This window comes from Pseudarthrobacter sp. MOO14, assembly GCF_058267675.1.
Genome location: NZ_CM177849.1, coordinates 2,662,552 through 2,773,798, shown reverse-complemented (window position 1 = coordinate 2,773,798; position 111,247 = coordinate 2,662,552). Strand labels below are relative to the sequence as shown.

At 67.5% G+C, this 111,247-nt stretch carries 108 protein-coding genes and 1 tRNA gene (1 of these 109 cut by a window edge); 35 read left to right on the top strand and 74 right to left on the bottom strand.

Annotated features, from left to right (window positions below; genetic code table 11):
• Positions 1-1,309, top strand: partial view of a carboxylesterase/lipase family protein gene (locus AC4EEV_RS12970; protein WP_491329132.1) — the 3' portion only. Its footprint begins 239 nt before the window's first position; the window shows 1,309 of its 1,548 coding nt (coding positions 240-1,548); its start codon lies off the left edge, out of view; it ends in the stop codon at positions 1,307-1,309.
• Here AC4EEV_RS12970 and AC4EEV_RS12965 read toward each other — a convergent pair.
• From AC4EEV_RS12965 to AC4EEV_RS12945, 5 genes are all read right to left on the bottom strand, one after another.
• A complete protein-coding gene (locus tag AC4EEV_RS12965) occupies positions 1,287-1,727 on the bottom strand; it encodes an SRPBCC family protein (protein ID WP_285318668.1) in 441 nt (146 codons plus the stop codon). The genes AC4EEV_RS12970 and AC4EEV_RS12965 overlap by 23 nt on opposite strands.
• An 80-nt stretch (positions 1,728-1,807) precedes the next feature.
• Entirely contained in the window at positions 1,808-2,299 is a 492-nt protein-coding gene (locus AC4EEV_RS12960) for an RpiB/LacA/LacB family sugar-phosphate isomerase (protein WP_018763236.1), read from the bottom strand.
• Entirely contained in the window at positions 2,296-4,065 is a 1,770-nt protein-coding gene (locus AC4EEV_RS12955; RefSeq protein WP_491329131.1) for a dihydroxyacetone kinase family protein, read from the bottom strand. The genes AC4EEV_RS12960 and AC4EEV_RS12955 overlap by 4 nt, the downstream gene beginning before the upstream one ends.
• Positions 4,066-4,100: 35 nt before the next feature.
• A complete protein-coding gene (locus AC4EEV_RS12950) occupies positions 4,101-4,874 on the bottom strand; it encodes an SDR family NAD(P)-dependent oxidoreductase (protein ID WP_133831270.1) in 774 nt (257 codons plus the stop codon).
• A gap of 27 nt (positions 4,875-4,901) precedes the next feature.
• Positions 4,902-5,726, bottom strand: coding sequence for a sugar phosphate isomerase/epimerase family protein (locus AC4EEV_RS12945; RefSeq protein ID WP_018763233.1), 825 nt, complete (start codon positions 5,724-5,726; stop codon positions 4,902-4,904).
• A 187-nt stretch (positions 5,727-5,913) separates the two neighbouring features.
• Between AC4EEV_RS12945 and AC4EEV_RS12940 the strand changes: the two genes are divergently transcribed.
• The 5 genes from AC4EEV_RS12940 to AC4EEV_RS12920 all read left to right on the top strand — a co-directional run bounded on the left by AC4EEV_RS12940 (position 5,914) and on the right by AC4EEV_RS12920 (position 10,549).
• Positions 5,914-7,251 (top strand): MFS transporter, encoded by a 1,338-nt coding sequence (locus AC4EEV_RS12940; RefSeq protein WP_018763232.1) that lies wholly within the window; start codon positions 5,914-5,916, stop codon positions 7,249-7,251.
• Between the two features lie 36 nt (positions 7,252-7,287).
• A complete protein-coding gene (locus AC4EEV_RS12935) occupies positions 7,288-8,199 on the top strand; it encodes a transketolase (RefSeq protein WP_018763231.1) in 912 nt (303 codons plus the stop codon).
• Positions 8,196-9,206 (top strand): transketolase family protein, encoded by a 1,011-nt coding sequence (locus AC4EEV_RS12930; protein ID WP_491329130.1) that lies wholly within the window; start codon positions 8,196-8,198, stop codon positions 9,204-9,206. The genes AC4EEV_RS12935 and AC4EEV_RS12930 overlap by 4 nt, the downstream gene beginning before the upstream one ends.
• 121 nt (positions 9,207-9,327) lie before the next feature.
• On the top strand, positions 9,328-9,987 hold the full coding sequence (locus tag AC4EEV_RS12925) for a GntR family transcriptional regulator (RefSeq protein WP_109044021.1): 660 nt from the start codon (positions 9,328-9,330) through the stop codon (positions 9,985-9,987).
• Positions 9,988-10,099: 112 nt separating this feature from the next.
• Complete coding sequence (locus AC4EEV_RS12920) at positions 10,100-10,549, top strand: transferase (RefSeq protein ID WP_109044022.1); 450 nt, start codon at positions 10,100-10,102, stop codon at positions 10,547-10,549.
• Between the two features lie 33 nt (positions 10,550-10,582).
• Here the strand turns inward: AC4EEV_RS12920 and AC4EEV_RS12915 are convergent, their stop codons facing one another.
• The gene (locus AC4EEV_RS12915; protein ID WP_491329129.1) at positions 10,583-11,635 is read right to left on the bottom strand and encodes a LacI family DNA-binding transcriptional regulator; all 1,053 of its coding nucleotides are present in this window, start codon (positions 11,633-11,635) and stop codon (positions 10,583-10,585) included.
• A gap of 162 nt (positions 11,636-11,797) precedes the next feature.
• Between AC4EEV_RS12915 and AC4EEV_RS12910 the strand changes: the two genes are divergently transcribed.
• Positions 11,798-13,714, top strand: coding sequence for a pectate lyase-like domain-containing protein (locus AC4EEV_RS12910; RefSeq protein ID WP_491329128.1), 1,917 nt, complete (start codon positions 11,798-11,800; stop codon positions 13,712-13,714).
• Between the two features lie 81 nt (positions 13,715-13,795).
• Here AC4EEV_RS12910 and AC4EEV_RS12905 read toward each other — a convergent pair whose 3' ends face one another.
• The 11 genes from AC4EEV_RS12905 to arfA all read right to left on the bottom strand — a co-directional run bounded on the left by AC4EEV_RS12905 (position 13,796) and on the right by arfA (position 23,396).
• The gene (locus tag AC4EEV_RS12905; RefSeq protein WP_491329127.1) at positions 13,796-14,830 is read right to left on the bottom strand and encodes a HoxN/HupN/NixA family nickel/cobalt transporter; all 1,035 of its coding nucleotides are present in this window, start codon (positions 14,828-14,830) and stop codon (positions 13,796-13,798) included.
• Entirely contained in the window at positions 14,830-15,798 is a 969-nt protein-coding gene (locus AC4EEV_RS12900; protein ID WP_491329126.1) for an urease accessory protein UreD, read from the bottom strand. The genes AC4EEV_RS12905 and AC4EEV_RS12900 overlap by 1 nt, the downstream gene beginning before the upstream one ends.
• Positions 15,795-16,412, bottom strand: a complete 618-nt coding sequence (gene ureG / locus AC4EEV_RS12895) for an urease accessory protein UreG (protein WP_018763222.1) — start codon at positions 16,410-16,412, stop codon at positions 15,795-15,797. Before ureG ends, AC4EEV_RS12900 begins: the two co-directional genes overlap by 4 nt.
• A gap of 42 nt (positions 16,413-16,454) precedes the next feature.
• On the bottom strand, positions 16,455-17,165 hold the full coding sequence (locus AC4EEV_RS12890; RefSeq protein WP_491330884.1) for an urease accessory protein UreF: 711 nt from the start codon (positions 17,163-17,165) through the stop codon (positions 16,455-16,457).
• Between the two features lie 55 nt (positions 17,166-17,220).
• Positions 17,221-17,700 carry an urease accessory protein UreE gene (ureE, locus tag AC4EEV_RS12885; RefSeq protein WP_491329125.1) on the bottom strand — a complete coding sequence of 160 codons (480 nt, stop codon included), beginning with the start codon at positions 17,698-17,700 and terminating at the stop codon, positions 17,221-17,223.
• A 19-nt stretch (positions 17,701-17,719) separates the two neighbouring features.
• A complete protein-coding gene (gene ureC, locus AC4EEV_RS12880; RefSeq protein ID WP_133831278.1) occupies positions 17,720-19,477 on the bottom strand; it encodes an urease subunit alpha in 1,758 nt (585 codons plus the stop codon).
• Positions 19,474-19,812 carry an urease subunit beta gene (locus tag AC4EEV_RS12875; RefSeq protein ID WP_109044030.1) on the bottom strand — a complete coding sequence of 113 codons (339 nt, stop codon included), beginning with the start codon at positions 19,810-19,812 and terminating at the stop codon, positions 19,474-19,476. The genes ureC and AC4EEV_RS12875 overlap by 4 nt, the downstream gene beginning before the upstream one ends.
• A gap of 11 nt (positions 19,813-19,823) precedes the next feature.
• Positions 19,824-20,126: an urease subunit gamma gene (locus AC4EEV_RS12870; RefSeq protein WP_018763217.1), complete on the bottom strand. Its 303-nt coding sequence runs from the start codon at positions 20,124-20,126 to the stop codon at positions 19,824-19,826.
• A gap of 92 nt (positions 20,127-20,218) precedes the next feature.
• Positions 20,219-21,223 carry a LacI family DNA-binding transcriptional regulator gene (locus AC4EEV_RS12865; protein ID WP_491329124.1) on the bottom strand — a complete coding sequence of 335 codons (1,005 nt, stop codon included), beginning with the start codon at positions 21,221-21,223 and terminating at the stop codon, positions 20,219-20,221.
• Complete coding sequence (locus AC4EEV_RS12860; RefSeq protein ID WP_018763215.1) at positions 21,223-21,810, bottom strand: HhH-GPD-type base excision DNA repair protein; 588 nt, start codon at positions 21,808-21,810, stop codon at positions 21,223-21,225. Before AC4EEV_RS12860 ends, AC4EEV_RS12865 begins: the two co-directional genes overlap by 1 nt.
• A 59-nt stretch (positions 21,811-21,869) precedes the next feature.
• Complete coding sequence (gene arfA / locus AC4EEV_RS12855) at positions 21,870-23,396, bottom strand: arabinosylfuranosidase ArfA (RefSeq protein ID WP_491329123.1); 1,527 nt, start codon at positions 23,394-23,396, stop codon at positions 21,870-21,872.
• A 310-nt stretch (positions 23,397-23,706) separates the two neighbouring features.
• On the opposite strand from arfA, the gene AC4EEV_RS12850 reads away from it, so the two are divergent.
• Complete coding sequence (locus AC4EEV_RS12850; RefSeq protein WP_081624200.1) at positions 23,707-24,654, top strand: ANTAR domain-containing protein; 948 nt, start codon at positions 23,707-23,709, stop codon at positions 24,652-24,654.
• A gap of 31 nt (positions 24,655-24,685) precedes the next feature.
• Here the strand turns inward: AC4EEV_RS12850 and AC4EEV_RS12845 are convergent, their stop codons facing one another.
• The 5 genes from AC4EEV_RS12845 to AC4EEV_RS12825 all read right to left on the bottom strand — a co-directional run bounded on the left by AC4EEV_RS12845 (position 24,686) and on the right by AC4EEV_RS12825 (position 28,939).
• The gene (locus AC4EEV_RS12845) at positions 24,686-25,480 is read right to left on the bottom strand and encodes an anti-sigma factor domain-containing protein (protein WP_018763212.1); all 795 of its coding nucleotides are present in this window, start codon (positions 25,478-25,480) and stop codon (positions 24,686-24,688) included.
• Positions 25,467-26,045: an RNA polymerase sigma factor gene (locus AC4EEV_RS12840; protein ID WP_018763211.1), complete on the bottom strand. Its 579-nt coding sequence runs from the start codon at positions 26,043-26,045 to the stop codon at positions 25,467-25,469. Before AC4EEV_RS12840 ends, AC4EEV_RS12845 begins: the two co-directional genes overlap by 14 nt.
• A gap of 50 nt (positions 26,046-26,095) precedes the next feature.
• A complete protein-coding gene (locus tag AC4EEV_RS12835; protein WP_491329122.1) occupies positions 26,096-26,539 on the bottom strand; it encodes a class F sortase in 444 nt (147 codons plus the stop codon).
• Between the two features lie 431 nt (positions 26,540-26,970).
• Positions 26,971-27,807, bottom strand: a complete 837-nt coding sequence (locus AC4EEV_RS12830; protein WP_491329121.1) for a DUF4397 domain-containing protein — start codon at positions 27,805-27,807, stop codon at positions 26,971-26,973.
• 118 nt (positions 27,808-27,925) lie between these two features.
• Complete coding sequence (locus AC4EEV_RS12825; RefSeq protein WP_491329120.1) at positions 27,926-28,939, bottom strand: LacI family DNA-binding transcriptional regulator; 1,014 nt, start codon at positions 28,937-28,939, stop codon at positions 27,926-27,928.
• Between the two features lie 132 nt (positions 28,940-29,071).
• Between AC4EEV_RS12825 and AC4EEV_RS12820 the strand changes: the two genes are divergently transcribed.
• Entirely contained in the window at positions 29,072-29,413 is a 342-nt protein-coding gene (locus tag AC4EEV_RS12820) for a YciI family protein (RefSeq protein ID WP_491329119.1), read from the top strand.
• 319 nt (positions 29,414-29,732) lie between these two features.
• Here the strand turns inward: AC4EEV_RS12820 and AC4EEV_RS12815 are convergent.
• Positions 29,733-29,805, bottom strand: a tRNA-Lys gene (locus AC4EEV_RS12815).
• Positions 29,806-30,013: 208 nt separating this feature from the next.
• On the opposite strand from AC4EEV_RS12815, the gene AC4EEV_RS12810 reads away from it, so the two are divergent.
• From AC4EEV_RS12810 to AC4EEV_RS12800, 3 genes are all read left to right on the top strand, one after another.
• Complete coding sequence (locus AC4EEV_RS12810; protein ID WP_018763206.1) at positions 30,014-30,673, top strand: hypothetical protein; 660 nt, start codon at positions 30,014-30,016, stop codon at positions 30,671-30,673.
• A 303-nt stretch (positions 30,674-30,976) separates the two neighbouring features.
• Positions 30,977-31,594, top strand: a complete 618-nt coding sequence (locus AC4EEV_RS12805; RefSeq protein WP_026264994.1) for a DUF47 domain-containing protein — start codon at positions 30,977-30,979, stop codon at positions 31,592-31,594.
• A 1-nt stretch (position 31,595) separates the two neighbouring features.
• Positions 31,596-32,606, top strand: coding sequence for an inorganic phosphate transporter (locus tag AC4EEV_RS12800; RefSeq protein ID WP_109044037.1), 1,011 nt, complete (start codon positions 31,596-31,598; stop codon positions 32,604-32,606).
• 25 nt (positions 32,607-32,631) lie between these two features.
• On the opposite strand, the gene AC4EEV_RS12795 is transcribed toward AC4EEV_RS12800, so the two are convergent.
• The 5 genes from AC4EEV_RS12795 to pstS all read right to left on the bottom strand — a co-directional run bounded on the left by AC4EEV_RS12795 (position 32,632) and on the right by pstS (position 37,254).
• Positions 32,632-33,030 carry a hypothetical protein gene (locus AC4EEV_RS12795; RefSeq protein WP_491329118.1) on the bottom strand — a complete coding sequence of 133 codons (399 nt, stop codon included), beginning with the start codon at positions 33,028-33,030 and terminating at the stop codon, positions 32,632-32,634.
• A gap of 94 nt (positions 33,031-33,124) precedes the next feature.
• Positions 33,125-33,904 carry a phosphate ABC transporter ATP-binding protein PstB gene (gene pstB, locus AC4EEV_RS12790; RefSeq protein ID WP_018763202.1) on the bottom strand — a complete coding sequence of 260 codons (780 nt, stop codon included), beginning with the start codon at positions 33,902-33,904 and terminating at the stop codon, positions 33,125-33,127.
• Positions 33,905-33,983: 79 nt separating this feature from the next.
• Positions 33,984-35,096 carry a phosphate ABC transporter permease PstA gene (gene pstA, locus AC4EEV_RS12785; RefSeq protein ID WP_491329117.1) on the bottom strand — a complete coding sequence of 371 codons (1,113 nt, stop codon included), beginning with the start codon at positions 35,094-35,096 and terminating at the stop codon, positions 33,984-33,986.
• Positions 35,097-36,029 (bottom strand): phosphate ABC transporter permease subunit PstC, encoded by a 933-nt coding sequence (gene pstC, locus AC4EEV_RS12780; RefSeq protein WP_018763200.1) that lies wholly within the window; start codon positions 36,027-36,029, stop codon positions 35,097-35,099.
• A 103-nt stretch (positions 36,030-36,132) separates the two neighbouring features.
• Positions 36,133-37,254 carry a phosphate ABC transporter substrate-binding protein PstS gene (pstS, locus tag AC4EEV_RS12775; RefSeq protein WP_018763199.1) on the bottom strand — a complete coding sequence of 374 codons (1,122 nt, stop codon included), beginning with the start codon at positions 37,252-37,254 and terminating at the stop codon, positions 36,133-36,135.
• 251 nt (positions 37,255-37,505) lie between these two features.
• Here pstS and AC4EEV_RS12770 point away from each other — a divergent pair, with 251 nt between their 5' ends.
• The 3 genes from AC4EEV_RS12770 to AC4EEV_RS12760 all read left to right on the top strand — a co-directional run bounded on the left by AC4EEV_RS12770 (position 37,506) and on the right by AC4EEV_RS12760 (position 41,933).
• On the top strand, positions 37,506-38,633 hold the full coding sequence (locus tag AC4EEV_RS12770; protein WP_285318697.1) for an FUSC family protein: 1,128 nt from the start codon (positions 37,506-37,508) through the stop codon (positions 38,631-38,633).
• A 126-nt stretch (positions 38,634-38,759) separates the two neighbouring features.
• Positions 38,760-40,133, top strand: coding sequence for a DNA repair protein RadA (gene radA, locus AC4EEV_RS12765; RefSeq protein WP_018763197.1), 1,374 nt, complete (start codon positions 38,760-38,762; stop codon positions 40,131-40,133).
• A 111-nt stretch (positions 40,134-40,244) separates the two neighbouring features.
• Entirely contained in the window at positions 40,245-41,933 is a 1,689-nt protein-coding gene (locus tag AC4EEV_RS12760; protein ID WP_285318701.1) for a sensor histidine kinase, read from the top strand.
• A gap of 17 nt (positions 41,934-41,950) precedes the next feature.
• On the opposite strand, the gene AC4EEV_RS12755 is transcribed toward AC4EEV_RS12760, so the two are convergent.
• A complete protein-coding gene (locus AC4EEV_RS12755) occupies positions 41,951-42,190 on the bottom strand; it encodes a hypothetical protein (protein WP_285318703.1) in 240 nt (79 codons plus the stop codon).
• Between the two features lie 116 nt (positions 42,191-42,306).
• On the opposite strand from AC4EEV_RS12755, the gene AC4EEV_RS12750 reads away from it, so the two are divergent.
• The 4 genes from AC4EEV_RS12750 (at position 42,307) to AC4EEV_RS12735 (ending at position 46,510) form a co-directional block, all read left to right on the top strand.
• Complete coding sequence (locus tag AC4EEV_RS12750; RefSeq protein ID WP_285318705.1) at positions 42,307-42,795, top strand: NUDIX hydrolase; 489 nt, start codon at positions 42,307-42,309, stop codon at positions 42,793-42,795.
• A gap of 103 nt (positions 42,796-42,898) precedes the next feature.
• Positions 42,899-43,783: a LysR family transcriptional regulator gene (locus AC4EEV_RS12745; RefSeq protein ID WP_285318707.1), complete on the top strand. Its 885-nt coding sequence runs from the start codon at positions 42,899-42,901 to the stop codon at positions 43,781-43,783.
• 161 nt (positions 43,784-43,944) lie between these two features.
• Positions 43,945-44,859: a 5-dehydro-4-deoxyglucarate dehydratase gene (kdgD, locus tag AC4EEV_RS12740; RefSeq protein WP_491329116.1), complete on the top strand. Its 915-nt coding sequence runs from the start codon at positions 43,945-43,947 to the stop codon at positions 44,857-44,859.
• Positions 44,860-44,896: 37 nt separating this feature from the next.
• Positions 44,897-46,510: an aldehyde dehydrogenase (NADP(+)) gene (locus AC4EEV_RS12735; RefSeq protein ID WP_018763191.1), complete on the top strand. Its 1,614-nt coding sequence runs from the start codon at positions 44,897-44,899 to the stop codon at positions 46,508-46,510.
• Between the two features lies 1 nt (position 46,511).
• Here the strand turns inward: AC4EEV_RS12735 and AC4EEV_RS12730 are convergent, their stop codons facing one another.
• Both AC4EEV_RS12730 and AC4EEV_RS12725 read right to left on the bottom strand, forming a co-directional pair.
• The gene (locus tag AC4EEV_RS12730; protein WP_018763190.1) at positions 46,512-47,747 is read right to left on the bottom strand and encodes a beta-ketoacyl-[acyl-carrier-protein] synthase family protein; all 1,236 of its coding nucleotides are present in this window, start codon (positions 47,745-47,747) and stop codon (positions 46,512-46,514) included.
• Between the two features lie 10 nt (positions 47,748-47,757).
• Positions 47,758-49,371 carry a peptide chain release factor 3 gene (locus AC4EEV_RS12725; protein WP_018763189.1) on the bottom strand — a complete coding sequence of 538 codons (1,614 nt, stop codon included), beginning with the start codon at positions 49,369-49,371 and terminating at the stop codon, positions 47,758-47,760.
• Between the two features lie 195 nt (positions 49,372-49,566).
• Here AC4EEV_RS12725 and AC4EEV_RS12720 point away from each other — a divergent pair, with 195 nt between their 5' ends.
• The 3 genes from AC4EEV_RS12720 (at position 49,567) to disA (ending at position 51,674) form a co-directional block, all read left to right on the top strand.
• Positions 49,567-49,809 (top strand): hypothetical protein, encoded by a 243-nt coding sequence (locus tag AC4EEV_RS12720; protein WP_491329115.1) that lies wholly within the window; start codon positions 49,567-49,569, stop codon positions 49,807-49,809.
• Between the two features lie 40 nt (positions 49,810-49,849).
• Positions 49,850-50,353, top strand: a complete 504-nt coding sequence (locus AC4EEV_RS12715; protein WP_018763187.1) for a 2'-5' RNA ligase family protein — start codon at positions 49,850-49,852, stop codon at positions 50,351-50,353.
• Positions 50,354-50,597: 244 nt separating this feature from the next.
• On the top strand, positions 50,598-51,674 hold the full coding sequence (disA, locus tag AC4EEV_RS12710) for a DNA integrity scanning diadenylate cyclase DisA (protein WP_018763186.1): 1,077 nt from the start codon (positions 50,598-50,600) through the stop codon (positions 51,672-51,674).
• Positions 51,675-51,728: 54 nt separating this feature from the next.
• On the opposite strand, the gene AC4EEV_RS12705 is transcribed toward disA, so the two are convergent.
• The gene (locus AC4EEV_RS12705; protein WP_491329114.1) at positions 51,729-52,412 is read right to left on the bottom strand and encodes a hypothetical protein; all 684 of its coding nucleotides are present in this window, start codon (positions 52,410-52,412) and stop codon (positions 51,729-51,731) included.
• A gap of 148 nt (positions 52,413-52,560) precedes the next feature.
• Here AC4EEV_RS12705 and AC4EEV_RS12700 point away from each other — a divergent pair, with 148 nt between their 5' ends.
• The 3 genes from AC4EEV_RS12700 (at position 52,561) to AC4EEV_RS12690 (ending at position 54,559) form a co-directional block, all read left to right on the top strand.
• Entirely contained in the window at positions 52,561-53,505 is a 945-nt protein-coding gene (locus tag AC4EEV_RS12700; protein ID WP_491329113.1) for an HhH-GPD family protein, read from the top strand.
• Between the two features lie 60 nt (positions 53,506-53,565).
• Positions 53,566-53,997, top strand: coding sequence for a DUF3592 domain-containing protein (locus tag AC4EEV_RS12695; RefSeq protein ID WP_018763183.1), 432 nt, complete (start codon positions 53,566-53,568; stop codon positions 53,995-53,997).
• 79 nt (positions 53,998-54,076) lie between these two features.
• The gene (locus AC4EEV_RS12690) at positions 54,077-54,559 is read left to right on the top strand and encodes a hypothetical protein (RefSeq protein WP_018763182.1); all 483 of its coding nucleotides are present in this window, start codon (positions 54,077-54,079) and stop codon (positions 54,557-54,559) included.
• Positions 54,560-54,566: 7 nt separating this feature from the next.
• Here the strand turns inward: AC4EEV_RS12690 and AC4EEV_RS12685 are convergent, their stop codons facing one another.
• The 7 genes from AC4EEV_RS12685 to AC4EEV_RS12655 form a co-directional block, all read right to left on the bottom strand.
• On the bottom strand, positions 54,567-54,740 hold the full coding sequence (locus AC4EEV_RS12685) for a hypothetical protein (RefSeq protein ID WP_018763181.1): 174 nt from the start codon (positions 54,738-54,740) through the stop codon (positions 54,567-54,569).
• Positions 54,741-54,809: 69 nt separating this feature from the next.
• On the bottom strand, positions 54,810-55,502 hold the full coding sequence (gene dhaM / locus AC4EEV_RS12680; protein ID WP_491329112.1) for a dihydroxyacetone kinase phosphoryl donor subunit DhaM: 693 nt from the start codon (positions 55,500-55,502) through the stop codon (positions 54,810-54,812).
• Positions 55,499-56,131, bottom strand: coding sequence for a dihydroxyacetone kinase subunit DhaL (gene dhaL / locus AC4EEV_RS12675; RefSeq protein WP_491329111.1), 633 nt, complete (start codon positions 56,129-56,131; stop codon positions 55,499-55,501). The genes dhaM and dhaL overlap by 4 nt, the downstream gene beginning before the upstream one ends.
• Before the next feature lie 2 nt (positions 56,132-56,133).
• A complete protein-coding gene (gene dhaK / locus AC4EEV_RS12670; protein ID WP_491329110.1) occupies positions 56,134-57,135 on the bottom strand; it encodes a dihydroxyacetone kinase subunit DhaK in 1,002 nt (333 codons plus the stop codon).
• Between the two features lie 238 nt (positions 57,136-57,373).
• Positions 57,374-57,883, bottom strand: coding sequence for an amino-acid N-acetyltransferase (locus AC4EEV_RS12665; protein WP_491329109.1), 510 nt, complete (start codon positions 57,881-57,883; stop codon positions 57,374-57,376).
• A gap of 34 nt (positions 57,884-57,917) precedes the next feature.
• The gene (locus AC4EEV_RS12660) at positions 57,918-60,044 is read right to left on the bottom strand and encodes a S9 family peptidase (RefSeq protein WP_491329108.1); all 2,127 of its coding nucleotides are present in this window, start codon (positions 60,042-60,044) and stop codon (positions 57,918-57,920) included.
• 87 nt (positions 60,045-60,131) lie between these two features.
• Positions 60,132-62,624 carry an ATP-dependent Clp protease ATP-binding subunit gene (locus AC4EEV_RS12655; RefSeq protein WP_026266017.1) on the bottom strand — a complete coding sequence of 831 codons (2,493 nt, stop codon included), beginning with the start codon at positions 62,622-62,624 and terminating at the stop codon, positions 60,132-60,134.
• A gap of 247 nt (positions 62,625-62,871) precedes the next feature.
• On the opposite strand from AC4EEV_RS12655, the gene AC4EEV_RS12650 reads away from it, so the two are divergent.
• Positions 62,872-63,513, top strand: a complete 642-nt coding sequence (locus AC4EEV_RS12650; protein WP_243835392.1) for a hypothetical protein — start codon at positions 62,872-62,874, stop codon at positions 63,511-63,513.
• Between the two features lie 90 nt (positions 63,514-63,603).
• Here the strand turns inward: AC4EEV_RS12650 and AC4EEV_RS12645 are convergent, their stop codons facing one another.
• From AC4EEV_RS12645 to lysS, 3 genes are all read right to left on the bottom strand, one after another.
• Positions 63,604-63,936 carry a histone-like nucleoid-structuring protein Lsr2 gene (locus tag AC4EEV_RS12645; protein WP_018762634.1) on the bottom strand — a complete coding sequence of 111 codons (333 nt, stop codon included), beginning with the start codon at positions 63,934-63,936 and terminating at the stop codon, positions 63,604-63,606.
• A 142-nt stretch (positions 63,937-64,078) separates the two neighbouring features.
• Positions 64,079-64,255, bottom strand: coding sequence for a hypothetical protein (locus tag AC4EEV_RS12640; RefSeq protein ID WP_018762635.1), 177 nt, complete (start codon positions 64,253-64,255; stop codon positions 64,079-64,081).
• 2 nt (positions 64,256-64,257) lie between these two features.
• Entirely contained in the window at positions 64,258-65,796 is a 1,539-nt protein-coding gene (lysS, locus tag AC4EEV_RS12635; RefSeq protein ID WP_018762636.1) for a lysine--tRNA ligase, read from the bottom strand.
• 68 nt (positions 65,797-65,864) lie between these two features.
• On the opposite strand from lysS, the gene AC4EEV_RS12630 reads away from it, so the two are divergent.
• A complete protein-coding gene (locus tag AC4EEV_RS12630; RefSeq protein ID WP_491329107.1) occupies positions 65,865-66,779 on the top strand; it encodes an alpha/beta fold hydrolase in 915 nt (304 codons plus the stop codon).
• Here the strand turns inward: AC4EEV_RS12630 and atzF are convergent.
• Genes atzF through AC4EEV_RS12605 form a run of 5 tightly spaced genes read right to left on the bottom strand, consistent with a single transcriptional unit; the run spans position 66,757 to position 75,452 of the window.
• Positions 66,757-68,619 carry an allophanate hydrolase gene (atzF, locus tag AC4EEV_RS12625; protein ID WP_491329106.1) on the bottom strand — a complete coding sequence of 621 codons (1,863 nt, stop codon included), beginning with the start codon at positions 68,617-68,619 and terminating at the stop codon, positions 66,757-66,759. The two genes, AC4EEV_RS12630 and atzF, sit on opposite strands and share 23 nt — an antisense overlap.
• Entirely contained in the window at positions 68,616-72,362 is a 3,747-nt protein-coding gene (gene uca / locus AC4EEV_RS12620; RefSeq protein ID WP_491329105.1) for an urea carboxylase, read from the bottom strand. Before uca ends, atzF begins: the two co-directional genes overlap by 4 nt.
• Positions 72,359-73,030: an urea amidolyase associated protein UAAP2 gene (locus AC4EEV_RS12615; RefSeq protein ID WP_018762640.1), complete on the bottom strand. Its 672-nt coding sequence runs from the start codon at positions 73,028-73,030 to the stop codon at positions 72,359-72,361. The genes uca and AC4EEV_RS12615 overlap by 4 nt, the downstream gene beginning before the upstream one ends.
• A complete protein-coding gene (locus tag AC4EEV_RS12610) occupies positions 73,027-73,902 on the bottom strand; it encodes an urea amidolyase associated protein UAAP1 (protein WP_491329104.1) in 876 nt (291 codons plus the stop codon). The genes AC4EEV_RS12615 and AC4EEV_RS12610 overlap by 4 nt, the downstream gene beginning before the upstream one ends.
• Positions 73,903-73,946: 44 nt before the next feature.
• A complete protein-coding gene (locus AC4EEV_RS12605; RefSeq protein WP_491329103.1) occupies positions 73,947-75,452 on the bottom strand; it encodes an amino acid permease in 1,506 nt (501 codons plus the stop codon).
• A gap of 229 nt (positions 75,453-75,681) precedes the next feature.
• Here AC4EEV_RS12605 and AC4EEV_RS12600 point away from each other — a divergent pair, with 229 nt between their 5' ends.
• Both AC4EEV_RS12600 and AC4EEV_RS12595 read left to right on the top strand, forming a co-directional pair.
• The gene (locus tag AC4EEV_RS12600; RefSeq protein WP_491329102.1) at positions 75,682-76,353 is read left to right on the top strand and encodes a TetR/AcrR family transcriptional regulator; all 672 of its coding nucleotides are present in this window, start codon (positions 75,682-75,684) and stop codon (positions 76,351-76,353) included.
• 57 nt (positions 76,354-76,410) lie between these two features.
• Positions 76,411-77,247 carry an alpha/beta fold hydrolase gene (locus tag AC4EEV_RS12595; protein ID WP_018762644.1) on the top strand — a complete coding sequence of 279 codons (837 nt, stop codon included), beginning with the start codon at positions 76,411-76,413 and terminating at the stop codon, positions 77,245-77,247.
• A gap of 16 nt (positions 77,248-77,263) precedes the next feature.
• Here AC4EEV_RS12595 and AC4EEV_RS12590 read toward each other — a convergent pair whose 3' ends face one another.
• On the bottom strand, positions 77,264-78,763 hold the full coding sequence (locus AC4EEV_RS12590; protein ID WP_018762645.1) for a DHA2 family efflux MFS transporter permease subunit: 1,500 nt from the start codon (positions 78,761-78,763) through the stop codon (positions 77,264-77,266).
• Positions 78,764-78,891: 128 nt separating this feature from the next.
• The gene (locus AC4EEV_RS12585) at positions 78,892-79,458 is read right to left on the bottom strand and encodes a type 1 glutamine amidotransferase domain-containing protein (RefSeq protein ID WP_018762646.1); all 567 of its coding nucleotides are present in this window, start codon (positions 79,456-79,458) and stop codon (positions 78,892-78,894) included.
• Positions 79,459-79,766: 308 nt separating this feature from the next.
• On the opposite strand from AC4EEV_RS12585, the gene AC4EEV_RS12580 reads away from it, so the two are divergent.
• Positions 79,767-80,033 carry a hypothetical protein gene (locus AC4EEV_RS12580; RefSeq protein WP_491329101.1) on the top strand — a complete coding sequence of 89 codons (267 nt, stop codon included), beginning with the start codon at positions 79,767-79,769 and terminating at the stop codon, positions 80,031-80,033.
• Positions 80,034-80,071: 38 nt separating this feature from the next.
• Here AC4EEV_RS12580 and AC4EEV_RS12575 read toward each other — a convergent pair whose 3' ends face one another.
• From AC4EEV_RS12575 to AC4EEV_RS12505, 15 genes are all read right to left on the bottom strand, one after another.
• On the bottom strand, positions 80,072-80,998 hold the full coding sequence (locus AC4EEV_RS12575; protein WP_491329100.1) for a 4-phosphopantoate--beta-alanine ligase: 927 nt from the start codon (positions 80,996-80,998) through the stop codon (positions 80,072-80,074).
• A complete protein-coding gene (locus AC4EEV_RS12570) occupies positions 80,999-81,892 on the bottom strand; it encodes a Rossmann-like and DUF2520 domain-containing protein (protein ID WP_109044062.1) in 894 nt (297 codons plus the stop codon).
• Positions 81,885-83,441 (bottom strand): PH domain-containing protein, encoded by a 1,557-nt coding sequence (locus tag AC4EEV_RS12565; RefSeq protein WP_491329099.1) that lies wholly within the window; start codon positions 83,439-83,441, stop codon positions 81,885-81,887. The genes AC4EEV_RS12570 and AC4EEV_RS12565 overlap by 8 nt, the downstream gene beginning before the upstream one ends.
• Complete coding sequence (locus AC4EEV_RS12560; RefSeq protein ID WP_018762651.1) at positions 83,438-83,950, bottom strand: PH domain-containing protein; 513 nt, start codon at positions 83,948-83,950, stop codon at positions 83,438-83,440. The genes AC4EEV_RS12565 and AC4EEV_RS12560 overlap by 4 nt, the downstream gene beginning before the upstream one ends.
• Positions 83,931-84,476, bottom strand: a complete 546-nt coding sequence (locus AC4EEV_RS12555; RefSeq protein ID WP_018762652.1) for a DUF3180 domain-containing protein — start codon at positions 84,474-84,476, stop codon at positions 83,931-83,933. The genes AC4EEV_RS12560 and AC4EEV_RS12555 overlap by 20 nt, the downstream gene beginning before the upstream one ends.
• The gene (gene folK, locus AC4EEV_RS12550; RefSeq protein WP_018762653.1) at positions 84,473-85,018 is read right to left on the bottom strand and encodes a 2-amino-4-hydroxy-6-hydroxymethyldihydropteridine diphosphokinase; all 546 of its coding nucleotides are present in this window, start codon (positions 85,016-85,018) and stop codon (positions 84,473-84,475) included. The genes AC4EEV_RS12555 and folK overlap by 4 nt, the downstream gene beginning before the upstream one ends.
• Complete coding sequence (gene folB, locus AC4EEV_RS12545; RefSeq protein ID WP_491329098.1) at positions 85,015-85,407, bottom strand: dihydroneopterin aldolase; 393 nt, start codon at positions 85,405-85,407, stop codon at positions 85,015-85,017. Before folB ends, folK begins: the two co-directional genes overlap by 4 nt.
• 14 nt (positions 85,408-85,421) lie before the next feature.
• Positions 85,422-86,360: a dihydropteroate synthase gene (gene folP / locus AC4EEV_RS12540; protein ID WP_018762655.1), complete on the bottom strand. Its 939-nt coding sequence runs from the start codon at positions 86,358-86,360 to the stop codon at positions 85,422-85,424.
• 6 nt (positions 86,361-86,366) lie between these two features.
• A complete protein-coding gene (gene folE / locus AC4EEV_RS12535) occupies positions 86,367-87,011 on the bottom strand; it encodes a GTP cyclohydrolase I FolE (RefSeq protein WP_026264829.1) in 645 nt (214 codons plus the stop codon).
• Between the two features lie 9 nt (positions 87,012-87,020).
• On the bottom strand, positions 87,021-89,084 hold the full coding sequence (gene ftsH / locus AC4EEV_RS12530; protein ID WP_018762657.1) for an ATP-dependent zinc metalloprotease FtsH: 2,064 nt from the start codon (positions 89,082-89,084) through the stop codon (positions 87,021-87,023).
• Positions 89,085-89,256: 172 nt separating this feature from the next.
• Positions 89,257-90,345: a LacI family DNA-binding transcriptional regulator gene (locus AC4EEV_RS12525; protein ID WP_109044069.1), complete on the bottom strand. Its 1,089-nt coding sequence runs from the start codon at positions 90,343-90,345 to the stop codon at positions 89,257-89,259.
• A 41-nt stretch (positions 90,346-90,386) separates the two neighbouring features.
• Entirely contained in the window at positions 90,387-90,938 is a 552-nt protein-coding gene (hpt, locus tag AC4EEV_RS12520; protein ID WP_018762659.1) for a hypoxanthine phosphoribosyltransferase, read from the bottom strand.
• A gap of 30 nt (positions 90,939-90,968) precedes the next feature.
• Positions 90,969-92,033, bottom strand: a complete 1,065-nt coding sequence (gene tilS / locus AC4EEV_RS12515; RefSeq protein WP_285319066.1) for a tRNA lysidine(34) synthetase TilS — start codon at positions 92,031-92,033, stop codon at positions 90,969-90,971.
• Between the two features lie 123 nt (positions 92,034-92,156).
• Complete coding sequence (locus AC4EEV_RS12510; protein WP_018762661.1) at positions 92,157-93,287, bottom strand: zinc-dependent metalloprotease; 1,131 nt, start codon at positions 93,285-93,287, stop codon at positions 92,157-92,159.
• A gap of 263 nt (positions 93,288-93,550) precedes the next feature.
• Positions 93,551-95,068 (bottom strand): D-alanyl-D-alanine carboxypeptidase/D-alanyl-D-alanine-endopeptidase, encoded by a 1,518-nt coding sequence (locus AC4EEV_RS12505; protein WP_491329097.1) that lies wholly within the window; start codon positions 95,066-95,068, stop codon positions 93,551-93,553.
• Positions 95,069-95,222: 154 nt separating this feature from the next.
• Here AC4EEV_RS12505 and AC4EEV_RS12500 point away from each other — a divergent pair, with 154 nt between their 5' ends.
• The 3 genes from AC4EEV_RS12500 to AC4EEV_RS12490 all read left to right on the top strand — a co-directional run bounded on the left by AC4EEV_RS12500 (position 95,223) and on the right by AC4EEV_RS12490 (position 97,979).
• The gene (locus AC4EEV_RS12500) at positions 95,223-95,711 is read left to right on the top strand and encodes an inorganic diphosphatase (protein ID WP_018762663.1); all 489 of its coding nucleotides are present in this window, start codon (positions 95,223-95,225) and stop codon (positions 95,709-95,711) included.
• Positions 95,712-95,854: 143 nt separating this feature from the next.
• Complete coding sequence (locus AC4EEV_RS12495; RefSeq protein ID WP_491329096.1) at positions 95,855-97,198, top strand: carboxylesterase family protein; 1,344 nt, start codon at positions 95,855-95,857, stop codon at positions 97,196-97,198.
• A gap of 7 nt (positions 97,199-97,205) precedes the next feature.
• The gene (locus AC4EEV_RS12490) at positions 97,206-97,979 is read left to right on the top strand and encodes a DUF429 domain-containing protein (RefSeq protein ID WP_491329095.1); all 774 of its coding nucleotides are present in this window, start codon (positions 97,206-97,208) and stop codon (positions 97,977-97,979) included.
• Here AC4EEV_RS12490 and AC4EEV_RS12485 read toward each other — a convergent pair.
• From AC4EEV_RS12485 to AC4EEV_RS12475, 3 genes are all read right to left on the bottom strand, one after another.
• Positions 97,976-98,944: an IS481 family transposase gene (locus AC4EEV_RS12485; protein WP_491329094.1), complete on the bottom strand. Its 969-nt coding sequence runs from the start codon at positions 98,942-98,944 to the stop codon at positions 97,976-97,978. The genes AC4EEV_RS12490 and AC4EEV_RS12485 overlap by 4 nt on opposite strands.
• A gap of 421 nt (positions 98,945-99,365) precedes the next feature.
• The gene (locus AC4EEV_RS12480; RefSeq protein ID WP_491329093.1) at positions 99,366-100,487 is read right to left on the bottom strand and encodes an IS110 family RNA-guided transposase; all 1,122 of its coding nucleotides are present in this window, start codon (positions 100,485-100,487) and stop codon (positions 99,366-99,368) included.
• Positions 100,488-100,783: 296 nt separating this feature from the next.
• A complete protein-coding gene (locus AC4EEV_RS12475) occupies positions 100,784-103,210 on the bottom strand; it encodes a phosphoketolase family protein (RefSeq protein ID WP_491329092.1) in 2,427 nt (808 codons plus the stop codon).
• A 167-nt stretch (positions 103,211-103,377) separates the two neighbouring features.
• On the opposite strand from AC4EEV_RS12475, the gene AC4EEV_RS12470 reads away from it, so the two are divergent.
• Positions 103,378-103,977, top strand: coding sequence for a hypothetical protein (locus AC4EEV_RS12470; RefSeq protein ID WP_018762667.1), 600 nt, complete (start codon positions 103,378-103,380; stop codon positions 103,975-103,977).
• Between the two features lie 53 nt (positions 103,978-104,030).
• Here AC4EEV_RS12470 and AC4EEV_RS12465 read toward each other — a convergent pair whose 3' ends face one another.
• The 4 genes from AC4EEV_RS12465 to serS all read right to left on the bottom strand — a co-directional run bounded on the left by AC4EEV_RS12465 (position 104,031) and on the right by serS (position 108,193).
• Entirely contained in the window at positions 104,031-104,615 is a 585-nt protein-coding gene (locus AC4EEV_RS12465; protein ID WP_491329091.1) for a histidine phosphatase family protein, read from the bottom strand.
• A gap of 60 nt (positions 104,616-104,675) precedes the next feature.
• Complete coding sequence (locus AC4EEV_RS12460; RefSeq protein WP_018762669.1) at positions 104,676-105,560, bottom strand: HAD family hydrolase; 885 nt, start codon at positions 105,558-105,560, stop codon at positions 104,676-104,678.
• 203 nt (positions 105,561-105,763) lie between these two features.
• Positions 105,764-106,768 (bottom strand): type IV toxin-antitoxin system AbiEi family antitoxin domain-containing protein, encoded by a 1,005-nt coding sequence (locus tag AC4EEV_RS12455; RefSeq protein WP_285318754.1) that lies wholly within the window; start codon positions 106,766-106,768, stop codon positions 105,764-105,766.
• A 144-nt stretch (positions 106,769-106,912) separates the two neighbouring features.
• Positions 106,913-108,193: a serine--tRNA ligase gene (gene serS, locus AC4EEV_RS12450; protein WP_491329090.1), complete on the bottom strand. Its 1,281-nt coding sequence runs from the start codon at positions 108,191-108,193 to the stop codon at positions 106,913-106,915.
• A gap of 88 nt (positions 108,194-108,281) precedes the next feature.
• Here serS and AC4EEV_RS12445 point away from each other — a divergent pair, with 88 nt between their 5' ends.
• Positions 108,282-109,370: a diacylglycerol/lipid kinase family protein gene (locus AC4EEV_RS12445; protein ID WP_133831319.1), complete on the top strand. Its 1,089-nt coding sequence runs from the start codon at positions 108,282-108,284 to the stop codon at positions 109,368-109,370.
• A gap of 64 nt (positions 109,371-109,434) precedes the next feature.
• Here the strand turns inward: AC4EEV_RS12445 and AC4EEV_RS12440 are convergent, their stop codons facing one another.
• The 3 genes from AC4EEV_RS12440 to AC4EEV_RS12430 all read right to left on the bottom strand — a co-directional run bounded on the left by AC4EEV_RS12440 (position 109,435) and on the right by AC4EEV_RS12430 (position 111,043).
• Positions 109,435-109,641: a hypothetical protein gene (locus AC4EEV_RS12440; protein WP_018762673.1), complete on the bottom strand. Its 207-nt coding sequence runs from the start codon at positions 109,639-109,641 to the stop codon at positions 109,435-109,437.
• Between the two features lie 95 nt (positions 109,642-109,736).
• Positions 109,737-110,717 (bottom strand): prephenate dehydratase, encoded by a 981-nt coding sequence (pheA, locus tag AC4EEV_RS12435; protein WP_491329089.1) that lies wholly within the window; start codon positions 110,715-110,717, stop codon positions 109,737-109,739.
• Positions 110,717-111,043 carry a rhodanese-like domain-containing protein gene (locus AC4EEV_RS12430; protein ID WP_018762675.1) on the bottom strand — a complete coding sequence of 109 codons (327 nt, stop codon included), beginning with the start codon at positions 111,041-111,043 and terminating at the stop codon, positions 110,717-110,719. The genes pheA and AC4EEV_RS12430 overlap by 1 nt, the downstream gene beginning before the upstream one ends.
• Positions 111,044-111,247: the final 204 nt, after the last annotated feature.

Below are 111,247 nucleotides of genomic sequence, written 5' to 3'. Positions count from 1 at the left end.
GAGCGAAGACGGCTGCCTGAACCTGAACGTCTGGGTGCCGGAAACCGGCGGCCAGGCGCTGCCGGTGATGGTTTGGATCCACGGCGGTGCTTACCTGCTGGGCGCCAACAGCGATGCCATGTACGACGGCGCCAGGCTCGCCGCCGCGGCGGGCGCGGTGGTGGTGTCCATCAATTACAGGCTCGGCGCGCTGGGCTTCCTGCACCTGGCGGACCTGCTGGGGGACGGGTACGTCGACTCGTCCAACGTTGCATTGCTGGACCAGCTGGAGGCCCTTCGCTGGGTCCGCCGCAACATTGGCGCCTTCGGCGGCGACCCGGGGAACGTGACCATCTTTGGCGAGTCGGCAGGAGCCGCGGCGATTGGCACCCTGCTGGGGATGCCGGCGTCGGAAGGGCTGTTCCGCCGGGCCATCATGCAAAGCGGAACGGCCGAGCGCTTCCGCCAACCGGAAGAGTCCGCGCGGATCAGCGCGGCATTCCTTGACCTGTGCGGCCTGGCCCCCTCGTCTGCAGCGGAACTCCTCACCCTCCCGGTGGAGCAGCTGCTGGCAGCGCAAAAAGGCCTTGAGAAGCGTTTCGCCGCGCAGTCCTACGCAGTCCCGCTCCCCTTCCAGCCGACAGTGGGGACGCCGTCATTGCCGGCGCCGCCGCTCGACGCGGTCCGGAACGGGGTGAACAGCGGCGTCGACCTGCTGATCGGAACCAACCTCAACGAGGGATCGTTTGCGGTGGAGATGCGCCCGCCCTCGCCGGCCGACCCCGGCTACCCGGAGCGTGCCGCCGCCGTCCTTGCCGCGTCCGGGATTCCTGCCGCCCATGCCGGCGGATACGCGGCCGCGCTGGAGGAGGTGCTGCAGCGTGAACCGGCAGGCAAGGAACTCCTGGAATCCGCCATTGCCGATTCCCTGTACCGGCAGCCCAGCAACCGGCTCCTGGCGGCACGGCACGCGGCGGGCGCCGCCGGGAAGAGCTTCGCCTACCTGTTCACATGGCGCAGCCCGGCCATGGGCGGCAAGCTCGGGGCCTGCCATGCCCTGGAAATCCCGTTCGTCTTCCGGCACCTGGACGCACCGGCGGCGGCTTTCCTCACCCGCGGCAGCGCACCACGCCGGCTCAGCGGCGCCATGAGCGGGGCCTGGGCAGCTTTTGCGCGGACGGGGTCACCGGACACGGCCCAGCTGGCGTGGCCCGAGTACGGGCACGGACGCAGCACCATGGTGTTCGACGACGAGACGCGCCTCGAGGCCGACCCGCGCGGTGCGCTCCGGGCGTTTTTTGAGGCTGTCAGCCCGCTGCCAGCGAGTTAAGCGTGTCCCGGATGCCGTTCAAGGCGGGGTCCCGCAGTGAGTTGAAGGCCGGTTTCAGCAGCGGCTGGATGATCTTGGCCGGCCCGTTGATGCTGAACTCGGCCGTGTACGTGACCACAGAACCTGTGCCGCTGGGCCGGACGTCGATGGAGTCGTACGAGGTGACGGTCTTGTTCTCGCCCCGGAGCTTGATGTGGTTGTCCGAGAGCTCGATGACCTCGTAGGTCAGGGCCTGGCGTTTGCCGCGAAACTCGGATTCGGCGTGGTACTTGTGCCCCACGGCCACCGGTCCCGGCGTGATCTTGTCCATGACAGGGGTGTTGGGGTCCCATTTGCTGGTGTTCTCGAACTCGCTGAGGAAAGCAAAGGCCTTCTCCGCGGACAGGTTGGTTTCCACACTTCCGGTGACTGTGATCATCATCCCAGTGTAGGAGGACCAGGGCGGGGAGCGGCGGCCATTCTGCGCCGTGGCCCCGCCCAGCTCCGGGGCACGGCCTGTCAGCAGGACTCGAAGTCGGTAAGCACCTTCACTTTGCCAGCCGAGGCCGACGCCGGGTCGAACGTGTAGCCGATCCATTCCCTGGCGAGGCGGCGGGCGAGTTCGATGCCCACCACCCGCTGTCCCATGGTGAGGACTTGGCAGTCGTTCGACAAGATGGAGCGCTCCACGGAAAAGGAGTCGTGGGCGGCGGTGGCGCGGATGCCTTCGACTTTGTTGGCGGCGATGGCGACGCCGATTCCGGTACCGCAGAACAGGATGGCCCGGTCAGCGGCGCCGTCCCGGATCATCTCGCCGGCGGCAATGCCCACGTACGGGTAGGGCTTGGCGAAGTCATCCGGCGCGTCGCTCCGGTTGACGCCGATGTCGATGACCTCGCTGACGCGCGGATCGTTCCGCAGGTCCGCGAGGACCATGTCCTTGTAGTCCACGCCCGCTTCATCCGCGCCGACAATGAGCCGCAGCCCCATGGTGTTCCCTTCCGTTGTCATGACTCAGCGGCCGCCGCCGCAACGGTGGCGGTGCTGCCTTCGGACCCGGCGGCGCCGGTGAAGTGCGGCCCCATGACGGCGAAGACCATGGCCAGCGATGTGGCGCCGGGATCCGCCGTGCCCAGGCTCTTTTCCGCAAGGGGCCGGGCCCGGCCCTTAAGGGGAAGGAGGTCCGCGGTGCCTTCCGCCGCAGCAGCGGATTCCTGCGCGGCTTCCTGCCATGCACGGCCCGTTTCCACGCCCTCGGCCACTGCGCGGCTAAAGGCGGAGGCGAAGGGCAGCAGGGCATCCACCATGGTCTTGTCGCCTGTTTCGGCCTTGCCCAACTGGATGATCCGGTCAGCGAATGCGGTCACGGCTGCTGCCAGCGCACGCGGTTCAGGGGCCGAGGAGTTGCCCAGCGTCTCGCCAAAGGCACGCAGCGCCGCTCCCCACAGGACGCCGGAGGTGCCCCCTGCCTTGTCCGCCCAGGCGTCCCCGGCGGCAGCCAGCACATCACCGGCACCGGCGCCGTGGCCCAGGGCGGCGGAGGCGGCTGCGGCGGCCGCGTCGACGCCGCGGACCATGCCCCGGCCGTGGTCGCCGTCGCCGGCAATCGCATCCATGCGGCCCAGCCGCTCTTCGGCGTCGTGCAGGGACGAACGGGCGGCATCAATGGCCGCTACGCAGGCGGCGGCGTACTCGCGGGAGGCGTCCGTGGCGACGAACGCCGCAGCGGCCGCGCCGCCGTCGGCCGTTTCCTCGACGCCCCGGGCCCCGGCCTCCAGGGCAGCGTTGCCGCGGCGGTAGGCAGGCGTCTCCGCAGGGGCAGCCCACAGGGGTTCCAGTTCCTCATCAAGCCAGGTGATGGTGAGCGAGACGCCGGCCATGTCCAGGCTGGTCACCAGCTCGCCCACCTCGGGCATCACCAGCGTGTAGCCGGCGGCACGCAGCCGCGGCGCCACGGTCCCCCAGAGGACGAACAGCTCCTCATGCTTGGTGGAGCCGAGGCCGTTGAGGATGACGGCGATGCGGCTGCCGGCGTGCGGTGGCGTTTCGGCGAGCACCCGGGACACCAGTTCCTGCCCGAGGTCCTTGGCCGAGGGCAGGTCGGTGTCGTGCAGGCCGGGTTCGCCGTGGATGCCCAGGCCCAGGCCCATCTGCCCTTCGGGCAGGGTGAACAGGGGCGATTCGGCGCCCGGGAAGGTGCAGCCGGCAAACGCGCTGCCGATGGTCCGCGTCAGGTCGTTGGCCTTGCGGCCCAGGCGGACCACCTCGGCGAGGTCCGCGCCGTTCTCGGCGGCGGCGCCCATGACCTTGAACACCGTGAAGTCACCGGCGATGCCGCGGCGTTTCGCTGATTCCGACGGCGGGGCGCTGGCGATGTCGTCAGTGACCAGGACGTTCTCCACGGCGATACCCTCGGCGGCCAGGCGCTCGCTGGCCATGCCGAAGTTCATCACGTCGCCGGCGTAGTTGCCGTAGGTGAAGACGACGCCGGCACCGGACTCGGCGGCCTTGGCCACCGAGTAGGCCTGCTGCGCCGACGGCGAGGTGAAGATGTTGCCCACCACCGCGCCATCGGCGAAGCCGGCACCGATCAGCCCGGCGAAGGCCGGGTAGTGGCCCGAGCCGCCGCCGGCCAGGACTGCCACCTTGGGCTGTGCCGGCCGGAAGCGGCGGACGGCACCGCCGGGAACCTGCCGGACCAGGTCCGAGTGGACGTCGCAGAACCCGGCGAGGGCTTCTTCGGCGAAGTCGGAAGGGTCGTTGAAGATCTTTGTCATGGAGGGAGCTTACTGGCTGGCGCCGGGGCCGGCTGCTAGTGGATGTGGCTGCCGCCGTTGATGTCGATGGTGGTGCCGGTGAGGTAGGCGGAGTCCTCGGAGGACAGGAAGGTGATCACGGAGGCCACTTCTTCGGTGGTGGCGTTGCGGCCCAGCGGGATGCCGGCGTTGATGGCTGCTTCCTGTTCCTCGGTGCTGCCCACGCGGATGTTGGTGTCCACCGCACCCGGGGTGATGGCATTGACGGTGACGCCGGTGGTGCCGAGTTCACGGGCCAGGGCCTTGGTGAAGCCCAGGATGGCGGCCTTGGCAGCGGAGTAGGGAACCTTGCCGAAGACGCCGCCGCCGCGCTGGGCGGAGACGGAGGACATGTTGACGATCCGGCCCCAGCCGTTGTCGATCATGGCGGGCAGGAAGGCCTTGGTCACCAGGTAGGTGCCGGTGGCGTTGACGTCCATGACCTTGTGCCACAGCTCGAGGGTGGTTTCCAGGAATGGCACCGGGGAGGTGATGCCGGCGATGTTGGCCAGGGCGCCGACGGGCGGGAGGTTGCCGGCTGCCACTTCGGCGGCGACGGCGGCCTGGGCGGCGGTGACGGAGGCTTCGTTGGCGACGTCGATCTCGTGGCCGAACGCGGGGACATTGAATTCGTTGCCGATTTCGGCTGCGACCTTGGCGGACTTCTCGCCGTCCAGGTCCAGGATGGCGATGCCCCAGCCCTCACGAGCGTAACGGCGGGCGCTGGTGATGCCGATGCCCCGGTCCGAAGTTGCTCCGGTGAGGACGGCGGTGCGCTGGATGGCGGTCATGGTGGTGCTCCTTGGGGTGTGTGCAGGTCAGATGAGGTCGGTGATGAAGCTTGCAGCCTTGGCGGCGGCGGCCGGGCGTTCGTCATGGGTGACGTCCCGGGTTTCCAGTTCGAGCGAGAAGTGGCCGGCGTAGCCGTCGGCCGCGAGACGCTTCAGGCCCCCGGCGAAGTCGGCGTTACCGTTGCCGATGCTGAGGTTGATGTTCCCGGGCACGGCGTCGCGCAGGTGGACGTGGCTGATGCGTCCCGCATGAACGTCCAGATAGTCCTGGATGTCCTCGCCGGCGGCGGTGATGTGGCTGAAGTCCATGACGATTCCGACGCCGGATCCGGCCAGCCGTTCGGCCAGCAGTCCCGCACGTTCCAGGTTCCAGCAGAACCGCAGGAAGTGCAGGGACTCGGTCCAGAGTTCGACGCCGAACCCTGCAGCGCGCCGGGCCGCAGCCGCGAGCTGCCCGGCAATGAGGTCCAGGTCTTCCTCGACGCTCCGGACCGGGTTGTGATCGAGGGCGCCGCAGGGCAGCACCAGGGCGTTGGCCCCGATGTTGGCAGTGAGGGTGAGCAGGGCGTCCAGGTGGCGCCGCCTGGCGTCCTGTCCATTGGAGTCGAGGACTGCGTTCAAGTCCCCTATGTCGCCGTTCACTGAGCGGACCCGCAGACCGGAAGCGATGACTTCCTGCGACACCGCCGCCACGGCGGCCTCGTCAAGTTCGTAGGGGACGTGGTCGCAGACCCCGGGCAGGGCGCCCAGATCGATCTCTTCGAATCCCAGACCCTTCATGGTGCCCAGGGCAGTGCCCAGGTCCTGGTGCCGGAAGCTGATGGATGAGCACCCAAGTCTGGAATGGAACATCATTGATCCTTTGAATCGTGCCGAGCGGTAGTGATGGGCACCACAGTACTGGCGTTAACTGTCAACAGTCAACTCTGAAAGTCGACTGTTGACAGTGAAGATGAGGTGCGTCACACTGGGTCGTACCAATTTGTTAACAGTCGACAGCGGCGGACCTTCCACAGCCGCTTTTCGAAAGGGAACCACCATGAGCAAAGATGCTCTGACCATGCGCGGCCCGGTCCACGGCACCAAGGACGCCCGCCGAGTTGCCATCGGATCCGGCGTGGGGGCCGTCATCGAGACGTATGACTTCATCGGCTTCGGCACCGCTGCCGCACTGTATTTCGGCACCGCCTTCTTCCCCGGCAGCGATCCCGTCACGGGGACCCTCGCCTCCTTCGCCACCTTGGGCGTCGGCTTTGCGGCCCGTCCGCTGGGCGGCATCATCGGCGGGCACCTGGGCGACAAGGTGGGCCGCAAGCCCGTCCTGGTCTCCTCGCTGATCCTGATGGGCCTGGCCACCTTCGCCATCGGCCTGCTCCCCACCTACGCCGCCGTCGGCCTGTTGGCTCCGGCACTGCTGGTCTTCGTCCGCATCGTCCAGGGCCTGGCCTTCGGCGCGGAGTGGGGCGGCGCCATCCTGATGAGCTACGAGCATGCGCCGTGGAAGACCAAGGGCAAGTACACCGGCATCGTCCAGGCCGGCTTCCCGGTGGGCCTGCTGCTGGCCAACCTGACGTTCCTCGCAAGCGCCGGCCTCGGCGGTGAACTTGCCTGGCGCATCCCGTTCCTGGCCAGCATCGTGCTGGTCGCCGTCGGCCTGGTCATCCGGTCCAAGGTTCCCGAGTCCCCCGTTTTCGACGAGGTCAAGGACAGCGGCACCATCGTCAAGGCACCCATCGTCGAGGTCCTCAAGACGGACTGGCGCAACATCGTCAAGGGCATCGGCCTGCGCATCGCCGAGACCGCCGGTTACGCCGTATCCATCACCTACATGATTTCCTACCTCAACAGCCAGCACTTGGCGGACAAGACCCAAACCCTCGTCGCCCTCTGCATCGCCTCCGCCATCGGCATCTTCGCCACCCAGGCCTGGGCAGCACTGACGGACCGCATCGGCCGCCGTCCCCTCTATGTCTGGTCCACGGCCTTCGCCGCACTGTTCGCGATCCCCATGTTCCTGCTGGTCAACACCGGCCTGTTCATCGCCATCATCCTCACCATCGTGATCTCCTACGCGGTCTGCCAGAACTCCCTGGCCGGTGCCCAGGGCGCCTGGTTCCCCGAGCTCTTCCAGGCCAAGACCCGCGCCTCCGGCGCCAGCCTGGCCTACCAGATCTCCGCCATGGTGTCCGGCTTCACACCGTTCATCACCACCTTGCTGTTCGTCAGCTTCGGCTGGATGGGCCCGGCGCTGCTCTTCGGCGCCTACGCCCTGATCGGCCTCTGGGCCGCGATCGCCACCCGGGAAACCTGGGGCAAGCGGGAACGGCAGCTCGCAGACGAAGCCACCAAAAGCACCCCCAACACGGTCAACGCCTGAATGACCACCACGCACCAGAGAATCACGGAGCACGCAATGCCTACAGAAACCGTCCAGGACGCCGCCCCGCAGGGACAGACATATCAGGCTGGGGTGACCCCGGAGCGGGTGGACAAGATCAGCGCCGCCGCGTACCGCATCCGGCACCACGCCCTGAACATGGGCGAAGTCCAGGGCCAGGGCTACGTGGGGCAGGCCCTGGGCGCCGCGGACATGCTGGCCACCGTCTACGGGGACCAGCTGCGGTTCAGGGCGGAGGACCCGCACTGGGAGGCCCGCGACCGGTTCCTGCTTTCCACCGGCCACTACGCGATCGGCCACTACGCCGCGCTCGCCGAGGCCGGCATCGTCCCGGTCCAGGAGCTGGAAACCTATGGTTCGGATGACTCGCGGCTGCCGATGTCCGGGATGTCCACCTACACCCCCGGCATGGAAATCTCCGGCGGCTCCCTGGGCCACGGGCTGACCATCGCCGTCGGCATGGCCCTGGGCCTCCGCTACCAGGGCTCCAACGCCCGGGTGTTCAACTTCCTCTCCGACGGCGAACTGGATGAGGGCTCCACCTGGGAGGCCGCCATGGGCGCGCACCACCACCAGCTGGGCAACCTCACCGCCATGGTGGACATCAATGCCCTGCAGGCCGACGGCAAGACCGACACCGTGCTCCGCACCGAGCCGGTCACCGAAAAGTGGGAATCGTTCGGCTGGTACACCCAGCGCGTGGACGGGAACGACGTCGGCGCGCTGCTCGCGGCCTTCGACAACGCAGCCGCCCAGGCCGCCGCCGTCGGGCGTCCCTCCGTGATCCTGTGCGACACCAAGGTGGGCCGCGGCGTTCCCCTGCTGGAGGAGCGCGAAAAAGCGCACTTCATGCGCATCGAAGAACACGAATGGCAGGTCTGCCGCGAGCAGCTCACCGCCGGATATGAAGGAAAGGCTTCAGCATGAGCACCACCACGACGACGGCCACGCCCGCCAAGCCCAAGCTGAAGACCTCGGCGATGATCGCCTCCTTCGCGGACCCCGGCCAGAAGACGTCCTCCGCGCCGTTCGGTCACGCCCTGGTCAAGGCCGCGCAGGAGAACGACAGGATCGTGGGCCTGACCGCGGACCTGGGCAAATACACGGACATGCACATCTTCGCCCAGGCCTTCCCGGAACGGTTCTTCCAGATGGGCATGGCAGAGCAGTTGCTCTTCGGCGCCGCGGCCGGCCTGGCCGAAACCGGGCTGGTCCCGTTCGCGTCCACCTATTCGGTGTTCGCGGCCCGCCGCGCCTACGACTTCCTGTGCCTGGACGCTGCAGAACCAAACCTGAACGTCAACATCGTGGGCGGCCTGCCCGGCCTCACCACCGGGTACGGGCCCAGCCACCAGGCAACCGAGGACATGGCGATCTTCCGCGGCATGCCCAACCTGACCATCGTGGACCCCTGCGATTCGGTGGACATCGAGCAGGCGGTGCCGCAGCTGGCAGCGTCGGAAGGCCCCACGTACCTGCGACTGCTGCGCGGCAACGTGCCCACCGTCCTTGACGAGTACGGCTACACCTTCGAGCTGGGCAAGGCCAAGGTGCTGCGTGGCGGCAACGACGTCGTGTTCATCTCCTCCGGCCTGATGACCATGCGCGCCCTCCAGGCAGCCAAGGCGCTGGCGGCCCACAATGTGGACGTCGCCGTCGTACACACCCCCACCATCAAACCGTTCGACGCCGAAACCGTCCTCGCGGAGATCAATACCGGCCGCCTCGTCGTCACGCTGGAAAACCATTCCGTGGTGGGTGGACTGTTCGAAACCGTCGCCTCCGCCGTGGTCACCGCGGGCCTGGGCAAGCGCGTGGTGCCCGTGGCACTACCGGACCAATTCCTCGATGCCGGCGCCCTGCCCACCCTGCACGACCGCTACGGCCTGGCCACGGACCGCATCGTCGCCAAGGTCCTGGCCGAACTCGGCTAAAGGCAAGCCACCCCATGAAAATGCACGGCACCGGCCCCAAGCCGGTGCCGTGCATTCTGCCGTACTATCGAAACTACTCCCGACTGTAGACAGTCGACTTATGACATTGAGGACAGAAGCCATGGCCGGACTGACCGCCCCGTTGTTGGGACTGGAAAAGAAGAGCCTCCGCGAGCAGGCGCTCTCGGCGCTGCGGACCGCCATCACCAGCGGAGAGCTGGAACCCGGGCGCCACTTGGTGGAAACCGAACTGTCCGAGATGCTGCAGATAAGCCGCGGCACCCTGCGCGAAGCCCTCCGCCAGCTTGAACAGGAGGGCCTGCTCTCCGCTGGGCCCCGCGGCAGGCTGTCCGTCCGCCACCTGGACGAAAAGGAAATCCGGGACATCTACTCCGTCCGCGCCGCCTTGGAGTCCCTCGCGGCCCGGACCCTGTGCGAACTGCCCGACCGGCAACAGGTCACCGACTCGCTGCACAAGGCCATTGACGCCATGGATGCCGCAGCCAGCGGCACCCTGGAGGAACGGATCGAATCCGACCTTGAATTCCACCGCACGCTGTGCCGGCTCACCGGCAACGAAACGCTCCTCCACTCCTGGGAGTCCCTGGAGGGCTCCATCCGGATGTCCATCATGTTCGCCGGCCTGGAAAAAGGCGTCCGCAACATGAGCGTGGACCGGCACAAGGACATCGTCGCCGCCATTGATACCGGCGACGCCGCGCTGGCCCGGAAGACCATCCTGGAACACATGGACACCGCGGCCGCCAACCTGGTGGCATAGCCCGTCGGCGGCACCAAAAACCGCGCCGTCTGGGCCCGTTTGGGAATCCTCGAAAGCTCCCGGCCGTTAACCTACTGTGCGGTAGAGTGCCGCAGCGTTAACGAGGGACGGTATGACCGCAAAGTTTGTGTCAGTTGAGGACGACGCCGGGAAGATCACCCGGTATGCCCGCCACGACAACGGCGGCGGCCTCATCGCTCCAGGAGCGAAGGTGGCCGAGAGCGCACGGATCGGCCCCATGACCTACGTGGAGCACGGTGCGCAGGTGGGTGCGGGCTGCAGGATCGGGCACGGCAGCTGGATTGACCGTGACGCAAGGATCGGTGACCGGACGGTGATCGGCGACGGTGTGCGCATCGGTCGTGGCACAGTCATTGGCAACCGGGTCCATATTGGCAGCCATTCCAGGATCGGCTCCGGCGTCCTGGTGGAGCACGGCGCCCACCTGGTCACGGACAGCACCGTACCCGATGGCAGCGAAGTCCTCGCCGGGGCGCACTCGCGCTTGGCCGCCACCGCGCACCGGCCGCACCGCAAAGCCAAGGGAAAGCTCGCGGCGTAGCTCCGGCCTTTGCTGGGAGGCGCGCCGGGGCGGTCAGGGAACCGTACTGGCGCGCACCACCAGTTCCGCCGGATAGACCACCGGGTCCATGTGCTCCCCGGGGGATCCGATCGCGCTGACCAGGAGTTGTCCTGCCGCAGAAGCCATGTCCACCATGGGGTGCGCCACGGTAGTGAGTCCCAAGCCGTTTGATGCCTGGATGGCGTGGTTGTCGAAGCCCACCACTGCCACATCCTCCGGTACCCGCCGGCCCGTGCCCCGAAGGGCATCCACGACGCCGAGGGCCATGAGGTCGGAGGCGGCGAAAATCCCGTCCACTCCGGGCGCTTGGGCCAGCAGGCGCCCGGCCGCGGCGGCGCCACCCGTCGTCGTAAAGTCCCCGTGGATGACGGGCCCGGGCTGCAGGCCCGCGTCCTTGAGTCCCTGGAGCCAACCGTCAAGGCGGTCGACGGCGGCCGTCATGTCGGTGGGGCCGGCAACACTTGCCAGCGTGGTGCGGCCCAAGGATGCCAGGTGCCGGGCTGCCAGCCGGCCGCCCTCGAAGTTGTCCAGGTCCACGTAGGGGATTCCCGCTCCCGTGTCCCAGGGCCTGCCGATGAAGACGGTGGGCAGCCCCGTGGCACCCAAGGTCTCCACCCAGTCATCGGCGCGGTGGTGGGACACCACGATGGCACCGTCCACGTGCCCGCCGCGCAGGTAGCGGAGGGTCCGGGCGGAGTCGTCCCCGGCCCGGGACATCAGGAGCACCAACTGCAGGTCGGTGCCGCGCAGTGCTTCATTGACGCCCGTGATCACGGCAGCGAAGTAGGGGTCCATCATGACCCGGGCGTCAGGTTCAGGGATGACCAGCGCCACCGAACCGGCGCGCCGGGTGACCAAGCTCCGTGCAGCGCGGTTCGGTGTGTAGCCCAACGCCACGATTGCGGCATCGACGGCGGCCTGGGCCTTCGCACTCACCTTGGACCCGCCGTTGATTGCGCGGGATGCGGTGGAACGGGATACCCCGGCGGCCGACGCCAGGTCCTCCAGCGTGGGACTGGGCCGCCCTGCTCCTGGCGTGCCCGGGCGGCTGGAGTTTGCGTTCATTCCACCGACAATACGACGCCGAGGGTGCGTGGGAGCGCTCCCGAAAAGCCTTGCCTGGGCAAAAACGCAATGCTACGCTTCCCCGACGGGAGCGCTCCCACCACTCGGCCCGGCTGCCCCCAGTTGCCCTGGCCGTCCACCCCATCACCGACAGGACCAGCAATGCCGCTAGCCCCACGCCCTGATACAGCCAACCCCGTATTGTTACCGCGCCTGCACCGGGCCGGGACGATTGCGGCCGTCACCGCCGTGCTCATGGGTCTCTTCGCCGCCGGCGGGGCAGCACCCGCGCAGGCCGCAGCACCGGCCCTGGGCCCGGCAGCCCAGGCACCGGCGTCGCCAGTGCCCCCAGCCCCAGCACCGGCTTCAGGACACACCTTCGGACCCAACACCTACGTTTTCGATCCCGGCATGCCGGTGGCCCGGATCAAGGCCACGGTGGATTCCATTGCGGCGCAGCAGGTGGACGACGAAATGGGGACCAAACGCTATTCCCTGCTCTTCAAGCCCGGCACCTACGGCACGCCCCAAGAGCCGCTCATCATCCAGGTGGGGTATTCCACCGAGGTTGCGGGCCTGGGCGCTGCCCCCACCGACGTCACCATCAACGGGCACGTGGACGTCTACAACCGGTGCCTGGCCGCTGACAACTGCATCGCGCTCAACAACTTCTGGCGCTCCTTGTCCAACCTCACCATCAACGTCACGGGCCTTGAGGGCTGCCGGAGCTCCGCCAACTTCTGGGCCGCCTCCCAGGCCTCCCCCATGCGCCGGGTCAACATCACCGGCGGCAACCTCTCCCTGATGGACTACTGCACGGCCGGTCCACAGTACGCCAGCGGCGGTTTCATCGCAGATTCAAAGACGGGCGCCGTCATCAATGGCTCCCAGCAGCAGTACCTGGTCCGCAACAGCAGCATCGGGAGTTGGTCCAACGGAGTCTGGAACCAGGTGTTCTCCGGGGTTAACGGGGCACCTGCCGATTCCTTTCCGAACCCGCCGTACACCACCTTGGACAGCACTCCCGTCAGCCGCGAGAAGCCCTACCTGACCGTGGATCCGGCCGGCCAGTACAGCGTCTTCGTACCGGCCATCCGCCGGGACGCGGCCGGGACCTCGTGGGAGAACGGCCCCACCGCGGGCCGCAGCATCCCCCTGGCCGACTTCTACGTCGCGACGCCCGCCGATTCGGCGCAGGCCATCAACTCCCAGTTGGCCCGGGGAAAGAACCTGCTCCTGACCCCGGGGGTCTACGACGTTGACCGGAGCATCGAGGTCAAGCGGGCCGGAACCGTGGTCCTGGGACTCGGGATGGCAACCCTCACCGCCGTCAACGGCTCAGTTCCCCTGACGGTGGCAGATGTCCCCGGAGTGGACATCGCCGCCGTCACGGTGGACGCCGGCGAGGTGAATTCGCCCGCCCTGATGCGCATCGGGAAGGGCAATGGGCCGTCCAGCTCATCCGTGCACACCGATCCGGCAAACCCCACCACGCTCCATGATGTGTTCTTCCGCGTCGGTGGACCGCATAGCGGCAAAGCCTCGGTCAGCCTGGAAGTCAACAGCGACAACGTCCTTCTGGACCACATCTGGGCCTGGCGCGCCGACCATGGGAACGGCGTCGGCTGGACCACCAACACCGGTGCGAACGGTGTGATCGTCAACGGCAACAACGTCACGGCCACGGGCCTGTTCGTGGAGCACTACCAGCAGTACAACGTCATCTGGAATGGAGAAAGCGGGCGCACGGTCTTCTTCCAGAACGAGCTGCCCTACGACGCCCCCAACCAGGCCGCGTGGCAGCACGACGGGGTCCTGGGCTGGGCAGGCTACAAGGTGGCAGACTCCGTCAAGGCCCACGAGCTCTGGGGCGGCGGCAGCTACGTTTACACCAACGTCGACCCCAGCATCCACGCAACGAGGGGCTTTGAGGTGCCGGTAACGCCGGGCGTGAAGCTGCACAGCCTTTTGACGGTGAACCTCGGCGCAGGCACGCTCGATCACGTGGTCAACGACACGGGGGCGCCGGTCTCAACCGACGCCGTGGGGGTTCCCAGCTACGTGGCCGATTTCGGCTGACCGGCTGATTCCGTCCGTTGCTGATTCTGTCCGTTAAGGTCCGGACCTGGCGGGGCGCGGTGCCGGTGGTACCGCGCCCCGTCACTTGGTCCGGAACGCCTTGCCCTTCAGCACCGCGCCGGCCCATACGGCCAGCAGCAAGGCCACCAGCAGCAGGCCGGCGTCGCCCAGGTCGATCGATCCGAGCCACCCCGTCACGGGGTCGTCAAGGGACAACGCGGCGTGCAGGAATCCGCCGAGCGTGATCACGGCAATGAACAAGGCGGACACGGCCGAGATGCCCGTGACCACGGCGTTGAAACCGAGCTTCCGCCGGGGGTCGTCCAGCGCGGAGCGGTACATCCGCAGCATGGCCATGCCGTTCACCGAGTCGCAGAGTGTCATCGCGGCGGCGAAGGCGACCGGCAGCGCAAGCAGGGCGAACGGCGGCACTCCGGCCAGCGAGGCCGCCGTCGTCATCATCAGCAGCCCGATGGTGGTGGCAGTGTCAAAGCCCAGGCCGAACAGGAACCCGATCACGTAGATGTTCCGCGGCCGGCGCACCCTGGACAGCGGCCGGGCCAGCAGCCTCGCCACCGCGCCTTGCGGTTCCAGGTCCCGGGGCTCGACGGCGGCGCCGTTGCGCGCGCGGCGGTAGGCTCCGGCGGAACGGACGAAGGCGGAGCCGTTGAACAGTCCCATGGCCAGCAGGAACAGGCCGGATACGCCGCTGCCGATCAGGCCCAGGACCAGGTTGCCGGCCGAACCGTCCTGCATCAGTCCGCCCACCAGGGATGCCCCCGCGATGACCAGCACCCCGGCGAGGGTCACCACGGAGCTGTGCCCCAGGCTGAAGGCGAAGCCAACGCTGACCGGGTCTTGACGTTGCGCCACGAACTTGCGGGTGGAGTTGTCGATGGCTGCCAGGTGGTCCCAGTCGTAGCTGTGCTTCACGCCGGCCAGGTAGGCGGTGAGGAACAGGCCCCAGGTCAGCGGTTGGCCGCCGCCGGTCGTGCCGGCGAGCAGGAGGACGACGGCGGCGGCGTGCAGGGCGGCCACCGCGCCGAAAGTGAACAGCGCGCGGGTCCGGAGCGGCAGGGAGTCCCGGTCCCGGTAGAGGGTGGCGATGTTGGTCATCAGTGCTTCCTCAGGTCCAGCAGACCCTGGCCGTACCAGCGGCTGCGCAGGAAGTCGGTGCAGGACCGGAGCAGGCGGTTCAGTTCGTCGGTGCTGTTGGAGAGGCTCCGCAGAACCAGCCCGGAAGTCCCCGCAACTGGGCGCGTCAGTGAGATGCCGGTCAGCGCTTCGCGGCCGGCCGTGAGCCCGTGCAGGTCATCGGCGAGCGCCTGGTCCACCCTCGCATCCACCACCACCAGGGACCCGAGGTGGCTGTGGCCTTCCATGAATCCGAGCCCGGTGACGTCGTGCAGCGGTGGCCGGATCAGCAGGTTGTCCAGCGCCAGCAGGTGCGTTCCGCCGTCGGATTCGACGCGGATTTCGTTGCGCAGCCGCACTTCCCGGTATTGGAAAGCCGAACCGTCCGGCGACCAGCCGGGAGTGACCACCTCAGCCATGACCAAGGACGACGACGGCCGCAGGGTCACGGAGGTCCGCTGCCGGTAGCTGGCCTCGCGGTAGGCGATGAGCTGGTCCGGCATGAATTCCAGCCGCGCCGCCTCCCCCAGCCGCACCACCATCCGCTGCTCGGCAAAGGACCCGGGAGTCCGATAAATCTTGGTAGCGGATTGGGTGGTCAACAGCAGGTCAGCCCCCTCCCCGACCTTCACATCCAACACGAAAAGATCCGCCCCAAGATAAGCCCCGCCAGGGTTCACCACGACGTAGCAAACCTGCCCGGAGTCATCAAGATAGTGCGGCCGCAGTACTCGAAGAGCGCCACGGTGATATTGATACGTCGCGACTGAACGCTGACCGCGTAAGGCGACCCGAAGCTCAAGCTCGCCCATCGGGGGCCGATCAGCGGACGCGGGTGATAGGGGCCGCGGCGTGGCGGGCACCGCGAAGCGGGCACGGCCCCTATCATCCGCGGGCGCAGGCCCCGGCGAGGTGCCTGCTTGAGGTGACCCGACCGCCGTCGTACTCATGAGGCCAAATCAAGCATCAGGACGTCGTGCCGGATCCAGTCGATGACCTTGTCCAGGCCCTCGTCAGTTTTCAGGTTGGTGAAGCAGAACGGTTTGTTGCCTCGGAATTCCTTGGAATCCCGCTCCATGACGGCCAGGTCAGCGCCGACGTGGGGTGCGAGGTCGGTTTTGTTGATGATGAAGAGGTCGGACTTGATCATGCCCTGGCCGGCTTTGCGGGGGATCTTTTCGCCTTGGGCCACGTCGATGATGTAGATGGAGAAGTCGACGAGTTCGGGGCTGAAGGTGGCGGAAAGGTTGTCGCCGCCGGATTCGACGAAGATGACTTGCAGGTCGGGGTGGCGGGTTTTGAGTTCCTCGATGGCGGCGGTGTTCATGGAGGTGTCTTCGCGGATGGCGGTGTGCGGGCAGCCGCCGGTTTCGACGCCGATGATCCGGTCCACGGGGAGGATGCCGTTGGCGGCAAGGATTTTGGCGTCCTCGATGGTGTAGATGTCGTTGGTGATGGCGGCCATGGAGATTTCCCCGCTCATGTGCCGGGTGAGCCGCTCCACGAGCTGGGTCTTGCCAGCTCCCACGGGTCCGCCGATGCCGATCTTGATGGGTTCAGACATGTGTCCTCCTTTGACTCAAAAGCACAGTATTTTCAAGCACGGTCAGCTCATGAACATGCGGGCACGTTGGCGTTCGTGCCTCATTTGCGAGATTTCCAGGCCGGGGCTGACGGCCCCAAGGTCGTCCGGCGTGAGGTGCGCGATCGTGGCGATGGCGGCAGCGACGTCGTCGTGCGCTGCCCGCAGCACCCGCTGCCCGGCGTTCTGGCCCAGCGGAATGGCGCGCACGGCATTCTGCGTCAGCGAGGTGACGGTGGCGAAAAGGTAGGCGGCGAGCGCTTCCTGGAGCGGAACGTCCAGGGAGCGGGCGACGACGGCGAACGCGAGCGGCTGGTGCCCTGCGGCCCGGCCGTCACCCACCAGGTCCCGGTACAGTCCCAGCGCAGGTGAAGGAAACACCTCAGCCCCAATCTCCAGCAGCCGGAGCCCCATTTTGACGCTCGCCTCCCGAACCTGCCGCGGCAGCAGAGAAGCAGAAAGAAGAGAATCCAGCTCCCCCACATCAGCCCCTTCATAAAGGAACCGAATCGCCAGCCCATCCGAGTAAGTAAGCTGCTGCGACACAAAAGCACCGAGCCACACCCCAAAAGAAGCCTCATCAGCGACCACCCCGGCGTCGACATAGGTCTCGAACCCAAGCGAGTGGGCAAACGCCCCAGTAGGAAGCGCAGAGTCAGTGAGCTGCTGCAGCGCCAGCTGATAGCTGCCGACACTGGCGGTGGCGGGTGAAGGGGGCTGCGGCGTGGTGGGCACCGCGAAGCGGGCACAGCCCCCTTCACCCGCCACCGCACCCAAGGTGCCGCTGGTACTAGTGCGAGTGTTCAGCATGGCGGAAAGGCACAGGCATGACGCGTTCCTGGCGGGTGTAGGGCACTGAGTTGTGGCGGAGGTAGTCCTCGACGGTGTGGTCGTAGGCGCACACCATGACATCGGCCCCGTACTCGGAGGACGCGTCGAAGAACTGTGCCTGGAGGTGCCTGTTGCCGAGGGAGTGTGCGGTGACGCCCATTTCGTGGATGGTGCGGGGTGCGATGACCAGGACGTCGCTGGGCAGCACCGAGACCACGATCATGGTGGAGTTTTCCACGTGGAGGATGTCGCCGTCGCGGAGGTCCCCGGAGCCGGCGGACAGTCGGATGCCGATCTCCTTGCCGTGGTCCGTGGTGGCGCGCTGGATGCGCTTGACCAGCTGGGAGCTGGGAAGTATCACCTTTTCCCGGTGCAGTCCGGCGTAGGTTTCGGGGTCCGGGAGGTCGTGCAGGTTGCCGAGGACTTTGTCGATGATCACGTGGGGGCTCCGGTGGGGTCTAGAACAGGAAGTAGCGCTGCGCCATGGGCAGGACGTCGGAGGGTTCGCAGGTGACGTCCGCGCCGTCGACCGTCACCTGGTAGGTTTCCGGGTCCACCTGGATGTCCGGGGTCGCGTCGTTGTATTTGAGGTCGGCTTTGGTGAGGTTGCGGATGCCGGAAACGGGCCGGATGACCTTCTCCAGCCCCAATTCCCCGGGCACGCCGGCGTCGATCGCTGCCTGGGACAGGAAGGTGATGGAGGACTGCTGCACCGCCTTGCCGAACGTGGCGAACATGGGCCGCATGGTGCGTGGCTGCGGTGTGGGGATGGAAGCGTTCGCGTCTCCCATCAGGGCGTAGGCAATCTGGCCGCCCTTGAGCACCAGCTCAGGTTTGACCCCGAAGAAGGCCGGGTCCCAGAGCACGAGGTCGGCGAATTTGCCCACCTCCACCGAGCCCACCGAGTCCGCAATGCCCTGGGCGATGGCCGGGTTGATCGTGTACTTGGCCACGTAGCGCTTGAGCCGGAAGTTGTCGCTGCCTGGCGAGCCGTGGCTGCCCGGGCCGGTCCCGCCGTCGCCCTCGTCCAGGGCGCCGCGCTGCTTCTTCATCTTGTCCGCCACCTGCCAGGTGCGGGTGATGACCTCACCCACCCGGCCCATGGCCTGCGAGTCGGAGGAGGTAATGGAGAAAATGCCCAGGTCCTGCAGGACGTCCTCGGCGGCGATGGTCTCGGCGCGGATGCGGGAGTCCGCGAAGGCCACGTCCTCGGGGATGTCCGGGTTGAGGTGGTGGCACACCATGAGCATGTCCAGGTGCTCTTCGATGGTGTTGCGGGTGTAGGGCAGGGTGGGGTTGGTGGAGGCGGGCAGGACGTTGGGCATGCCGGCGATCTTGATGATGTCCGGCGCGTGGCCGCCGCCGGCGCCTTCGGTGTGGAAGGTGTGGATCACGCGCCCGTTGATGGCCCGGATGGTGTCCTCCACGAACCCGCACTCGTTCAGGGTGTCGGTGTGGATGGCCACCTGGACGTCGTATTCGTCGGCGACGGTGAGCGAGGTGTCGATCGAGGAGGTGGTGGATCCCCAGTCCTCGTGGACTTTCAGGCCGATGGCGCCGGCTCGGATCTGCTCGGCAAGGGGTTCGACGGCGGACGCGTGGCCTTTCCCGAACAGGCCGATGTTCATGGGCAGCCCTTCGGCTGCCTGCAGCATCCGCTGGATGTGCCACTTTCCGGGCGTCACGGTGGTGGCCTTGGTGCCTTCAGCCGGGCCGGTGCCGCCGCCGATCATGGTGGTCACGCCGCTGGCCAGGGCCGTGGGCACCTGATCCGGGGAGATGAAGTGGATGTGGGTGTCGATGCCGCCGGCGGTAAGGATTTTCCGTTCCCCGGCGATGATTTCAGTGCTGGCCCCGATGACGATGTCCACGCCGTCGGTGATCTGCGGGTTGCCCGCCTTGCCGATCCTGAAGATGTGCCCGTCCCTGATGGCCACGTCCGCTTTGTAGATGCCGGTGTAGTCAAGGATGACGGCGTTGGTGATGACGGTGTCGGGGATGTCTGCGCCCTGGACGTTCCCGTCCCTGGTGGCCTGGCCGTTCTGGCCCATGCCGTCGCGGATGACCTTGCCGCCGCCGAACACCACTTCCTCGCCGTAGGCGGTGAAGTCTTTTTCGATCTCGAGGAACAGGTCGGTGTCCGCCAGGCGGATCTTGTCCCCGGCGGTGGGGCCGTAGAGGTCCGCGTACTGCCGGCGTGGAATCTCGAAGCTCACTTTGCGCCCCCGTCCAGGCGGGTGCCGCCGTCGAGCTTTCCGTTGACGGCGTTGCTGAGTCCGTGCACCTCGCGTGCGCCGGCCAGTTCGATCAGCCGTACGCTGCGGGAGTCGCCGGGTTCGAACCGGGCGGCTGTTCCGGCCGGAATGTCCAGGCGCCGGCCGTAGGCCGCCTCCCGGTCGAAGGACAGGGCGGCGTTGGCCTCGGCAAAGTGGAAGTGGGAGCCCACCTGGACGGGCCGGTCACCGGTGTTGGTCACGGCAACGTCGATGGACTCCCGGCCGGGGTTCGCCGTCACGGGCTCGGGCCGGAGGATGTACTCGCCTGGGATCATTGCGGCGCTCCTTAGCGGATTGGGTTGTGGACGGTGACCAGCTTGGTGCCGTCGGGGAACGTGGCCTCGACCTGCACGTCATGGATCATCTCGGGCACCCCTTCCATGACGTCGTCACGGCCCAGCAGGGTGGTGCCGTAGCTCATGAGCTCGGCCACGGTCCTGCCGTCCCGGGCACCTTCGATCAGTTCGTAGCTGATGATGGCCACGGCTTCGGGGTAGTTGAGCTTGAGTCCCCGCCCCTGGCGGCGGCGGGCGAGGTCCGCGGCCACTACGATCAGGAGCTTTTCCTGCTCACGCGGCATCAGATGCATGGGGTTCCCTTCGACGGCCTGGGGCGTGCTGCCAGCCAGCCTAGGCCGGTCAGGTTTCCGCCACGTTTCAGGTCCATCATCCGGACGGAACGCTAGGGTGCGGATTCCCGGATCTTCAGCTCGAACCCTGATTCCATGTGCACGCCCTGCCCGGATGTTTCGCGCCCGCCGATCCGGTCCAGCAGCAGGCTGATCGAACGCTCCGCGATCTCATCCATGCCTGGGGAGATGGTGGTCAGGGACGGGGACGCGAAACGGGCCTCGTCGATGTCGTCAAAGCCCGCGACCGCCACGTCCCCCGGCACGTTGACGCCCTTGATCAACAATTCGTGCATGGCGCCCAGTGCCAGGACGTCGTTCAGGCCGAAAACGGCGTCAAACTGCACGCCCGAGGCCATCAGGCCCGCCACGGCGGCGGCACCTGTATCGCGGCGCCATTCGGCGGGGGCCACCAGGTCGGCGTCGAATTGGACGCCCGCCTGTTCCAGCGCCTTCCGGTACCCGTTCATGCGCAGTCCCGCGGTCCCGGTGGACTCCTCCGGGTGGGCGCCGATGACGGCGATGCGACGGCGGCCGGCCTGCAGCAGGTGGGTGGTCAGCGCAGCCGCGGCTTCCCCGTTCTTCATGGTGACCAGGTCGAAGCGGGGGTCCATGATGTGCTCGCCGAGCATCACCAGGGGTTTGGTGCCGGCGCGGCCGGCGATGGCGTCGGCGTCCAGCACCAGCGGGGTGAAGAGCAGCCCGTCGGTGAGCTGCCGGAACGTCCCGTGCAGGGCGCTGAGTTCAACGGAAGCCTCAGCGCCGGACTGCTCCACCAGCACCCGGTAGCCGCGGCGCGATGCGGCCTTCATCAGCCTGGACGCCAGTTCCGCGTAATAGGGCGCCGAGAGGTCGGAGAGCACCAGGCCCAGCATGGACGTCTTGCCCGAGCGCAGGCTTCGGGCGGTGAGGTTGGCCTCATACCCCAGTTCAGCAATGGCGTCCTGCACACGCTGCTTGGTGGCCGGGCGGATGAACTCGTAGTCGTTCAGGACGTTCGAGACCGTTTTGAGCGAAACGCCGGCCGCGCGGGCGACGTCGTTCATGGTGACTGCCATTAACGTTCTTTTCCTGCCTTCGCCGCCGCCTTGGCCGCTTGCTTGCTGGCCCGCACCTTGGCCAGGGATTCCGGGTCCACAATGTCCGCCACGGACAGGTAGGAGCCCTCTTCCCCGTAGTGGCCGGCCGCTTCCCGCCAGCCGGGCGCGTCAAGGCCCCGCTGCTTGCCCAGCAGGGCCAGGAAGATCTTTGCTTTTTGCTCACCGAAGCCGGGCAGCGCCTTGAGCCGCTTCAACACCTCTGCACCGTCGGGTGAGCCCTTGGTCCAGATGGCTGCGGCATCGCCGTCCCAGTGGTCCCGGACAGCCTCGGCGAGCGCCTGCACCCTGCCGGCCATGGATCCGGGGAAGCGGTGGACGGCGGGCCGTTCCTTGAAGATCTCCACGAATTCCGCGGGGTCGTGCCCGGCGATGGCCTCGGGCGTCAGGGTGCCCATCCGGGTCCTGATCTTTTCCGGTCCGGCGAAGGCCGATTCCATGGTGACCTGCTGGTCCAGCAGCATGCCGGTCAGCAGGGCGAAGGCGTCCTCACTCAACAACTTGTCCGCGGCGGGGTCGCCCGTGATGTGCAGTTCCATGCCGTCCATCCTCCCACCTGCGGGCCGTCGTCGTCATGGGGACGCCTCCGCCCTGGCACGCGGCCCGGTCAGGCCTCCACGGCGAGCCGGATCATGGACCAGGACACGGCCGGGAGCTCGGCTGTCAGGTGTCCGCCATCGGCCTTGGCCGTGACGTTCTCCGCCGGCAGGACCGAACTGGAATCGTCGGCCGTGGCCTGCCAGTAGGGGTCCTTGTTGGAGTAGGTCAGCGCCTCGATGACCCGGACGTTGCCCAGTCCCCCGACGGCGGCGTCAAGGGTCAGTGCCCCGGCGGCCGAGCGGTTGACGGCGAACACCACCGCCTCGCCCTTTGCCGCGTCGTAGGTGGCGACGGCGGACAGGGCGGCGAAGTCGGCCGTCGTACCTCCGCTGACAAGGGGGGATTCGACGGCGAGCTGCAGGACCGTGCCGGACGCGTGCCGGGAGGTCAGGGCGAACGGGTGGAAGGTGGTCTGCTTCCAGGACCGGCCGCCGGGTTCGGTCATGATGGGGGCGATGACGTTCACCAGTTGCGCCAGGCTTGCCGAGAGGACGCGGTCCGTGTTCCGGAGCAGCGTGACCAGCAGGTCCCCCACCACCACGGCGTCGGCCACCGTGTAGGTGTCCTCCAACAGGACGGGGGCCACGGGCCAGTCGTTTCCGCTGGGGACTTTGGATTCGCCGCGGCTCATGTGCCAGACGTTCCATTCGTCGAAGGAGATGTTGACCTGCTTGGTGGACTTTCGGACGGACTTCACGTGGTCGATGTGGCTGACGATGTCGCGGATGAAGGCTTCCATCTTGTGCCCGGCGGCGAGGTGTTCCTGGAGGTCGCCGGAGTCTTCGAAGTACTGGTGCGCGGAGACCAGGTCCACCACGTCGTAGGTTTCGGTCAGGACCACACGCTCCCACTCACCGAACGTGGGCATCGTGGGGCCGGAGCTGCCGCAGGCCACGAGTTCCAGGCCTGGATCGATCATGCGCATTCCGCGGGCGGTGTCCGCGGCCAGCCTGCCGTACTCCTGGGCGTTCTTGTGCCCGATCTGCCAGGGGCCGTCCATTTCGTTGCCCAGGCACCACATCCTGATGCCGTAGCCGGTGGCGGCACCGTTGGCGCGTCGTTGCTCTGAGAGGGCGGTGCCGCCGTCGATGTTGCAGTACTCCAGCAGGTCAAGGGCCTCCTGGACGCCGCGGGTGCCCAGGTTGACGGCCATCATGGGCTCTACACCTGCCTTCGCGGACCACTTGGCGAACTCGTCCACGCCTACGGAGTTGGGGTCGGTGGAGTGCCAGGCCAAATCCAGCCGGACGGGCCGCTGGTCCACCGGTCCCACGCCGTCCTCCCAACGGTATCCGGAGACGAAGTTGCCGCCGGGGTACCGCACCGTGGAGACGCCCAGTTCACGGGTGAGCTCAAGTACATCCTTCCGGAAGCCGTCCTCGTCGGCATCGGGGTGGTCCGGCTCGAAGATTCCGGTGTACACACAGCGCCCGAGGTGCTCAACGAAAGCGCCAAAGGTGCGCCGCCGGACGGGGCCCACGGTGAAGGCGGGATCGAGGGTGATCGTTGCCGGGGTGGATTCTGTTGGGGTCACGAAAACATCCTTGTGTCAGATTATTTACAACGTTATAGAAACATTCTTTGCGGTTCTGTCCGGCGAGTCAAGGAAACGGGGAAGTCCGTGGTGTTTGCCCTCTCCCCCACATGCGCCCGGCGGGGCAGGGTCCCACCTGCGGCAATGGCCCGAAGGCATCGCAGGAGCAGGATTCCAAGTACTGCCCCATCCCAAAAACAGGTACCAGCTACGCATTCACCGGGTGCTTCCTGGCCACTAAATTCTTCCCAGAGGCAATACCACTTCCGGCTTTCGGTACTTGACTCACTAGGGGGGTGTGGGACTGGCAATGAATGCACCACACCCACGTACAGGTTTCCCGGCCCGCAGGGCCCGGGTAGTAAGCGGGGCCGGCGACGAGGAGCTCTTTGAGACCAAGGGCTCTCCCCCAGCCGTCGCCGGCCCTCCATCCTCACGCGGCCCCGGCGGGGGCAGTGCTGCCACGGTTGCGCCTGCCTCTCCAGGACCCGACGGCCACCGTAATCCAGCCCTCCTGTTGGACCTGGTCAGCGGCGCCCAAACCCTCGCCGACTCCCTGGACCTGCTGGTGGCCGCATCCGCCGGGCACATCGCCAGGACGGCGGGGATTGAGGTGGGTTGCGGCCTGGTGCTGCAGCAGCCCAAGCGGAGTCCGGCGCTGTCCGGCACCTCCGAAGAGGTCCTCCGCCTGCTCGGCTGGGAACGCGGGTCCGCGGAGGGGCCGGTGACCGATGTCTTGTCGGGAGGCCATCCGGTGGCGGTGCTTCAACGGAACGGTGACTTCCGCTGGCGGCAGTACTCCGGGCGGCTGCAGTCCGCCGGATACGGCAGTGCCTTGGCAGTAAGGCTCCCGCTGGACGCCGGGGTCCAGCGGGAGCAGATATTTCCCGCCGAGGCCGACCCCCGCCGGATGACCGCGGCCCTCGCTTTCTTCGCACCGGATGCGAAAGCCTTTCCGCTCCAGGTCATCGCCGAGGCCCGCGGGTTCGCCACCCTGGCCGCCAGGAGCCTCCACATGGCCATCGACATGCACACTGCCCGGTCCCTCGCGACCGACCTCCACTCTGCCCTGGACAGCAGGACGTCCATCAACGTCGCCTGCGGGGTGATCATGGCCCAAAACAGGTGCTCCTACGAGGAGGCGTTCGCCATCCTCGCAAAGGCATCGAGCCACCGGAACATCAAGGTCCGCAAGGTGGCGGAGGGCATCCTGGAGCGGCTTCCGGAGGGTGCGCCGCAGCCGCACTTCGGCCGCTGACATGTTGTGATCCCTGCTTTTCACCAGTGGGTCAGGACGTCAACGTGCCCCTGGCGATGCTCACGCTGGAGTGTGCGGGGTTGCCATCCATTGGTTCGTCCGACACATCCACCACCGGGTACTGGGAGAGGTCCAGGCCGGTGGGCACCTGAAAGGTTCCGGACGTGGAGTTCATGACGCCCAGGCTGACCAGCCGGGTCAGGTCCGGGGCGATCAGCCACACCTCCTGGTAGCCCTTGGCTTCATCCTTGTCCAAGCTGATTTCCAGCTTGCGGGAGCCGTCTGGACCCGTCACGACCTTCGCCGACCCTGACGCTGAGTGCTGGGCCAGCGGCGCCAGCCGGGCAGCAGCAAGTTCCTGGGGCCCGGGCGGACGGTTCAACGCCCAGATGGCACCGGAAACCACCAGCGCAGCAGCGGCCGCCGTTGCCAGCAACGGGCCGGGGCGGTGCCACCACGCGGCTTTGGTCCTGCCGCCCCCGGCCCGGCCACCGAGCCGGATGACGTTCGACGGCGGCGCCGGCGCCGGCGGCGCGGCCACCCCTGACGCCACCGGGCCCTCCGCTGGCTCCTTCACGGCGAGCGGATCCTCCCGCAGCGATTCGGAAAGGCCCAGCTCCCGATGGATTCCAGCCCATACCTGGGGCCCGGGCACGGCCAGGCGGCCGACGTCGGGGGATGCCTTCACGGCATCCACCGTGCGGCGAAGGGCGGCAAAGTCATTCGCGCACTCGGGGCAGGCCGCAAGGTGGTCGCGGCCCTCCGGGTCCTCCCGCCCCTCATAGAGTGCCAGGAGGCTCAACTGTTCCGGATCAAGATGCGGCATGGTCTACCTCCAATCTGCTGCGTAGATGCGACAGGCTCCGGCGGATGTGGCTCTTGACCGTACCAAGCGGGAGCCCGAGCTTTCGTGAGATCTGCTCGTGCGTCAGGTCCTCGTAGAAGGCCAGTTTCATGATGGACCCCTGCGGCTCGCCGAGCCTCTCCAACTCCCCGTCCAGAAGCAACCGGTCCGCCAGCATTTCCGCCGCCTCCGTGCCGGTTCCGGCATCGTCCCCCATGCCGGCCCCGGCCGCGGCGAAGGCCTTGCGCGCTTCCCGGGCCGCCGCCGAATGGGCGTCGGTAATGGCGTTGCGCGTGATTCCGACGATCCATGCCGGAAGCCTGGCCACCTGGGGGTTGAAGGTGTTCCGTGAACGCCAGGCCCGGATAAAGACCTCCTGGGTCACATCGTCGGCGGCCGCACGGTCCGGAAGGGAACGCAGGGCCAGGGTTTGCACCAGGGGCGCGAACTCGCGGTAGGCCGCTGCCAGCGCGTTCTCGTCCCCGGCCAGGAAAGAATCGGTCAGCGTGTCGTCCCACCCGCGGGAGGCCTGCCCGGGAAGCGTCACAGGCAACTCCTTCCCGGCTTCGGTGCACGAGTCAAGCGATTGGCCACCGATCATGCAGGAACCGCGGTGACAATCACATTGTCGCTGTAGTCCATCCGCTCGTCCAGCCACCTGCCGCCACAGGTGACCAGCTTGAGTTCGTGCGGGCCGGGCCGGCGGAACAGGGCGCCGCCGTCGAATTTATCCTTGGCCATCATTTCCACTCCCACCACCCGGTAGGTAACCGGCGGGGCTCCGTCCCGGCCCACCCGGATGACGGTCCCGGCAGCGAGGGACTTCAATGCCGAAAACGGCGCCCGGTCCGAGGTGGTGTCGATATGGCCGGCAATGACGGCGGTTCCTTCCGCCGCGCCGGGGGCCGGACCGAATTTGTACCACGACGCCCGGTTGAAGGCCTCAGGAATTTCCATCACTCCCTCTGCGGAAACTCCCCCGGGCACCACCGGCATATCGATGGCCGTGCCCGCCACGGTCAAGGAGGTGGGCGCGGACACGGCCGGAGCTGCAGGCGCAGTGGCGGGCCGGACCGGGATACCCCCGGCAGGAGGAACAACCGGGCGGACGGGAACCGCAGTTCCGCCGGGACCGGTGGGAGTGGGCTCTTGTCCGGAGAGCGCCGGACCGGGAGAACCGGTCCCTGGCGACATAGTTGCCATCGGGGGGACCGCTTCTCCCCCTGGGTTGCCGGCTCCTCCGGAGCTGCGCAAACCGCAGCCGGACAGAACCAGCGCGGCAGCCACCAGCGCGGCGGCCCCGCCACCTGCCGCATGGCGCCGGCGGCAGTCCGGTGCCGTCGTCGAGCTTGCCGTCATTCCTAACGCCTCCCCTCCACGGTGCTTGTTGACCTTGGCAGGACCAGCCCAAGGGGCCCGTCCTTTGACGGGCCGGGCCCCTTGCGCTTACGTCCTTCGCGGATTCCGCGAGGCTACTGGCCCGCCCTCCGGGCACGGACCGTGCGGGCCGCGCCTACCGCGCCCGCGAGGAGGGCCAGTGCTGCCAGTCCGAATCCGGCCGTGGCTACGGCAGTACCCGCTCCGCCGGAACTCGCCGAACCGTTAAGCGCACCCGGCACCGAGCCCGGCGCCGAATGCAGGCCCTCGATGGTTTGCACGGCAAGTTTCAGGTTCTGGTCAGCCAGGCTCCCCCAGGCATAAACGATGGTGTGTGTTCCCTCGGCCACCGCCACGTCCGCCGGGCCTATCACCGGAGTGGTGGAGCCCGTGGCGGCCACTGCGGCTGGGACGGTGCCCGGGTCGAGGGTGAGTGTCTTCTCGTTCGGGTTGGCCAAGTTGGTGATCACGGGGGTGGCGCCGGCCAGCACATCGACGGCTGGGGCAGCGGCGGCATGCCTGACTGTCAGTTTGCCTTTTCCGGCCGGGATCTGGGACACATCATTGGTGAAGAGGCTGGCTGTCGGCTTGCCATCCGCACCCAGGTGGGCCGCGGCAGTGTAGTTCCCGTTGGCCGCAAGGTTGACGCTTACGGGACCAATGGCGGGTGCGGACGCGTCGGCGGCATCCGCCGCGGTGATCGCAATTTCGTAGCTGCCGGCCGGAAGCGCGAGCGGCCCGGCAAGGGTTCCCGGGGTGAAGTCATCAAGGGTACGGTTTCCGTTGACCCAGACGTCAACGGTCAGTCCGGGGACCCCGTGCAGCACGGAAAGCTGGGCGTCCCCGTCGGCTGCCTGGGCGGGACCGGCCAGAGCGATTGCGGCTGCAATGGCTGCTGCACCGGCGCCTGCGGCGAAGAATGTTTTGCGCATGTCCATCTCCTTGAACGGCCCGGCTGGCGGGCATTTTCTGCTGACACTCCTACTACCGGCCCAACCCCGGATTTGGATGCAGATTCATGGAGTTTTTTTGGTTCTGCGCGCTCCCCGCCTACGCGGGGGCGGCGGTGCTGGCCCGCACCACGAGCTCGGGCGGGACCACAGTTGAACTGACAGCGGCGCCGGACTCGATTTCCTTGAGCATGATGTCCATGCAGCGCCGTCCGAGTTCCTCGAAGTCCTGCCGGACGGTGGTCAGCGGCGGCGTGAAGTACCCCGCTTCCGGCTGGTCGTCGAAGCCCACCACGGAGACGTCGTCGGGCACTTTGATCCCCGCTTCCGTGAAGGCGCGCAGCAGGCCCAAAGCCATCTGGTCGTTGCCCACGAAGATGGCCGTCGCGGTGCGCCCGGACGCCAGCTTGCGGCCGATCGCGTAGCCGCTGCCTGCGCTCCAGTCCCCTTCCACCAGCAGGGACTCCTCCAGCCCGGCCGCCCGGAGCGCGGCGCGCCAGCCCTCCGCACGCTCGGCGCCGTCAGTCCAGTCCGGCGGGCCCGCGATGTGCCCGATCTGCCGGTGGCCTTCCTTGATGAGATGTTCGACGGCGAGCCTGGCTCCCGCGCGCTGGTCCACCATCGCGCCGCTCACCGAGGCACTGCCGGCGGAGCCCACAGCCACCACGGGCACGGGAAGGTTCATCTGTTCCAGCACGGCCAGGGTGTCCGAATGCGGCACCAGCACGGCGATCCCGTCCACCGCCTGGTCCATGAAATGGCCCACCGCGTTGGATATGGCGTCCCTGCTGACTTCCCGCAGCGCGGCGATACTGACGAAGTAGCCGGCGTTGCGTGCTGCCTGCTCGACGCCCAGGAGGGTATTGGCAGGGCCGTACTGCGAGAGTTCGCTGGCCAGCACGCCGATGGTCTGCGAGCGCCGGGTGACCAGGCTCCGGGCAGCGGTATTGCGCCGGTACCCCAGTTCGGCAATGGCCGCCTCCACCTTTTCCCGCGTCGCCTTGCTGACGTTGGGGTGGTTGTTCACCACCCGGGAAACGGTCTGGTGGGAGACGCCGGCTACCCTGGCCACGTCTTCCAGGCGCGGCATCCGGCCCTTGCTGGTATTTGCCATGTGCCTATTGTGCCTTTCGGCCGCGGCGGCAGCCTGTTTTGCAGCGCCAGCGGTGGGAACAAATCCTTGCGCGGCCCCCTGGTGGTGGGAAGGATGAAGGTGATCCGCGCCTGCAAAGAAGGAGCCTGCCCAATGACCAAGTACCTGATCTCGTTCCCCAGTGGCGTCATGGACATCCCCGACGGCGGGCTGCAGGAAGTTGCCGACGCGGCCCATGCGGTGGTCCAGGAGGCAAAGGAAGCCGCTGTCTGGGTGTTGGGCGGGGGCATCGACGAGAGCGTCCCTCCCGTGATGGTCAGCGGCGACGGAGCAGTGCGCGAGGGCACCTACCCCCAGACAGCGCAGATCGAGGGCGGCTACACAATACTGGAGTTGCCCACGTACGACGCCGCCCTCCACTGGGCCTCCAAGATCGCCACCGCCTGCCGCTGCGCCCAGGAAGTGCGGGCCTTCCAATACGATCCCGCCAGCTGAACGCCGAACACGGCAGGCACTGGGGCCCTGGAGCAGCGGTGGAGCTGGAGTATCCGTTCAGCGGCTCATGGCTGGTGCAGAACTCCCCCGCAAACCGCGTCCCCAGCCACGGGACACCGCGATTTGGCACCAGCTGCGCCATCGACTTCACGCCGCCACCCAGGCCGGGCGGTTGCGGGAAGGACCCCGGCCAGGCTTCCGGCGTTCCCATCTCGTTCCGTGGCGGGATACCGCGCAACGGGATAGTCGTGCGAGCCTGAATCCCAGGCTTAAAAGGAAAAGGCCCGCCTCACGGCGGACCTTCAAAACCTTCTGCGGGTGGGCCCTGTGGGGCTCGAACCCACGACCCACGGATTAAAAGTCCGATGCTCTACCAACTGAGCTAAAGGCCCCTGCCGGTCGGTCAGACACGCTGTGTCGTTCCGCCCGGCCCAATCCATTTCTGGACGTTAATACTCTAACCCATGGTTCCGGCGTCTTTCGCACCTGGTCCGGGAGCCGCCGTCGTGCGCTTGTCCGGGACCAAAGGCACTTTCTGCGGGGACCGGGCGAACGCGAAGACGCTCGATTTCCGCTGCGGCACAGGAGTAGCGTGGGGGCATGAGCGAGCAAGCAGGAACCAGCCCCTACGGCGGCAGCAACCGGCACCACAAACCAAAGCCGTTCGCCCCGATGGATTTCGAGCCGTTCGCCGGCGGCGCCGATCCCGCCCGCGTCTCGGAGGCCGCCCACCTTGCCGCGCAGGCGCTGGTCCGCCATGGCCGGGACAGCGACGATCCCGTCATTACCGAACGCCTGGTGAAGCTCGCCGACGAGCAAGGCCTGGATGCCATTGCCGAGATGTGGGCCGAAAGCCCGGCCCGCTCCCTGCCCGGTGCGCTCTGGCGGCTCTACGCGCTCCGTGCCGCCACCGTCCGTGACCCCGAGCGGATATCTGTCTACTTCCGGGCCGGCCGGGACACGGCACAGGTGTCCAACGTGGTGGCCGGTGCCGCCGAGCCGCCGGGCGCTGATGAAATGCGCACCATGGCGGACGCCATCCTCTCAGGCGCGTTCGACGGCGATTTCGACGTCGCGCTGGAACGCTCGGCAGCTTTCTGCCGGGTGGTGGCCCTCGGCCAGGCCACGCTCGCGGACGGCGCCGAGCACGCCAATGAGGCCCACGCCAGCAAGCTGACCCGCAACTCGCACCAGCTGGTCAAGACCGCCGAAGACCTGGAACACGCCGCCAACGCGTGGCGCCTGGGCGAACTCGATTAGGCGCCGCCCTGATATTTTCCGCACCCCCCAACGGCCGGCTGTCAAGATTGACTTGGGCGGGGCGAAGTAGAAGACTGAAGCCGGTGCCGAGCCGCGAAACCCCCGGGCTTCAACAATTAGCCGCCTAGAGCGGCCTACCGCCGAGAGGCGTATCCGGTTCGGCACCATTTTTCTGCCCTCGTCCCGGCAGCCAATTCAAGGCACACTCTTTCGGGCCGGTAGAGTAGGCGACAGTTGCGCGTCGGCGTCAAGTCACACGGCAGCAACGCCCGCCTTGAACAGTCCCCGGAGACCGGTAAACACGTGAAGCTGCGCCTTTTTCCCCAGGAGCCCGCAGGGCTGAACCTCCTATCGCAGATGGCACAACAGATCGTGCTGGCCAGCGCAACCCTGGCCGAAATCCTTGGCGTACCCGCGGACGAACACGGCAAGCTCGTAGATCACATGCACAACCTCGAGGCCAAGTCCGCCGAGCTGCATTTCGCGCTGCTGACGCACATGCGCTCCAGCTTCGTGAACCCCCTCCCCCGCGAGGACATGTACGCCCTGTCCCGCTACCTCAACGAGGCCATGGAGAAGATGGACGCGGCCGCGGAACTGGTGGCCCTGTACAAGCTGGACCGCCTGCCCAAGCGGGCGGCCGACCAGCTGGAGATCATCAGCCGGCAGGCGGAGCTGACGGTTGATGCCATGCGCCGGCTCAATGACCTGGACGACCTCGAGGATTACTGGATCGAGATCCTGCGCCTTGCAAAACGCGCCGAACGCACCCACCGGGTGTGGGTTGCCGACATGATCGCCGACATGAAGTGGGCGCAGTACTCGCGCAACCGGGACATCGCCAACCAGCTGGTGGAGGTCACCAAGGACATGCGGCGGGTGGCCACCCAGGTAGGCAGCATCATCGTCAAGGAATCCTGACGTGGCCGCAGCCATCTTTGCTGGGGTGGTCCTGCTGGCCGCAGCGTTTGCCTTCCTGAACGGCTTCCGTGATGCCTCCACCTCGGTTGCCCTCGCCGTGCGGAACCGCGCACTCACGCCCAGCGTGGCCGTGCTCCTGGCTGCGTTCTTCAACTTCGTGGGCGCCCTGCTGAGCGCGATGCTTGCCGTTGCAGCCAGCCGGACCTGGATCAATCTCCCGGCCGGCCCGGGCGGCCTCGCTATCCTGGTGGCCGGCCTGGCCAGCGCCTGCGCCTGGGGCCTGCTGATGTGGCGCCGCGGCATCCCCGCCTCCTCCACCCATGCCCTGGTGGGGGGACTCGCAGGGGCGGGACTGGCCAGCCTTGCGGTGGGAGGCCCTGGGGTGGCCGGCGTGGACCAGTCGCTGCTGTTCCAGGTGGTCCTCCCGCTGGTGCTTTCCCCGCTCGTGGCCTACAGCGGATCCTTCCTGCTGGTCTATCCGGCCACCTGGGGAGCGCGCTACACCCAACCCAACGTGGTGAACCAGCGGTTCCGGAGGGCGCAGGCGATTGCCGCCGGCGCGGTGGCTTTCGGCCACGGCCTGCAGGACGGGCAGCGGGTCAGTGCCGTGCTGTTGCTGGCCCTGCTTGCGGCAGGGTACGCCGACGGCGGGATCCCCATCTGGGTGGCTTTGCTGTCGGCGGTGATGATGACAGCCGGGACGTTGTTCGGAGGATGGCGGATCTCGTACACCATCGGCTACAAGATCACCCGGATCGATCCCCTGCGCGGCTCCGTGGCGCAGACCTTCAGCGCGCTGATGCTCTTCGTGGGTGCCATCGGGTTGCACTGGCCGCTGTCCACCACCCACACCGTCACGGCGGGCACCCTGGGCGCGGGCGAGAACCAGCACTTCTCCGTGACCAACCGGAAGCTGGTCATCAGGATCATCTGGCTCTGGGTCCTGACGCCGGTAGCCACCTGCGCCTTGGCCTTCGTGCTGGCGCTGGCGCTGTCACCGCTGGCCAGGTAGCCGGGAACCGAAGAAGTGCGTGGCCCTAGATGGCAGCGGGTGCTGCGTCGGGGCCCAGCAGGATCGCGGCCAGCTCTTCGGCAGACAGGTTCGCCGCCGTGCAAAGTTCATCCCGGGCGACACCCGCAGAAGAAGCCTTCCGGACCGCCTGGCGCAGCGCTTCGAGGGCGCTGTCCAACTCCCACTGCTTGCCCTCGAGGTAGGAACTGGTCCGCCACACCTCCGTGAGCACATCCTCCGCATCCCCGGCCGCCGCTATTGCCTCCGGGTCGATTTGCGGGACGAGCGGCCCACCCCCAAGGGTGGCGGCGAGTCCGGCAGCCGCGTCAAAGTCCTGCACGTGCACGGCGGGCTTCGCCGGTGCGCCCGCAGCGGGTATGGAAACCGTAAGCTGGGGGCCGGGGTTGCTGGCCGTCTGCGTCATGGCAAAACTCCTAAAGCTGGCTTACTACTAGTTTCAAAAGTATCTAGTTCAGCGTACTAAATGCTGTCGGAGTTCGCCACCACGGAGCAGCTGCCTACCCGAAGCGTCCCGAGACGTAGTCTTCGGTGGCCTTCTGCACCGGGTTGCTGAAGATGGTGTGGGTGTCACCGTACTCGATCAGCTTGCCCGGCTTGCCCGTGCCGGCAATGTTGAAGAAGGCCGTCTTATCGGAGACGCGGGCGGCCTGCTGCATGTTGTGGGTCACGATCACCACTGTGTACTGGTCCTTGAGCTCATTGATGAGGTCTTCAATGGCCAGGGTGGAAATCGGGTCCAGGGCGGAGCAGGGCTCGTCCATCAGGATCACCTGCGGCTCCACGGCGATGGCGCGGGCGATGCAGAGGCGCTGCTGCTGGCCGCCGGAGAGGCCGGAGCCAGGCTTTTCGAGCCTGTCCTTGACCTCGTTCCAGAGGTTGGCGCCTTTGAGCGAGCGCTCCACCAGGACATCGGCCTCGCCCTTGGAGATCTTCTTGTTGTTCAGCTTGACGCCGGCCAGAACGTTGTCGCGGATGGACATGGTGGGGAACGGGTTGGGCCGCTGGAAAACCATTCCAATCTGCGAACGGACCGTCACAGGGTCCACGCCGGGGCCATAGAGGTTGTCGCCGTCCAGCAGCACCTCGCCTTCCACGCGGGCGCCGGGGATGACCTCGTGCATGCGGTTCAAGGTCCGCAGGAACGTGGACTTGCCACAGCCGGAGGGGCCGATGAACGCGGTGACGGACTTGGCCTCGATGTTGATGCTGACGTCCTCCACGGCGAGGAAATCGCCGTAATACACGTTCAGGTCCTTGACGTCGATGCGCTTAGACATGGTGTTCCTTCACTTACTGGGTATGGGTTGAAGTCTAGGATCCGCCACGGTGGGACGGAAGGCCGGGCCGGCGGCCTGGTTACCGGCCGGTCTTGGGGGCGAAGATCCTGGCAATCAGGCGGGCCGCCAGGTTCAGGACCATGACCAGGATGATCAGCACCAGTGCCGCGCCCCAGGCCCGCTGCGAGGACGGATCCGGGTTCGATGGCGAGGTGGGGTTCAGGATCTGGGTGTAGATGAACGTGGGCAGTGATGCCATCCACCCGCCGAATACATTGGAGTTGATGCTCGTGGCAAAGCCCGCGGTGACCAGGATGGGTGCCGTCTCGCCGATGACCCGGGCGATCGCCAGGGTGACGCCGGACGCGATGCCGGAAATCGCCGTCGGGATGACCACCTTGAGGATGGTCCGCCACTTGCGCACGCCCAGGGCGTAGGCGGCCTCGCGCAGTTCGTTGGGGACAATCTTGAGCATTTCCTCGCTCGAGCGGACCACCACGGGGATCATCAGGACAGAAAGGGCGACGGCGGCCACGGCACCGGTCTTGGTCCCCGGGCCCACCACCACGAAGAAGAATGCGGCGGCAAAGAGGCCGGCCACGATGGAGGGGATGCCGGTCATGACGTCCACGAAGAACGTGATGGCCTTGGCCAGGCGGCCGTCGTGGCCATACTCCACCAGGTAGATGGCCGTCAGCAGCCCCACGGGTACGGAGATGACGGTGGCCAGCAGGGTGATCTGTACGGTGCCCAGGATCGCGTGGTAGATGCCGCCCATGACCGGGCCACCACCCTCCACGGCCTTGTTGTCGAACGCGCCCGTGACGCCGTTCATGGAGGTGGTGAGGAAGCCGGGATCCAGGAGTCCCGGAATGCCGTTCACCAGCACCGTCCAGATCACCGAAACGAGCGGCAGGAGGGCCACCAGGAATGAGCCAACCACCAGGCAGGTGGCCAGCTTGTCCTTGGCCCTGCGGGAACCTTCCACCGCTGCGCTCCAGGACACCAGGCCGATGGCGAAGAGCAAGGCCGAGACCACTCCCCACACGAACGCATTGAAGCCGATCAGGGCAAGGATGGCTGCGCCGACGATCAACGCCGCGGCAAGGACGGCGTAGGGGGCGTATTTGGGCAGCTGGCCCTTGGTGAGCGCGGACCGCTTGCTGCGGACCGGGGTAAGCGTGGAGGTCATTTAGTTGGCTCCCGAGAATTCTTTGTGCCGGGTGATGACCCAGCGGGCGATCATGTTCACGGCCAGGGTGATGACGAACAGGACCAGGCCGGCGGCGATCAGGGTGCTGACCTTGATGCCGCTGGCTTCCGGGAAGTTCAGGGCGATCTCGGCCGCGATGGTCTGGTTGCCGGACTGGATCAGGCTGGCGGTCAGGGCGCCGGAGGACAGGACCAGGGCAACGGCCATGGTTTCGCCCAGTGCGCGGCCCAGACCCAGCATGATTGCGCTGATGATGCCCGGGCGGGCGAAGGGCAGCACGGCCATCTTGATCATTTCCCAGCGGGTGGCACCGAGCGCCAGTGCCGCCTCCTCGTGCAGCTTGGGGGTCTGCAGGAAAATCTCCCGGGACAGCGAGGTGATGATGGGCAGGACCATGACAGACAGGACGATGCCCGCAGTGAGGATGGTCTTGCCGGTGGTGGAGGCGGGGCCCTGGAAGATGGGAAGCCAGCCCATGTTCTCCGCGAGCCATCCGTAGGCGGGAGAGATCTGCTTGGCCAGGAACGCCGCGCCCCAGGCGCCATAGACCACGGAGGGGATGGCGGCGAGCAGGTCCACGACGTAACCGAGTCCGGAGGCGAGCCGGCGCGGCGCAAAGTGCGAGATGAAGAGGGCTACTCCGATGGCCACCGGGGTGGCGATCACCAGCGCGATGACGGCGGCGATCAGGGTCCCAATGACAATGGGCCAGATGTAGGCGAAGAAGCCCTGTCCGCCCTGGATCTTGTCGGCGGGAGCGGTCAGCGCGGGAATTGCCTGGACCACCAGGAAGAGTGCGACGCCGAAGAGGACGGCGAGGATCAGGCAGCCGGCGGCCAGTGCGGCCCCGGAGAAGACTTTGTCCCCGGTGCGTCCGGCGCCCTGTGAACTGGTCAGGGAGGTGGCGGTCATTCGACGGCCCTTCGATTCGTTGCTGGATTAAGGAAGCAGGGTGCAAAGCCAAGTTCCCCGCACTGCCTTCCGGCAGGCGGGGAACCCGGTTTTGCGGCGATGGTTAGGACTTGACCTTGATCGAGTCGATGGCCTTGGCGGCCTTGGCTGCGAGGTCGGAGGACAGCGGAGCGGACTTGGCCGAGTCCGCGGCGGCCTTCTGGCCCTCAGCGGAAACTACGTAGTGCTCGAAAGCCTTGACCAGGTCAACGGTCTCCTGCTTGTCGTACGTGGTGCACAGGACGTGGAAGGACACCAGGACGATCGGGTAGGCGCCGGCGATGGTGGTCTTGCGGTCCAGCTTGATGGAGAGGTCGTTGGCGGCGCGGCCGTCAACGGGCTTGCCGGCGTCCACTGCCTTGGCGGCGGCATCGGCGGAGATCTTGGTGAAGGAATCGCCCACCTTGATCTGTGCAACGCCCAGCTTGCCGCTCACGGCGGAGTCGTCGGCGTAGGTCACGGCGCCGGGGGTGTCCGTCACGGTCTTGACCACGCCGGAGGTGCCCTTGGCGTTCTCGCCCTGGAGGCTGGCGGGCCAGACACCGGCGGCCTTGTCCGTCCAGACGTCGGAGGCTGCGGCGGACAGGTAGTCCGTGAAGTTCTGGGTGGTGCCGGAGTCGTCCGAGCGGTTCACCGGGGTGACCTTGAGGTCGGGCAGCGAGACGCCCGCGTTGAGGGCAGCGATCGCGGGGTCGTTCCACTTGGCGATCTGGCCGCGGAAGATCTTGGCGACGGTGGTGGCGTCCAGCTTCAGGTCGGTGACACCGGGAACGTTGAAGGCCACGGCGATCGGGGAGATGTAGACGGGGACGTTGATGGCGCCGTCGGGGCCGCACACGGACTTGGAGGAGGCGTATTCGTCATCCTTCAGGTAGGCATCCGAACCGGCGAACTGGGCCGAGCCGTCGAGGATTGCCTTGCGGCCGGCACCGGAACCGTCCGGGGAGTACTGCACGCTCGCGCCGGAGTTGGCGGAGGCGAAGTTCGTCTTCCATGCGTCCATGGCCGCACCCTGCGCAGAGGAACCGATGCCGGTCAGCGTGCCGGTGACCTTGGTGCCGGACGAAGCCTGGTTGCCTGCAGGCGCGGTGCCCGTGGCGTTGTCTGAACCGCAGGCGGACAGCGCGAGTGCGCCCGCAGCGATAACAGCGATAGCCGCGTGGCGGCCGAAGCGAAGTGCCTTCACTAGATGTACCCCTTCCAGGGTTATTCAGGTGCGGGACAGGGACGGAGAACCCTGCTGCGCGATGCGTACGTTGTGTACCTTCAAGAAAGTTATGGGCCGCAGGTAACGGGATGGGCTGTCCAAAGTGAACGGATGATTAACGACGGCGGGATATTGGCTGACAAATGCCGGGTCACCATTGCGCAGATCACATCCGCAGCCGTAGTGGAGCCGTGCCCGGCAGTGGACGGGCACTGAATAGACTTGACCGCATGGCCATCCCAGCAGGACTCTCAGCAGGCCGGCGGTTCCTGCGCACCCGCATCCGGACCGGGCTGATCCGCAGCCGCAACTCCTTCGTCCCAGCCATCCAGATGACCATCTGCGCCGTCGGCGCCTACGCTTTCGCGGAGTACGTCCTGGGCCATTCCGGGCCCCTGTTCGCCGCCACGTCCTCGCTGATCGCGCTCGGGTTTTCCCGGGAGCCGCGGCTGCGCAGGGTGATGGAGGTGGGCCTGGGCTGCACCATCGGCATCGCCGTGGGCGACCTGCTCCTGCACTGGCTGGGCGGCGAAATCTGGGTGGCCGCCGTCGTGCTTCTCTTCTCCATCCTGCTGGCCCGGTTCCTGGACAGCGGAAACATCTTCACCACCCAGTTGGCACTCCAGTCGCTGCTGGTGGTGCTGCTGCCGGCACCGTCCGGGGGCCCGTTCACCCGGAGTATCGACGCCGTGGTGGGGGGCCTGTGCGCGCTGCTGGTAACCATCCTGGTGCCCAAGGACCCCCGCCGTGAGCCACGCCGCGACGTCCAGAAACTGCTGCATGAACTGGCCGAGGTCCTGCGTGAATGCGCAGGTGCGCTGGCGAACAGCGATTCCACGCAGGCGTGGCACGCGCTGATCCGCGGCAGGAACTGCCAGCCCCTGGTGGATGCCATGCGGCAGTCCCTTCGGGCGTCAGGGGAAGTGGCCACGCTGGCGCCGGCCTACCGGCGGCACCGCGACGAGCTGGAACGGCTGAAGCAGTCGCTGGACTTCATCGACCTGGCGCTGCGGAACAGCCGCGTCTTCGCGCGGCGGCTGACCAGCGCCATCAACCACACCGCCCTCTCGGACGAGGCAACAGACAGCATTGCCGGGGTGCTCCAGGAGACGGCTGCCGCCATTGATGAGCTCTCGCTGGGCCTGGCGGAAACGCACGACGGCGTCCGGCGCGCCCACCTGCGCACGGCCCGGCGCGACCTCAGTGAGATAGCGCTGCGGCTGCACCCGAAGCTGTTGGAGGTCCAGCGGCTGGAGGGCGAAACGGTGGTCATGCTGTTCCGCCCCCTCATGGTGGACCTGCTTGAAGCAACAGGCATGGACGCGGCCGAGGCACGGGACATCCTGCCCGCGCTGTAAGAACCGGCGGCTAAGCCTGGGCCCATGGCCGCAGGGTTCCCCGGCCGGGCTTGCGAGGTCCGGGAGCGCGTGGGGACGAAGGCCGCGTCGACGCTGATGTCAGTGGCCGCCGCTAGGGTTGAACCCATGGCAACAAAGACTTCCCGGGCATCAAAGGCGCCCGCCTATAAATGCGCCGAATGCGGCTGGACCACCGCCAAATGGGTGGGCCGCTGCGGCGAGTGCCAGGCGTGGGGCACCGTCGAGGAAACGGGCACCGCGGTGGCCCGGACCACGGCCGCCACAACGGTGCTGGAACCGGCGCGTCGTATCGCGGATGTTGACGCCACTACGGCGGCGTTCCTGCCCACCGGCGTGGACGAGCTGGACCGCGTCCTGGGCGGCGGGCTGGTTCCCGGCGCGGTGATCCTGCTGGCGGGTGAACCCGGCGTGGGCAAGTCGACGCTGCTCCTGGACGTGGCGGCCAAGTTCGCCCGGACAGCCCAGGACGTCCTCTACGTCACCGGGGAGGAGTCGGCAGCCCAGGTGAAGCTGCGCGCGGAGCGGATCGACGCCGTCGCGGAGTCCCTCTACTTGTCCGCGGAGACAGACTTGGGCCAGGCACTGGGCCAGGTGGAACAAATTGAACCGCGGCTGCTGATCGTGGACTCCGTGCAGACCCTCAGCAGTGCGGACGTTGATGGCAGTGCCGGCGGCGTTTCCCAGGTGCGCGAGGTGGCGGCATCGATCATTGCCGCGGCCAAGCGGCGGAACATGACCACTTTGCTGGTGGGGCATGTCACCAAAGACGGTTCGATCGCCGGGCCGCGGCTCCTGGAACACCTGGTGGATGTAGTGTGCCAGTTCGAGGGCGAGCGGCACTCCCGGCTGCGGATGCTGCGCGCCGTGAAGAACCGCTACGGACCCACCGATGACGTGGGCTGCTTCGACCTCAACGAAAACGGAATCGAGGGCCTCGCCGATCCCAGCGGGCTGTTCGTCAGCCGCACCAAGGACCCTGTTTCGGGCACTTGCATCACGGTCACCATGGAGGGGCGCCGTCCCCTGCTCGCCGAGGTTCAATCACTCCTGGCCGAAAGTCCCAACGCGCAGCCGCGCCGGGCCACCAGCGGCCTGGACAGTTCACGGGTGTCAATGCTGCTGGCGGTACTGCAGCAGCGAGCGGGAACCATGCTGCACAAGGACGATTCCTACGTCGCCACCGTTGGCGGCGTCAAGCTCAGCGAACCGGCCACGGACCTCGCCGTGGCCCTCGCAGTAGCATCGGCGAAGGCCCGCAAACCGCTGCCCATCCGGCTGATTGCTTTTGGCGAGGTGGGGCTGGCCGGCGAAGTCCGTCCGGTACCGGGGATCAACCAGCGCATCCAGGAGGCCCACCGGTTGGGATTCACGCACGCTGTGGTCCCCGCCAGCCACACGGGGCCCGGTCCCGTGCCCGCCGGTTTCTCAGTGCGGGAAGTGGAACACCTGACGGAGGCGCTGAGCCTTTTGATCGGGTGACCGCATGCCAATAAACCCGCCGCCCACCGTGAGAACCTGCATTCACCCGGGTACTGTGGCTGCAGGACCTTCTTGCAAACGGAGGCATGACATTTCTGTGCTGGGGGCAGCGTGGTAATCCGGGAACCGCAGGGCACCACCGATGTGCCCGGCCTGGCGCGCATTGCGCTGCCCGAACCAGTGGTGTCGGACCGGCTTGACGGGCTCTTCGGTGGGCTGAGCGCCCGGCAACGGGTGATGGCCAGCCAACTGCCCGTCAGCCTGACCGTGGCACTGGTGGTGGTGGCGGCCGCCGTGTTCAGCCCGTGGACCCTCACGGACAGCAGGTTCCTGAACGCTTTGCTGTTCCACCTGGCGATCGCCGCAGCGTGCGTCGCCGTCCCGTGGGGACGGCTCCCGTCCGGAGCATTCGCCGCCATCCCGCTTCTTGACTGCCTCGCCATCGGCTTTACCCGCGAGGCCGGCGGGCCGCCGTTCAGTGTCCTGAGCCTGATGCTGGTATTCCCCGTCATTTGGCTCTCGGCCCAGGTCCGGCCGTACATGCCCGCCCTCGCCATTGGCGGGACCGTCCTCAGCACCGTGGTCCCGGCAGCAGCACTGGGGTCGCCGCCTGTGGCCGGCTCGATGATCCGTGTCCTCATCCTGCCCCTGGTCATGTCCGTTATGGCCGTAACCGCGCACGTGGTGGCCACCACCATCCGCCGGCACCGGACCAAGCTGATGGACAGCGAGTATCACCTTGGCCGGACGCTGGACGAAAGCGTCCGGCGCCAGAACCTGCTTGATGCAGTGCTCGGCGCCGTGGGCGTAGGCGTGTGGGTGGTGGACCGCAACGGCAACACGGTGCTGACGAACAAGACCCTGCAGTCCGATCCCGCGCTGGCCGGCCTTGTTGCAGTGGGCGGCGGACATACCCAGTTGCTGGCGGCAGACCGCACCACCCCTGTTCCGGCCGGTTCACGTCCTGCTGAGCGCGCCGCCGTCGGGGAAGTGTTCATGGACGAGCTCTACTGGGCCGGACCGGCGGACGGCCAGCGCGCCTATTCAGTGAGCTCACATGGCTTTCCTGCTGCCGGCGGCCAGGAAGCCGGTGGGGTCATCACCTTCGCGGACGTGACCGAGCTGATCAGCGCCCTGGCTGCCAAGGACGACTTCGTGGCCACCGTTTCGCACGAGCTGCGGACTCCCCTGACCTCAATCCTCGGCTACCTCGAACTGGTCCTCGACGAGCCTGGCCACGACGACATCCGGGCAGAACTGCTGGTGGTCCGGCGCAACGCTGACCACCTGATGGGCCTGGTCAACGACCTCATTGCCGTGGCCTCCGAACGCGTGGAGCTGTCCCTGGAGGAGACGGACCTTGCCCAGCTGGTGAGCCGCGCGGTTGACGCCGCACTGCCCCGCGCGGCCGGGAACGGCCTGCAGGTGAAGCTCGAGGTGGAACAGCCGCTCCCCGTGCGCGCAGACCCGGCCAGGATCAGCCAGGTCCTGCACAACCTGCTGTCCAACGCCGTCAAATACTCCCCGGACGGTGGGCTCATCACCGCCACCGCTGCCAGGACCGAGGCCGGGCTGGTTTGTTCCATCACGGACACCGGCGTGGGCATGAGCGAAGAAGAGCAGGAGCAGGCATTTACCAAGTTCTTCCGCTCCGCGCGCTCGCGGTCCACCGCCATACCGGGGGCAGGGTTGGGATTGCCGGTCAGCAAGACCATCGTGGAAGGCCACGGCGGATCGATCAGCCTGGCCAGCGAACCCGGTGCGGGCACCAGCGCCACTTTCATCCTGCCGGAATCATGAGCCGCCCGGGGCGGCGATCAGGAACCGGAGCCGGTCAACCAGTTCGAGACGTCACTGCGCAGCACCAAAAGGGGCCCGCCGGTTGAGCTGACGTTGCCGTTTGCCACGTAGTAGCCGCGGCCGGATCCCGTTCCCCCGGCGGCACGGTCCAGCGCTTCCACCAGGTGCCGCGGCAGGTGGCCCTGCGGACCCAGGCTGCGGAGTTCAGCAACTTCCTCCGGCGTGAGCCGTCCCAAAACCTCAGCAATATTGGCCATGACCGGGTCCCTTCGAGCAGAGTGCCTGAAGGAATAACCTAAAGCAGGGCCGTGAATACCACGTTAACGGCGGACGGCGATTGAGCGTCGTCAACAACAGCCGGGAAGGAACCCAAATGCCGGTTCGAAGTGCAGGCATCCTGCTGTACCAGCGGCCTCAGGGCCACGCGGTCGGCCCCGGCGATGGGCTGCAGGTGTGGATCGCCCACATGGGCGGCCCGTTCTGGAGCAGTAAGGACGCCCATGCCTGGTCCATCCCCAAAGGGGAGTACTCCGACGGCGAGGATGCACTGGCCGCGGCGCAGCGCGAATTCGCCGAGGAAATGGGCGTCCCCGCCCCTGACGCCGAATACCGCCTGTTGGGTGAATTCCGGCAGTCGTCGGGAAAAATCATTACCGTCTTCGCAGCCGAGGCCGGGTTTTCACCGGAAGCCATCCGCAGCAACACCTTCCCCCTTGAATGGCCCAAGGGATCGGGAAAGATCCAGCACTACCCCGAGATCGACGACGCCCGGTGGTTCCCGGAGCAAGAGGCCCGGCTCAAACTCGTGAAGGGCCAGCTGCCCGCCCTGGACGCGCTGCTCCAGGACCTTTCACCGGCTTAGGCAGGAGCTTGCAGCTGTTCCTTGGCCCGGCCCTGACGGCGGCCACTGACATTACGATGCCCGGCTAAGCTAAGTCGTTACCTTTTGATACCCGGAGGGCATCATGTTCACGTTCGACCAACTGGCCGGCTTCATCGCCGTAGCGGAGGAGCTGCACTTCGGCAGGGCTGCCGAGCGGCTGAACATGACGCAGCCTCCCCTGAGCCGGCAGATCCAAAAGCTGGAGAAGATCGTCGGGGCCGAGCTGCTGGAGCGGGACAACCGCAAGGTGGAGCTCACCTCCGCCGGCCGGACGTTCCTGGACGAGGCCCGACGGCTCATGGCGCTGGCCGAACGCGCACCTGCAACGGCCCGCCGGATCGCGTCCGGACGCTCGGGCGTGCTGCGGATCGGTTTCACGGCAGCCAGCGGCTTCAGCATTCTTGGCCCCGTGCTGGACGAGCTGTCACGCATCATCCCCGACGTCGATATCGAGCTGCAGGAACTGGTCACCGGCGAGCAACTTGCGGGGCTGCTGACCGGCGAACTGGACCTGGGCCTCGCCCGCCCACCCTTCGACCGTGCCACCTTTGACTCGCGCCTGCTTTACCGGGAATCCATGGTGCTTGCCGTACCGGAAGGTCACCGGCTCGCACTCCTGGACCGGCCGGTCACCGCGGACGACCTCAACGACGAGCCACTGATCATGTACTCCCCCACCCAGGCCCGATATTTCTACGACCTTGTCGTCCGCATGTTCCCCGTCCGGCACGCCAACGTGGTGCATACGGTCAGCCAGATCCTCACCATGGTTTCGCTGGTGGCCGCAAAGCGGGGTCTGGCCTTCGTTCCCCACTCGGCCACCACGCTGGGCATAGTCGGCGTCGGCTTCCTGCCACTGGCGGGCGGGAGCCGCGAGCCAGTGGAACTGCACGCCCTGTGGAACCGGCGGATCACCAACCCCGCGCTCTCCCGCCTGCTCCGGGACCTGGAATTCGCCACGGAATAACTGCGCTTCCCGGGTCCGGCACAAGGCACGCGGATTCATTCATCTATGCCTCAAAGGTATCAAAGCATCCAAAAAAGCACTTGGACAGGCATCAATGACGGTCCCTAGGCTGGAGAAAACCACCCAGACCCGCCGCCCGCGGCAACACACCGGAGGACCCCATGGCAAGGTACACACCCCAGGAACTGGCGGACACCCTCAAGGAAGGACTGCTGTCCTTTCCCGTCACCTCGTTCGATGCAAACTTGGCGTTCGACGAGGAGAACTACCGCAAGCACCTGGCGTGGCAGGCAAGCTTCCCGGTAGCCGGCCTGTTCGCTGCGGGCGGCACCGGCGAAGGCTTCTCCCTCACCCCGGCCGAATCGGAACGTGTGGTGCGCACCGCCGTCGACGAAGTGGGAGCCCGGGTCCCCGTGCTGGCATCGGCCGGCGGGTCCACCGCCCAAGCCATCGAAAACGCCAAGGCGGCAGAAGCCGCCGGCGCAGAAGGCATCCTGCTGCTGCCGCCCTACCTGACCGAAGCAGACCAGGAAGGGCTGGCCGGGCACGTCAGTGCCGTCTGCCGCGCAACCTCGCTCGGCGTCATCATCTACAACCGCGCCAACGCCATCTACAAGGACACCACCGTGGCGACCCTGGCCGAACGGCACCAGAACCTGATCGGGTTCAAGGATGGCGTCGGAGACCTGGAACATGACGCCCGCGTCTACGCCAAGCTCGGTGACCGGCTCTTCTACCTGGGCGGCCTGCCCACCGCGGAAACGTTCGCCCTGCCCCTGCTGCAGCTGGGGATGAGCACCTACTCGAGCGCCATGTACAACTTCGTCCCGCAGTTCGCGCTGGATTTCTACCAGGACGTCCGCAACAACGACCGCGCCGCCGTCAACAAGAAGCTCAACGAGTTCGTGGTCCCCTACCTGGACATCCGCGACCGTGTGAAAGGCTACTCGGTGTCCATCGTGAAGGGCGGCCTGGACGCCATCGGCCGGTCGGCAGGGCCGGTGCGCACGCCGCTGCAGAACCTGGCTCCGCAGGACCTCGCGGACCTCAAAGCCCTGATCGCCACCGTTTCCTGAGAGACAAACAGCACCACTCCCACCACAGGAGGAACCCATGAACCTCACCGGACATTCACTCATCGCCGGCCGGACGGTTGCCGGCGACGGCAAGACCACCAACGGCTTCAATCCGGCCACCAATAAGGCCCTGGAACCGGCCTATTCCCTGCTCACCGCGGAACAGGTCAAGGCCGCAACGGCCGCAGCCGCCGAAGCGTTCCCGTCCTTTCGCGCCCTGGACCCGGAAACCCACGCCGCGTTCCTGGAAGCCATCGCGGACAACATCGACGCCATCGGGGATGAACTCATCACCCGCGCCGGGCAGGAAACCGGCCTGCCCGCAGCCCGGCTCACCGGTGAGCGGGCCCGCACCACCGGCCAGCTGCGCCTGTTCGCCGGCGTGGTCCGCCAAGGCGACTTCCGCGGCGTCCGGATCGACCCCGCCCTCCCCGACCGCACACCGCTCCCCCGCGCAGACATCCGCCAGCGCCAGATACCGCTCGGCCCGGTGGCCGTGTTCGGCGCCAGCAACTTCCCGCTCGCCTTCTCGACGGCGGGCGGAGACACTGCCTCGGCCCTCGCCGCAGGCTGCCCGGTCGTCTTCAAGGCCCACAACGCCCACCCCGGCACCAGCGAACTCGTGGGCCAGGCCGTCAGCAAAGCCGTCAAGGAAGCAGGACTGCATCCCGGCGTCTTCTCCCTGATCTACGGTCCCGGCTCCAGCATCGGCCAGGCACTGGTCGCCGACCCCGCCATCAAGGCTGTCGGCTTCACCGGGTCCCAGACCGCCGGCCTCGCCCTGATGCGCACCGCCGCCGCGCGCCCGGAACCCATCCCGGTCTACGCGGAAATGTCCTCCCTGAACCCGGTGTTCGTTTTCGAGGGCGCCCTCGCCGGCAGCCCCGAAAGCATCGACGCCCTGGCCCGGCAATACGTCGCCTCCGTCACGGGCAGCTCAGGCCAGCTTTGCACCTCCCCCGGCCTGCTGTTCGCCCCCGCAGGAGAGCCGGGAGACAAACTCGCCGCCGCCGTCGGACGCGCCATCGCCGCCAGCACCGGCCAGACCATGCTCACCGAAGGCATCGCCGCGTCCTGGAACACCGGAACCGAAGCGCTCAGCTCGGCCGCCGGCGTCGAACTGATTGGCCAGGGCTCTCCCGGCACCACCGACAACGCCCCGGCACCGGCCATCTACGGCACCGGCGTGGACCAGTTCACCGGCAACCCCATCCTGCACCAGGAAATCTTCGGTGCGGCGTCCCTGGTGATCCGCTACAAGAGCATCGAAGACCTGCTGCAGGCTGCCTCCCGGATAGAGGGCCAGCTCACCGCATCCCTGCAGCTCACCGAACCGGACTACCCGACGGCGGCACGGCTGATCCCCGTCCTCGAACAAAAAGTGGGACGCATCATCGTCAACGGCTGGCCCACCGGGGTGGAAGTTGGCCACGCCATGGTCCACGGCGGCCCCTTCCCGGCCACGTCGGACACCCGCACCACGTCGGTGGGAACGCTGGCCATCAACCGCTTCCTGCGCCCGGTGGCCTACCAGGACCTGCCCCAGGAACTGCTCCCCGAGGCGTTGCAGGACGCCAACCCCTGGCACCTGAACCGGCGGATCGACGGCGAGGTCGCCCCCGCCGAAGCGGAAGCCGCGCTGGGCGCGTAACTTACGCGCCCGTTATCACCAAGGCCACGCTGTGGCCGCCAAAACCGAAGGCATTCACCAGCCCTGCCGGGGCAAATCCCGGCGGAAGGCGGTGGGTGCCTTCGGTGATGACGTTGAGGTCCACGTCGGGGTCCTGTTCCTCCACGTTAAGCGTTCCCGGCACCTGGCCGGTCCGCAGGGCTTCGAGGACCACGACGGCGGCCAGGGACCCGGCACCGCCCAGCAGGTGGCCGGTGTGCCCCTTGGTGGAGGTGACCGGCACGTCGGCGCCGAAGACGGCGTTGATGGCCTGGCCTTCCAGCCGGTCACCAACGGGAGTGGAGGTGGCATGCGCATGGATGAACCCGATGTCCGCCGGCTGCATCCCGGCCGAGTCAAGCGCCTTCTGCATGACCCGGCGCTGCATGGCGGGGTCCGCGGCCACGATGTCGTTGGCGTCGGAGGTCACGGCCCCGCCGGCCACGGCACCCAGCACGGCGGCACCGCGCGCACGTGCGTGTGCCTCACTTTCCAGCACCACCACTGCGGCGCCTTCTGCAAGCACAAAACCGTCCCTGCCGCCGTCGAACGGGCGGGAGGCGCGCTGCGGATCGCCGGTGCGCGTGGACAGGGCACGGATCTGCGAAAAGCCGCTGATCACCAGATCGTTCACCGAGGCGTCCACCCCGCCGGCAATCACGACGTCGGCGGCACCCGAGCGGATCATTTCGGCAGCCTGCACAATCGCCTCAGCCCCTGACGCGCAGGCGCTCACGGGCGTCCGGGCGCCGCCACGGGCACCAAGGTCGATGGACACCCACGCGGCGGGGCCGTTGACCATGAGGCGGGTGAGGGTGTGCGGGGACACCTTGCGCGGGCCGGAGCGTCCCAGCGCGCGGTCCTGCTCCAGGGTGGAGCCAAGGCCGCCGTAGGCGGAGCCGATCACCACGGCGAACCGCTCCGGGTCCACGTCCGGGGTGCCCGCTTGGGTCCAGGCTTCCCGCGCCGCGACCAGGGCCAGCTGGCCGCAGCGGTCCATCCGTTTCATTTCACGGGTGCCCAGGTGCTCCGAAAGGTCCGCCGTGACCTGCCCGGCGATCTTGACCGGCAACTGCTCCGCCCAGTCCTGGGTCAGCTCCGCAATCCCTGAGCGCCCGTCCAGCAGCGCCTCCCAGGTTTCCTTCACGGTGGAACCGAGCGGGTTGATGGTTCCGGCGCCGGTGACCAGGACGCGTGGTTGGACAGGCATGTCAGGCATCGGAGCCGCCCTACTTCGCCGGGTTGTGCGTGCCGATGGGCAGCAGCGTCAGGTCCGGATGGTTCTTCTCGATCCGCCGCAGCGCCCAAACGTCATTGAACAATGCGAGGTATTCGCCGTCGGACCGCAGGAGCACCTCCGCGCCCGGAACGTTGGCCAGGGCAGGCATGGCGTCCGCCGTCGAAATCCGGGCCAGGGAGTACGGCAGGCGCTCCAGGCGCATGGGAGCGCTGAAGTCGTGCGCCATGCGGTCCTCCACCACCTCGAACTGCATGGGTCCGACGGCGGCGAGCACCGGTGCCTGGTCGCCGCGGAGGTCGGAGCGGAGGAGCTGGATGACGCCCTCATGCTCGAGCTGTTCGATGCCGCGGCGGAACTGCTTGAACTTGCTGGGGTCCTTGGACCGTGCCACCTGGAAGTGTTCCGGGGCGAACAGCGGGATGGCCGGGTATTCCACTGCTTCGTCAAGGAACAGGCTGTCTCCCACCCGCAGCGAGGAAGCGTTGACCAAGCCAACCACATCGCCGGGGTAGGCCTCGTCGATGACCTCGCGTTCGCGGCCGAAAACCTGCTGTGCGTACTTGGTGGCGAATGATTTTCCGGTGCGGGTCTGGGTGACCACCATCCCGCGCTCAAAGACGCCGGAGCAGACGCGGATAAAGGCCACGTGGTCCCGGTGCGCCTTGTTCATGCCGGCCTGGACCTTGAACACGAAGCCGGAGAACGGCGCTTCCACCGCTCGGGGGTTGCCGTCGATGTCCGGCCGGGGAGCTGCGGGCGGAGCGAAATCCACCAGGGCGTCCAGCAGTTCCTTGACACCGAAGTTGAGTGCGGCCGAACTGAACAGGATGGGGGTGGCCTTGCCGGCGTGGAAGGCATCGACGTCGAACTCAAGGTTGGACTCGATGACCAGTCCGGCCTCATCCACGGCGTCGGACCAGTTGCTGCCCTGGTTTTCGGCGGCTTCCTCCGGGGTGAAGTATTCCGTGATGGCGATCTGGGCGCCGGCATTGTTCCGCTGGAACCGGGCAAAGCGGTCGTTGCGGAGGTCCCAGACGCCGCGGAAATCGCCCGAGATGCCCACGGCCCAGGTCAGCGGCATGGGCTGCAGGCCGGTGCGTTCGGTGATTTCATCCATCAGGGCCAGGGCGTCCAGGCCCGGGCGGTCCCACTTGTTGATGACGGTGATGATGGGCAGGTTGCGCTGCTTGCAGACCTCGAAGAGCTTCATGGTCTGGGTTTCCAGGCCCTTGGCGGCGTCCACCAGCATCACTGCACAGTCGACGGCGGCGAGCACCCGGTAGGTGTCCTCGGAGAAGTCGGCGTGGCCGGGGGTGTCCAGCAGGTTGATGACGGTGTCCCGGTAGGAGAACTGCAGCGCCGCAGAGCTGATGGAGATACCGCGGTCCTTTTCCATCTGCATCCAGTCCGAGACCGTTTCCCGGCGGTTGGCCTTGCCGCTTGAGGCGCCGGCCGTGCCGATCACCTTTGCGTGCAGGGCCAGCGCTTCGGTGAGCGTGGACTTACCGGCGTCCGGGTGGGAAATGACGGCGAAGGTCCTGCGGCGGCCCGCTTCCTTGTGAATCTCGGAGATCCGGGCGGGGGTCAGGACATCTTGGGACACGGTGCTACTTTCGCTGCGGTTGTGGCTGCCCAGGGGCCTGTCGGGTAGTGCGCTGCGACTCAAGGGCGGGGAATGTCATTGGCAAGCGGCCAAAGTACAAGTTTATCGCAGGGCCGCAAACGGGAGCCGTTCCGCTTAACGAGTGCGAAACCGGACGTTCAAGGCCACGAAATGCGTACCGGCTAGCTTGGGCGGATGATGCACGGTCCCACCTTCTCCGGCAACCTTTTCTTCGATCCGCTGGCAACAAACCTCGGCAACAACCTCGTCGCAGGCCTGGCCACCGCCGGAAGTGCCGACCCGGCTCCCGCCAGGCACCCCGGGGCGGCGCGGAAGCGCGGTGTCCAGTCGGCCGCCGAACACAAGGCGCTCCGGGCAGCCTCCCTCTCCAAAGTCAGCCGCGACCTGGAGCGGATGCTCAGGGAACGTAAACGCTGACGTTCCCACCATCGTGCCGCGGGAACGGCATGATGTGTTCATGCGCAGCATCGAGCTGGTCTTCGATGACCCCACCGATTCCCTGGTCAGGGCCGACTGGGCACGGCTTGCGGCTGCCGGCCTCCCCAGCCTGGCGGCGCACACCTCCCCCAGCAACAGCCCGCACATCACGCTGGCTGCAGGCGCAGAGCTGGAGGCCGGTCCGGATGGACCCTGGGACCAGCTGCCCCTGGACGTGACGTTCTCCGGGGCAATCATTTTCCCTGCGGGTACGGGGAAGTACGTCCTGGCCCGCTCGGTCCTGCTGGATCCCGCCCTCTTGGACCTGCACCGCGCGCTGCACCGGGACGTGTCCGGGGCGCTTCCACTGACGCGTCCCGGAGCCTGGACGCCGCACGTCACCATTGCCCGGCGCATCGCCGGGCCCCAACTCGGAACAGCGATGGACCTGCTGGACCTGCGCATCGAGGGCCGGTGCACCGGCGCCAGGCTTTGGGACGGGAGCACCAGGACCGTGACGCCCCTGGCCAACGGGTCCTCCTGAACAGGGCCCGGAGCCCGGGCCAACGCAGGGCAAAGTGCCCTCCCGGGACCGGCCGCAGCGCCCACTTTCCCTCCTGTTCCAAGCACCCCCCAATGAGGCACTTTGGGGCTTGCCCGTGCGGAAGTGGCGTTTCTTACCCCTATCATTGAGCTTGCGGGAATCAGCGCACTTTTTGATCCTGCCGGCCAACTGCGGATGCCGGCATTCCCGCGGCCGGCGGTCCGCACCTTTGAAGGGAAACACCATGGCGCGGAGCCCCGAAGAATCGCTGCGGGCCACTCTGGGCAGGGTAGCCCCCGGAACGCCCCTCCGCGACGGCCTGGAACGCATCCTCCGCGGGCGTACCGGTGCGCTGATCGTCCTGGGCTCCGACCGGACCATCGACTCCATCTGCTCCGGCGGTTTCGATATCGGGATCGAGTTCTCGCCCACCCGGCTGCGGGAGCTGGCCAAGATGGACGGCGCCATCATCTGCGACAAGGACGCCGGCAACATCCTGCGGGCCGCCGTCCAGCTGGTCCCGGACTCAAGCATCGAGACACAGGAATCCGGAACCCGCCACCGCACGGCCGAGCGGGTGGCCAAACAGACCGGCGTCCCGGTAATCTCCGTGAGCCAGTCCATGCAGATCATCGCCCTCTACGTCAATGGCCTCCGGCACGTCCTGGAAGGCTCCGAAAACGTCCTGGCCCGCGCCAACCAGGCCCTTGCCACCCTTGAGCGCTACCGCGCCCGGCTGGACCAAGTCACCAGCTCCCTTTCGGCCCTGGAAATCGAGGCGATGGTGACGGTGCGGGACGTGGCCGTGACCTTGCAGCGGCAGGAAATGGTCCGCCGCATCTCCGAGGAAATCTCCCAGTATGTCCTGGAACTCGGCGAGGACGGCCGGCTTCTGTCCCTCCAGCTCGACGAACTCACGGTGGGCCGGGGCCCCGGCAGCGACGTGATCATCCGCGACTACGCCAGCCCCAACGCCTCCGCGGAGGACATCGAGAAGGCCGTCAGTGAACTGGTGAACCTGGGGCCAACGGAATTGATCGACCTGGGCAAGATTTCGGCGATCGTGGGATTCGCCGGCGGCGAGGCCAATCTCGATGCCGTCGTGCAGCCGCGCGGCTACCGGCTGCTGTCCGGCCTGAAGGCAGTTCCCAAGGCCGTGGCGGACCGCCTGGTGGACCATTTCGGTGGCCTGCAGTTCCTGATGGCCGCCACCATCGATGACCTGATGACCGTGGACGGCATCGGCGACCAGCGCGCCCGCACGGTCCGCGAAGGACTGAGCCGGATGGCCGAAGCAAGCCTCCTGGACCGCTTCCTCTAAACACGAATCGAGCTCCCGCGCACCGGGAAACCTCCCGGAGGTTTCCCGGTGGGCTCAGTTCAGCTGGAACACGGCCTTAGGGCTGGCCCGCGAGCCCAGTTTCGCGGTGAAGATGTAGTACGCCCCGCCACCGCCGGGTGCTGCCGAGACGGGCTTGCAGCCATCGGCGCTGCGGTTCCGGCCCCAAGGGAAGTTGGCGGTTTCGCTGGCGCCGGGGGCAATGACCTTCTCCAGGTCCTCGCTTGACGCCTGGCAGTCCTTGGAGGAGAAGATCCGGTCCGAGCCGCTGGTGACCAGGAACTCCATTTGCGAGGTTCCGATATTGACCTCGCAGGGCACGGTTCCGCCGTTGGTGACCTTCAGCGTGAGCATCGGGTTTTCGCCGGGACCATAGGCGGCCTTGTCCGTGGACGCCGTCACGGTCACCAGGTTCTGGTTGCACGTGGGTGTGGCTGCGGCAGTAGGCGACGGCGTTGCGGAGGGCGTCGCGGACGCCGTGGCGGACGGCGTCGGGGAAGCCGCCGGATCAGCGGTGGAAGGTTGGGTCGAGGAGGCCTGCTGCGAGCCGCCCTTGAAGGCCCCCGCCAGGGCGAGGCCGCCCAGCACCAGGGCAATCACCAGGAGCAGGGCACCGCCGGCTGCCAGCCGGCGGCGACGGTACACGGCCGGGCTCGGCTTCCGGACGCTGCTGGAACCGGATGCCGTGCCGCGTGCTGATGAATTGCCTTGCCTGCCCATCCTCCTAGGCTAGGGAACGCCTCTGGTTCTGCACCGCCACCACGCCGCCGGGCCGCCATCGCTCTGGTCACAACCGGTTTTCAGCGGGCCGGAAACGATCAACTACAGTGTTGGAATCGACACTCAAACCATCTCCACCACCCCGGCCGTGCCCGGCCCGGACCGCCTGCAGCGGCTCCATCACCGGATCAACGGCTGGTTCGCCGGCATCGCCCGCGACCTCCCCTGGCGGGAGCCTGACTGCTCCCCCTGGGGCGTACTGGTCAGCGAGATCATGCTGCAGCAGACCCCCGTGGTGCGGGTGCTTCCCGTCTGGCACGAATGGCTCAAGCGCTGGCCCACCCCGGCCGGCCTGGCCGGCGAACCCGCGGGCGAAGCCGTGCGGTCCTGGGGCCGGCTGGGCTACCCCAGGCGGGCACTCCGGCTGCACGCCGCGGCCACGGCCATTGTGCAGGACCATGGCGGCAAGGTCCCGGACACGTACGCGGCCCTGTTGGCACTTCCCGGGGTGGGCAGCTATACGGCTGCGGCGGTGGCCGCCTTCGCGTACGGCCGCCGGGAAACGGTGGTGGATACCAACATCCGCCGGGTGCACGCCCGGCTGATCTCCGGCGTCGCCCTTCCCGGCCCCGCGCTGACCGCGGCGGAGATGCGCCTGGCCGCGGCACTGCTGCCGGACGACGACGACACCTCCGTGCGCTGGAACGCTGCGGTCATGGAGCTGGGAGCGCTGGTGTGCACGGCCCGGGCACCCAAGTGTGCCGCGTGCCCGGTGAAGGACTCCTGTGCCTGGCTCGCGGCGGGCGAGCCGCCGCCGTCGTACGTGCCCAAAGGCCAGGCCTGGCACGGCACAGACCGGCAGGTCCGCGGCGCCGTCCTGGCCGTCCTGCGGCTGGCCGATGCGCCCGTGCCGCCGGAGATGTTCCAGCGCGAACCCGCCGACCTCGGCTTCGCCCCGGAAGGCGTCGGCGTGCCGCTGGCCGCCCTGCACCGGCTCAACTCCGCGCCCGAACAGCTGGAACGGGCGCTTGCCGGGCTGCTCGCGGACGGCCTGGCAGAAATGCACGACGGCGGCTACCGGCTCCCGGCCTGAGCCGCCCGGGGTGCGGGACGGGGATGGCATACTTCTTGGTGACCGGAACCGGGGGAAGCCATGAAGATCATTCTGTACATCGTGTGGGCACTGTTCGTTGCCGCCGCCATCGTCGCGCTGGTGCGTTCCGTGCGCAAAACCAGGCAGCAGGACCAACGGACGGCGGCCTGGCCCAAGACGCAGGCCACAGTAACCGGCAGCACCACCGGCTGGACCAGTGGCGTGGGCGGCTCCAACCGGAACCTCCGCCACTACCCCACCTACCAGTTCACGGATCCGCAGGGCACCCTCTTCATGGGCAAGTCCGAGGTCTCCCTTGCCGAGCAGCCCGTCCCGGGATCCCTCGTGGAGGTGGCGTACAACCCGGCGAATCCCAACGAGTCGTTCCAGGTTTCCTCATCGTCACGTGCCGCCCTCGGCTGCCTGATCCTGTTCTTCGCGGTCTTCGCCATCGCCCTGTTCTGGTTCATTGGAATCTTCCCGTTCGGGTGACCGCGGAGGCGGGTAACGATGTTGCCGCTAATGCGGGACGAACCGCCCTGTAGTCCCGCCCGGGACGTAGCCTGAAAGTATGGGCAGGCCCGGACTCCTGTTGGTTTTGATCACCGCCGCGGTGTCCCTGCCGGCGTGCGGATCCACCCCCAGCGCGTGCCCCGCCATCGCGCAGGCCACCGCCGTCTCCGTCACAGTCAGCGCCGACTACGCTCCGCGGGTCGGCAAGCTGCATCTTCGCGCCTGCCAGGACGGTTCGTGCAAGGAGGGGGACCTTGAACTGCGCCCCGGCAGCGCATCCGTTGACCAAGGCTGCGCTGGTGGGATCTGTTCCGCCACGGCCTCGCCCGACGGAACCGCGGTGGGGATGCTCATGCTGGAAACCCTGACCGAATCACCCATGGCCATCACGGCCTCCGGCGCCGCCACAGACGGCTCCGCCCTGCCCGTGCGGACCCTGGAATTCCACCCGCAGGCGGCGTATCCCTTCGGTAAGGAATGCGGCAAGGTCGTGTCAGCATCCGTCACGCTGGACAGCTCGGGGCTGCACCCGCGGACCTGAGCCGGGGCTAGAAGAGCGCCGGCTGGCTGAAAGGTTCGCCTCCCGACGTTCCGGGCACCACACCGCCGTCCACCGGCTCAGCGGTCCATTCGAACCCGAGTTCCGCGAGCAGCTCCTCCACGGATATCTGGCCGTCCAGCACTTCAATATCCGGTGGGTTCTCTGCAGGCGGCCGTTCCATGGCATCGAGCTTATTCCCAGGAAAGCGCGCAGGCCTCCGGAACACACCGCGAAGCCACGGATTGGAACGTCACGGTTCACCGAAGCCGGACTGCACCAAGGCGCCCACGTAGCTCACGGCCCGTTCGGCATCCGCGCCCCAGGCCTCCACGTGCAGGACCGAACCCTTGCCTGCGCCCAGGGTCATCAGGCCCGTCATGGAGGCGCCGTCCACCCCGTTGATGGTCACTTCCGCATCGAGGGAGGACAGGCCGCCGGCCATTTTCGCCGCCGGCCGGGCGTGCATGCCGGCCTGGTTTACCAGCTCGAAGTCACCGGTGCAGTCCGGTGGTGCGCCGGCGCCCGGGCCCTCATCGGCAGCCTGGCCGGAATCCGGCGCCGGCTGGCGGGCCGGGCCCAACGCCGCCTCCGCAGCACGCTTGACTGCCTGCGCGTCAGCCCCGCCCTGCGCGGCCACCGCCGCGGCCACCAGGCCCTCCACCAGGGGCGCATCTGCGAGCAGGACGCCTTCGGGATCTCCCAGGAACTCGAGTGCCGATTCGGCGGTCATCACGGCCGACCCCAGGTCCGTGAGGACCACGGTCCCGTCCCCGCCGGCCTGCTCCAGGGCGGCGAGGACCTTTTCCAGGCTGGTGCCGATCCTGCCGTCGTCGGTGCCTCCGGCGGCCAGGAGCACCACACCAGGTGCCATCTGGGCGGCAAGTTCCGTGGCGCCGTCGGCAATCTTTGCGCTGTGGGACACCACCACGATGCTCACGGTCACGCGGCAGCCCCGACTGCCGCACGCAGGATCAAGGCGCTGGAAACAGCGCCGGGATCCCGGTGCCCGGCACTGCGTTCGCCGAGGTAGCTGGCTCGGCCCTTGCGGGCAATGAGCGGATCCGTGGCAACGGCACCGGCATCGGCAGCTTCCGCTGCCGCCACGAGGACGCCAAGGAGGCCTGCGCTGCCGCCGTCCGCAGCCGCCCGCGCAGCGTCAACCGCGGGTGTCCACGCGTCCACCATCGTCTTGTCCCCGGGCTCCGCCTTCCCGCGCGCCACGATCCCGTCCCGGGCGGCTGCCAGTGCATCGGCCCAGGCGGAGGGATCGATCTCGGCAGCATCGCCCACCGCCGTGGCCGCGCGCAGGAAAGCGGTACCGTAGAGCGGGCCGGCAGCACCGCCAACCTTGGACATCAGGGTCATTGCCGTCATCTTCAAGGCCGCGCCGGGTGTCTCCGGCGTGGATTCGCCGAGCTTGGCCAGGACCGCCTGGAAGCCGCGGTCCATGTTCTCGCCGTGGTCCGAGTCCCCGATGGCCCGGTCCAGTTCGATCAGTTCCACCCGGTGCTCGGCCATGGCCTGCGCGCAGAGGGTCAGCCATTTCACGGCCCAGTTCGCGTCCAGCCCCATGGTTACACGCCCCAGCGCAGGGCAGCGGTGTGGACGGGGGCGTCCCACAGTTCCGTAAGCTCGTCATCGAGCCGGAGCACCGAGATGGAGCAGCCCTGCATCTCCAGGGCGGTGATGTAGTTGCCCACCAGCGAGCGCTCCACCGTGGCCCCGGCGTCGGCAAGCACCTGCACGGCCCGCCGGTAAACGATGTAGAGCTCGCTCAGCGGGGTGCCGCCCATGCCGTTGACGAACAGCAGCACCTTGTCCCCTGCGCCGACGTGCAGGTCGGCAAGGACGGGTTCCAGCAGGCGGTTGGTGATGCTGTCTGCGTTTTCCATCGGGATTTTGTGCCTGCCTGGCTCGCCGTGGATACCGATGCCGATTTCGATCTCGTCGTCGGCAAGGTCGAAGCTCGGGGTGCCGGCGTGCGGAACGGTGCAGGCGGACAGCGCAACGCCCATGGTCCTGACGTTGGCATTGACCCTCTCGCCAATGGCGGCCACGGCGTCGAGGTCGTCGCCGCGTTCCGCCGCGGCCCCGGCGATCTTTTCCACCAGGACGGTGCCTCCCACTCCGCGTCGGCCGGCCGTGTAAAGCGAGTCCTCCACGGCGACGTCGTCGTTGACCAGGACGGTGCGGACGGTGACGCCTTCGGCCTCGGCGAGCTCGGCGGCGGTTTCGAAGTTCAGGACGTCACCGGTGTAGTTCTTGACGATATGCACCACCCCGGCGCCGGAATTGACGGCCAGAGTGGCCGGAAGGATCTGGTCAGGCGTCGGTGAGGTGAACACCGCCCCCGGCACGGCGGCGTCGAGCATTCCTTTGCCCACATAGCCGGCGTGCAGCGGCTCGTGGCCGCTGCCTCCGCCGGAAACCAGCCCCACCTTGCCGGCCACGGGCGCATCCTTGCGCGTGATGTAGATGGGGTCGTTGTTGACCGTGACAAGGTCGGCGTAAGCCAGGCCAAACCCCTGGACGGCTTCCTCGACGACGGATTTGGGATCGTTGATGAGTTTCTTCATGGCGGTGCTCCTGGCTGCGCTCCTGGAGGATGTGTTTTTTGACCCTACTACCGGGGTGGCCGGTGGCGGTAGGTTCGTTCGATCCGGTTTTCCCCGCACCCCTGCCCCGGACGCAGCAAAGGGACAGCCCCCAATGACTGTCCCTTTCCTGAGGCCCCCCATATCCCGGCCACAGATAGTTTATCCATCAATTCGAATAATGCAAGGACGGGTCATTGATTCCTTGCCGGGACGGCGTTCAGAGGATGCGGATCATCCGGGTGTTGCCCAGGGTATTCGGCTTGACGCGGGCCAGGTCCAGGAATTCCGCCACGCCTTCGTCATGGGAGCGCAGGAGCTCCGAGTACACCTCGGGGTCCACGGCGGACTGGTCGGCCATCACTTCGAATCCGTGGCGCTTGAAGAAGTCCACCTCGAACGTCAGGCAGAAAACCCGGGCCACACCAAGGGCCCGGGCTTCCTCCAACAGCTTCTCCACCAGGACGTGCCCCACCCCCTTGCCCCGCCATTGCCCGGAGGCCGCGAGCGTGCGGATTTCGGCAAGGTCCTCCCACATGACGTGCAACGCCCCGCAGCCGATCACTTCGCCGTCACTGGACTCGGCGATCCTGAACTCCTGCAGGCTCTCGTAGTACGCCACAGTCTCCTTCGCCATCAGGATGCGTTCCTCAGCCAGGGGCGCCACGAGCTTCTTGATGGCCGGGACGTCGCTGGTGCGTGCAGGGCGGATATGGAAGGACTCAGTCACAAGGCCATCCTACGAGGTCGGGGTGGCCGGGAATTTAGAGGCCGAGTTCCGGCGGCAGCTCGGTCTCCTGGCCCAGGACGTTCCTGGCCAGGAACCACTCCACCACCTGGTACCAGACCTTGGCGTGCTGTGGCTTGAGGATCCAGTGGTTCTCGTCCGGGAAGTAGAGGAACCGGTGCGGCGTCTGCCCGTCGTCGTCCGCGGCCAGCCGGGACTTGGACAGCAGCTCATACCAGAGGCGCAGGCCCTCGCCGATGGGCACCCGGTAGTCCTTGTCGCCATGGATCACCAGCATGGGGGTGCTGATGTTTTCCGCGTGGAGATGCGGGGAGTTCTCCAGTGCCATCTCCTCGGTCATTTCCTTCAGCCAGTACTGCGAGGCATCCGTGGTGGGACCGAACTGGTCCAGGGCCCACAGGCTGGCGTGGGTCACCACGGCCTTGAACCGGTCCGTGTTGCCCGCAACCCAGTTGGCCATGTAGCCACCAAAAGAGCCTCCCATGGCGGCGGTCCGCGCCGGGTCAATATCCGGGCGCTCCACGGTGGCGTCCGTGACGGCCATGAGGTCGGTGAACGGCGCTTTCCCCCAGGAACCCCAGCCGCGCTGGATGTGCGATTGCCCATATCCGGTGGACAAGGCCGGATCGGGGAGCAGGACGGCGTAGCCCTTGGCCGCCAGGAGCCAGGGGTTCCAACGCCAGGTCCAGGCGTTCCAGGAGCCCAGCGGACCGCCGTGGATCCAGAGCAGCAGCGGCGCCGGGGACCCGGCAGAGGCACCCTCCGGCAGCGCAAGGTATGCGGGGACGCGGGAACCGTCGGCAGCGGAGGCCGCGATGCGCTCCAGCCGTCCGGGACTGGCCGGGCGTTCGGCCGGAGCGGGCAGGCGCGTGGTTTCGCCGGTGGCCAGGTCGATGCGCACGGCCTCGGGTGGGAACGCATAGGAACTCCGGAGGGCGTACGCGTGGCGCCCCTCCGGAGAGATGGCGACGTCGGTGTACGCCGCGGAGTCCTGCGTCACCCTTGTGACGCCCACCTCCGCGGCAGCGGACGGAACGCTGACCCGAAAAACCGGCGACGCGCCGTCGTCGTCCGCCGTGACGAGGATGGCGGAGCCGTCCGGAAGCCAGGCTGCGGGCTTGGCCCAGCGGTCCCAGTCATGGGCGAGGGGCTGCAGGCCGGAAGCGTCGTCGACGGCGGCGTCACCGGACACGTCGAGCAGGTGCAGCTTGATCTCCGGCGCCTTGTGCGGGGTGGAGTCGGACTCGCTGACCACCACGAGCGTCCTGCCGTCAGGGCTGACGGGCCCCGGAAAGTAGCTCATGCCTTCGTGGTCCAGCAGGATCTTGAGGCTGCCCGAGGCCACATCCACGGCCACGAGGATGGATCGACTGTCAGCCTTGGCGAGGGGCTTGGTGTAACTGCTGTAAATGGTCTTCCCGTCCGGGCTGACCACGGTTTCCGCCTCGCGCAGCCGGGGCCCGGCGTCGGGCGTGAGGTTGCGCAGGGCAAGGGGCGCGGTGGCGTCAACCGTGGCGGGCTTGCCAGGAGCCGCGTCCTCCCCCGGCTCGACGGCAAAGATGCGCGGCTGGGCCGGCCCCAGGTCCGCGTCCCAGTAGCGGACCGGGTATTCGCTGTGCAGGATGGCCGAGACCTTCTTGTCCTTCCGGGACTTGCGCCGCTCGGCGTCGTCTCCTTCGTCGGCGGATCCGGCCAGGACCTCTGCCGTCACAAAGGCTGCGTCGGCGTCCCTGGCCGTCATGATGCGGCTGATGCCGCCGGGCCGGCTGAGGACCACCCGGGCTTCGCCGCCGTCAGCGGGAAGCATCCAGAGCGCGTTGACCGGCTCCTCGTCCGGGCTGTCCGGGTCCGGCCGTGCGGACGTGAAGTACACGTCACCGTTGGCCGCGAAGGCGGCACCCGCTTCGCCCTTGGCGCTGCGGGTGATGCGGCGGGCGTGTTTTTGTCCTGCCGGGTCCAGCTCCCACAGCGCCGTGGCGAATTCAGTGCCCTTGCCGTTGAGGGTGCTGACGGTGGTGACCAGCCGCGAACCGTCGGGGCTCAAGGCAAGGCCGCTTACCCGTGGGATGGAGAGGTAGTGGTCGAGGTCGTGGAAGGGGGTCAGTGGTTGCTCATCCGGGATCACCGGTTCCAAGTTAGCCATGCCCCGATTCAACACGGTTTGTGCCGCTGATCACAATGCGAAAGCCCCGCCGCTCCGAGGGGAGCGGCGGGGCTTTGGCTGTGGAGGCTAGACGCTCGGGGCGATCTCCGGGATGCGCGGCTTGGCATTGCCCGCGAAGGTGAACTTCGCGTCGTCGCCTTCGCCCTCGACATCCACCACGACGATGTCGCCGGGGTGGATCTCGCCGAACAGGATCTTCTCGGAGAGCTGGTCCTCGATCTCGCGCTGGATGGTGCGGCGCAGCGGCCGGGCACCCATGGCGGGATCGTAGCCGCGGGTTGCCAGGAGCACCTTGGCGGCCTTGGTGAGCTCGATGCCCATGTCCTTGTCCTTGAGGCGCTTCTCCAGGCGGGTGACGAACAGGTCCACGATCTCGATGATCTCGTCCTGGGTCAGCTGCGGGAACACCACGACGTCGTCAACACGGTTCAGGAACTCGGGGCGGAAGTGCTGCTTGAGTTCCTCCGTGACCCGTGCACGCATGCGGTTGTAGCCGGTCTGCGTGTCGGTGCCGGACTGGAAGCCGGTGGCGACGCTCTTGGAGATGTCCCGGGTACCCAGGTTGGTGGTCATGATGATCACGGTGTTCTTGAAGTCCACCACGCGGCCCTGGGAGTCGGTCAGGCGGCCGTCTTCCAGGATCTGCAGCAGCGAGTTGAAGAGGTCCGCGTGGGCCTTTTCCACTTCGTCGAACAGCACCACGGAGAAGGGACGGCGGCGGACTTTCTCGGTCAGCTGGCCACCCTCTTCGTAGCCCACGTAGCCCGGAGGGGCACCGAAGAGCCGCGAGACGGTGTGCTTCTCGGAGTACTCGGACATGTCCAGGGTGATGAGGGCGTCCTCTTCACCGAACAGGAACTCGGCGAGTGCCTTGGCGAGCTCGGTCTTGCCGACGCCGGTGGGGCCGGCGAAGATGAACGAGCCGCCGGGGCGCTTGGGGTCCTTGAGCCCTGCACGGGTGCGGCGGATGGCCTGGGAGAGCGCCTTGATGGCCTCGTCCTGGCCGACGACGCGCTTGTGCAGTTCGTCTTCCATCTTGAGCAGGCGCGAGGACTCTTCCTCGGTCAGCTTGAAGACGGGAATGCCCGTGGAGTTGGCCAGCACCTCGGCGATGAGATCCTCATCCACCTCGGAGATGTCGTCCATGCCGCCGGACTTCCAGTGCCGTTCCTTCTCCGCGCGCTCGGAGATCATCTTCTGCTCCTTGTCACGGAGCGAAGCTGCACCTTCGAAGTCCTGGGCGTCGATGGCGGATTCCTTCTCCATCTTCAGCTTGGCGATGCGCTCGTCCATGGCTTTGAGCTCCGGCGGAGCGGTCATGCGGCGGATGCGCAACCGGGCGCCAGCCTCGTCGATCAGGTCGATCGCCTTGTCCGGCAGGAAGCGGTCCGAGATGTAGCGCTCGGCGAGGCTTGCGGCGGAGGCGAGGGCACCGTCGGTGATGGTGACGCGGTGGTGTGCCTCGTACCGGTCGCGCAGGCCCTTGAGGATCTCGATGGCGTGGGCCACGGAGGGTTCCTTGACCTGGATCGGCTGGAAGCGGCGCTCCAGCGCGGCATCCTTCTCAATGTGCTTGCGGTACTCGTCCAGCGTGGTGGCACCGATGGTCTGCAGCTCGCCGCGGGCCAGCATGGGCTTCAGGATCGAGGCCGCATCGATGGCGCCTTCGGCGGCACCGGCACCCACCAGGGTGTGGATCTCGTCGATGAACAGGATGATGTCGCCACGGGTGCGGATCTCCTTGAGGACCTTCTTGAGCCGCTCTTCGAAGTCGCCGCGGTAGCGGGAACCTGCCACCAGGGAGCCGAGGTCGAGTGTGTAAAGCTGCTTGTCGCGGATGGTCTCCGGGACATCGCCGCGCACGATCGCCTGGGCCAGGCCTTCGACGACGGCGGTCTTGCCGACGCCGGGCTCGCCAATGAGGACAGGGTTGTTCTTGGTGCGGCGGGAAAGGACCTGCATGACACGTTCCATTTCCTGCTCGCGGCCGATGACGGGGTCCAGCTTGTTCTCGCGCGCAGCCTGGGTCAGGTTGCGGCCGAACTGGTCCAGGACAACGGAACCGGCGGGTGCGCCTTCGGGCTGTCCGCCACCGACGCCTGCGCCGGTGGTTTCCTTGCCCTGGTAGCCGGAGAGGAGCTGGATGACCTGCTGGCGGACCCGGTTGAGGTCTGCGCCGAGCTTGACCAGCACCTGGGCGGCGACGCCCTCACCCTCGCGGATGAGGCCGAGCAGGATGTGCTCCGTGCCGATGTAGTTGTGGCCCAACTGGAGGGCTTCGCGCAGCGAGAGCTCCAGTACCTTCTTGGCACGGGGGGTGAAGGGGATGTGGCCGGAAGGAGCCTGCTGGCCCTGCCCGATGATCTCCTGCACCTGCTCGCGAACGCCGTCGAGCGAAATGCTCAAGGACTCAAGAGCTTTAGCGGCAACACCCTCACCCTCATGGATCAGACCCAAGAGGATGTGTTCGGTACCGATGTAATTGTGGTTCAGCATGCGTGCCTCTTCTTGGGCAAGCACAACTACGCGACGGGCACGGTCCGTAAATCGCTCAAACATTTCGCCACACTCCTAGCTACGACGTACTTTGATGCTACGTGGCCGGTCCGGAGTTGTGGAGCGTGTTCGCCACAGGGGAAACATGGGTCTTCGCGGAATAATGCCGCGCCCCCTCCAAAGGACCTGGGACACCGGGCATCAGCGGTCAAAGGAGTACATCAAAGAACCCTTGTCCCCGGCCGGGTGTTGCGCCATTCTTGGCCATAACAGCGGGCCTGGCCGCTTCAACGGGAGCAACGAGGGCAGCGTGAACCAACAGGGAGGGCGGGAGATGCCGAAGGTGGACCTGGAACGCGTCAGGCGCCCGGCGGGGGTTGCACTCGCGGCGGGCGGGGTTTGGCTGATCGGCATCAGCCCGGTGCCGGGGGTATACCTTGAGCCCGACGCTGCGCGGCGGCTGGACATGCTCCGCAAAGGGCAGCGCTGGTGGGTGGCGGGACAACATGTCGCCGCGGCGGGAACCGCTGCCATGCCCGCGGCGTTTGCCCGGCTGGCCCTCGCCCTCCCGCCGGGAAGGAGCAGGGCACTCGCCGGCACAGCCGCCGTCGCACTTGCCGCCGGAGCGCCTCTGTTCGTCTCCGAGCTTGCAGTGCGAGCATCGGACCTGGAGCGCTTCGCGGCGCGCCGCTTCCCGGCATGGCCCTTCTACGCCTATGCGTGGCTGCATGTGCTCGCGCTCGGGTCCCTCTCCGGCGCCCTGGCAACCTTGCCGCACCGGAAAAAGGAAGCGGCAGCGGTTGGCCTTGCCAGCGTCGGATGTGCGGTAGTGCTGGCGAAAACAGGCGATATTCCGCCTTTCGTGTTCTATGTCACCGAGCAGTTTGCTGCCGGCAGCCTGCTGCGCCGTGAATCGCGCCGCGGCGAATCCCCGGGTGCGCTGCGGGAGTAATTCCGCCCATACCCTTATTACGTGCCGCAGACAAAAGCCCTGCCTCCCCAAGGCGGGAAGCAGGGCTTTTTAGCCAGGTTGGCTCCGTAGCTAGGAATTTGCCTTTTGGTAGGCCTCCTGGATTTCAGCCTGAATTCGGCCGCGGCTGTTAACGGTGTAGCCGTTATCCCGGGCCCATTGCCGGATTTGCGCCGAATCGTGGCTGCGGCCGCCGGTGGGAGCCTTGGCCCGCTGGGCGGTGCGACCTCCGGTAGCCTTGCGTGCAGCGTTAATGAACCTCTCCAGTGAAGACCGAAGTTCAGCGGCATTGGCTGCCGACAGGTCAATCTCGTAGTTGACCCCATCGAGGCCGAACTTAACATTCTCGTCTGCGGATCCCCCATCCAGATCATCAACGAGGATGATGTTTACTTTCTGTGCCATTAAAAGTCTTCCTCTTGCTGGAAAGTTCGATTTTCAGAAAAGCAGGATGTTTCCCTAAAAAGTATGACTCTTATGTTGGCAACGCGTCAAAGCGCCTTTTGGTTCCCGGTGGATAAAGGCGGAAAGTCGGCGGGGATTTAATCTATTGCGATTCCGGCCGGGGGCCGTCGGCGGGCCGCGCCGGGAGCGAATCCGCCTCGGCCTGGGCACGGGCCTCGGCCTGGCGCTCAGCCTTGTCCGCGTTGAAGATCGCCTTCATGGCAAACCAGAAAATCAGGCCCACCACCAGGGAGGGAAGAATGACGGCTACGTATTCCATGGTCAGTGCCCTTCGGGCTTCAGCAGCGGGAACAGGATGGTTTCGCGGATACCGGCTCCGGTGAACAGCATCACCAGCCGGTCGATGCCCAGGCCGATGCCGCCCATGGGCGGGGCGCCGTACTCAAGGGCGCGCAGGAAGTCCTCGTCCAGCTGCATGGCTTCGACGTCGCCGGCGGCCGCGTGCAGGGACTGCTCGGTGAGGCGTTCGCGCTGGATGACGGGATCGATCAGCTCGGAAAACGCGGTGCCGCGTTCCATGCCGCCGATGATCAGGTCCCAGGCCTCGATCAGCCGGCCGTCCTCACGGTGCGGGCGGGCCAGCGGCTGGGCCGAGGGCGGGTAGTCGTACACGAAGGTGGGGTTGAGCAGGGTGGGCTCCACGATTTCGCCGAAGAGCTCAACCACCAGCTTCTCGGCGTCCCACTTGGGATCAACCTTGACCTCGTGCTTGGCCGCGAGCTCGCGGAGCACGTCCACGGAGGTGTCCGGCGTAATGTCCTGCCCGACAGCCTCGGAAAGCCCCGGGTAGACGGGCAACCAGGCCCAGTCGCCGTCGAGGTTGATCTCCCCCGCCTCGGTCTGCAGCACGCGTCCGGCCCCCACGGCGTCCGCGGCGTCAAGGATGATCTCCTTGATCCGTTCGGCCATGACGAACTGGTCAGCCCAGGCCTCGTAGCACTCAAGGGTGGTGAATTCGGGGCTGTGGGTGGAATCGACGCCCTCGTTGCGGAACACGCGGCCCATGTCGTAGACGCGGTCGATGCCGCCCACCACTGCCCGCTTGAGGTACAGCTCGGTGGCGATCCGGAGGGTCATCTTCTGGTCGAACGCGTTCATGTGGGTCTCGAACGGGCGTGCCAGGGCGCCGCCGTGGACCAGCTGCAGGATGGGCGTTTCCACTTCCACGTAGCGGTGGCGGAACAGCGTTTCGCGGATGGAGCGGGTGATGGCGGCCCGGGTGTAGACCATTTCGCGGGCTTCGTCACGGACCATCAGGTCCACGTAGCGCTGGCGGACGCGGGTTTCCTCGTTCAGGTCCGCGTGCAGGACGGGCAGCGGGCGGAGGGCCTTGGATGCCATGGACCAGGATTCGGCCATGACGGAGAGTTCGCCGCGGCGGGAGGAAATTACCTCGCCCTTGATGAACACATGGTCGCCCAAGTCCACCAGGGCTTTCCATTCCGCGAGGGCTTCCTCCCCCACGTTGGCCAGGCTCAGCATGGCCTGCAGGCGTGTGCCCTTACCGTCGGTGCCGCCCTCCTGCAGGGTGGCGAAGCAGAGCTTGCCGGTGTTTCGGACGAAGACCACCCGGCCGGTGACGCCCACGGTGTCGCCGGTGGTGTCGTCCGCTTCGAGGTGGGCGTACTTTTCCCGGATCTCGGCGAGGGAATGCGTGCGTTCCACTCCCACGGGGTACGCCTCCGCGCCGCGCTCAAGAAGTTTGGCGCGCTTTTCCATGCGGATCCGCATCTGCTCGCTGGCGTCGAGGGGCTCCGGGGCGTTCTTGGGCGCGGGGGTGTTTTGGGAAGTCACAATCATCAAGTTTACCGGGATTTGGCCACCCGGACTTTCAGCTGGCCCGCAGGCTTGCCCCCTAGGATGGGCGGGTGAAAGAACGGGTACTTCCAACGCACGACGGCGGCAGGCTGGCTGTCTACAGCTACGGCACCGCGGATGCGCCGGGAGAACGGCGCGTCGTGGTGATCGGCGGCGCGTTCCTCACCGCCTCGATCTACCGCCCCTTCTCGGTGGAACTGGCGAAGGGTCTGGGCGAGGGCTGGGCGGTGGACGTGTACGACCGGCGCGGCCGGGGCAACTCCTCCGAGCAGCCGCCTGGCTACTCCATGGCCACCGAAATTTCGGATGTCCGGACCGTGATGGATGCCACCGGTGCCCGGAACATTCTGGGCCACAGCCTGGGCGGGGCGGTGGCGCTCAACGCCGTCCAGGAGTTCACTGGCACCGGGTACGTGCCGGACAAACTCGCGGTGTACGACGCCGCGGTGAACATCGACGGCAGCATCGACACCGCCTGGCTGGACGGATTCGAGGACGCCGTCAACAACGGCAGGGTTGGCCGCGCCCTGGCGTACATGGAGAAGGCCACCAGTCCCGGCTCCGTCATGGCACGGATCCCGGTTCCCGTGCTGGCCGGCCTGATGGCCGTGCTGTCCCGGACCAAGGTGAACACATTGTTCCGCGAGGTGATGCCCAGCGGAGTGGGTGAGCTGCGTGCGGCCTTCGACGAAAAGGACTACGCGCGGGACTTCAGCGTGCTGCCGGCCGGCACGCATTTCATGGCAGGCGGGAAGAGCCCCGGCTACTACAAGGTGACCGCGGAGCGGCTGCACGCAGCCGTTCCGGGCAGCACCCACCAGCTCTCACCCAAATGCTTCCACGGCTCCATTCCGGCGGCGGTCAAGGAGCTCGTGGCTGATGTCTCCACGTACTTCACCGGCGGGAATCCGGCCGGGCCGCCCCGCCCGGATTCCTCCGGAGCTATCCCCGTTCCCCGCGGCTGAAGCCCGCCAAGGCAGCCTCCCCCAGGTCCCGCCACACGGTCCGCGGCTTCGGTTCTTTGCTCCGGTCAGCCAGCCAGTCGCCCCAGGCGGTGATGTCCTCCCCGCCCGCGGCGGCCACGGCGTCACAGGCGAAGCCGACGGCGGCCGTCCCGTCACGGAGCTGGACCGACCCGAGCAGCATTGGCTCGGGAAGGGCGGCCAGGAACGTCCCCAAGGCCGCGGGCGGCAGCAGCCACCGCTCCCCGGCCAGCTCTGCGCCGTCGTCGGACCGGTACACGCCGGGCTTCGGCGGCACCGTGTCCAGTGCCACCATCCGATAGCGCGCAGAAGTGCGAACGGGCCCGTCCCAGAAGGCGCCGAGTTCCTCAAGCTCGCGGGCCAGCGGCTGGCCCTTGCGGTGCGCGCCCACCACCACCAGCGGCAGGGCCGTTGCGCCGGCGGCGACCGGCCAGGGAATGGGCGACGACGGCCGGGCGGCTCCTGCGGCTGCCTCCAGTCCTGCGGCACCAGGCGCCGCCCCGGCCGCGAAGAGTCCAGGCTGCGCGGGGGTGGTTTCCAGCCGGCGGGCGATGTCCGCCGCCACGGCGTCATCGAACGCCCGGCCCACCACCGTGACGCCGAACTGGGCGCCGTCCACCCCGCCGGCCGGGACAGCGACGGCACAAAGATCGAACAGGTTGCAGAAGTTCGTGTAGGTGCCCAGCAACGAGTTCACCCCCACCGGATCCGCGGCAACCTCGGCCAGGGTGGGGTGGAACGGCGCCGTCGGAACCAGGAGGGCATCGAAGCCCTGGAGGCGGCCCATGGCGGTGGCCTTCAATTCCTCCAGCCTGGCGGTGTCGGCGACGTACCGGGAGGCGGACACCGTGCCGGCGGCACGGATGATGCCTTCCACGGTGGGATCGATGCCTGCCCGGCCGTCCGTGCCGGCGTCGTGCTTTGCCAGGAAGTCCCCCACTGCAGCGTGGCGTTCGGCCACCAGCGCTCCGTCGTAGAGCAGCCGTGCTGCCTGGAGGAACGCGTCGAACTCGATCGCTTCGGCATCCACCCCGCTGGACCGCAGGCGGTCCACCTGCCGCTGGAATTCCGCAGCCCACTCAGGCGGCAGGGCCGGGAGGCTCGCGGGGTAGGCCACCCGGGGCCGGGACGGCGCTGCGAGCTTTGTGTCCGCGGGCCACGCCCGGGCACCGCCGGCCATGATGCCCATGGCGAGCTCGGCCGTGGCCAGGTCCCGGGCGAAAATCGTGACGGCGTCCCAGGACCGGCAGGCCGGCACCACCCCTGCCGTGGAGACCACGTTCAGCGTTGCCTTGATGCCCACGATGCCCTGCAACCCGGCGGGAACCCGGCCGGATCCTGCCGTGTCGGTGCCGATGGCGATGTCCACCAGTCCCAGCGCCACGGCCACGGCGGACCCGGAGCTGGACCCGCCGGAGATCCGGTCCGGCCGGCGGGAGTCCCGGACGGCGCCGTAGGGGCTGCGCGTTCCCACCAGGCCGGTGGCGAACTGGTCAAGGTTGGTGGCGCCGAGGACCAGGGCACCGGCGGCGCGGAGCCGCGCCACGGCTTCGGCATCCTGCTCCGGCACGTAGGCGAAGCCGGGGCAGGCCGCCGTGGTGGGAATCCCGGCCACGTCAACGTTGTTCTTCACGGCCAGCACCAGTCCGGCCAGCGGCAGGTGCGCACCCCGGGCAACGGCGGCGTCGATGGTTGCCGCTTCGGCCAGGACGTCCTCGCGGCCGCGTAGCATTATCCAGATTTCCGGGCGGTCCACGGCGCCAACCGCGGCCAGTGCTGCCTCGGCGCGCCGCGTGGCGGCGCCTGCGGGTGCCGGGTTCATACCGTGGCCCCTTCCAGTTCCAGGTCCTCCACCTCGAGCAGCGCAAGGTCGCTGCCGCCGAGGACAACCACCGCCTCCCCGGCAACCACCTGCGCACCCGCCGTGGGCAGGACCCGGAGCACCACGCCGTCGCACGGCGCCTCCAGGACTGTCTCCATTTTCATGGCCTCCAGTGACACCAGGGGCTGCCCCTTGGCCACGCGGTCGCCCTCGGCCACATCCACCTTCCAGACGCTCGCGGCGAACGGGGCGGAGACCAGGGACCCGCCGTCCGGAACCACCACGTCATCTGCTGCGGGGGCGGCGACGGCGGCGAGCGCGTCGGCACGGTCGAACTCGCCGGCGTCAGCCCATGCCTGCCGTTCCACAGCGAAAGCCGCACCCTGCTTGTCCCGGAACGCCTCGATGGACGCGCGGTTTTCGGCCAGGAACTGTTCGTGCTCAGCGAGCGAGAACGTGCCGTCCTCGATCTCCACGCCGCGGCCGCGGCCGGCCGCCATGTCGGCGCGCAGGTCCAGGAGTTCCTCCGGGCTGACGGGGTACCAGGAAATCCGGTCGAAGAAACGGAGCAACCAAGGCGATCCGGGTTCGAACGGAGCGGAATCGGCGTACCGGGACCACACCTGGGTGGTGCGGCCCACGAACTGGTAGCCCCCGGGGCCCTCCATCCCGTAAATGCACATGTACGCACCGCCGATGCCCACCGCGTTCTCCGGGGTCCAGGTGCGCGCCGGGTTGTACTTGGTGGTGACCAGGCGGTGCCGCGGATCCAGCGGCGTGGCCACAGGCGCACCCAGGTACACGTCGCCCAGGCCCAGGACCAGGTATTCGGCATTGAAGACGGTGTCGAAGACCTCGTTGACGGAGTCCAGGCCGTTGATCCGGCGGATGAACTCGATGTTCCACGGGCACCACGGTGCATCATCCCGGACGCCGGCCATATAGCGTTCGATCGCCTCACGGGTGGCGGGGTCGTCCCAGGACAGCGGCAGCCGGACGGTGCGGCTGGGAACCACCAGCTCGGAGCTCGCCGGCAGGGCTGCCTCGACCTCCTGGACCAGGCCCAGCAGCCGGCGGGTGGACAGGACGGACGGGTCCACCTTGATCTGCAGCGACCGGATACCCGGGGTCAGGTCAACAATGCCGGGCACCCGGAGCGCTTCGATGTGCTGGTGCAGGGCGTGGACCCGGGCCCGCAAGCCCAAGTCCAGCACCATGTCGCCGTATTCGACCAGCAGGTTGTCATCGCCGGAGCGGCGGTACGTGACCGCGGGCCGGCCGGAACCTTCCGGCACCCGGCCCAGGACGCCGTCGTCGCCATCTCCGCGGACCGGCCCCGGCGCTACGGCTGCCGCTGCCGGAAGCTTCAGGGCGGCACTGCCGGACCAGCCGGCGTCGCCCGGGAGGACCAGTTGGCGGCCGGGTCCCAAGTCCGCGGCCGACGGCGCCTGGCTGGCTTTGATGGGCACGAACCGGACCTTGTCCCCCGGACGGAGCTGGCCGAGCTTCCAGCGCTCGGCCGTCACGACGGTGACGGGGCAGACGAACCCGCCCAGGCTGGGCCCGTCCGGGCCAAGCAGGATGGGGGTATCGCCGGTAAAGTCCAGGGCGCCCACCGAGTAGGCGGTGTCGTGGATGTTGGAAGGGTGCAGGCCTGCCTCGCCGCCGTCGGTCCGTGCCCAGCGGGGTTTGGGGCCGATGAGACGGACGCCGGTGCGGGCGGAATTGAAGTGCACCTCATACTCCGCGGCATACAGGTCCTCGATATCTTCGCGCTGGAAGAACTCGGGGGCGCCGTGCGGCCCCTCGGCCACGGCCAGTTCCCAGGTGGACACGAGGACGGGGCGGCTGTCGGCGGGCACCGCTGCAGCTTGGCCTGCGGCCGGTACCCCATCCACCGTGACCGCGCGGAGTACGTCGCCGGCGCGCAGAACCCGTCCGGCGTGGCCGCCGAACTGGCCCAGGGTAAAGGTTGACGCGCTGCCCAGGTAGGCGGGAATGTCCAGGCCGCCCTGGAACAGGATGTAGCCGCGCAGGCCCTTGCCGGTGGCCGTGCCGACGTCGAGCGTCCCGCCTGCCGGGACGGTCACGGGGGTCCAGGCGGGCACCTCCACGCCGTCAACGGTCACTGTGACCTCCGCGCCGGTGACGCAGACGGTGGTGGCATGCGTGAACACCAGGCTGGGTCCAGTCATGGTGAACTCCAGGCCCGGGACCCCTTCGGGGTTTCCCAGCGCAGTGTTGCCCAGGCGGAAGGAGAGGTCATCCATGGGGCCGCTGGGCGGAACGCCGATCTGCCAGAGCCCGGTGCGTCCAGGCCAGTCCTGCACGCTGGTCTGCAGCCCGGGTCGTTCCACGGTGATCCGCGGTTCGGGGTCTCCCACGTTGTCCAGGGTGCTGGTGGAGTGCTCGACGGCGCGGACCACGTCCATGCCGCTCACGGCGCGGAGCAGCCCTAGGTTGGTCTCGATGCCATCGATCCGGGTGTTGCCCAGCGCAACGGCGAGGCGGTCGAAGGCCTCGGTGCGGCTTGCGCCGGAGGTGATGATTTTGCCCAGGAGGGGATCGTAGTTGGTGGAGACGTCGGTGCCGGTCTCCACCCAGGCATCCACGCGTGCTTCCTCCGGCCCCGGGTAGGCGGCGCTGGTGACGGTTCCGGCGCTGGGCTGGAAGCCGCGTGCCGGGTCTTCTGCGTAAACGCGGGCCTCCACGGCGTGCCCGGATACCGGCAACGCATCGGGCACGTCCGCCAACACCGTGTGGGCTTCGGCGCCGGCCTGGGCGAGGCGGAGCATCCATTCCACCAGGTCCACCCCCGTGACGGACTCGGTGACGGGGTGCTCCACCTGGAGCCGGGCGTTGACTTCCAGGAAGGAGGCTTCCTTGCGGGCGGAGTCGTAGACGAACTCGACTGTGCCGGCCGAGCGGTAGTTAAGGGAGGCGCAGAGGGCGCGGGAACTGCGGTGCAGTTCCTCGCGCAGATCGACGGGCAGGTCCGGGGCGGGGGCCTCCTCGAGGACTTTCTGGTGGCGGCGCTGCAGGGAGCAGTCCCGGTCGCCCAGGCTGACCACCCGGCCTTCGCCGTCGCCAAAGACCTGGACCTCCACGTGGCGGGCGTTCTCCACATACCGTTCGGCGAAGACCCCTGCGGTGCCGAAGCTGGCACCGGCAAGCCGGGCGACGCGGGGGAAGCTGTCCACGAGCTCGGCCTCCGTGCGGCAGACCGTCATGCCGATCCCGCCGCCACCGCCGGTGGCCTTGAGCATCAGCGGGAACCCAATGGTTGCGGAGGCCGCGACGGCGGCGTCCACGTCCTCAAGCAGGCCGGAACCGGCGATCATGGGTACCCCGGCCGCCCGTGCGGCGTCGCGCGCGGTGTGCTTGGTTCCGAAGATCCGCAGCTGTTCGGGGGTGGGGCCAACAAAGACGAGACCTGCGGCTTCCACGGCCTCGGCGAAGGCCGCGTCCTCGGACAGGAAGCCGTAACCAGGGTGGATGGCGCCGGCGCCGGTTTCCTTTGCCGCGGCCAGGATCGCCTCCACCCGGAGGTAGGACTCCTTGGCGGGCGCTGGCCCCAGCAGCACAGCCTCGTCGGCGAGCCGGGCGTGCTTGGCGCCGCGGTCGGCCTCGGAGAAGACGGCGATGGTGCGCAGCCCCAGCTTCCTGGCGGATTCAATGATCCGGCACGCGATTTCGCCGCGGTTGGCGACCAACAGTGTGTCGAAGCGTTTCGTGGTGGTCACAGTGCAGCCTCCGGCCGGGTGACGATCATGCGGACGGGCGTGGGATTGAAGCCGTTGCACGGGTTGTTGATTTGCGGGCAGTTGGAGACGAGCACCAGGGTGTCCACCTCCGCCTTCAGCGCAACGCGCTTGCCGGGGGCGGACAGTCCGTCCACGATCCCCAGGGCGCCGTCCGGGTCCACCGGGACATTCATGAACCAGTTGATGTTGGACACCAGGTCCCGTTTGCCCAGGCCCCAGCGGGAGCCCTCGATCAGGAAGTTCTCCACGCAGGCGTGCTGTTCGCGGGTGTGCTGGCCGTAGCGCAGGGTGTTGGATTCCTGCGAGCAGGCGCCGCCAATGGTGTCGTGCACGCCCACTTCGTCCGCAACAACGGTCATCAGGGCAGCACCGGTGTCGGCGCGCAGGACCGAACCGGTGGTGAGGACGATGGACTGCTGCGCGGCGATGGTGGCTGCAGCCGAGTAGCGCACGGTGGTGTCCCCGGCTGCGTAGAGCAAGCAGTCAACGGCCTGGTTGCCTTCCAGGTCCACGATGGTCAGCACGTCGCCGGCTGCCACCACTGCCGACCAGGGGCCGCGGGCTTCGACAAATTCGTCCAGGATCAGGGTGCCGGGGGCAAGTGCCGTGCCTGCAGCGTCCGGGCGGGTCTCAATGGCGGTGTTCATCGGGCGTTCCTTGCGGTGAGATCGTGTTCGGTATTGAGCAGGGCCTGCAGGTGTTCCGGGGCCAGTGGGCCAACCAGGCGGCCGGCTTCGAGTTCGCGAAGGTCCTGCGGCGCGTGCCAGGCAAGGATGTCCACGGCAGTTCCGGTGAACTCCCGGCGGGGGTCCAGCGGGTGCGCTGTGTTGGCCAGGACCAGGACGGCGTCCAGGTGGAGAAGGAGTTCGACGGCGGCACCGGGGCCTGCGCTGCCGGTGAAGGTGATGCTGCCGGCCGGGTCAACGGTGATGCCCTTGAAGAAGGACAGCGACGGAGCGACGTCCCGCGGACCCATCCCGTTCTTCAGGGCGCCCAGCGTGAGCAGTTCGCGCGCCGCCGGAGATGCGCTGTGGACTGTTCCCGCACCGTATTTCGCGGTGTTGCCGGTGAGCGTGGTGGCGCCCGTCAGGGCATCATGCCGGGCGGAGGTATCGGCCACGATGGTGGCCATCAGCCGGCCGGCGTCGGACAGCAGCGGGTGCCCGGCAGCGGGATAGGCCTGCCACGGGACCTTGACGGTGTCGGCGACATTCAGTCGTTCGTGGGTGGCACCGGTCCGGTACAGGAGCGCGTGGACGCAGCCGTCGCCGGCGGTATCCGTGAGCCGGATCCGGGTGCCGCGGGCCCATGCCATGGTGGTGTAGCGGCCAAAGGCGAGGGACTCCGCCCAGGTGGGGGACGCGTCGTCGGGCATTCCGGACAGGAGGCGCCCTGGCGCGGAGGCGGCCGGGACGAAGCGCATGGTTTCGGCGGTCTTGCCGTGCTGGTCCCTGGCGTGGGCGCGGGCGCCGGCCGTGGTGGCGGTGCCGGCGGCGGCCGTTTCGATGGTCTGTGTCATGGTCGAGGTCCTGGTTGTTGTCGGGAACGATGGGAATCTAGGGCTCAGGCCTTGGTGGCTGCGAGGTTCCTGCGCCGGACCCAGACGCCCAGGAGGAGGACGGCGGCGACCATGAGCGGTGCGGACCACAGGAGCAGCCCGTTGTCGCCGGAGGGGTCGTACACCTCGGGCCGGGGCCAGGCGAGGTTGACCACCATGAGGCCTCCGTAGAGGACGGCGAGGATGTTGACCGGCAGGCCCCAACGGCCCAGGGAGAACAGGCCGGCAGGCATGGTCTGGCCCACCCGCGCCCAGTCACCGCGGAGGCGGTTGATCAGCTGCGGGACGGTGACCAGGAGGTAGGCGATGTAAACCATCACGATGCAGACGCTGCACAGGGTGGTGAAGAGGGCAGCGTTGCCGACGTTGATGGCCAGCACGGCAACTGCCAGCGCGCCGATCACGATCGAGGGCCACATGGGCGTCCCGCGGGTGGGGTGAACGGAGGAGAGCAAGGCCGACGCCGGGAGCTTGCCGTCGCGGGCCATCGAGAATACGAGCCGGGAACCGGCGGTCTGGACTGCCAAGGTGCAGACGAAGATGGCAATGGCAACGTCAACCAGCAGGACCTTTCCCCAGAAGGTTCCCAGGACAGCGGTGAGGACGTAGGGCAGGCCTTCGGTGGCGAGGCGGCCGTCGTCGAGGCTGGGGGCGGCCATCAGGGCGGTGATGATCATCAGGGCACCGCCAATGCCGGAGATGAGCAGGGCGGAGAGAATGGTCCGCGGTGCGGTGCGGCGCGGGTCCTTGGTTTCCTCGGAGAGCTCCCCGGCGGAGTTGAAGCCCACCATGACGTAGGCGGCCATGAGCCCCGAGACCAGGAAGGCTCCCACGGCGCCGAGGTCCGAGCCCTCAAGGACGGTGGTGTCCGCCACCACGTCCGGACCGCGCTGGGCGGCGCTGATGAGGGCGAGGATCACGGCTGCGACGCCGACGATTTCGCAGGTGACACCGACGGAGTTCACGTGCGCCATGAGCTTGACGCCCAGGGAGTTGATGATGGTGGTGGCCACCAGCAGGACGGCACCCAGGATCACCGCGTTGGATGCCCCGGTGACGGTGTTGAGGGCGGGGTCACCACCCACCACCTGAAATCCGTCCCACAGCTGGGGCAGGACCACCTGGAGGGCGATGGCTGCGGCTGCCGCGGTGACCACCTGCGCGATGGCCATGAACCAGCCGGCAAACCAGCCCACGGCCTCCCCGCCGACGCGGCGCGCCCACTGGTAAACGGCTCCGGAGAGCGGGTAGCGGGCGGCGAGTTCGGCAAAATTGAGGGCCACGAGCAGCTGGCCCACCAGCACTACCGGCCAGGTCCAGAAGAACGCGGGACCAGCGAAGGAGTAGCCGAAGGCGAAGAGCTGGAAGATGGTGGTGAGGATAGAGACGAAGGAGAAACCGGCGGCAAAGGAAGCGTAGCGGCCGAGCTTTCGGTGCAGGGTGGGCTGGTAGCCAAGGGACGTCAGGTCTGCATCGTCCTGGTGGACGGTGGGAAGAACGGTGGATGTCATGGGAATCTCCGGGGCTGGAAAGGGATCTTGGGGGCGAAGCCTTCCGGCAGTGCAGCGCTCGGCCGAAGGCTGCGGATTACCGGTCACTTGATAGTTTTCCAGCGCGATGTCCCCAAACAGTTTCCCCTCTGTAAAAGGCGGATAGACATCTTGTTTCGGGGATATTTCCATCCCCTCACCGTTCCCGCAGGGCACCTTCGGGCCCGCTTTGCGGTGCAAGAATGAGTCGGTGACTTACGCCGGACCGGGACGCCCCCGCCACCAACAGCCATCACGGCCAGGCGCCACCGCCCGCGACGAAATCCTCGATGCCGCGGCGGAACTGTTCACCACCCAGGGTTTCGCCAGCACCTCCACCCGGTCCATCGCGGACGCGGTCGGGATCCGGCAGTCATCGCTCTACCACCACTTCAAGACCAAGGACGACATCCTTGAGGACCTGCTCGAGGGAACGGTGTCCGGCGGCCTGGAGTTTGCCCGGGCCGTGGCCGCGCTGCCCGCCGGCAGCGCAGGGACCGAAAGCCCGGCCGGGAGCCGGCTGCACGCCGTCGCACTGTATGACGGCACGCAACTGTGCAGCGCACGCTGGAACCTCGGCGTCCTCTACCACCTGCCCGAGGTCCGGAGCACGCGTTTTGCCCGGTTCCTGGCCGACCGGCAGGAACTGCGGCGGCTCTACGGGGAACTTGGCAGCGGCCTGTCGGCCAGCGCCTCCGGGCCGGACGGCGGCGACTTCACCTTCCGCCTGGTCGAATCACTGATCTACCTCCGCGCGGACGGTGCGGCAAACGCAGAATCGGCCCTGCAGGCGGCGGATGCCGGGCTCATCCTTTGTGGACTCGGCGCGGAGCTCCCGGCCATCCGCGCAGCCAGCAGGGAGCTGATCGGGCGGCTCGCCTGAGCCTGGCCGCACCGGCCAGTGATGCCCGCACCCGGCTTGCTCGGCTAGGCTCGGAACATGACGCGAGAGAACATCAGGACCCCCGACGGCGGCACTGTGGAGCTCTTCTCCACCGGCGCGGAACTCGCTTCGGCTGGTTCGGGCGTGGTGGTGGTGCCGCCCTCCATGGTGACGGCTGCGGACTACACCAAATTCGCCCAGAAACTGAGCGCCGCCCTGGGCCGGCCGGTGCACACGTTCAACCGCCGCGGCCGCGGCTCATCGTCCCCGCAGCCCGAGGACTACACGCTGGACGTGGACATCCGGGACCTGGACACCGTCATGAAGCACACCGCCAGCACTGACGTCTTCGGCCACAGCTTCGGTGGAGCGGTTGCCCTGCACGCGGCACGGACGCTGCCGGTGGAACGGCTGGCCGTCTACGACCCCGCCGTCTCGGTGAACGGCAGCGTCACGGCCAGCTGGATCGTGGAGTACGAACGCGCCGTTGCTGCCGGAGACGACGACCGGGCCCTCGCGGTGATCCAGCGCGGCCTTGAGGCCGGCGGCACGTTCTCCTCGCGCATGCCGCTGTCCATGCTGACGCTGGCCAACAAGCTGACCGCGGGCACCACGGAGGGCAAGCAGCAACGCGAACTGATGCGCACCGGCGTCCGCGAGATCAAGGCCATCATCGCCGCAGACATGCCGGCCGAACCGTTCCAGGCGCTCCCCCTGGAGACGCTGATCGTGGTGGGCGAAAAGAGCCCTGCCTACTTCGGCATCGCGTGCGGCCAGATCCACGACGTCCTCTCCGGCTCCAGCTACACCATCCTGCCCGGCTTCGGCCACGACGGCGCCATCAAGGCCCCCGACAAGCTGATCAAGGAACTGAGCGACTTCTTCGCCGGCTGATCCCGGCCCGGTTGGGCTAGTGGGCGCCGTGGCCCGGTCCGGCGCCTTCAGTCTTGCGCATCATTGCGGACAGCACGACGGCGGCAAGGGCTATGACGGTTGCCGTCAGGAAGGCGGCGCTCATCCCGGCGACGAGCCCCGACGTCGCACTCACCACGGCGAAGATGGACACGAGCAGCGCCGTCCCGGCGGCGCCGGCCACCTGCTGGGTGGTGCTCATGATCGCGGAGCCGTGCGAGTAGAGGTGCGGTGGCAGCGGGTTCAGGCCGGTGGTGAAGGCCGGGGTGAACAGCAGGGCCAGGCCGAAACTCAGCCCGACGTGCAGGGTGATGATCCACCACACCGCCGTGCCGGCGTCGAGCATTGAAAACTGCCAGAGCGTCACCACCATCAGGATGGATCCCGTCACGGTGAGCGGCAACGGGCCCACCCTGTCGAACGCGCGGCCGATCACCGGGCCGAGCAGCCCCATGGCCAGGCCGCCGGGGAGCAGCGCGAGTCCGGTTTCCAGCGAGCCCAGGCCCCGGACTTCCTGCAGGTAGAGCGGCAGCAGGATGACCCCGCCGAACAATGCCATCATGGCCACCACCATCAGCAGGACCGAGACGGTGAACATCCGGAATTTGAACGCACGCAGGTCCAGCAGCGGCGCAGCGGCCTTCTGCAGGCGGACCTGGCGGAGGATGAAAACCGCGAGGGCGGCCACGCCGATGACCAGGGCGGCGATGGCTGCGGCGCCGGGACCGGACTGGCCGCCGTGGCCGCCGCCGATTTGGCTGAGTCCGTACACAAGGCCGCCGAACGCGGGGACCGTGAGGAGCACGGAGGAGAAGTCCAGCTTGGTCTTCTCCGCCTCACCCACGTTGGTGAGGAATTTTGCGCCGATGGCCAGGGCCGCCAGCGCCACCGGCAACACGAACACGAACATGAAGCGCCAGGTGAAGTGTTCGAGGATCAGCCCGGAAACAGTGGGGCCCATGGCCGGGGCGACCGAGATGGCGATGCTGACGTTGCCCATGACCGCGCCGCGCCTGGCCAGCGGGACCAGGGTGAGGATGGTGGTCATCAGCAGCGGGAGCATGATGGCCGTGCCGCCTGCCTGGACGATGCGTGCCAGCAGGAGGACTTCGAATCCGGGGGCCACGGCGGCAAGTGCGGTGCCGCCGGCAAACAATCCCATGGCCAGCATGAAAACGGCCCGGGTGGACAGGCTTTGCAGGATGAAACCGGTGGTGGGGATGACCACGGCCATGGTGAGCATGAACCCGGTGGAGAGCCACTGGACGGTGGGTGCGTCCACGCGGAGGTCCACCATGAGCCGCTGCAGGGCGACGTTCATGATGGTCTCGTTGAGGATCACCACGAACGTCGCCACCAGCAGCGTGCTGATGATGGTCACTGACTCCCGGGACATCTTCTCCGGCGCAGCGGGCCCGGTGCCCGTGCGGGGTTCCGCGACGGTTCCTGCGGCGGGAACGGACTGGCCGCCGGCGTTGGGAGAGACTTCGGTAGACATGGGTGTTCCCTCAGGGGTTCTTGAAAGTGATGGGCGGTCGGCGCCGCTGCAGATGCCAACACTCTACCCGCTGGAGTAATTCCCCGGCACGGGAATTTCCCCTAAACCCTGAGGGAACAGTTGGGGCTTTAGGCTGTCTGGCCCGCGTGCCGGCCTTCCGAGATCTCCTCCACCAGCTTGCTGTTGAATGCCGGGAGGTCATCCGGGTTGCGGCTGGTCACCAGGCCTTGGTCCACCACAACTTCCTGGTCCGACCAGTTGGCGCCGGCGTTCTTCAGGTCCGTCTCAAGGGTGAAGTAGGACGTGACGTTCCGGCCCTTGATGACTCCTGCATCAATCAGCAGCCACGGCCCGTGGCAGATGGACGCCACCGGCTTGTGCTGTTCAAAGAAGCTGCGCGTGAAGGCCCGGGCGTCCTTGTCCACCCGCAGATGGTCCGCGTTGACAACCCCGCCGGGAAGGACCAGCGCGTCATAATCGGAGGGATTTGCCTCCGCCACCGTGAGGTCGACGTCGAAGGTATCGCCCTTGTCCGTGCCGTTGTAGCCCTGCAGCTTGCCGCTCTTGGGCGCCAAAAGGGTGGGCTCGCCGCCGGCGTCCTTCACGGCCTGCCAGGGACTGGTGAGCTCCACCTGCTCCACGCCGTCAGTCAGCAGGAATGCGACCTTCTTGCCTGCGATGTTGTGCTCCGACATAGCTCCTCCTTGCCTGAGGCGGACCATGCACCACTGCGGTGCCCGGATCCGCTTCCAGAGTTGAATTCCTGACAACTTCCACCCTAGGAAAGGTGAAAGTGATAAGCAAGCTGACTATATTGGAATCCACGTGACGCCGTGGTGGCGGTTCCTTCCCGGGACCTTCGACTCTGGCGGTGCGGCTGTCTGCGGGATTGGGGTACAGACAGGACCCGGTTTCCGGCAGTAAGGTTTCACCTACGCGCAGTGCTCTCGTAGCCGCAGCGGCCACCCCACGGGCCACTTCGGATTGGTGCAAGGAGGCCCCGATGACAGTAGAGCGAATGTTCCAAGGCGTCCCCTCGGACCCGGACCCGTGGATGTCCGGCGACACTCCCGAGGACGTCCGGCAGTTCGCCATCGAATCGCTCCGGTGGCAGGCGCAGGAGATCATCGATGAGGTGCTCTGCAGCAAGGATCCGCGGGAAGAGTGGGTGCGGGACCGGCTCCGCGGGTGCGTGGCCAGGAATCCCGGGCGTCCGGAGCGCGCGCTCCTCGAACAGCTCATGAACAGCCCGGACAGCCCGGGCTGGTAGCCCGGGCCATGTGACGCCGGGCTGCAAGCCGCCGGCGCTCAGGAACTCAACGGCATGTTGTCGATCAGGCGGACCGGGCCCACCTTGGCCGCGATGAGGGCCAGGGCGTCGCCGCGGAACGGGGTCTCCCTGCAGTTTTCCGCCAACGGCTCAAGCGTGCCGGGGTCCACCACGTCGAAGTAGTCCAGTTCCACCAGCGGCTGGGACTCCACCAGGGCCAGCGCCGATTCCAGGTCCAGCGGTTCGTGGGCATTTGCGCGCTGTTCCAGCAGCCGCAGTGCCCGGGACAGGACCAACGCGGCCTCCCGCTCGTCCGCGGACAGGAAGCGGTTGCGGCTGGACAACGCCAGCCCGTCCGCAGACCTCACCGTGGGCACACCAACGATCTCCACCGGGAAGTTCAGGTCCGCCGCCATCCGCCGCACCAAGGCCAGCTGCTGGGCGTCTTTCTGCCCAAAGTACGCCCGGTACGCCGGCAGTCCGCCGGGCAAAGCCGGGTTCGCGGACCCGGCCGGAAGACCGGCAGCGGGCACGCCGTAATGCAGCAGCTTCGCCACCACGGTCAACGCGCCGTCGAAATGGCCCGGACGCGACGCACCCTCCCACTTTTCGCCAAGGCGGCCGGAGGTGATCCGAACCAGGGGTTCCCCGTTTGGATAGACCTCCTCCACGGATGGCGCGAAGGCCAGGTCCACGCCCTGTTCCTCCAGCAGGGCAAGGTCCGCCTCAAGCGTCCGCGGGTAGCGGTCCAGGTCCCCGGCGTCGCCGAACTGCAGGGGGTTGACGAAGATGCTCGCCACCACCACGTCGTTCTGCTCGACGGCGGTGCGCGCCAGCGCGGCATGGCCGTCATGGAGTGCGCCCATGGTGGGCACCAGCCCCTGCGAGAGACCCTTCTTGGCGCCAAGGAGCCTGGCGCTCTCGGCGTGCAGGCCTGCGACGGTGGTGACGAGTTGAATGGACATTCAGTCTTCCTTCGGGTCGAGGGCCTCGCGCAGCCCCTTCAGCTGGTCGGGTTTGAGCAGTCCGCGGCCTTCTGCCCGCAGGGCTGTGGCCCGGGCCATCGCCAGGTAGGCTTCCAGCACGTCACCGTGCCCGCCGCCGTCGAACTCCCGCAGCGCTTCCGCGTGGGCACGGACCGTTCCCACGTCACCGCGGGCCACGGGGCCGGTCAGCGCGGATTCCCCGGAGGCCAGCGCGTTTTCCAGCGTTGCCCGCAGGAGCGGGCCGAGCATGCGCTCCGGCAGCTCCACCCCCACCTCGCGCAGCAACTGGGATGCCTGGGCAACCAGGGTGACCAGGTGGTTGGAACCATGGGCCAAGGCGGCGTGGTAGAGGGTCCTGTCCGCTTCGGCGATGGCCACCGGCTCCGCCCCCATCTCCACCACCAGGGCCTGGGCGATCGGCAGCATGGCGGCATCTGCGGTCACGCCAAAGGTGCAGTCCAGGAGCCGGGTAAGGTCCAGGCTCATGCCCGTGAACGTCATGGCCGGATGCAGGGCCAGCGGCACGGCACCGGCGGACCGCACCGGGTGCAGCACGCCCACGCCGAACCGGCCGGAGGTGTGGGCCACCAGCTGGCCGGGCTGCCAGGCGCCGAGCTTCGCCAGTCCCTCCACGAGGCCCGGCAGGGCGTCGTCGGGCACGGCCAGCAGCACCAGCTCGGCGCGCTCCACGATGTCCTGCACCTCCAGGATGGGAACGCCCGGCAGCAGGGCCTCAGCCCGTTCCCGGCTTGCGTCCGAGACCGCCGAGACCCCGACGACGGCGTGCTCTGCTGCGCGCAGGGCCGCGCCCAGCACGGCCCCCACCTTTCCGGCGCCGATGATTCCGACGCCGAGGCGTCCGGGTTTAGCCATGCTGGCCCTCCTGTTGGTAAGGGGTGCTGGTGGTCATAGGTCCCGCGGCCAGGGCAACCTGCTGGAGCCACTGTTCCGTGGTTTGCCGTTTCCGGGCCAGCCGGGCACGCGCAGACTGGTCGTTGAAGAGCTGCCGGGCCTCATCCAGACCCGCCTGGGCCAGCCGCGGGACGACGGGTCCGGCGGTGGTGTGCAGCACCAGGTCCGCCACCCGGAACCGCCGCGCCACGGGCCCCTGCTGCAGGGCCAGCGACTGCGTCCGCTGATGGGGAACCACCACCAGCTCACGCCACCACCGCCCGGAGCGGATCAACAGGGCCGTGTCCGTGGCGGCAAAGCCGTTGCGGCGCCACGCAAAGGGTGCCAGCAGCCAGGCCCGCCGCGGCGTGGTGATGAACCCGCCGTCGGAATCCCTGCCGTTCAAGCCGGCTGCAAAGACGGCCGCGGGCTGGTCAGTACCGGGGTCCGGCAGCACCAGGGAGAGCATGGCCAGGACGTCGGGAAGTTTACCCACCGGCAGGAGGATGGTCCGGGTATTGCCCTCGACGGCGTTGCCGGACTGCCCGTAACCGGCCACGTTCACCTGCATCCGGTACCAGCCGAACGGGCGCCACAGCGGGGACTGGGCCACTTTTACCGCCTGGATCCGGCCGGGCGGAAGGGTCTGCGCCTGGGTGTCCAGCAGCCCGTACCTCAGCCGGATGCCGTCCGGCGAGACTGCCGCCGTGAAGTTGTAGCCCCTGTTGAAGAAATTCCAGTAGCCGGCCGCCAGGCCCAGCACCGCCGGCACCAGGTAGAAGTAGAAGGCGCGGTTGTCCGTCACCGCGGACAGCACCACGGAGGCGGCGCCGCCCACCACCACGAAAAAGCTCTGCTCACTCAGCAGCAGCGAACCGAGCAGGCGCGACGGCGGGACGGCAAGTACCGGGAATTCCGGCTCCTCGGCTGCGGCCCGGGCCGGCTGTCCGGCACCGGAAAAGCCGGCCCCGGGCACGGCGACGGCTGCGGCACCCGACGCGCGGGCCAGGATGGTGGCACGCAGTTGGCGCGCATCATCGATCCTGAGGTAGGCGAGCCGCACCGCGGACTCCCCCGCGTCGGCCACCTCGAATTTGAGTTCGGCCAGGCCGAAGATGCGGGCCAGCAGCGGCTGCACGATGTCGATGGCCTGCACCCGGTCCAGCCGCGCCTGCCGGTGCTGGCGGAACAGCAAGCCGCTGGTGACCCGGACGTAGCCGCCGGACACCTGGTATTTGGTGAAGTACCAGGTCAGTACGAACCCCAGCACCGCCACCACCAGCACGGCCGCGCCACCGCCCAGGAGCCACGGAGCGCGCCGCCCCAGGCCTTCCTCGAAAACGGGCTGGCCCTGCAGGGCCCGTTCAAAAATGTCCCGCCCAAAGAAGAACGCAATGGCGGCCAGGGCAAACCAGCCCCTCACAAACGGTGACGCGGGGTGCACCCGCTGCCAGCCGTCGTCGGACTCGGCTGCGGTGTCCCGGCCGGCCGCTGCGGGCGGCACCGCCGGCAGTTGGCCGTCAGCGGTCACAGCCCGGCCAGCCTGGCTTCGCCGCGTGCCGTCAGCTCTTCCCTGAGCCGGGCGCCCTCAGCCACCGGCAGGCCGGGAATGCGCGCATGGGTTCCGGGCGAGGCGGTATGGAGCTTCAGCGTGCACAGGCCCAGGGCCCGCTCCACCGGCCCCACGGCGATATCCACGTACTGCATGCGCCCGTACGGCACGGCCATGGTGCGCTGGAAGAAGATGCCGCCCCTGACCAGCAGGTCCTCGTCCCGCTCGGCGTAACCGATGGCCCGGACCTGCCGCGGAATGAGCACCAGCCGCCACAAGGCCAGCACCAGCATGGCGGCCGGGACGGTCACGGCAAGCCACACAGGCGGCCAGGACCACCAGCCCAGGATGACAAACACCAGCGGAGCGGACAGGACCAGCACCGCAACCAGGTTGCCGAGGGCCCACTCCGCCAGCCGGACCGTGACGTACCGTGGCGACACCCGCTGCCAGGAAATACCGGGCGGGTCAATCGCCTCGGTACGCATATTCGCCTTCCCCGGCAGCCTCGCCGCGGGCAGGGCGGCCCTTGCCGTCGGTGCTGGTGGTGTCGCCGTCCTCCGGAGGGATCCGGCAGAACCGTTCCACCACGAGCCCCACCACGATCATCACCAGGCCGCCGCCGGCCATGGCCAAGGCAAGCCAGGTGATGCCCTGGTCGCTCCGCAGGCTCCAGATCCGCAACTGGTCCAGGACGATGCCCGCGTGCCAGCCCAGCAGGACCGTTCCGGCGTAGGCGCACGCCTGGGCGAGGATCAGTGTCCTTGCGGCCAGGAGCGGATCAAGTTGGGTCTTCTTTGCCTTGCTGCCGGGCTTGAGGCTGTTGCGCCACCGCACGACGCGGATGCCCAGGATCAGCGTGATGATGACGATGACGCCCATGGTGGCCAGCGCGGTGGCGGGAAGGACTGGTGTGGCAATGCTGTAGCGGCTGGTGACCACGGTCGCCGACCAGCCCGCGACGGCAAGGATGACGCCGATCAGCATCAGGCGCAGCGGGTTGATGGGTTTCATCGCGGCTCCACCGCTCCTGCCGTCGGCATCCCGTCGAAGTCCCCGAAACCGTCGAACGGCGCAAGGTCGCCGAAGTCCGGGGCACGGACCGCCAGGGCGCTGATCCGTTCCCCGCCCAGCATGGCGGCGGGTTCGATCAGCGACCACGGGTACAGGACGAAGGCCCGGGTGGCAGCACGGGGATGCGGGAGCGTCAGCGCCGGATCGTCACTGTGCAGGTCGCCATAGGTGATGATGTCGACGTCGAGCGTCCGCGGCCCCCAGCGGACCTCGCGGACGCGGAGGTGCTTGTTCTCCACCGCCTGGCAGTGCTCCAGCAGTTCCTGCGCACCCAGGCTGGTCTCCACGGTAATCACCATGTTCAGGAAGTCCGGCTGGCCGGACGGGCCGCCCACGGCTTTGGTCTGGACGATCGGGGAGACAGCCAGGAGCCTGACTTCCGGCGGATCCACGAGGTCGGCCACGGCTTCGGTCAGGGTTTCATTCCGCTCGCCAAGGTTGCTGCCCAAGGCCAGCACGGCCTTGGTGTAGGCGCGGTTCATGCCGGCTCCCCGGACAGGCCGTTGTCGGCCGGGACACGGCTCCGGTGGACGGTCACGGCGACGTCGCCAAAAGGCACTGCGATGGGAGCCTGGGGTTTGTGGAGGGTGATGTCCACCGCCTGGAGCGGGAATTCGTCAAGCAGGCTCTCGGCAATCCGCACGGCCAACGCCTCGATGAGGTTCAGGGGTTCCCCGGCGATCCAGTCGGTAATACGCTGCGCCACCTCGCCGTAGTGCGCGGTGTCCCGGACGTCGTCTGACTCCGCTGCTGCGGCGAAGTCAAGATAGAGCACCGCGTCCACCACGAAAGGCTGGCCCTCGCGGCGCTCAAAATCAAACACGCCGTGATGACCGACGGCGGTCACGCCCGTCAGCGTAATCCTGTCCATGGGGTCCCCCGGCCCTAGTGCGTCTTGGGTACGGCTTGTGGCGTGGGTACCGCTGCCATGCGGGCAGCGACCTTGACGGCGTCAAGGCTTGGCCCGACGTCGTGCACGCGGACTGCCCATGCGCCGCGCGAGGCGCTGATGGCGGTGATTGCCGCCGTGGCACCGTCCCGTTCCTCCGGAGCGGCGGACTTGCCGGCCACGGTGAGCAGCGTGCCCAGGAACCTCTTGCGGGAGGCCGCCACCAGGACCCGGTGGCCCAGGCTGTCCAGCTGGTCCAGGTTCTGCAGCAGCTCCCAGTTGTGGGCGTCGTTCTTGGCGAACCCCAGGCCGGGGTCCACGATGATCTGCTCGTGGCTGACTCCTGCGGCGTAGAGCTTGTCCCGCACCCCCGCCAGCTCGGCCACGACCTCGCCTGCCACGTCCGTGTACTCAGCGAGTGAATTCATGGTCCGGGCGTCCCCGCGGCGGTGCGTGAGGACGTAGGGGACCTTGGATGCTGCCACGAGCTCCGCCATCTCCGGTTCGATGGTCAGCCCGGAGACGTCATTGATGATGGCGGCGCCGGCCTTCAGGGCGGCGGCCGCAGTGGCGGCGTGGGTGGTGTCGATGCTGACCAGCGCACCGGCCTTCACGAGTGCTTCGATGACCGGCAGGACGCGCCGCTGCTCTTCTTCCGGCGTGACGTCCTCGGCACCGGGGCGGGTGGACTCCCCGCCGACGTCGATGATGTCCGCCCCTGCGTACAACATCCGCAGGCCGGCAGCGATGGCGGTGTCCGCGGTGGGGTGCTTTCCGCCGTCGCTGAAGGAATCCGGGGTGACGTTCAGGATCCCCATGACCAGTGTGCGGCCGGTGGGGAGGTCCTCGAAGCGGGCCGCCGGGCGGGGCTTGCGGAGGATGGGCAGCGGCGAGGTCGCGGGCCCCGTTCCGGGGGCTGCGGCTAGTGAATCCATGGTTTGTTACCTTCCGAGGATGAGGCTCATGGCCTCGGCACGGGTGGCCGGGTCATGCAGCTGCCCGCGGACCGCACTGGTGACGGTCTTCGCTCCGGGCTTGCGGATGCCGCGCATCGACATGCACATGTGCTCGCATTCGACAACGACGATCGCCCCGCGGGGCTTGAGGTAGCGGACCATCGCTTCGACGATCTCCGTGGTCAGCCGCTCCTGGACCTGCGGGCGGCGGGCGTAGATGTCCACCAGCCGGGCCAGCTTGCTCAACCCGGTGACCTTGCCGTCATGCGACGGGATGTAGCCAACGTGCGCCACCCCGTGGAATGGCACCAGGTGGTGCTCGCAGGTGGAATAGAACGGAATGTCCTTGACCAGGACGAGTTCCTCGTGGTCCAGGTCAAAGGTGGTGGACAGGACCTCGGCGGGGTCGTGGTGCAGCCCGGCGAACACCTCGGCGTACGCCTTCGCAACCCGTTTGGGGGTATCTACGAGCCCGCCGCGGTCCGGGTCCTCGCCGATGGCGAGGAGGATCTCGCGGACGGCCGCCTCGATCCGGGGCCGGTCCACTCTTTCATGTTTTGAGGACCGGTGACCGCCTTCCGCCAGGTGATCGGCGGAGGCGGAAACGTCGTCGTCGTCGAAGGAAGTCACAGGGAAAGCTTAGCCGCGAAGGGTGCCGGGCCCCGATTCGGGGGTGCCGCCATGAAACGGCGCATCCTCCGCAACACCTTGGGAATGCGGCGGCTGGGCGTCCAGCGGCTCGTCCATCCGGGCCTTCTTCGCTTCCTCCTGGGCCTCGCGTTCTGCCCGCTCCAGGCGGCTCTCCACCGGACCCGCCATCTGCACGGGGCGGGTTTCCTTGGACAGCCACACCTCGCGGAAGTCACGCTTGCGGACGTCACGGAAGATGTCGGCGATCTCGGCCTGGTTCAGGGTTTCCCGCTCCAGCAGTTCCAGGGCCAGGATGTCCAGGATGTCCCGGTTTTCGGTGAGGATTTCGTACGCTTCGTCATGGGCCTGCTCAATCAGGCGGCGCACTTCCTCATCCACGACGTACGCGATCTGGTCCGAGTAGTTGCGCTCGTGCCCGGCGTCGCGGCCCAGGAACGGCTCGCCGCCGCCCTGGCCCAGCCGGACCGCGCCGACGCGTTCGCTCATGCCGTATTCGGTGACCATCTTCCGGGCGGTGCCGGTGGCCTTTTCGATGTCGTTGGAGGCGCCGGTGGACGGATCGTGGAACACGATCTCCTCGGCGACGCGCCCGCCCATGGCGTACGCCATCTGGTCCAGGAGTTCGTTGCGGGTCACGGAGTACTTGTCGTTGTCCGGCACCACCATGGTGTAACCCAGGGCCCGGCCGCGCGGGAGGATGGTGATCTTGGTGACCGGCGCAGAGTTCCGCAGGGCCGCGGCAACCAGGGCGTGCCCGCCCTCGTGGTAGGCGGTGATCTTCCGCTCGTGTTCCTTCATGACGCGGCTGCGCTTCTGCGGGCCGGCCATGACGCGGTCGATGGCCTCGTCCAGGGCGCGGTCATCAATCAGGTTCGCGTTGGAGCGGGCGGTAAGCAGGGCGGCCTCGTTGAGGACGTTCGCCAGGTCCGCACCGGTGTAACCCGGCGTCTTCTTGGCGACGGCCTTGAGGTCGACGCCCGGAGCCATCGGCTTGCCCTTGGCGTGGACCTTGAGGATCTGGTCGCGGCCGATCAGGTCGGGGGCCTCCACACCGATCTGGCGGTCGAAGCGGCCCGGACGCAGCAGTGCCGGGTCCAGGACGTCGGGCCGGTTGGTGGCGGCGATCAGGATGACGTTGGTCTTGACGTCGAAGCCGTCCATCTCCACCAGCAGCTGGTTGAGGGTCTGCTCGCGTTCGTCGTTGCCGCCGCCAATGCCGGCGCCGCGGTGCCGGCCCACGGCGTCGATCTCGTCCACGAAGATGATGGCGGGCGAGTTGGCCTTGGCCTGTTCAAAGAGGTCGCGGACGCGGGAGGCACCGACGCCGACGAACATTTCCACGAAGTCCGAGCCCGAGATGGAGAAGAAGGGGACGCCTGCCTCACCGGCCACTGCGCGGGCCAGCAGAGTCTTACCGGTGCCTGGCGGGCCGTAGAGCAACACGCCCTTGGGGATCTTGGCGCCGACGGCCTGGAACTTTGCGGGCTCCTGCAGGAATTCCTTGATTTCCTGCAGTTCCTCCACTGCCTCGTCGGAACCTGCGACATCGGCGAAGGTCACCTGCGGCATGTCCTTGCTGACCATCTTGGCCTTGGACTTGCCGAACTGCATGATCTTGGAGCCGCCGCCCTGCATCCGGGTCATCAGGAACCAGAACAGGGCGCCCAGGAGGATCACGGGGATCAGGAGCGAGAGCAGGCCGGAGAACCAGTTGCTCTCGATGGGCTGGTCTGTGAAGCCTTGGGCGGGCTTGGCGTCGGTGACAGCCTTCACCACATCCTGCGCGCGGGCGTCCACGAAGAAGAACTGCACGCTCTTGCCTTTGTCCTGCCCGTTCACCTGCAGGTTGTCCTTCAGCGTGAGGTCAACGCGGTTTTCGCCGTCGAAGATCTTGGCCTGCTCCACCTTGTTGCTGGAGAGCAGCTCCAGGCCCTTGTCCGTGTCGATCCGGGCTGCACCGCCGGGGGCGAGCGTTGCAAAAGCCACCAGGAGCAGACCGACCACAACGACGATCCAGATGCCCGGGCCTTTGAAGAAGTTCTTAGCTTTCATCTGTTCGGGGGCTCGCCCCGTCCCTTCCGGTAGTGCTTCACGGCGAGTAGTCTGCGCGCGTGATGGTGCTGCGTCAGCTTCTAGCTATACACCGTCCGGAGTACATCACGCATAGCGAAAAGCAAAAGTTCCCTGTGGGCGTAGCGGGCCCGGAAGTCAGGGAATGCCCCGGTCAGGGCTGTTCCGGCGGCGCTGCGACGGACCCGCGGGTTACCAGCGGGCAGCCGAGGAGCACCGGGCCGGATGTTCCGCCGCGGGCGCCGGCGCCGCTTCTGGGGGCTTCGCCGGATTCGGCTTCGATGGCGTCGGCTTCGATGGCGTCGATCAGCCGGTCCGCCGCCCACGCACCCATTTCGTAGTGCGGCAGGGCCACGGTGCTCAGGCCGGGGTGGAGGCTGGCGGCAATCAGTTCCTGGTCATCGAAGCCGACGACGGACAGGTCGCCCGGGATGGAGAGGCCCAGTTCCGCGGCCGCGCGGTAGGCGCCCATGGCCATGCGGTCGTTGTAGCAGAAGAGGCCCGACGGCGGGTGGCCGCTTCCCAGCATCCTGCGGGCGGCAGCGTATCCCCCGGCAGCATCGGACGACGCCGGCTCGACGGGGGCGGAGGAACCGTCCAGGCCCGCGCGGGTCAGCGTGTCCCGGAAACCCTGCAGCCGCCGGACGGTGGAGGGAACGTCCTCGGTGTTGTTGATGAACCCGATCCGGGTATGGCCCGCGGCAAGGAGGGCTTCCACCGCGGCGGCCGCACCGCCGTACTCGTCCGGGACCACTGCCGGAAAACTGTCATCCGCTGTGACGGCATCCACCAGAACCGAAGGGACCTTGCCGAGGTTGGCAGGCGCGTGCAGGTACCGGTGGTACATGGTGGCGTAGAGGATGCCGTCCACCTGCCGCTCCAGCAGGGACTCCACGTCGGCTTCACGGGAGCCGTGGTCCGCCGAGCCCGCCGTGTTGATGATCATCAGGGTGTAGCCCCGGGCGCGGGCCGCTTCGTCGGCGCCGAGGATGATGCGGCCGGCATGCGGCGTGGTGGCCACGTCCTCGCTGACCAGGCCCAGCACGCCTGACTTGCGGCTGCGGAGGGCCCGGGCCAGCCGGTTGGGCCCGTACCCCAGCCGGGCCGCCGTCGACTTCACTTTTTCGCGGGTTTCGGGGCTGACGCGGGCGTATGGCGCGTCATTGAGGACATGGGAGACGGTGGTGGCGGACACCCCTGCCGCCCGGGCCACGTCCCTGATGCCAACGTTCCTGCTACCCACGGTGGTGGCCCCGGGCAGCAGGGGCTGCTGTCGCGGGCAGCTTATTCGTAGACGTGCGGGGCGAGGGTGCCCACGAAGTCCAGGTTGCGGTACTTTTCGGCGTAGTCCAGGCCGTAGCCCACCACGAATTCGTTGGGGATGTCGTAGCCAACGTACTTGACGTCGATCTCCACCTTGGCGGCGGTGGGCTTGCGGAAGGCTGTGCAGATCTCCACCGAGGCGGTGCCGCGGGATTCCAGGTTGGTCTTCAGCCAGGACAAGGTGAGGCCGGAATCGATGATGTCCTCGACGATCAGCACGTCCTTGCCCATCAGGTCGGTGTCCAGGTCCTTCAGGATCCGCACCACGCCGGAGGACTGCGTCCCGGAGCCGTAGGAAGACACCGCCATCCAGTCCATGGACACGTGGCTGTGCAGGGCCCGGGCCAGGTCCGCCATGACCATCACGGCCCCCTTGAGGACACCGACAACGAGGATCTCGCGCCCTTCATAGTCCTTGTCGATCTGCGCGGCGAGTTCGGTGATCCGCTGCTGGATCTGTTCCTTGGTGTAGAGAACGTGCTTGAGGTCTGCCTGGACGTCGTTTGAATCCACCAATGGCTCCTGTTTAGATGCGGGGTGCGACTATTTTTCGGGCGGTTTTTGAGGCCGGAATACTAGCTTCCCACAGCGCGCCCGTTCACGGGGAACGGAAGCGGCGCCTCCCGGGCTGCCGGCACCGGCAGGCCGTTCCAGTTGCGCCAGCGACAACCGGTACACGCTCACGCCGCCCGGAAGCTCCACCGGGCCTGCGGAACCCTGCCGCCGAAGCAGCGCTTCCGCCGCCAAAAGGCGCTGGTAGCCGGGCTGCTGGCCGCCGGCGTCGGCCGCTGCCTTGGCAATCACGCGGAACCTGATGGCTGGGGCCAAAGCCCCCAGCGCCTCCTCCGGCAGGCTGAGGTCCGTGCCGTCCCGCTCCACGAGGGAGGCATAGGTGCTTTCCGCCACATCCTCGAGGTAGTCCGCGTCCAGCTGCAGGATCGCGGCGGTGCGGGCCAGGGACTCGGCCACTCCCGGACCCAGCTTTTGCTCAAGGTGCGGGAGCACTTCCACCCTGGTGCGCGAGCGGGCGAAGGCAGGGTCGGTGTTGGTGGGGTCGTGCCAGGGTTCCAGCTCCTCGACGGCGCAGATCTCCTCCGTATCTGCCCGGCGCAGCCCCAGGAACGGGCGCAGCAGCACGCTGTGTCCGGTTCCTGCGCGGGCGGGCCGCATGCCGGCGAGGGACCGCGTTCCGGAGCCGCGGGCCAGGCCCAGCAGGACCTGTTCGGCCTGGTCGTCGAGGGTGTGTCCCAGGAGGATGGCGCCGGCGCCCTGCTGGTCCGCTGCAGCCTCCAGCGCGGCGTGCCGGGCCTCGCGGGCCGCAGCTTCGGGGCCCATGCCGGCCGCCGAGACCGTGACGGTGCGGATTTCGACAGGATCGAGGCCCAGCTCCCGCAGGGCTTCAGCGGTGCGGGCGGCAACCTGGGCGGACCCTGCCTGCAGCTGGTGGTCCACCACCACGGCGCCCACGGCCAGCGGGTGGCCGTCAACGTGGCCGCGCCGGGCGAAGTAGGCGGCCACCGCGGCGAGTGCCAGGGAGTCGGGCCCGCCGCTGCATGCCACGGTGATACGGCGGGGATAGCCGGCGTCGGCGAGCGCTTTTTGCAGCATTTTGCGAGCAGTGCCGACGACGGGGGCGAGCCTGCCGGGACGGCGCCGTCCGCTGCGGCGCGGGGTTGGGCCGGTGGAAGGATTCTCAGGCATGGGCGGGTGGTGCGGCTGGGCGTCCGGCAATCAGAGGCCCATCCGGTCAATCCACAGCTTGGCGTCGTGGATCTCCGGCTCCGTGGGCAAGTGGTCCACCGACTCCCAGACCCTGTTGAAGCCCTCCATGCCGGCCACGTCAACCACCGCGCGGACAAAGCGGGCGCCGTCGGAGTACTGGCGCATTTTCGCGTCCAGGCCCAGGAGGCTGCGGATGAACTTTTCGATCACGCCGCGGTCCTTGCCGCGGTCGTTGAACCGCTGCCGGATGGTCTTCACGGAGGGGACGATGCTGGCGTCAACGGCGTCCATCACCACGTTGGCGTGCCCTTCGAGGAGGCTCATCACCGCGGTGAGGTGGGAGATGGCGGCCTTCTCTTCGGGGTCCTGCAGCAGGTCCAGGATGGCGCCCCGGCCGGGCGTGTTTCCGGTGGCGGAACGGTCCTTCAACGAACGGGCAGCGGCGGAGGCGCGCTCCATCAGGGAATCGACGTTCCCCAGCAGGTGGCCGCTGAGTTCATCGATCTGTTCGAGCATGTGGTGGCGCAGCCAAGGTGCCGCGGCGAACTGGACCCGGTGGGTCTGCTCGTGCAGGCACACCCAGAGCCTGAAGTCCTCCGGCGCGACGTTGAGTTCACGCTCCACCGAGACGATGTTCGGTGCCACGAGCAGGAGCCGGCCCGCAGCAGGCGCACTGGAGTTCTCGGCCAGGGCCGCGAAAGGATCGTACTGGCCCAGCACCTTGCTGGAGAGGAAGGCGAGCACGGCGCCGAGCTGGCCGCCGGTGATGGCGCCGCTGACGCTGGCCGCGGAGGGGCTCAGGGTGCCGCGGCGGCTGTCCAGCATCTTCTGCATGGCGGGCTTGAGCATCACCGCGAAGCTCTGGGTGTTGGCCTTGGCCCAGGATGCCCGGTCCACCACCAGCACGGAGGAGTCCCGCAGGTCCCGCGCGGCTTCCAGGCCGGTGATGTCGTGGACATGCGGGACGGATGCGTCGGCGAGCCGGCGGAGGCTGTCCACCGCCTCGCCAATGGCCTTTTCATCCAGCACCGGGCCGGCCGGAGCCAGCCGCGCCGCCGCGGAAGCAGCGAGGTCCCAGTTGATCAGGGACTGGGCCGTTGGGGACAACGTCGGTGCGGACTCGCGCGCGGTGGACTCCATGGTCCCATCAGAACACAGCGCGCCGGACAACGTCCTTAAAGTTCGCTGACCGGCGAACTTCCACAGCCACCGCACAGGGCGTCGAAAGCGGCGGCCCAGCCGGCCCGGCCATCGTTGGGGTACAGGCCAAGAACCCTCAAAGGAGGCCGCCATGATCCCCTACCGCCCCATCCCTCCCCTGGCCGCAGGCCCGCGCAAGGGCTGGGCGTCGGTGCTTGCCGCCGTCGTCATGGCCGCATTGCTGGGCGTGCAGCCGCAGCAGGTCAGCGGCAGCCGCACCCGGCCAGCACCGTGGCCGCACGGTCCAGCGCCTGCTTGTTCCCTGCCGCCCCCGGCGTGAGCCCGTTGCCGATGAACGAGAACACCAGGAGCCGGCCGTCGGCGTCCACCACGTAGCCGCTCAGTGCCAGGACGGTGTTCAAGGTCCCGGTCTTGGCGCGCACCAGGCCTGCCCCGCCCGCCGTGCCGGCATCCCCGTACCGGGTGTCCAGGGTGCCGGACAGGCCGCCCACCGGAAAGCCGTCCAAGGCACCGCGAAGCCTGGCATCGGCACCGGTGGTCATGGCCCTGACCACGTCCGTGAACTGGCGGGCCGATACCTGGTTGCCCAGGGCCAGCCCGCACACGTCCGCCAGTTTGATGGTGTCCGTGGCGACTCCGGCGGCCCCCGCCTCGGCAACGACCGCTGCCGTTGCGCCGTCATTGCTGCCGGACCGGCCGGTGGCCAGCGCCGCCATCCGGCCCATGGTCTCGGCCAGGTAGTTGTCCGATACCTGCAGCATCAGGTCCACCTGCTCGGCCACGGTGGCCGATTCAACCTCTGCCAGCACCACGGGCTGCGCCTGCACGGCGGCGCCTGCCGCCGCGGCCGTGCCGGGTGCGCGTTCGACGCCGGCCGCGACGGTCAGGCCCGCTCCGGCACCTGCAGCGCGGAGCCGCGCAGCGAATTCCCCGGCCGCGGCCATGGCTGCGTCCTGCGGCCGTGGGCCTGTGGTGACCGCAGGATCGAAGCGCGCGGAGTTGAGGGCGAGTGGGTAGAGCGGGGCAATTTCGCCGGCTTCCACGTCGCCCGCCAGCCAGGCCGGGTTCAGCGCCGGACCGGTGAAGAGCGAGTCATCCAGCAGCACTGTAATTTCCCCGGTGGTGCCGGCAGCCCGCAAGGCATCCACGGCCTGCGCCGCAAGGGTGGCCAGGCCGGCGTGGCCCAGGGTTTGTTCGGGCCGCGACTCCCCGGCCCCCAGCAGGACGTCGCCGCCACCCACCAGCACTACCTGCCCGGGAGCGGGACCGCGCAGCACCTTGGTGGCGAAGCGGTGGTCCGGCCCCAGGGTCCGCAGCGCGGCTGCCGACGTCAGCAGCTTGAGGTTGGACGCCGGCACCCGGCCTTCCGAGCCGCCCCGGTCAAAAAGGACCTGGCCGGTGGACGCGTCCTGCACCATGCCGGTGAAAGTGCCGCCGCCGTCGGTGGCCAACAGCGGATCCACTTGGGCCGCCACCGCCGAGGGCGCGGGCACCGGCGCGGACTGCTGGAGCGGGGCAAGGACTTGCGGGGCGGACACCGTGGCGGGGAGCTGCTGCCAGGCCGGAACCGGCGCGGCAGCGACAGTCGCTCCGGGGGCGACGAATCCCGGTGCCACCAGCAGGGCCGCCGGGACTGCCAGGACCAACAGCAGCAAGACCACCAGCACCGGGGGGATGGCCGCCCGCAGGGCCTGGCCCAGGCCTGCGGAGCCCAGGGAACGCCGGCCACGCCGGGATTCCGTGCCGGTTGTGTTGCTCATGCTGGTGCTGGTCCTCAAGTCCTGAAATTTCCCCACAAGTTCCTGATTCCAGGGCCTCTCGCTATATCCTCAATAGTAGTCGGCGGTACCGACACTCTCTTTTGTGGGCCGTCAAGTGTGCCGCGCACCCCCTGTAATTGCCGAGGAGCATTCCATGAAGCACGACGTGACCATCGAGATCCCCAAGGGATCACGCGTCAAGTATGAAGTTGACCACGAGACCGGCCGCGTCCGCCTGGACCGCGTCCTCTTCACCTCCATGCAGTACCCCACCCACTACGGGTATTTCGAAAACACCCTCGGCGAGGACGGCGACCCGCTGGACGCGCTGGTGCTGCTGCAGGACTTCGACCTGCACCCCGGCGTCATCGTCGAATCCCGCCCCATCGGCGTCTTCAACATGACCGACGACGGTGGCGGAGACGCCAAGATCCTGTGCGTCCCGGTGGATGCCCGCTTTGACCACATCCAGGAAGTGAGCGATGTCAACGAGTTCCTGATCAAGGAAATCGAGCACTTCTTCACCCGCTACAAGGACCTGGAGCCCGGCAAGTGGGTCAAGGCCGAGGGCTGGGGCGACCGTGCCGCCGCCGAAGCCGAATTGGAAGCCTCCATCAAGCGCTACGTGCCCACCGGCCACTAATTCCTGCGGCGGCCCGCCTGGGCGCGGCCTTCGCCACAAGTCCCCGCATCCCGGACTATTCCCCGCATCACGCGATGGGGAATTGTCCGGGAGGCGGGGATTTCTGTTGTCCGGCCACTGGAAATCTGTGGAATCGTGGACCTGTGCCTACCGAGCCGACGCTTAACTCCACGTTGTTGTTCAATCCGCCCTGCGGCCCCGTCACCGGCTGGCGGGACGGCGATGTCCTTCGTGCCACCGGAATCCCGTACGCCCGGGCCCCACGTTTCCAGGCCCCGGCACCGGTCGCGGACTGGACCAGCGACTATGCCGCCACGGCGTTGGCCCCGGCCTGCCCGCAAGGCCCGGTCCCGTTCCTCGACGACGTCCTGGGCACCACCTACGGGGAGCTCCCGGGCAGCGAGGACTGCCAGAACCTCTCCATCACCATGCCCGGCGACCTCCAGCCCGGGGAACGGCTGCCCGTCATGGTGTGGATCCATGGAGGTTCCTACACCACCGGATCCGGAGACCTGGCCATCTTCGATCCCGCCAGGCTGGTGTCCGAAAACCGCGTGGTGGTGGTAACCGTGACCTACCGCCTGGGCCTGTTTGGGTTCCTGGCCACGCCGGCCGGGCGTCCAGGCAACCTGGGTCTCCTGGACCAACTGGAAGCCTTCCGCTGGGTACAGCGGAACATCGGGGCATTCGGCGGCGACCCGGGCCGGGTGACCGCCTTCGGCCAGTCCGCCGGCGGCGACGCGATCGCCCACCTCATGGCCACGCCGGACGCGCCCGGGCTCTTCCAGCGTGCCATCATCCAAAGCGCACCGCTGGGCATTGCCCGGGGACGCGCCCGGATGAACCATGCCATGGGCATCGCCGCCGAAACGGTGACCGAGGAAACGCCGGCCATGGAGGTGGTGGAACGCGAGGCACAGGTAGCCCAGGTGGCGCGGAAGTTCGGGATGCTCGCGGCCATGCCGTTTGGAACGCAGTACGGCCACGATCCGCTCCCGGAGGAGGACGCCATCGAGGCGGCCTGGGACCGGACCGCCCCCGCGATTGACGTGCTGATCGGGCACACAACCGAGGAAGCCCGGTTGTTCCTCCCCCGCAGCCCGTGGCTCATGCGGCTGGCCGCCGTTCCGTTGGTGGGTGCCACTGCCGTCCGCGCCATCGACTGGGTGGTCACCGAAACCGTGTACGGCCGGGCCACCCGCCGCTTTGCCCGCCGGCACGCGACGGCAGGCGGCCGCGCGCACCGGTACGTCCTGGACTGGCACGCCCCCGGCAACATTTTCGGCGCAGCCCACACCATCGACCTGCCCCTGCTGCTCGGCACCCGGAAGACCTGGGACGGCGTGGGCCTGATCAACGGTGCCCGGTGGGAGGACGTGGACCTGACCGGCCGTTCAGTGCGGGCCCTGTGGGCCGGCTTTGCCCGGGGCGATGACCTGGGCGAAGCCGGAGCCGTTGACGGGGCGCTGCGCTACAGGCGCGTCTGAGCCCGGCATGAAGACCCTCGGCGTGGACCTCGCGGCGGCCACCAAGAAGACCGCGGTGGCGGTCATTGAGTGGGGCGCAGGCAGCACGGGCAGCGGGGCCGCCCGGCTCACCCACCTGGCCTTGGACGTGGACGACCAGCACATCGTGGAGCTGTTCGGCAGCACCGACATGACCGGCGTCGACTGCCCCGTAGGCTGGCCCGATGCCCTGATCCCGTTCCTCACCGGCCATCTCAACAACATCGCGGCCCCCGTCCTTGAACACGACGGAATCGCCGGCCGCCGGCTGCTCGCGTACCGGGACACGGACCGCTTCGTCACGCGCGAAACCGGGCTGATCCCGCTCAGCGTCTCCGCGGACCGGCTGGCCCACCCTGCCATGCGCTGCGCGGTCATCCAGGCGAAGATCGCCCAACTCCACGGCCCGCAGCCAAGGGACGGTTCCGGCCGCCTGGCCGAGGTGTACCCCGCGGCGTCCCTGAAGATCTGGGGCATCAACGGCCGCGGCTACAAGGGCCGCGGCGTCCCGGAAGCCGAGCGCCTGGCCCTCCTGCTGGCCGCCCTCGAGGAACAGGCGCCGTGGCTGGACCTGGCCGGGCACCGCGACAGCCTGGCAGGCTCGGACGACCTCTTCGACGCCGTCATCGCCTCGCTGACCGCCCGTGCCGCCGCCCGGCGTCGTACCCTCCTGCCGGACAGCACCCACGCAGCGGCCGCCCGCACCGAAGGCTGGATCCACCTTCCGGACTGCCGCCTCGACGAACTCCCGGACAGCTCCTAGCTGTATTGACCTGAGAGGTTGATGACGCGGCTGGCCGGTGTCTTACCTTTGAGTGCAGTGTGGGCTCGATGGTGATTGTAAGCATGGAGCCAGTCGGGGAAAGCAGCAACTCGCTCGGCTTCTGAGCGGTAGGGGCGGATGTAGGCCCATTCCTCAAGCATGGTGCGGTTGAACCGTTCGACTTTGCCGTTGGTTTGTGGTCTGTAGGGGCGGGTGCGTTTGTGTTTGATATTCGGACCCAGCGCTTCGGCGAAAGCATAGGACCGGTAGCAGTTCCCGTTGTCAGTCAGAACACGTTGGACGGTAACTCCGTGTTCTTTGAACCAGGCGTTTGCCCGCACCCAGAAGCCTGCTGCCGTTTCCTTGGTTTCGTCAGTGAGGATCTCGGTGTAAGCCAGTCGTGAGTGGTCATCCACGGCATTGTGGAGGTAGTGGTAGCCGGGCCGGCGGTTGGCCTTGGTGCCGGTCTTGTTCTTCCAACCAGCGGTCCTGCCCACAACTCGATGTCCGCCGCCATCGGGGATCCGGCCCAGCTTCTTGATGTCCACGTGGACCAAATCCCCCGGCCTGTCGTGTTCATAGCGGCGGATCACTCGTCCTGTGCCGCGATCGAGCCAGGTTAGTTTCGCCAGCCGGTAGCGGGACAGTACCCGGTGGACGGTCGAGGGGTGCAGACCCAGCAGATAGCCGATCCTGGCAGGGCCCCACCGGCGGTTCACACGCACGGCGATGATCCTCCGTTCGGTACGCGTAGCAGTCCTGCGGGGCGAGGAATGTGGCCGACTCGAACGGTCCACCATTCCTTCGGGTCCCTCCTGGCGATAGCGCTTCGCCCAACGTTCAGCAGTCGGGACCGAAACCTGAAACCGCTCCGCGGCACGGCGTAGGCTCCAGCACTGATCAACAACACACTGCGCGAGCTGCAACCGGCCACGAGGAGTGAGGAAAGCATTAGGGTGGGACACGAAGACCTCCGTGTGTGGAAAAAGGACTCTAGACAAGCCCCACTCCACCCGGAGGTCTTCTTCATGTCACCAAACCACGCCGGGCGTCACTAACGTCCGTGGTCAATACACCTGATATGTAGGTCTCGTTTGTCAAGAGCGTGAGGAAGCGGTCCTCGGGCTGGATTGCCTGGGACCGCTTCCTTTTTGTGCCCTGGGAAGAGGTGTTGGGTGTGGCCAGCGTGTCGTTGGCGACTGCGCGGTCAGACTGATATGCGCGGGTTGGTTACCGCAGGACGAAGTGTTCGGCTGGAGGTTACCGCTGGTCTAGCAATGACGGGCGTGGCCGTTGTTGGTTGCCCATAGGTGTATCGCGGATTTACTCCACGCGCTGCAAGGAACCACTTCCAACTGGGTTTCCCCGGGGGCTTTCTGTCTCTGATCAGTGCACGGACGCGATCGATCTTGGGGAGCGGGCTGCCGGAGGTGTGCTTGTGGCCAGGGACCAGCACCAGCCGGAGAGTTCGCGGGCGATGGCGACGTTGGCGATGACCGGGCGCTTGCGGCGTTCGAGGTAGCTGAGCCAGCGTTCGTGCAGGCGCCGATTGCCGGCATGGCCGCGGGTTCGTGCTTCGGAGGTGGCTTCCTCCCACCTGGACCGCATGAGCCGGGACGGGTTGTTATAGGGCCTGCGGTGGTGCCATGCGGCCTCCACAAGCAGGCGGCGCGCGTGGCTGTTGCCTGTCTTCGTGATGGACCCCTGGGACCGGGACTGCCCGGAGGAATGCTCAGTCGGGACCAGGCCGAGGTAAGCGCCGATCGTGGAACCAGTAAACCGGTCCCAGTCGCCGATCTCCACGGCCAGTCCAAACGCGGTCAGCGTCGAGACGCCGCGCAGGCACTGCAGTGATCTGACCACCGGGGTGTACTCGCTCGCATACGCCATCTCTGTGATCGCTTGATCGAGGCGGTCCCGGCGGTCTGAGATCTCATGCATCGCTTCCAGGGAGGACTCGTAGGTCAGCTGCCGGACCGGGTTCTCGAAGTGCTGGCGTGCCAGCCAGAGTTCATGAGTGCCAGTCCAGGCTTGCCCGCCGGAATAGACGATGCCTTGGCGCAACAGCAGTTTGGAAATCCGGTGCCGGGAACGCATCAGATCGCCACGGACGTCTTCCCGGGAACGGACCAGATCCCGTGCAGCTTCTTGGTCCGCCGATGGAATTCTTACCCCGGTGACCTCACCCAGCTTCAGGAGCCGGGCCAAATGCAGCGCGTCCTTTGCGTCAGTTTTTACCCGGTCCCCGGACGGGCGCTGGAGCTTCGATGGTGCCGCGACGACTGTGTCGATCCCGGAGGCCAGCAGGAACCGTGCCAGGCCAAAGCCCGTTGGTCCTGCCTCGTAAACGACTCTGACCGGCGACGGCAGGGAAAGAATCCAGGCGAGAATCTCACCACGATCCGGAGTCATGCGGTGCAAAATGACTTCGCCGGTCTGCGCGTCCAGGGCGCATGAAACAACAGTGCGGGCATGGACATCCAAGCCGACGCTTGTACGCTCGAACATAGCTGGAACCTCCAAATTTCAAATGTGGCTCTACCTGTTCGCCAAGTGTGGCAGGCAACCCACGACTTGCTTTGAAAAGGAGGTTCCAGCCCCCTGGGCCACATATTCCGGACCCTTCTGACAGAGGGCCATCAGCGCCGGAACTAGATCCGGAGCGTCCACCGATCCGCATCGGCGACGGGAATCGGCACAAAGCAGGACGCTCCGGAAACGGTCCGGCGACAATGGACCTCCAGAAGGGTCCAGAGGCTCGACAGGTGGTCCTCCCAAGCCGGCCACCTCCTACTACATATCGTCTAGCCGCCCAGGGTCCAGTTCCGGATTTCCGCCGGGTCCTCGCCATGCGTGCGGGTGTGCTCGCGGGCCCGGTTGCGCCGGTCCTGCAGCTCCTGGCGCAACAGCGCGTGCTTCCCCGCCAGGCCGGGGACACGGTCGATCGCGTCGATGGCCAGCGTGAAGCGGTCAATACCGTTGAGCATGGCCATGTCGAACGGCGTGGTGGTGGTGCCCTCTTCCTTGTACCCGTGCACGTGCAGGCCCTGCTGGTTGGTGCGGCGGTACGCGAGCCGGTGGATCAGCGCCGGATAGCCGTGGTAGGCGAAAATGACCGGCTTGTCGGCGGTGAAGATCCCGTCGAAGTCGTGCGCGGGGAGGCCGTGGGGATGCTCGCTGTCATCCTGCAGCCGCATCAGGTCCACCACGTTCACCACCCGCACCTTGAGCCCGGGAGCGCCGTCCCGGAGCAGTTCCGCGGCGGCCACGGTCTCTACGGTGGGGACATCACCGGCGCAGGCCAGGACGACGTCGGGCTCCTCACCTGGCACCTCGGACCCCGCGAACGTCCAGATGCCCAGACCGCGCCGGCAATGGTTGGCGGCCTCCGCCGGACCCAGCCAGGTGGGTGACGGTTGCTTGCCGCTGACCACGATGTTCACGTAGTCCGTGGAGGCCAGGCAGTGCTCCATGACGGAGAGCAGGGTATTGGTGTCCGGCGGCAGGTAGACCCGGATGACCTCTGCCTTCTTGTTCACCGCGTGGTCGATGAACCCTGGATCCTGGTGCGAGAAGCCATTGTGGTCCTGCTGCCAGACGTGCGAGGACAGCAAGTAGTTCAGGGAGGCCACCGGCCGGCGCCATGGCAGCCCGCGGGAAACCTTCAGCCATTTGGCGTGCTGGTTGAACATGGAATCGACAATGTGGACGAAGGCCTCGTAGCAGTTGAAGACCCCGTGCCGGCCGGTCAGGAGATATCCTTCCAGCCAGCCCTGGCACAGGTGCTCGCTTAGCACCTCCACGACCCGGCCGGAGCGCGCAAGGTGCTCGTCGACGTCGTCGATCCTGTACTGCCACACCTTGTCGGTGGCCTCGTAGACGTTCTGCAGCCGGTTGGAGGCCGTCTCGTCCGGGCCGAACAGCCGGAAGTTCTCCATGTTCTGCGCGATGACGTCCCGCATCCAGGAGCCCAGCGTGACCATGGGGCTCACCCGTTCGGTACCCGGGTGGTTTACCTCCACGGCGTGGTCCCGGTAGGCGGGCAGCTTCAGGGCGCGCCTGAGCAGTCCGCCGTTGGCATGCGGTGTGGCGCTCATGCGGAAGTCGCCGGTGGGGGCGCCCTCGGCCACGTCGGCGCGGAGCCGGCCGCCGCCGTCGAACAGTTCCCGGGGCCGGTAGGACTGCATCCATTCCTCCAGCTGCTTCAGGTGGTCACCGTTGGTGCGGACTTCGGACAGCGGCACCTGGTGCGCCCGCCACGTGCCTTCAACCTGCAGCCCGTCCACGGTCCGCGGCCCGGTCCAGCCCTTGGGCGAGCGCAGCACGATCAGGGGCCAGCGGTGTCCGCCCTCCCCCGCCTCTTCACCGGAAGCGTCCTGCCGGTGGGCATCCTGGATGGCCTTGATGTCCGCCAGGCACCGGTCCAGGACGCCGGCGAAATCACGGTGTGCCTGTTCCGTGTTGTCCGGGTCGGCCACGGTGACGAAGTACGGTTCGTGTCCGTACCCGCGCAGCAGCTGCTCCAACTGCTGCTCAGGCATCCGGGCCAGGATGGTGGGATTGGCGATCTTGTAGCCGTTCAGGTGCAGGATGGGCAGCACCGCGCCGTCCACTGCGGGATCCAGGAAGTTGTGGGAGTGCCAGCTGGCAGCCAGGGGCCCGGTTTCCGCCTCGCCGTCGCCAATCACGACGGCGGTCACCAGCTGCGGGTTGTCGAACACCGACCCGTACGCGTGCGCCAGGGAATACCCGAGTTCCCCGCCTTCGCTGATGGAGCCGGGAGTTTCCGGGGCGGCATGGCTGGGGATGCCGCCGGGGTAGGAGAACTGCCGGAACAGTTCAGCCATGCCGGCCTCATCGTTGCCCACGTGCGCATAGATTTCGGAGTAGGTCCCCTCCATCCAGGCATTGGCGACGACGGCGGGACCGCCATGGCCGGGACCGGCAACAAAGAGCATCTCCAGGGAGTCGCGGCGGATCACGCGGTTCAGGTGGGCGTAGACGAAGTTAAGCCCGGGCGTGGTGCCCCAGTGGCCCAGCAGCCGGGACTTGGTGTCCGCCGCCTGCAGCGGCTCCCGCAGCAACGGGTTGGAGCGCAGGTAAATCTGCCCCACGGAGAGGTAGTTGGCGGCGCGCCACCAGCGGTCCACCAGGGCCAGATCGTCCGCCGACGCCCCGGCCTGCCCCCGCCGGTCGTGCCGCATGTCGTCGTGCCCTGTATTCCCGGCCATAGCCATCCTTACATCGGGTGTGCCGCTGGGCGGCCGTTCCCCCATGGCACCAGATGAAGGGGCACGCAGGCAAGGCCCGGCGTCGTGCCCCGCGCCCATTCCAGGACTTTCACACCCCCGGCCGCGGCGGTTTCGTCATTTCTACTTCCGGGTAGTGTGTACCCAGAATGTTCACGCTGACCATCAACCAGACTGACAGCCGGCGCGACGGCGACCAGGTGCCGCAGCTGCTCAAAGCGCTGCGACATATCCCTGCGCGCCTGGATTTTGACCGGTCCGTCGAGGATGAAGTGCAGGGTGTGGTGGACTGCCCGCACCAGGCTGTGGAGGCGGCGCTGATCGCTTTGCGCAGCGGATCCTGGTACGTGGGAATCGGCGCCGGGCCGGTGGACGAGCCGCTGCCCAACCAAATCAAGGACGCCACCGGCCATGGCCTGGTCTACGCGCGCAGGGCCGTGGACCGGCTCCGCAGCAGCAAGGAGCGGATTCCGGTTGCAGTGGAGGGGCCCCTGGCCGATGTGGCCCATGACGCGGAGGCCGTGCTGCGGCTGCTCGGACACATTGTCCGGGACCGTTCCGGCGCCGAATGGCGGGTGCTGGACCTGCTGACGCCCGGGGTCCGCGGCCAGCAAAAAGCGGTGGCGCAGGAACTGGGCATCACCACCCAGGCTGTCAGCAAGGCAGTGTCCCGGGCGCAGTGGAACGAGGAACATTCCGCCCGGCCCGCGGCAGCGAGGCTGCTGGCCCTGATCCTCGAAGCGAGGTAGCAGGGCCCGCCCTGCGCTGGGGCAGGCCTGCTTAGCCCCCGTCAGGAGGCTGTTCAGGCCCCCGCGGCCGCCATCATCGGTTCACCGTTGAAATACTCCAGCTTCCACCCGTCCACAGCATGGTGGTGTGCCAGGTTCAGGGCGGCGTTGTCCACGCTGGCCAAGGTCTGGCCGATGGCACGGCTGAGGCTGACCCGCAGCAGGGTGCCGTGCGCCACCACCAGTATCCGCTGCCCACGGAATTCCTCCGCCAATGCCTCAAGCGCGGCGAGGCCACGGTCCGCCGCCTCGGCTTCGCTTTCAGCACCCTTGAACCCGCCGGGCACTCGCAGCGCTTCCAGTTCGGGGCCGGCCTGCATTCCTTCGGCCGGTCCGAAGCTGCGCTCGGTCAGCTCGGGGATGCGCCGGGCCACCGCGAGCCCCAATCCTTCGGCGATCAGGTCCGCGGTCTCGGCGGCCCGGCTCAGCGGGGAGGACACGATCACGTCCCATTCGTACGGAGCCAGGACGGCGACGGCGTTACGTGCCTGGCCGCGTCCGACGTCGTTCAGGGGGATATCGGTGGCACCCTGCAGCCGGCGTTCGGCATTCCAGTCGGTCTGGCCATGGCGGACGAGGGCGAACGTCGTAAGGGTCATGATCCTATTCTGCCTTGGTGCCCGGTGCCGGCTGGAATCCGGGCTGCCGGAGTAGGCAGGTCAGAGGAGGCTGCGCAGTACGTGGGCGGCGCCGTCGTCGAACACCGAGTGGGTGACCTCATCGGCCGCCGCAATCACTTCCTCCGGAGCCTGCCCCATGGCAACTCCGCGGCCGGCCCAGCTGAGCATCTCGATATCGTTCCGGCCATCTCCAACGGCCACGGTGCGGTGCTGCTCGATCCCGAGCCGGAGCCGAAGGTTCTCCAGGGCGCTGGCCTTGGTCACCCCTGCCGCTGCGATATCCAGCCATGCGGTCCAGCCCACCGAGTAGGTCACCCCGGCCAGTCCCACGTGATCGATGGCCTCGTTGAATTCCTCGGGCGTGTTTTCAGTACTGAACACCACCACGCGCACCGCGGTGGCCTCCAGCATGGTGTGGAAGTCGACGCCTACGGCCTCGACACCGAAGCTGGCGTCCTGGAACCGTTCCGTGGAGAGGAAGTTTCCATCGGCATCCTCCAGCGCGTACTTGGCAGAGGGGAGCCGTTCCCGGAGGGCCCTCAGGGCAGGCCCGGGGTCGAAGGTGGCTTTGTGGATGACCTCGTAGCCGTTGGCCAGTTCGGGATGGAGCCGGAGGGTCACGCCGCCGTTGCAGCAAACAGCGTAGCCGCGCTCAATACCGATCTTCTCGATGACGGGGAGGGTGGCATTCAAGGAGCGGCCGGTGGCGATCATAACCTCGTGCCCGGCCGCCACTACTGCCTGCGCCGCGTCCCGCACGCCCGGCGTCATGTGGCCGTCGTGGTCCACCAGGGTACCGTCCACGTCCAGCGCGACCATCAGCTTCTGGCCGATTCCCGAAAAGCCGTAGGTGTTGGTGTTGTCTTGGTTGTTCTCTCGCCGGTCATCGTTGCCGGCGACTGAGGTTTCAGTCAGCGTTGTCATTGAAACAGTGAAGCAGACGTCACTGACAGGCGCTAGGACGCAGGACACAGCTTTACTGAACTGTTGATTAACTGCGGGTTCCCGCACCTCGAGGCGGGTCACCGGGGTTCCGCGGTACCGCCTGTCAGAGGCTTGATCGCAGAGGACACCCTTCTAGAATCTGATTCGCGAACAAGCTTAGGGATAACCGGGGGTAGGGGCGCTCACCTGCTCCGGATGCCGGCAGCCAGGAGTTTGGCGCGTAGCCGGTCAGGATTCTGCAAGTCGGCCCAGCGCCAGCGGACGAACCCATGACCAAGTGACCGGATCCGGTCCTCACGGATCTTCTCCCGATAGACCGCCTCCTCTGCGGTGATTCCTCCGCGCAGGGCGGCCTGAACATACTTGCCTTTGCCGTCGAATTCGCCAACCACCCCCGGGTTCGGCCACCAGCAGTCAGTCCTCCCAATGAAACCCTCCCGGTCGGCAAATGTGCGCTGAAGGACGGGCTGCTCAAAGCCAAGGAACTCGAAGACTGCCCTGCTGTAGGACTCCCCTACAGATTCCGACAACGGGCTGGCAAGGGAAGCGGCGCGTTCGGCACGTGCCGCGGCGGAAGCGTGCGGAAGCGCCCGGATCCCGTCCCGGATGTCCTGAAGCGACCACAAGCTGGCATCAGCGGGCATTCGGCCAGCCTTGTGCAGCTTTCGTGCGGCTCCGTCAGCAACAACCAGCGCCTGGCTCAGGCTGCGGGTTGCCATGATGTCCAAAGTGGTCTCCACCAGCCCGAGACTGAGGAACTCGCCGTGGCGCACAGGTTCATGTACCTGCTTTAGCCGGTATTGGAGGGGGTAGGACCGCACCTCCCGCGCTTCCCGGGCGGCCTTGTCCGTGCCGAGGACCACGAACGGCGACTTCCTGATCCCGCTGCGGCCCGGCAGGCTGGTTGCCAACTCCACACATTGGGGGTCGCCCAGCGTTGGTAGGCCGATGGCCCATGCAGCCGTCTGCCCACAGAGGACCGCGCCGCTGACGGATCTCGCAATCGCCGCCGTCGACCACGCGAAGCGTTGTGCGGGCGTGGCACCGATCCAATCATTGGTCCGCACGTAGAAGCCTCGCCGGAGCCGTACGAGCTGCCCGGCCTTGAAGGCGCGGTGCAGGGCATCAGTGCCGACGCCGGTGCGGAGTATGGCGGCAGTATCAATCAGGCCAGGTGGTATCTCCATATCCCAAGGATGCGGGGCTGGAGCCTGCCGGGCAGTTCGCCCGCGGCCGTATGTGGACAGTTCTGGGCGAAACCAAAGCTTGTTCGCGCATCCGATCGGTGAAGGACTGGTTGCGCGAACAAGCTTATGAAAAGGGACGGCCCCCTACAGGACCGGCAGAACCTCGAGCCCGCCGAGGTACTTCTGCAGCGCCTTGGGTACGTTGACCGAGCCGTCCGCGTTCTGGTGGTGCTCCAGCAGCGCCACGATCCAGCGGGTGGTGGCCAGGGTGCCGTTCAGGGTGGCCACGGCGCGGGTGCCCTTGGCGACGCCGTCAGCGTTGACCGCGCGCTCACGGATGTTGAGGCGGCGCGCCTGGAACGTGGTGCAGTTTGAGGTGGAGGTCAGCTCGCGGTAGGCGCCCTGGGTGGGGACCCACGCTTCGCAGTCGTACTTCCGGGCCGCGGACATGCCGAGGTCGCCCGCCGCGGTGTCGATGACCCGGTACGGCAGCTCGCACTTGGCCAGCATCTCCTCTTCCCAGGCCAGCAGGCGCTGATGCTCGGCGGCGGCTTCTTCGACCGTGGTGTAAATGAACATTTCCACCTTGTTGAACTGGTGCACGCGGATGATGCCGCGGGTGTCCTTGCCGTGCGAGCCGGCCTCGCGGCGGTAGCAGGAGCTCTGCCCGGCGTAGCGGATAGGCCCGGCGGAGAAGTCCAGGATCTCGTCCGCGTGGTAGCCCGCCAGGGCCACCTCGGAGGTGCCCACCAGGTACAGGTCGTCTTCGGCCAGGCGGTAGATCTCGGCGTCGTGCTTCACATCGAAGCCGGTCCCCTGCATGGTCTCGGGACGCACCAGCGTGGGGGTGATCATGGGGATAAAGCCCGCTTCAATGGCTTGGTCCATGGCCATCTGCAGCAGCGCCATCTCCAGCCGGGCTCCAACGCCGCGGAGGAAGTAGAAGCGGGCACCGGAGACCTTGGCGCCGCGTTCCATGTCAATCGCGCCGATCAGCTCACCGATCTCCAGGTGGTCCTTGGGCTCAAAGTCCGGGAACTCGCGCGGCGTGCCCACGGTCTTGACCACCACGTAGTCGTCCTCGCCGCCTTCGGGCACACCGTCCTCGATGAGGTTGGGGATGGTGCGCAGCAGCTCTTCCTGCTTGGTCTGCGCAGCATCGGCTTCAGCGGAGGCTGCCTTCACGGAGTTGGCGAGCTCCTTGACCTCGGCCAGCAGGGCCTTCTTCTCGTCGCCCTTGGCCTGGGCCACCTTCTTGCCGAAGGCGTTCTGCTCGGCGCGGAGGTTTTCGAAGCGGATCAGGGCGGCGCGGCGCGCGGCATCCGCGGAGATGATCGCGTCCACCACTGATTCGTCCGCGCCGCGGGCGCGCTGGCTGGCACGGAACTTGTCCGGGTTTTCGCTGAGGTCTTTTACGTCGATCACCAGACAAGGGTATCCAATACCGCGCACGACGGCGGGCGGCAGGCCCCGTGCGCCGGGCCGCCGCACGCCGGGCTACTGTTGAACCACCATGAGCGACTGGATTCTCTACCTGCTGATTGCGGTGGCCCTTGCCTTCGCCACCTCCAGCTGGTGGGGGGTCCGGCGCCTGCAGGCCCTGCACGTGCGCAGCACAGTGGCCGGCGAAGCCTACGATCCGGGCCTGGCGCAGCAGCGGGTGGCCGTGGTCCTCAATCCGATCAAGGCGCGGGCAGAGGAAGCAAAGGCCACCATCCAGCGCGCCTGCCTGGCAGCCGGCTGGGAGGAACCGGCCTTTTTCGAAACAACCGCGGACGACCCCGGCTTTTCCCAGATGCAGGCTGCCTTGGCCGGCAAGCCCGACGTCGTCCTGGTGGGCGGCGGGGATGGCACGGTCCGCGTGGTGGCCGAGGCCCTCGCGCACACCGATGTTGCCATGGGTTTGATACCGCTGGGAACCGGCAACCTGCTGGCCAGGAACGTCGACCTTGACGTGAACGACCTCCACGGGAACGTTCAGACGGCGCTGTTTGGCCGGCAGCGCTACATCGACACCGCCCGGATGGCCATTGAGAACTCCCGCACCGGGCACTACTCAGAGCACGTCTTCCTGGTCATCGCCGGGATTGGCATGGACGCGGAAGTCCTGGCGGACACCAACGACGGGTTGAAGAAGGCGGTGGGCTGGCTCGCCTACACCGAGGCGGGCGTCCGGCACCTCCCGGGCCGGCGGAAGAAGGTGTCCATCTCGCTGGACGGCAGCCCGGAGCAGGTGCGGAACATCCGCAGCGTACTTTTCGCCAACTGCGGGCTGGTGCCGGGCGGCATCGACTTCATTCCGCAGGCAATGATTGACGACGGCATGCTGGACGTGGTGGTCATGAGTCCCCGCAGCGCCCTGGGCTGGCTGCTGATGTACATGAAGATCATGTTCAAGCACAGCGGGAAACTGCCGATCATGACGGTCTACAGGTCGGTCAAGGTGGTCATCAAGTGTCCCGAGCCCATGCCCACCCAAATCGATGGCGACACGTCCGGGGAAGCGACCCAACTCACCGTCCAGGTGGAACCGAAGTCATTGCTGGTAAGGGTCAAGGCACACGAGCCGGGTGGCCCGGGGCAGGCGAAAACCCGCGTCTAGGCGTGCACGGCCCATCAGCGGCTGGGGAAATGCCGGGCCGGCCTGACCGGCCGGCTCACGTGGATCAGGCGCCGGCGTCCTTCTTCTCCGCCTCAGCTGCTGCTTTGGCAGCGGCATGGGCCTCGGACTGTTCACGGATCATTGCCTGTTCCTCTTCGAAACGCAGGCGGTCCGCGCGGTCAGCATCGTCGCCGTCCCAGTCCTGGTTGTCTGCGGCAGGCTTGGGGTTGACGATCATCCCCTGGCCGTCATTGTCAGTGGTGCTGGTCATGACCCGCTCCCTTCATTAGGGGCCATACCCCGTGTGGATCAAGCAAGCATACGCATTGTGCACACCCCGCGGAAGTAGTCCGAAAGGCAATTTGCCTACGCTGTGGGCGAAGATCCGGAACCGCTTTCACCTGCGGTGGATGCCGCGTCAAGTATGGATCCGACCCAGTCCCGGGCCGCCGAAAAGGCGGCATCGGAAGTATGCGCCGCCACCGCCGTGGCCTGCCTGTCCGCCCGGGGATACGAACCCAGGAAACGGGTCCCGGGGCTGATCCGGTGCAGTCCCGCCAGGGCATCCGCAACACGTGCCTCGCCGGCGTGGCCATCCGCGTCGATGCTGAAGAAGTAGTGGCCCAGATACTGCCCGGTGGGACGCGATTCGATCCGGCTGAGGTTGACGCCGCGGCTGGCAAACTGGTCGAGGATCTCCATCAGCGCACCCGGACGGTCCTCCGGCAGCGGGACAACAAGCGTGGTCTTGTCCGCGCCGGTGCGCTCCGGAAGGACACCCGGACGGCTCACCAGGATGAAGCGCGTCACGGCGCCCGGATTGTCACCAATGTTTTCCGCCAAGACCTGCAGGCCCGGATGCGCTTGCGCTACGAGCGGCGCACAGATGGCGGCATCGTAATGGCAGTCACCGTCCAGCAGTCCCATGGCCGCGGCCGCGGTTGAAGACCCCGGAACATATTCCGCACCGGGCATGTTGCTTTCCATCCACATCCGGCACTGGGCCCACGCGTGGCCATGGGTGGACACGCGCCGTACGTCCTCCCACCGCACGCCAGGCCGGGTCACCAGGACAAAGCTGATAGGTACCAGGACCTCGCGGATGATCCGCAGCTCTTGGCCGCTCGCTATCGCGTCGAGGGTGGCGGTGACGCCGCCTTCGACCGAATTTTCAATCGGAACCATGGCAGCGTCGGCAGAACCGCTGCGCACTTGGTCCAGGGCGGCATTGACGTTCGACGCCGGCACCCGGACTGCTTCTTGCGCACCGGGTACCTGCAACAGGGCAGCCTCGGTGAACGTGCCCTCGGGTCCGAGGAACGCGTAGGTGGGGGGACTGCCGTGCACTACAGCACCAGCGGCTTGAGTCCGTTGTCGGAGACCAAGGGTTTGCCCGATTCGAGCCACTGGTCCATCCCGCCGGAGACGTTGATGGCGGTGTACCCCTGGCCCGTGAGCCACTGGGCAACACGGAACGACCTTCCACCGGTCCGGCAGATGACATACACATCCTCATCCGGATCAAGTTCGCCCAGCCGGGCCGGGATCTGGTCCATGGGGATGTGGAGTGCACCGTCGGCATGCCCGGCGACCCACTCGTAGTCCTCCCGGACGTCCAGGATGACGGCATCAGCCGGGATGTCGTGGACGGGCACGGTATCAAAATCGCTCATCGGAGTCCTGTCGTGGCGGATCAGAGTCACGTTAAAGCCTAGTCCTTCGACCACGGGTGGTGCGGAAACCGGCAAGCTAGGCTGGTGGCTCCCGAGGAGGTTTCCATGTCCCGTCAGCAGCCTGCCCGTCCGGCGCCGCTACAGTCGCGCCCCGGCCGGGACGTCGGCGGGGATGCCGGACCGTCCACGGCCAAGGAGCCGGAG

Excerpts from the sequence above, each read along its gene's own strand:
- AC4EEV_RS12910 (WP_491329128.1), top strand. The coding sequence starts at position 11,798 with ATGCCGCTAGCCCCACGCCCTGATACAGCCAACCCCGTATTGTTACCG.
- AC4EEV_RS12745 (WP_285318707.1), top strand. The coding sequence starts at position 42,899 with ATGTTCACGTTCGACCAACTGGCCGGCTTCATCGCCGTAGCGGAGGAG.
- AC4EEV_RS12715 (WP_018763187.1), top strand. The coding sequence starts at position 49,850 with ATGCGCAGCATCGAGCTGGTCTTCGATGACCCCACCGATTCCCTGGTC.
- AC4EEV_RS12905 (WP_491329127.1), bottom strand. The coding sequence starts at position 14,830 with ATGACCAACATCGCCACCCTCTACCGGGACCGGGACTCCCTGCCGCTC.
- AC4EEV_RS12580 (WP_491329101.1), top strand. The coding sequence starts at position 79,767 with ATGACAGTAGAGCGAATGTTCCAAGGCGTCCCCTCGGACCCGGACCCG.
- AC4EEV_RS12690 (WP_018763182.1), top strand. The coding sequence starts at position 54,077 with ATGGGCAGGCCCGGACTCCTGTTGGTTTTGATCACCGCCGCGGTGTCC.
- dhaL (WP_491329111.1), bottom strand. The coding sequence starts at position 56,131 with ATGGGGCTGGACGCGAACTGGGCCGTGAAATGGCTGACCCTCTGCGCG.
- AC4EEV_RS12735 (WP_018763191.1), top strand. The coding sequence starts at position 44,897 with ATGAACCTCACCGGACATTCACTCATCGCCGGCCGGACGGTTGCCGGC.
- AC4EEV_RS12430 (WP_018762675.1), bottom strand. The coding sequence starts at position 111,043 with ATGAGCGATTTTGATACCGTGCCCGTCCACGACATCCCGGCTGATGCC.
- kdgD (WP_491329116.1), top strand. The coding sequence starts at position 43,945 with ATGGCAAGGTACACACCCCAGGAACTGGCGGACACCCTCAAGGAAGGA.
- AC4EEV_RS12510 (WP_018762661.1), bottom strand. The coding sequence starts at position 93,287 with ATGGAGTCCACCGCGCGCGAGTCCGCACCGACGTTGTCCCCAACGGCC.
- tilS (WP_285319066.1), bottom strand. The coding sequence starts at position 92,033 with ATGCTGCAAAAAGCGCTCGCCGACGCCGGCTATCCCCGCCGTATCACC.
- AC4EEV_RS12445 (WP_133831319.1), top strand. The coding sequence starts at position 108,282 with ATGAGCGACTGGATTCTCTACCTGCTGATTGCGGTGGCCCTTGCCTTC.
- AC4EEV_RS12830 (WP_491329121.1), bottom strand. The coding sequence starts at position 27,807 with ATGCGCAAAACATTCTTCGCCGCAGGCGCCGGTGCAGCAGCCATTGCA.
- AC4EEV_RS12940 (WP_018763232.1), top strand. The coding sequence starts at position 5,914 with ATGAGCAAAGATGCTCTGACCATGCGCGGCCCGGTCCACGGCACCAAG.
- AC4EEV_RS12930 (WP_491329130.1), top strand. The coding sequence starts at position 8,196 with ATGAGCACCACCACGACGACGGCCACGCCCGCCAAGCCCAAGCTGAAG.
- pstA (WP_491329117.1), bottom strand. The coding sequence starts at position 35,096 with ATGACCTCCACGCTTACCCCGGTCCGCAGCAAGCGGTCCGCGCTCACC.
- AC4EEV_RS12825 (WP_491329120.1), bottom strand. The coding sequence starts at position 28,939 with ATGGCAAATACCAGCAAGGGCCGGATGCCGCGCCTGGAAGACGTGGCC.
- AC4EEV_RS12900 (WP_491329126.1), bottom strand. The coding sequence starts at position 15,798 with ATGAGTACGACGGCGGTCGGGTCACCTCAAGCAGGCACCTCGCCGGGG.
- AC4EEV_RS12570 (WP_109044062.1), bottom strand. The coding sequence starts at position 81,892 with ATGGCTAAACCCGGACGCCTCGGCGTCGGAATCATCGGCGCCGGAAAG.
- AC4EEV_RS12850 (WP_081624200.1), top strand. The coding sequence starts at position 23,707 with ATGAATGCACCACACCCACGTACAGGTTTCCCGGCCCGCAGGGCCCGG.
- folP (WP_018762655.1), bottom strand. The coding sequence starts at position 86,360 with ATGGATTCACTAGCCGCAGCCCCCGGAACGGGGCCCGCGACCTCGCCG.
- AC4EEV_RS12870 (WP_018763217.1), bottom strand. The coding sequence starts at position 20,126 with ATGCATCTGATGCCGCGTGAGCAGGAAAAGCTCCTGATCGTAGTGGCC.
- folB (WP_491329098.1), bottom strand. The coding sequence starts at position 85,407 with ATGGACAGGATTACGCTGACGGGCGTGACCGCCGTCGGTCATCACGGC.
- AC4EEV_RS12660 (WP_491329108.1), bottom strand. The coding sequence starts at position 60,044 with ATGGCTAACTTGGAACCGGTGATCCCGGATGAGCAACCACTGACCCCC.
- AC4EEV_RS12810 (WP_018763206.1), top strand. The coding sequence starts at position 30,014 with ATGAGCGAGCAAGCAGGAACCAGCCCCTACGGCGGCAGCAACCGGCAC.
- AC4EEV_RS12925 (WP_109044021.1), top strand. The coding sequence starts at position 9,328 with ATGGCCGGACTGACCGCCCCGTTGTTGGGACTGGAAAAGAAGAGCCTC.
- AC4EEV_RS12935 (WP_018763231.1), top strand. The coding sequence starts at position 7,288 with ATGCCTACAGAAACCGTCCAGGACGCCGCCCCGCAGGGACAGACATAT.
- AC4EEV_RS12920 (WP_109044022.1), top strand. The coding sequence starts at position 10,100 with ATGACCGCAAAGTTTGTGTCAGTTGAGGACGACGCCGGGAAGATCACC.
- AC4EEV_RS12590 (WP_018762645.1), bottom strand. The coding sequence starts at position 78,763 with ATGTCTACCGAAGTCTCTCCCAACGCCGGCGGCCAGTCCGTTCCCGCC.
- AC4EEV_RS12560 (WP_018762651.1), bottom strand. The coding sequence starts at position 83,950 with ATGCGTACCGAGGCGATTGACCCGCCCGGTATTTCCTGGCAGCGGGTG.
- AC4EEV_RS12645 (WP_018762634.1), bottom strand. The coding sequence starts at position 63,936 with ATGGCACAGAAAGTAAACATCATCCTCGTTGATGATCTGGATGGGGGA.
- AC4EEV_RS12750 (WP_285318705.1), top strand. The coding sequence starts at position 42,307 with ATGCCGGTTCGAAGTGCAGGCATCCTGCTGTACCAGCGGCCTCAGGGC.
- AC4EEV_RS12955 (WP_491329131.1), bottom strand. The coding sequence starts at position 4,065 with ATGACAAAGATCTTCAACGACCCTTCCGACTTCGCCGAAGAAGCCCTC.
- AC4EEV_RS12505 (WP_491329097.1), bottom strand. The coding sequence starts at position 95,068 with ATGAGCAACACAACCGGCACGGAATCCCGGCGTGGCCGGCGTTCCCTG.
- AC4EEV_RS12605 (WP_491329103.1), bottom strand. The coding sequence starts at position 75,452 with ATGACATCCACCGTTCTTCCCACCGTCCACCAGGACGATGCAGACCTG.
- AC4EEV_RS12960 (WP_018763236.1), bottom strand. The coding sequence starts at position 2,299 with ATGACAACGGAAGGGAACACCATGGGGCTGCGGCTCATTGTCGGCGCG.
- AC4EEV_RS12720 (WP_491329115.1), top strand. The coding sequence starts at position 49,567 with ATGATGCACGGTCCCACCTTCTCCGGCAACCTTTTCTTCGATCCGCTG.
- atzF (WP_491329106.1), bottom strand. The coding sequence starts at position 68,619 with ATGAACCCGGCACCCGCAGGCGCCGCCACGCGGCGCGCCGAGGCAGCA.
- AC4EEV_RS12615 (WP_018762640.1), bottom strand. The coding sequence starts at position 73,030 with ATGAACACCGCCATTGAGACCCGCCCGGACGCTGCAGGCACGGCACTT.
- AC4EEV_RS12455 (WP_285318754.1), bottom strand. The coding sequence starts at position 106,768 with ATGGAGATACCACCTGGCCTGATTGATACTGCCGCCATACTCCGCACC.
- AC4EEV_RS12875 (WP_109044030.1), bottom strand. The coding sequence starts at position 19,812 with ATGATCCCAGGCGAGTACATCCTCCGGCCCGAGCCCGTGACGGCGAAC.
- AC4EEV_RS12860 (WP_018763215.1), bottom strand. The coding sequence starts at position 21,810 with ATGGACGGCATGGAACTGCACATCACGGGCGACCCCGCCGCGGACAAG.
- AC4EEV_RS12755 (WP_285318703.1), bottom strand. The coding sequence starts at position 42,190 with ATGGCCAATATTGCTGAGGTTTTGGGACGGCTCACGCCGGAGGAAGTT.
- AC4EEV_RS12820 (WP_491329119.1), top strand. The coding sequence starts at position 29,072 with ATGACCAAGTACCTGATCTCGTTCCCCAGTGGCGTCATGGACATCCCC.
- AC4EEV_RS12730 (WP_018763190.1), bottom strand. The coding sequence starts at position 47,747 with ATGCCTGACATGCCTGTCCAACCACGCGTCCTGGTCACCGGCGCCGGA.
- dhaK (WP_491329110.1), bottom strand. The coding sequence starts at position 57,135 with ATGAAGAAACTCATCAACGATCCCAAATCCGTCGTCGAGGAAGCCGTC.
- AC4EEV_RS12480 (WP_491329093.1), bottom strand. The coding sequence starts at position 100,487 with ATGTTCGAGCGTACAAGCGTCGGCTTGGATGTCCATGCCCGCACTGTT.
- AC4EEV_RS12475 (WP_491329092.1), bottom strand. The coding sequence starts at position 103,210 with ATGGCCGGGAATACAGGGCACGACGACATGCGGCACGACCGGCGGGGG.
- AC4EEV_RS12770 (WP_285318697.1), top strand. The coding sequence starts at position 37,506 with ATGGCCATCCCAGCAGGACTCTCAGCAGGCCGGCGGTTCCTGCGCACC.
- AC4EEV_RS12705 (WP_491329114.1), bottom strand. The coding sequence starts at position 52,412 with ATGGGCAGGCAAGGCAATTCATCAGCACGCGGCACGGCATCCGGTTCC.
- AC4EEV_RS12490 (WP_491329095.1), top strand. The coding sequence starts at position 97,206 with ATGAAGACCCTCGGCGTGGACCTCGCGGCGGCCACCAAGAAGACCGCG.
- AC4EEV_RS12610 (WP_491329104.1), bottom strand. The coding sequence starts at position 73,902 with ATGACACAGACCATCGAAACGGCCGCCGCCGGCACCGCCACCACGGCC.
- AC4EEV_RS12795 (WP_491329118.1), bottom strand. The coding sequence starts at position 33,030 with ATGACGCAGACGGCCAGCAACCCCGGCCCCCAGCTTACGGTTTCCATA.
- ureG (WP_018763222.1), bottom strand. The coding sequence starts at position 16,412 with ATGTCTGAACCCATCAAGATCGGCATCGGCGGACCCGTGGGAGCTGGC.
- AC4EEV_RS12965 (WP_285318668.1), bottom strand. The coding sequence starts at position 1,727 with ATGATCACAGTCACCGGAAGTGTGGAAACCAACCTGTCCGCGGAGAAG.
- AC4EEV_RS12865 (WP_491329124.1), bottom strand. The coding sequence starts at position 21,223 with ATGGCAGTCACCATGAACGACGTCGCCCGCGCGGCCGGCGTTTCGCTC.
- AC4EEV_RS12575 (WP_491329100.1), bottom strand. The coding sequence starts at position 80,998 with ATGTCCATTCAACTCGTCACCACCGTCGCAGGCCTGCACGCCGAGAGC.
- AC4EEV_RS12595 (WP_018762644.1), top strand. The coding sequence starts at position 76,411 with ATGACGCGAGAGAACATCAGGACCCCCGACGGCGGCACTGTGGAGCTC.
- ftsH (WP_018762657.1), bottom strand. The coding sequence starts at position 89,084 with ATGAAAGCTAAGAACTTCTTCAAAGGCCCGGGCATCTGGATCGTCGTT.
- AC4EEV_RS12460 (WP_018762669.1), bottom strand. The coding sequence starts at position 105,560 with ATGACAACGCTGACTGAAACCTCAGTCGCCGGCAACGATGACCGGCGA.
- AC4EEV_RS12845 (WP_018763212.1), bottom strand. The coding sequence starts at position 25,480 with ATGCCGCATCTTGATCCGGAACAGTTGAGCCTCCTGGCACTCTATGAG.
- pstC (WP_018763200.1), bottom strand. The coding sequence starts at position 36,029 with ATGACCGCCACCTCCCTGACCAGTTCACAGGGCGCCGGACGCACCGGG.
- AC4EEV_RS12500 (WP_018762663.1), top strand. The coding sequence starts at position 95,223 with ATGAAGCACGACGTGACCATCGAGATCCCCAAGGGATCACGCGTCAAG.
- AC4EEV_RS12470 (WP_018762667.1), top strand. The coding sequence starts at position 103,378 with ATGTTCACGCTGACCATCAACCAGACTGACAGCCGGCGCGACGGCGAC.
- radA (WP_018763197.1), top strand. The coding sequence starts at position 38,760 with ATGGCAACAAAGACTTCCCGGGCATCAAAGGCGCCCGCCTATAAATGC.
- AC4EEV_RS12950 (WP_133831270.1), bottom strand. The coding sequence starts at position 4,874 with ATGACCGCCATCCAGCGCACCGCCGTCCTCACCGGAGCAACTTCGGAC.
- AC4EEV_RS12685 (WP_018763181.1), bottom strand. The coding sequence starts at position 54,740 with ATGGAACGGCCGCCTGCAGAGAACCCACCGGATATTGAAGTGCTGGAC.
- AC4EEV_RS12915 (WP_491329129.1), bottom strand. The coding sequence starts at position 11,635 with ATGAACGCAAACTCCAGCCGCCCGGGCACGCCAGGAGCAGGGCGGCCC.
- lysS (WP_018762636.1), bottom strand. The coding sequence starts at position 65,796 with ATGATTGTGACTTCCCAAAACACCCCCGCGCCCAAGAACGCCCCGGAG.
- folK (WP_018762653.1), bottom strand. The coding sequence starts at position 85,018 with ATGAACCGCGCCTACACCAAGGCCGTGCTGGCCTTGGGCAGCAACCTT.
- AC4EEV_RS12465 (WP_491329091.1), bottom strand. The coding sequence starts at position 104,615 with ATGACCCTTACGACGTTCGCCCTCGTCCGCCATGGCCAGACCGACTGG.
- disA (WP_018763186.1), top strand. The coding sequence starts at position 50,598 with ATGGCGCGGAGCCCCGAAGAATCGCTGCGGGCCACTCTGGGCAGGGTA.
- AC4EEV_RS12585 (WP_018762646.1), bottom strand. The coding sequence starts at position 79,458 with ATGTCGGAGCACAACATCGCAGGCAAGAAGGTCGCATTCCTGCTGACT.
- pstB (WP_018763202.1), bottom strand. The coding sequence starts at position 33,904 with ATGTCTAAGCGCATCGACGTCAAGGACCTGAACGTGTATTACGGCGAT.
- AC4EEV_RS12695 (WP_018763183.1), top strand. The coding sequence starts at position 53,566 with ATGAAGATCATTCTGTACATCGTGTGGGCACTGTTCGTTGCCGCCGCC.
- AC4EEV_RS12945 (WP_018763233.1), bottom strand. The coding sequence starts at position 5,726 with ATGTTCCATTCCAGACTTGGGTGCTCATCCATCAGCTTCCGGCACCAG.
- AC4EEV_RS12640 (WP_018762635.1), bottom strand. The coding sequence starts at position 64,255 with ATGGAATACGTAGCCGTCATTCTTCCCTCCCTGGTGGTGGGCCTGATT.
- AC4EEV_RS12655 (WP_026266017.1), bottom strand. The coding sequence starts at position 62,624 with ATGTTTGAGCGATTTACGGACCGTGCCCGTCGCGTAGTTGTGCTTGCC.
- AC4EEV_RS12555 (WP_018762652.1), bottom strand. The coding sequence starts at position 84,476 with ATGAAACCCATCAACCCGCTGCGCCTGATGCTGATCGGCGTCATCCTT.
- AC4EEV_RS12440 (WP_018762673.1), bottom strand. The coding sequence starts at position 109,641 with ATGACCAGCACCACTGACAATGACGGCCAGGGGATGATCGTCAACCCC.